Source organism: Leifsonia naganoensis (assembly GCF_013410615.1).
Taxonomy (GTDB): domain Bacteria; phylum Actinomycetota; class Actinomycetes; order Actinomycetales; family Microbacteriaceae; genus Leifsonia; species Leifsonia aquatica.
In genome coordinates this window covers 3267099-3379097 of sequence record NZ_JACCHJ010000001.1, presented here as the reverse complement: position 1 = coordinate 3379097, position 111999 = coordinate 3267099, and the positions used below count along the sequence as shown (strand labels likewise).

108 protein-coding genes and 2 riboswitches (2 of these 110 running past the window's edge) are annotated in these 111999 nt (G+C 71.1%); of the genes, 54 read left to right on the top strand and 54 right to left on the bottom strand.

Annotated features, from left to right (window positions below):
* The 10 genes from HNR14_RS16285 to dapA form a co-directional block, all read right to left on the bottom strand.
* Nucleotides 1-220 carry the 5' portion of a helix-turn-helix domain-containing protein gene (locus HNR14_RS16285; RefSeq protein WP_021754800.1) on the bottom strand. 92 nt of this gene lie to the left of the window's left edge, so the window shows 220 of its 312 coding nt (coding positions 1-220); its start codon is at nt 218-220; its stop codon lies off the left edge, out of view.
* A gap of 146 nt (nt 221-366) precedes the next feature.
* Nucleotides 367-876, bottom strand: a complete 510-nt coding sequence (locus HNR14_RS16280; protein WP_425485035.1) for a CinA family protein — start codon at nt 874-876, stop codon at nt 367-369.
* On the bottom strand, nt 863-1477 hold the full coding sequence (gene pgsA, locus HNR14_RS16275; RefSeq protein WP_246311587.1) for a CDP-diacylglycerol--glycerol-3-phosphate 3-phosphatidyltransferase: 615 nt from the start codon (nt 1475-1477) through the stop codon (nt 863-865). Before pgsA ends, HNR14_RS16280 begins: the two co-directional genes overlap by 14 nt.
* Before the next feature lie 9 nt (nt 1478-1486).
* Nucleotides 1487-4312, bottom strand: coding sequence for an FtsK/SpoIIIE family DNA translocase (locus tag HNR14_RS16270; RefSeq protein ID WP_179701865.1), 2826 nt, complete (start codon nt 4310-4312; stop codon nt 1487-1489).
* 68 nt (nt 4313-4380) lie between these two features.
* Entirely contained in the window at nt 4381-4872 is a 492-nt protein-coding gene (locus HNR14_RS16265; protein WP_021755051.1) for a GNAT family N-acetyltransferase, read from the bottom strand.
* Between the two features lie 54 nt (nt 4873-4926).
* Complete coding sequence (locus tag HNR14_RS16260) at nt 4927-6138, bottom strand: FtsX-like permease family protein (protein WP_179701864.1); 1212 nt, start codon at nt 6136-6138, stop codon at nt 4927-4929.
* Entirely contained in the window at nt 6135-6830 is a 696-nt protein-coding gene (locus HNR14_RS16255; RefSeq protein WP_179701863.1) for an ATP-binding cassette domain-containing protein, read from the bottom strand. Before HNR14_RS16255 ends, HNR14_RS16260 begins: the two co-directional genes overlap by 4 nt.
* Complete coding sequence (locus tag HNR14_RS16250) at nt 6827-7900, bottom strand: efflux RND transporter periplasmic adaptor subunit (protein ID WP_179701862.1); 1074 nt, start codon at nt 7898-7900, stop codon at nt 6827-6829. The genes HNR14_RS16255 and HNR14_RS16250 overlap by 4 nt, the downstream gene beginning before the upstream one ends.
* Before the next feature lie 80 nt (nt 7901-7980).
* On the bottom strand, nt 7981-9657 hold the full coding sequence (locus HNR14_RS16245) for a ribonuclease J (RefSeq protein ID WP_021755058.1): 1677 nt from the start codon (nt 9655-9657) through the stop codon (nt 7981-7983).
* A gap of 70 nt (nt 9658-9727) precedes the next feature.
* Entirely contained in the window at nt 9728-10705 is a 978-nt protein-coding gene (gene dapA, locus HNR14_RS16240) for a 4-hydroxy-tetrahydrodipicolinate synthase (RefSeq protein WP_021755060.1), read from the bottom strand.
* A 108-nt stretch (nt 10706-10813) separates the two neighbouring features.
* Between dapA and HNR14_RS16235 the strand changes: the two genes are divergently transcribed.
* The 4 genes from HNR14_RS16235 (at nt 10814) to HNR14_RS16220 (ending at nt 13154) form a co-directional block, all read left to right on the top strand.
* On the top strand, nt 10814-11254 hold the full coding sequence (locus tag HNR14_RS16235) for a TlpA family protein disulfide reductase (RefSeq protein ID WP_179701861.1): 441 nt from the start codon (nt 10814-10816) through the stop codon (nt 11252-11254).
* Entirely contained in the window at nt 11241-11726 is a 486-nt protein-coding gene (locus HNR14_RS16230; protein WP_179701860.1) for a DUF4395 domain-containing protein, read from the top strand. Before HNR14_RS16235 ends, HNR14_RS16230 begins: the two co-directional genes overlap by 14 nt.
* A gap of 102 nt (nt 11727-11828) precedes the next feature.
* Nucleotides 11829-12254 carry an OsmC family peroxiredoxin gene (locus HNR14_RS16225; RefSeq protein WP_179701859.1) on the top strand — a complete coding sequence of 142 codons (426 nt, stop codon included), beginning with the start codon at nt 11829-11831 and terminating at the stop codon, nt 12252-12254.
* 3 nt (nt 12255-12257) lie between these two features.
* On the top strand, nt 12258-13154 hold the full coding sequence (locus tag HNR14_RS16220) for a TIGR01777 family oxidoreductase (protein ID WP_179701858.1): 897 nt from the start codon (nt 12258-12260) through the stop codon (nt 13152-13154).
* 32 nt (nt 13155-13186) lie between these two features.
* Here HNR14_RS16220 and HNR14_RS16215 read toward each other — a convergent pair whose 3' ends face one another.
* Together HNR14_RS16215 and dapB are read right to left on the bottom strand one after the other, a co-directional pair.
* On the bottom strand, nt 13187-13645 hold the full coding sequence (locus tag HNR14_RS16215; protein ID WP_021762484.1) for a tetratricopeptide repeat protein: 459 nt from the start codon (nt 13643-13645) through the stop codon (nt 13187-13189).
* A 7-nt stretch (nt 13646-13652) separates the two neighbouring features.
* The gene (gene dapB / locus HNR14_RS16210) at nt 13653-14432 is read right to left on the bottom strand and encodes a 4-hydroxy-tetrahydrodipicolinate reductase (protein ID WP_179701857.1); all 780 of its coding nucleotides are present in this window, start codon (nt 14430-14432) and stop codon (nt 13653-13655) included.
* An 80-nt stretch (nt 14433-14512) separates the two neighbouring features.
* Between dapB and HNR14_RS16205 the strand changes: the two genes are divergently transcribed.
* Entirely contained in the window at nt 14513-15010 is a 498-nt protein-coding gene (locus tag HNR14_RS16205) for a GNAT family N-acetyltransferase (protein ID WP_179701856.1), read from the top strand.
* A gap of 28 nt (nt 15011-15038) precedes the next feature.
* Here the strand turns inward: HNR14_RS16205 and HNR14_RS16200 are convergent, their stop codons facing one another.
* Both HNR14_RS16200 and HNR14_RS16195 read right to left on the bottom strand, forming a co-directional pair.
* Nucleotides 15039-15641: a histidine phosphatase family protein gene (locus HNR14_RS16200; protein ID WP_021757930.1), complete on the bottom strand. Its 603-nt coding sequence runs from the start codon at nt 15639-15641 to the stop codon at nt 15039-15041.
* A 38-nt stretch (nt 15642-15679) separates the two neighbouring features.
* On the bottom strand, nt 15680-17026 hold the full coding sequence (locus tag HNR14_RS16195) for a M16 family metallopeptidase (RefSeq protein ID WP_179701855.1): 1347 nt from the start codon (nt 17024-17026) through the stop codon (nt 15680-15682).
* A gap of 197 nt (nt 17027-17223) precedes the next feature.
* Between HNR14_RS16195 and HNR14_RS16190 the strand changes: the two genes are divergently transcribed.
* Entirely contained in the window at nt 17224-17808 is a 585-nt protein-coding gene (locus tag HNR14_RS16190) for a TetR/AcrR family transcriptional regulator (RefSeq protein WP_179701854.1), read from the top strand.
* Nucleotides 17809-17895: 87 nt separating this feature from the next.
* Here the strand turns inward: HNR14_RS16190 and HNR14_RS16185 are convergent, their stop codons facing one another.
* The 8 genes from HNR14_RS16185 to HNR14_RS16150 all read right to left on the bottom strand — a co-directional run bounded on the left by HNR14_RS16185 (nt 17896) and on the right by HNR14_RS16150 (nt 26772).
* A complete protein-coding gene (locus HNR14_RS16185) occupies nt 17896-18960 on the bottom strand; it encodes an aldo/keto reductase (protein WP_039921095.1) in 1065 nt (354 codons plus the stop codon).
* A 163-nt stretch (nt 18961-19123) separates the two neighbouring features.
* Entirely contained in the window at nt 19124-19963 is an 840-nt protein-coding gene (locus HNR14_RS16180) for an aldolase/citrate lyase family protein (protein WP_179701853.1), read from the bottom strand.
* Nucleotides 19960-20445: a MaoC family dehydratase gene (locus HNR14_RS16175; RefSeq protein ID WP_021763224.1), complete on the bottom strand. Its 486-nt coding sequence runs from the start codon at nt 20443-20445 to the stop codon at nt 19960-19962. The genes HNR14_RS16180 and HNR14_RS16175 overlap by 4 nt, the downstream gene beginning before the upstream one ends.
* Nucleotides 20442-21089, bottom strand: coding sequence for a CoA transferase subunit B (locus HNR14_RS16170; protein ID WP_179701852.1), 648 nt, complete (start codon nt 21087-21089; stop codon nt 20442-20444). Before HNR14_RS16170 ends, HNR14_RS16175 begins: the two co-directional genes overlap by 4 nt.
* Nucleotides 21086-21847 carry a 3-oxoacid CoA-transferase subunit A gene (locus HNR14_RS16165; RefSeq protein WP_179701851.1) on the bottom strand — a complete coding sequence of 254 codons (762 nt, stop codon included), beginning with the start codon at nt 21845-21847 and terminating at the stop codon, nt 21086-21088. Before HNR14_RS16165 ends, HNR14_RS16170 begins: the two co-directional genes overlap by 4 nt.
* Before the next feature lie 58 nt (nt 21848-21905).
* On the bottom strand, nt 21906-23117 hold the full coding sequence (locus HNR14_RS16160) for an acyl-CoA dehydrogenase family protein (protein WP_425485051.1): 1212 nt from the start codon (nt 23115-23117) through the stop codon (nt 21906-21908).
* A gap of 2 nt (nt 23118-23119) precedes the next feature.
* Nucleotides 23120-25180 (bottom strand): acetyl/propionyl/methylcrotonyl-CoA carboxylase subunit alpha, encoded by a 2061-nt coding sequence (locus HNR14_RS16155; protein WP_179701849.1) that lies wholly within the window; start codon nt 25178-25180, stop codon nt 23120-23122.
* Between the two features lie 5 nt (nt 25181-25185).
* Complete coding sequence (locus HNR14_RS16150) at nt 25186-26772, bottom strand: carboxyl transferase domain-containing protein (RefSeq protein WP_179701848.1); 1587 nt, start codon at nt 26770-26772, stop codon at nt 25186-25188.
* Nucleotides 26773-26845: 73 nt separating this feature from the next.
* Between HNR14_RS16150 and HNR14_RS16145 the strand changes: the two genes are divergently transcribed.
* Together HNR14_RS16145 and HNR14_RS16140 are read left to right on the top strand one after the other, a co-directional pair.
* Complete coding sequence (locus tag HNR14_RS16145; protein WP_179701847.1) at nt 26846-27460, top strand: SACE_7040 family transcriptional regulator; 615 nt, start codon at nt 26846-26848, stop codon at nt 27458-27460.
* A 64-nt stretch (nt 27461-27524) separates the two neighbouring features.
* A complete protein-coding gene (locus HNR14_RS16140) occupies nt 27525-30149 on the top strand; it encodes a penicillin acylase family protein (protein ID WP_179701846.1) in 2625 nt (874 codons plus the stop codon).
* Nucleotides 30150-30303: 154 nt separating this feature from the next.
* Here HNR14_RS16140 and HNR14_RS16135 read toward each other — a convergent pair whose 3' ends face one another.
* From HNR14_RS16135 to HNR14_RS16120, 4 genes are all read right to left on the bottom strand, one after another.
* The gene (locus HNR14_RS16135) at nt 30304-31575 is read right to left on the bottom strand and encodes a citrate synthase (RefSeq protein ID WP_179702708.1); all 1272 of its coding nucleotides are present in this window, start codon (nt 31573-31575) and stop codon (nt 30304-30306) included.
* Nucleotides 31576-31772: 197 nt separating this feature from the next.
* The gene (gene dapC / locus HNR14_RS16130; protein ID WP_343064517.1) at nt 31773-32891 is read right to left on the bottom strand and encodes a succinyldiaminopimelate transaminase; all 1119 of its coding nucleotides are present in this window, start codon (nt 32889-32891) and stop codon (nt 31773-31775) included.
* 1 nt (nt 32892) lies between these two features.
* Nucleotides 32893-33213: a ferredoxin gene (fdxA, locus tag HNR14_RS16125; RefSeq protein ID WP_021762463.1), complete on the bottom strand. Its 321-nt coding sequence runs from the start codon at nt 33211-33213 to the stop codon at nt 32893-32895.
* 46 nt (nt 33214-33259) lie between these two features.
* Nucleotides 33260-33691, bottom strand: coding sequence for a hypothetical protein (locus tag HNR14_RS16120; protein ID WP_179701845.1), 432 nt, complete (start codon nt 33689-33691; stop codon nt 33260-33262).
* A gap of 100 nt (nt 33692-33791) precedes the next feature.
* On the opposite strand from HNR14_RS16120, the gene efeU reads away from it, so the two are divergent.
* The 3 genes from efeU (at nt 33792) to efeB (ending at nt 37232) form a co-directional block, all read left to right on the top strand.
* A complete protein-coding gene (gene efeU, locus HNR14_RS16115) occupies nt 33792-34655 on the top strand; it encodes an iron uptake transporter permease EfeU (RefSeq protein ID WP_179701844.1) in 864 nt (287 codons plus the stop codon).
* A gap of 77 nt (nt 34656-34732) precedes the next feature.
* Nucleotides 34733-35914: an iron uptake system protein EfeO gene (efeO, locus tag HNR14_RS16110; RefSeq protein ID WP_021762466.1), complete on the top strand. Its 1182-nt coding sequence runs from the start codon at nt 34733-34735 to the stop codon at nt 35912-35914.
* Nucleotides 35915-35921: 7 nt separating this feature from the next.
* Nucleotides 35922-37232, top strand: a complete 1311-nt coding sequence (gene efeB / locus HNR14_RS16105) for an iron uptake transporter deferrochelatase/peroxidase subunit (protein WP_179701843.1) — start codon at nt 35922-35924, stop codon at nt 37230-37232.
* Nucleotides 37233-37466: 234 nt separating this feature from the next.
* On the opposite strand, the gene typA is transcribed toward efeB, so the two are convergent.
* Complete coding sequence (gene typA / locus HNR14_RS16100; RefSeq protein ID WP_179701842.1) at nt 37467-39383, bottom strand: translational GTPase TypA; 1917 nt, start codon at nt 39381-39383, stop codon at nt 37467-37469.
* Nucleotides 39384-39511: 128 nt separating this feature from the next.
* Nucleotides 39512-41368, bottom strand: coding sequence for an ABC transporter ATP-binding protein (locus tag HNR14_RS16095; protein WP_179701841.1), 1857 nt, complete (start codon nt 41366-41368; stop codon nt 39512-39514).
* A gap of 68 nt (nt 41369-41436) precedes the next feature.
* On the opposite strand from HNR14_RS16095, the gene HNR14_RS16090 reads away from it, so the two are divergent.
* The gene (locus tag HNR14_RS16090) at nt 41437-42063 is read left to right on the top strand and encodes a PH domain-containing protein (protein ID WP_179701840.1); all 627 of its coding nucleotides are present in this window, start codon (nt 41437-41439) and stop codon (nt 42061-42063) included.
* A gap of 32 nt (nt 42064-42095) precedes the next feature.
* On the opposite strand, the gene HNR14_RS16085 is transcribed toward HNR14_RS16090, so the two are convergent.
* From HNR14_RS16085 to HNR14_RS16075, 3 genes are all read right to left on the bottom strand, one after another.
* A complete protein-coding gene (locus HNR14_RS16085; protein WP_179701839.1) occupies nt 42096-43109 on the bottom strand; it encodes an ABC transporter permease in 1014 nt (337 codons plus the stop codon).
* Nucleotides 43110-44642, bottom strand: coding sequence for an ABC transporter permease (locus HNR14_RS16080; protein ID WP_179701838.1), 1533 nt, complete (start codon nt 44640-44642; stop codon nt 43110-43112). It lies immediately after the preceding gene.
* Between the two features lie 190 nt (nt 44643-44832).
* Nucleotides 44833-46623 (bottom strand): ABC transporter family substrate-binding protein, encoded by a 1791-nt coding sequence (locus tag HNR14_RS16075; protein WP_179701837.1) that lies wholly within the window; start codon nt 46621-46623, stop codon nt 44833-44835.
* Nucleotides 46624-46904: 281 nt separating this feature from the next.
* Here HNR14_RS16075 and HNR14_RS16070 point away from each other — a divergent pair, with 281 nt between their 5' ends.
* Nucleotides 46905-47699: a CPBP family intramembrane glutamic endopeptidase gene (locus HNR14_RS16070; protein WP_179701836.1), complete on the top strand. Its 795-nt coding sequence runs from the start codon at nt 46905-46907 to the stop codon at nt 47697-47699.
* Between the two features lie 91 nt (nt 47700-47790).
* Here HNR14_RS16070 and gcvP read toward each other — a convergent pair whose 3' ends face one another.
* From gcvP to gcvT, 3 genes are read right to left on the bottom strand one after another with little or no spacing between them, the layout of a single operon-like run.
* Nucleotides 47791-50706: an aminomethyl-transferring glycine dehydrogenase gene (gene gcvP, locus HNR14_RS16065; protein WP_179701835.1), complete on the bottom strand. Its 2916-nt coding sequence runs from the start codon at nt 50704-50706 to the stop codon at nt 47791-47793.
* A 15-nt stretch (nt 50707-50721) separates the two neighbouring features.
* Nucleotides 50722-51093 (bottom strand): glycine cleavage system protein GcvH, encoded by a 372-nt coding sequence (gene gcvH, locus HNR14_RS16060; protein ID WP_179701834.1) that lies wholly within the window; start codon nt 51091-51093, stop codon nt 50722-50724.
* Between the two features lie 2 nt (nt 51094-51095).
* Nucleotides 51096-52262 carry a glycine cleavage system aminomethyltransferase GcvT gene (gene gcvT / locus HNR14_RS16055; RefSeq protein WP_179701833.1) on the bottom strand — a complete coding sequence of 389 codons (1167 nt, stop codon included), beginning with the start codon at nt 52260-52262 and terminating at the stop codon, nt 51096-51098.
* A gap of 64 nt (nt 52263-52326) precedes the next feature.
* A riboswitch (glycine riboswitch) is annotated at nt 52327-52435 on the bottom strand.
* A 1-nt stretch (nt 52436) separates the two neighbouring features.
* Nucleotides 52437-52529, bottom strand: a riboswitch (glycine riboswitch).
* A 139-nt stretch (nt 52530-52668) separates the two neighbouring features.
* Here gcvT and HNR14_RS16050 point away from each other — a divergent pair.
* The 9 genes from HNR14_RS16050 to HNR14_RS16010 all read left to right on the top strand — a co-directional run bounded on the left by HNR14_RS16050 (nt 52669) and on the right by HNR14_RS16010 (nt 61349).
* Nucleotides 52669-53394 (top strand): NUDIX hydrolase, encoded by a 726-nt coding sequence (locus tag HNR14_RS16050; RefSeq protein WP_021765033.1) that lies wholly within the window; start codon nt 52669-52671, stop codon nt 53392-53394.
* 5 nt (nt 53395-53399) lie between these two features.
* A complete protein-coding gene (gene nadA, locus HNR14_RS16045) occupies nt 53400-54689 on the top strand; it encodes a quinolinate synthase NadA (protein ID WP_401098970.1) in 1290 nt (429 codons plus the stop codon).
* A 1-nt stretch (nt 54690) separates the two neighbouring features.
* Nucleotides 54691-56253 carry an L-aspartate oxidase gene (gene nadB, locus HNR14_RS16040; RefSeq protein ID WP_179701831.1) on the top strand — a complete coding sequence of 521 codons (1563 nt, stop codon included), beginning with the start codon at nt 54691-54693 and terminating at the stop codon, nt 56251-56253.
* Nucleotides 56247-57107, top strand: coding sequence for a carboxylating nicotinate-nucleotide diphosphorylase (gene nadC / locus HNR14_RS16035; RefSeq protein ID WP_179701830.1), 861 nt, complete (start codon nt 56247-56249; stop codon nt 57105-57107). The genes nadB and nadC overlap by 7 nt, the downstream gene beginning before the upstream one ends.
* Nucleotides 57104-58255, top strand: coding sequence for a cysteine desulfurase family protein (locus tag HNR14_RS16030; protein WP_179701829.1), 1152 nt, complete (start codon nt 57104-57106; stop codon nt 58253-58255). Before nadC ends, HNR14_RS16030 begins: the two co-directional genes overlap by 4 nt.
* Before the next feature lie 120 nt (nt 58256-58375).
* Entirely contained in the window at nt 58376-59860 is a 1485-nt protein-coding gene (locus tag HNR14_RS16025) for an MDR family MFS transporter (RefSeq protein WP_179702706.1), read from the top strand.
* Between the two features lie 108 nt (nt 59861-59968).
* Nucleotides 59969-60331, top strand: a complete 363-nt coding sequence (locus HNR14_RS16020) for an iron chaperone (protein WP_179701828.1) — start codon at nt 59969-59971, stop codon at nt 60329-60331.
* Between the two features lie 77 nt (nt 60332-60408).
* Entirely contained in the window at nt 60409-60978 is a 570-nt protein-coding gene (locus HNR14_RS16015) for a peroxidase-related enzyme (RefSeq protein ID WP_179701827.1), read from the top strand.
* Between the two features lie 5 nt (nt 60979-60983).
* Complete coding sequence (locus HNR14_RS16010; RefSeq protein ID WP_179701826.1) at nt 60984-61349, top strand: DUF488 domain-containing protein; 366 nt, start codon at nt 60984-60986, stop codon at nt 61347-61349.
* Nucleotides 61350-61360: 11 nt separating this feature from the next.
* Here HNR14_RS16010 and aceB read toward each other — a convergent pair whose 3' ends face one another.
* The gene (gene aceB / locus HNR14_RS16005; protein ID WP_179701825.1) at nt 61361-62995 is read right to left on the bottom strand and encodes a malate synthase A; all 1635 of its coding nucleotides are present in this window, start codon (nt 62993-62995) and stop codon (nt 61361-61363) included.
* A 37-nt stretch (nt 62996-63032) separates the two neighbouring features.
* On the bottom strand, nt 63033-64352 hold the full coding sequence (gene aceA / locus HNR14_RS16000; RefSeq protein WP_179701824.1) for an isocitrate lyase: 1320 nt from the start codon (nt 64350-64352) through the stop codon (nt 63033-63035).
* A gap of 132 nt (nt 64353-64484) precedes the next feature.
* Here aceA and HNR14_RS15995 point away from each other — a divergent pair, with 132 nt between their 5' ends.
* The 7 genes from HNR14_RS15995 (at nt 64485) to HNR14_RS15965 (ending at nt 72095) form a co-directional block, all read left to right on the top strand.
* The gene (locus tag HNR14_RS15995; RefSeq protein WP_246311585.1) at nt 64485-65936 is read left to right on the top strand and encodes a helix-turn-helix domain-containing protein; all 1452 of its coding nucleotides are present in this window, start codon (nt 64485-64487) and stop codon (nt 65934-65936) included.
* Between the two features lie 115 nt (nt 65937-66051).
* Nucleotides 66052-67458, top strand: coding sequence for an FAD-dependent oxidoreductase (locus HNR14_RS15990; protein WP_179701822.1), 1407 nt, complete (start codon nt 66052-66054; stop codon nt 67456-67458).
* A gap of 46 nt (nt 67459-67504) precedes the next feature.
* Nucleotides 67505-68608, top strand: a complete 1104-nt coding sequence (locus tag HNR14_RS15985) for an ABC transporter ATP-binding protein (RefSeq protein ID WP_179701821.1) — start codon at nt 67505-67507, stop codon at nt 68606-68608.
* Nucleotide 68609: 1 nt separating this feature from the next.
* Nucleotides 68610-69806, top strand: a complete 1197-nt coding sequence (locus HNR14_RS15980; RefSeq protein WP_179701820.1) for a polyamine ABC transporter substrate-binding protein — start codon at nt 68610-68612, stop codon at nt 69804-69806.
* Nucleotides 69806-70789, top strand: coding sequence for an ABC transporter permease (locus HNR14_RS15975; RefSeq protein WP_021765016.1), 984 nt, complete (start codon nt 69806-69808; stop codon nt 70787-70789). Before HNR14_RS15980 ends, HNR14_RS15975 begins: the two co-directional genes overlap by 1 nt.
* Nucleotides 70786-71718 (top strand): ABC transporter permease, encoded by a 933-nt coding sequence (locus tag HNR14_RS15970; RefSeq protein ID WP_021765017.1) that lies wholly within the window; start codon nt 70786-70788, stop codon nt 71716-71718. The genes HNR14_RS15975 and HNR14_RS15970 overlap by 4 nt, the downstream gene beginning before the upstream one ends.
* Nucleotides 71715-72095: a cupin domain-containing protein gene (locus tag HNR14_RS15965; protein WP_179701819.1), complete on the top strand. Its 381-nt coding sequence runs from the start codon at nt 71715-71717 to the stop codon at nt 72093-72095. Before HNR14_RS15970 ends, HNR14_RS15965 begins: the two co-directional genes overlap by 4 nt.
* Before the next feature lie 16 nt (nt 72096-72111).
* On the opposite strand, the gene HNR14_RS15960 is transcribed toward HNR14_RS15965, so the two are convergent.
* Nucleotides 72112-73749 (bottom strand): PucR family transcriptional regulator, encoded by a 1638-nt coding sequence (locus HNR14_RS15960; RefSeq protein WP_343064516.1) that lies wholly within the window; start codon nt 73747-73749, stop codon nt 72112-72114.
* A 115-nt stretch (nt 73750-73864) separates the two neighbouring features.
* Here HNR14_RS15960 and HNR14_RS15955 point away from each other — a divergent pair, with 115 nt between their 5' ends.
* The 5 genes from HNR14_RS15955 to HNR14_RS15935 all read left to right on the top strand — a co-directional run bounded on the left by HNR14_RS15955 (nt 73865) and on the right by HNR14_RS15935 (nt 79893).
* Nucleotides 73865-75349, top strand: a complete 1485-nt coding sequence (locus HNR14_RS15955; RefSeq protein WP_179701817.1) for a CoA-acylating methylmalonate-semialdehyde dehydrogenase — start codon at nt 73865-73867, stop codon at nt 75347-75349.
* A gap of 27 nt (nt 75350-75376) precedes the next feature.
* On the top strand, nt 75377-76789 hold the full coding sequence (locus tag HNR14_RS15950; RefSeq protein ID WP_179701816.1) for an aspartate aminotransferase family protein: 1413 nt from the start codon (nt 75377-75379) through the stop codon (nt 76787-76789).
* 123 nt (nt 76790-76912) lie between these two features.
* Complete coding sequence (locus HNR14_RS15945; protein WP_179701815.1) at nt 76913-78028, top strand: NYN domain-containing protein; 1116 nt, start codon at nt 76913-76915, stop codon at nt 78026-78028.
* Between the two features lie 98 nt (nt 78029-78126).
* Nucleotides 78127-79062, top strand: coding sequence for an NADP-dependent oxidoreductase (locus HNR14_RS15940; RefSeq protein ID WP_179701814.1), 936 nt, complete (start codon nt 78127-78129; stop codon nt 79060-79062).
* Nucleotides 79063-79101: 39 nt separating this feature from the next.
* Complete coding sequence (locus tag HNR14_RS15935) at nt 79102-79893, top strand: nucleotidyltransferase domain-containing protein (RefSeq protein ID WP_179701813.1); 792 nt, start codon at nt 79102-79104, stop codon at nt 79891-79893.
* Nucleotides 79894-79911: 18 nt separating this feature from the next.
* On the opposite strand, the gene HNR14_RS15930 is transcribed toward HNR14_RS15935, so the two are convergent.
* Nucleotides 79912-80232, bottom strand: coding sequence for a DUF7882 family protein (locus HNR14_RS15930; protein WP_021762285.1), 321 nt, complete (start codon nt 80230-80232; stop codon nt 79912-79914).
* Between the two features lie 3 nt (nt 80233-80235).
* Nucleotides 80236-80604, bottom strand: coding sequence for a DUF7882 family protein (locus HNR14_RS15925; RefSeq protein ID WP_021762287.1), 369 nt, complete (start codon nt 80602-80604; stop codon nt 80236-80238).
* A gap of 78 nt (nt 80605-80682) precedes the next feature.
* Here HNR14_RS15925 and HNR14_RS15920 point away from each other — a divergent pair, with 78 nt between their 5' ends.
* Both HNR14_RS15920 and HNR14_RS15915 read left to right on the top strand, forming a co-directional pair.
* Nucleotides 80683-80928, top strand: coding sequence for a hypothetical protein (locus HNR14_RS15920; protein ID WP_021762289.1), 246 nt, complete (start codon nt 80683-80685; stop codon nt 80926-80928).
* A gap of 34 nt (nt 80929-80962) precedes the next feature.
* Nucleotides 80963-82384, top strand: coding sequence for an MFS transporter (locus HNR14_RS15915; RefSeq protein WP_343064515.1), 1422 nt, complete (start codon nt 80963-80965; stop codon nt 82382-82384).
* Here HNR14_RS15915 and HNR14_RS15910 read toward each other — a convergent pair.
* The 3 genes from HNR14_RS15910 to HNR14_RS15900 all read right to left on the bottom strand — a co-directional run bounded on the left by HNR14_RS15910 (nt 82374) and on the right by HNR14_RS15900 (nt 85603).
* Nucleotides 82374-83285, bottom strand: a complete 912-nt coding sequence (locus HNR14_RS15910; protein WP_343064514.1) for a carbohydrate ABC transporter permease — start codon at nt 83283-83285, stop codon at nt 82374-82376. The genes HNR14_RS15915 and HNR14_RS15910 overlap by 11 nt on opposite strands.
* A 13-nt stretch (nt 83286-83298) precedes the next feature.
* Nucleotides 83299-84180 carry a carbohydrate ABC transporter permease gene (locus tag HNR14_RS15905; protein ID WP_179701812.1) on the bottom strand — a complete coding sequence of 294 codons (882 nt, stop codon included), beginning with the start codon at nt 84178-84180 and terminating at the stop codon, nt 83299-83301.
* A gap of 112 nt (nt 84181-84292) precedes the next feature.
* On the bottom strand, nt 84293-85603 hold the full coding sequence (locus tag HNR14_RS15900; RefSeq protein WP_343064513.1) for an extracellular solute-binding protein: 1311 nt from the start codon (nt 85601-85603) through the stop codon (nt 84293-84295).
* Between the two features lie 214 nt (nt 85604-85817).
* Here HNR14_RS15900 and HNR14_RS15895 point away from each other — a divergent pair, with 214 nt between their 5' ends.
* The 7 genes from HNR14_RS15895 (at nt 85818) to HNR14_RS15865 (ending at nt 92629) form a co-directional block, all read left to right on the top strand.
* Nucleotides 85818-87083, top strand: a complete 1266-nt coding sequence (locus tag HNR14_RS15895; RefSeq protein ID WP_179701811.1) for an amylo-alpha-1,6-glucosidase — start codon at nt 85818-85820, stop codon at nt 87081-87083.
* Between the two features lie 105 nt (nt 87084-87188).
* Complete coding sequence (locus HNR14_RS15890; protein ID WP_179701810.1) at nt 87189-87983, top strand: sugar phosphate isomerase/epimerase family protein; 795 nt, start codon at nt 87189-87191, stop codon at nt 87981-87983.
* Nucleotides 87980-88879, top strand: coding sequence for a phosphogluconate dehydrogenase C-terminal domain-containing protein (locus HNR14_RS15885; RefSeq protein WP_179701809.1), 900 nt, complete (start codon nt 87980-87982; stop codon nt 88877-88879). The genes HNR14_RS15890 and HNR14_RS15885 overlap by 4 nt, the downstream gene beginning before the upstream one ends.
* Nucleotides 88876-90618 (top strand): dihydroxyacetone kinase family protein, encoded by a 1743-nt coding sequence (locus tag HNR14_RS15880; protein ID WP_179701808.1) that lies wholly within the window; start codon nt 88876-88878, stop codon nt 90616-90618. Before HNR14_RS15885 ends, HNR14_RS15880 begins: the two co-directional genes overlap by 4 nt.
* Nucleotides 90615-91085, top strand: a complete 471-nt coding sequence (locus tag HNR14_RS15875) for a ribose-5-phosphate isomerase (protein WP_179701807.1) — start codon at nt 90615-90617, stop codon at nt 91083-91085. Before HNR14_RS15880 ends, HNR14_RS15875 begins: the two co-directional genes overlap by 4 nt.
* Entirely contained in the window at nt 91085-91876 is a 792-nt protein-coding gene (locus tag HNR14_RS15870; RefSeq protein ID WP_179701806.1) for a triose-phosphate isomerase family protein, read from the top strand. The genes HNR14_RS15875 and HNR14_RS15870 overlap by 1 nt, the downstream gene beginning before the upstream one ends.
* Before the next feature lie 9 nt (nt 91877-91885).
* Complete coding sequence (locus tag HNR14_RS15865) at nt 91886-92629, top strand: FCD domain-containing protein (RefSeq protein ID WP_179701805.1); 744 nt, start codon at nt 91886-91888, stop codon at nt 92627-92629.
* A 245-nt stretch (nt 92630-92874) separates the two neighbouring features.
* Here the strand turns inward: HNR14_RS15865 and HNR14_RS15860 are convergent, their stop codons facing one another.
* On the bottom strand, nt 92875-93882 hold the full coding sequence (locus HNR14_RS15860) for a LacI family DNA-binding transcriptional regulator (RefSeq protein ID WP_179701804.1): 1008 nt from the start codon (nt 93880-93882) through the stop codon (nt 92875-92877).
* A gap of 69 nt (nt 93883-93951) precedes the next feature.
* Here HNR14_RS15860 and HNR14_RS15855 point away from each other — a divergent pair, with 69 nt between their 5' ends.
* A complete protein-coding gene (locus tag HNR14_RS15855; RefSeq protein ID WP_179701803.1) occupies nt 93952-94848 on the top strand; it encodes an SMP-30/gluconolactonase/LRE family protein in 897 nt (298 codons plus the stop codon).
* A gap of 125 nt (nt 94849-94973) precedes the next feature.
* Here the strand turns inward: HNR14_RS15855 and HNR14_RS15850 are convergent, their stop codons facing one another.
* The 4 genes from HNR14_RS15850 to HNR14_RS15835 all read right to left on the bottom strand — a co-directional run bounded on the left by HNR14_RS15850 (nt 94974) and on the right by HNR14_RS15835 (nt 97557).
* Entirely contained in the window at nt 94974-95381 is a 408-nt protein-coding gene (locus HNR14_RS15850) for a carboxymuconolactone decarboxylase family protein (RefSeq protein WP_179701802.1), read from the bottom strand.
* 44 nt (nt 95382-95425) lie between these two features.
* Nucleotides 95426-96175, bottom strand: a complete 750-nt coding sequence (locus tag HNR14_RS15845; RefSeq protein WP_179701801.1) for an SDR family NAD(P)-dependent oxidoreductase — start codon at nt 96173-96175, stop codon at nt 95426-95428.
* 90 nt (nt 96176-96265) lie between these two features.
* Nucleotides 96266-97111 (bottom strand): NAD-dependent epimerase/dehydratase family protein, encoded by an 846-nt coding sequence (locus HNR14_RS15840; RefSeq protein ID WP_179701800.1) that lies wholly within the window; start codon nt 97109-97111, stop codon nt 96266-96268.
* Nucleotides 97112-97137: 26 nt separating this feature from the next.
* Nucleotides 97138-97557 (bottom strand): AraC family ligand binding domain-containing protein, encoded by a 420-nt coding sequence (locus HNR14_RS15835; protein ID WP_179701799.1) that lies wholly within the window; start codon nt 97555-97557, stop codon nt 97138-97140.
* Nucleotides 97558-97735: 178 nt separating this feature from the next.
* Between HNR14_RS15835 and HNR14_RS15830 the strand changes: the two genes are divergently transcribed.
* Nucleotides 97736-100357: an alpha-L-rhamnosidase gene (locus tag HNR14_RS15830; RefSeq protein ID WP_179701798.1), complete on the top strand. Its 2622-nt coding sequence runs from the start codon at nt 97736-97738 to the stop codon at nt 100355-100357.
* A gap of 30 nt (nt 100358-100387) precedes the next feature.
* On the opposite strand, the gene HNR14_RS15825 is transcribed toward HNR14_RS15830, so the two are convergent.
* Nucleotides 100388-101443 carry an NAD(P)H-dependent flavin oxidoreductase gene (locus tag HNR14_RS15825; protein WP_179701797.1) on the bottom strand — a complete coding sequence of 352 codons (1056 nt, stop codon included), beginning with the start codon at nt 101441-101443 and terminating at the stop codon, nt 100388-100390.
* Nucleotides 101444-101536: 93 nt separating this feature from the next.
* Between HNR14_RS15825 and HNR14_RS15820 the strand changes: the two genes are divergently transcribed.
* Nucleotides 101537-102193, top strand: coding sequence for an alpha/beta hydrolase family protein (locus HNR14_RS15820; protein WP_179701796.1), 657 nt, complete (start codon nt 101537-101539; stop codon nt 102191-102193).
* On the opposite strand, the gene HNR14_RS15815 is transcribed toward HNR14_RS15820, so the two are convergent.
* Nucleotides 102190-103305 (bottom strand): serine hydrolase domain-containing protein, encoded by a 1116-nt coding sequence (locus HNR14_RS15815; RefSeq protein WP_179701795.1) that lies wholly within the window; start codon nt 103303-103305, stop codon nt 102190-102192. The two genes, HNR14_RS15820 and HNR14_RS15815, sit on opposite strands and share 4 nt — an antisense overlap.
* A gap of 190 nt (nt 103306-103495) precedes the next feature.
* Between HNR14_RS15815 and HNR14_RS15810 the strand changes: the two genes are divergently transcribed.
* The 4 genes from HNR14_RS15810 to HNR14_RS15795 are packed head-to-tail and all read left to right on the top strand — an operon-like array spanning nt 103496 to nt 105765.
* The gene (locus HNR14_RS15810; RefSeq protein WP_021765170.1) at nt 103496-103828 is read left to right on the top strand and encodes a PadR family transcriptional regulator; all 333 of its coding nucleotides are present in this window, start codon (nt 103496-103498) and stop codon (nt 103826-103828) included.
* Nucleotide 103829: 1 nt separating this feature from the next.
* Nucleotides 103830-104204 carry a DUF1048 domain-containing protein gene (locus tag HNR14_RS15805; protein WP_179701794.1) on the top strand — a complete coding sequence of 125 codons (375 nt, stop codon included), beginning with the start codon at nt 103830-103832 and terminating at the stop codon, nt 104202-104204.
* The gene (locus HNR14_RS15800) at nt 104201-104989 is read left to right on the top strand and encodes an ABC transporter ATP-binding protein (protein ID WP_179701793.1); all 789 of its coding nucleotides are present in this window, start codon (nt 104201-104203) and stop codon (nt 104987-104989) included. The genes HNR14_RS15805 and HNR14_RS15800 overlap by 4 nt, the downstream gene beginning before the upstream one ends.
* Nucleotides 104989-105765 carry an ABC transporter permease gene (locus HNR14_RS15795; protein WP_039923850.1) on the top strand — a complete coding sequence of 259 codons (777 nt, stop codon included), beginning with the start codon at nt 104989-104991 and terminating at the stop codon, nt 105763-105765. The genes HNR14_RS15800 and HNR14_RS15795 overlap by 1 nt, the downstream gene beginning before the upstream one ends.
* 82 nt (nt 105766-105847) lie before the next feature.
* On the opposite strand, the gene HNR14_RS15790 is transcribed toward HNR14_RS15795, so the two are convergent.
* A complete protein-coding gene (locus HNR14_RS15790) occupies nt 105848-106414 on the bottom strand; it encodes a GNAT family N-acetyltransferase (RefSeq protein WP_179701792.1) in 567 nt (188 codons plus the stop codon).
* Nucleotides 106415-106593: 179 nt separating this feature from the next.
* Here HNR14_RS15790 and HNR14_RS15785 point away from each other — a divergent pair, with 179 nt between their 5' ends.
* Nucleotides 106594-107136: a sugar O-acetyltransferase gene (locus tag HNR14_RS15785; RefSeq protein WP_179701791.1), complete on the top strand. Its 543-nt coding sequence runs from the start codon at nt 106594-106596 to the stop codon at nt 107134-107136.
* 33 nt (nt 107137-107169) lie between these two features.
* Here the strand turns inward: HNR14_RS15785 and HNR14_RS15780 are convergent, their stop codons facing one another.
* A complete protein-coding gene (locus HNR14_RS15780) occupies nt 107170-107649 on the bottom strand; it encodes a hypothetical protein (RefSeq protein WP_179701790.1) in 480 nt (159 codons plus the stop codon).
* A 195-nt stretch (nt 107650-107844) separates the two neighbouring features.
* Between HNR14_RS15780 and HNR14_RS15775 the strand changes: the two genes are divergently transcribed.
* Nucleotides 107845-108609: a hypothetical protein gene (locus HNR14_RS15775; protein ID WP_179701789.1), complete on the top strand. Its 765-nt coding sequence runs from the start codon at nt 107845-107847 to the stop codon at nt 108607-108609.
* A 228-nt stretch (nt 108610-108837) separates the two neighbouring features.
* Nucleotides 108838-109185 (top strand): YciI family protein, encoded by a 348-nt coding sequence (locus HNR14_RS15770; protein WP_179701788.1) that lies wholly within the window; start codon nt 108838-108840, stop codon nt 109183-109185.
* Nucleotides 109186-109315: 130 nt separating this feature from the next.
* Here the strand turns inward: HNR14_RS15770 and HNR14_RS15765 are convergent, their stop codons facing one another.
* On the bottom strand, nt 109316-109918 hold the full coding sequence (locus tag HNR14_RS15765; protein WP_246311584.1) for an LON peptidase substrate-binding domain-containing protein: 603 nt from the start codon (nt 109916-109918) through the stop codon (nt 109316-109318).
* Between the two features lie 35 nt (nt 109919-109953).
* On the opposite strand from HNR14_RS15765, the gene HNR14_RS15760 reads away from it, so the two are divergent.
* Nucleotides 109954-110451 carry a DUF427 domain-containing protein gene (locus HNR14_RS15760; RefSeq protein WP_179701787.1) on the top strand — a complete coding sequence of 166 codons (498 nt, stop codon included), beginning with the start codon at nt 109954-109956 and terminating at the stop codon, nt 110449-110451.
* Between the two features lie 173 nt (nt 110452-110624).
* Here HNR14_RS15760 and ychF read toward each other — a convergent pair whose 3' ends face one another.
* Nucleotides 110625-111698 carry a redox-regulated ATPase YchF gene (ychF, locus tag HNR14_RS15755; protein ID WP_179701786.1) on the bottom strand — a complete coding sequence of 358 codons (1074 nt, stop codon included), beginning with the start codon at nt 111696-111698 and terminating at the stop codon, nt 110625-110627.
* Nucleotides 111699-111730: 32 nt separating this feature from the next.
* On the bottom strand, nt 111731-111999 hold the 3' end of the coding sequence (locus tag HNR14_RS15750; protein WP_179701785.1) for a class I SAM-dependent methyltransferase. The gene runs 478 nt beyond the window's last position; 269 of the gene's 747 nt are visible here — the last part of the coding sequence; its start codon lies beyond the right edge, outside the window; the stop codon is at nt 111731-111733.

Genomic DNA, 111999 nt, shown 5'->3' with positions numbered 1-111999 from the left:
TGCGGTCTCCGACCTCGCGCATGATGACGGACACCGGGGTGTCCAGAGCGTCGGCGACCGAAGCGAGGATCTCGCTCGACGCCTCCTTCTGTCCGCGCTCGACCTCGCTGAGATAACCGAGGGCGACGCTCGCCTTGCTGGCGACCTGCCGCAACGTGCGGCCCTTCTGCAGGCGGAAGTCCCTGAGCACGTCGCCGATTTCCTGACGTACAAGAATCATTCGGAGCCTCCTTCTCTACCCTGCCGACCGATCGATCGGGATGCAACTGTACCGCATCCGTGATGTTCACGATATCGGCGACGACTGGGCTTTTCTTGTGAATGCAGCAGATGTAACGAGACCGAAACAGTCCGTATTCCCGGGCCTCAGGCGCCGGTCTCGGCGACCAGTTCCGCGATCGCCCGTTCGACGGTGGCGCGCCGGATCTCCGCCCGGTCGCCCTCCAGTGCGAGCTCGACCACGCGCGTCCCGGTCGAGGTCGCGATGCCGAGGTAGACGGTGCCGACGGCACGGCCGCCCTGCGGGTCGGGTCCGGCGACGCCCGTCGTGGCGACGCCGATGTCGACGGCGCGCGCGTCGACGGCGAGACGGGCGCGGACGCCCTCGGCGAGCTGGGCGGCGACGCGGGGGTGCACCGGACCCTCCGCGTCGAGCAGCGCCGCATCCACGCCGAGGAGGGTGTGCTTGAGCTGGGTCGCGTAGACGACCGCTCCCCCGACCACGACGGCGGACGCACCGGGCACGCGGGTCAGCTCGGCCGTCAGCTCTCCGCCCGTCAGCGACTCGGCGGCGGCGATCGTGCGTCCGGTCTCACGCAGGCGGGCGATCAACCGCGCGGTGGGATCGCCGGCGCGATCGGCGTCAGGCAGCGGCACGCTTGGCCCGGTGGCCCTTCCAGGCCTGCCAGAGGTAGTCGAACCCGGTGACGACCGTCAGGATAACCGCGGCGGTCATGAAGATGCCGTTGACCCAGTAGACCCAGTCGCCCAGAACCGTCCAGAACGGGAAGAGCGCGAGCGAGATCGCGATCGACTGCACGATCGTCTTGATCTTGCCGCCGCGGGAGGCGGCGATGACGCCCTGCCGGATCACGACGAAGCGGTAGAGCGTGATCCCGATCTCGCGGACCAGGATGACGATCGTGACCCACCACGGCAGCTCGCCGAGGATCGAGAGGGCGATGAGCGCGCCGCCGGTCAGCACCTTGTCGGCGATCGGATCGAGCAGCTTGCCGAGGTCGGTGACGAGGTTGTTGCGCCGGGCGATGGCCCCGTCGACGCCGTCGGTCGCGATCGCGAGCACGAACAGCACGGCCGCCGCCCAGCGCAGCCAGCCGTCGGCGCCCGCGTCGGCGAGCAGCATCCACACGAAGAGCGGGGCGAGCAGGATGCGCACCACCGTGATCACGTTGGGCACGTTCCAGTTGCTGGGCCGCGGGACCGGGGCTCCCGCCAGCGGGGGTGTCTCGGACGCCATCGCGCTCATCTACTCCCTGCCGGTCAGTTGCCAGGCGTCCTCGCCGGAGTCGCCGTCCACCTCAGGATAGCCCTCGGTCATCGCGGCGACCGGATCGGATCCGTAGCGGTCGTCGTCCGCGGCGCCGGCCGGCGGCGCAGCGACGGTGCTGGACATGGATGCCTCCGCCGCGGGCGCAGCCGGGCGAGCCGCCGGCTCCTCGCCGCGCAGCCGTCCCATGACGTCCGCCAGCTGCTCGACGGTGACGAGCACATCCCGGGCCTTCGACCCCTCGGAGGGGCCGACGATCTCGCGGGACTCGAGCAGGTCCATCAGACGCCCCGCCTTCGCGAACCCGACGCGGAGCTTGCGCTGGAGCATCGAGGTGGAGCCGAACTGCGACGAGACGACGAGCTCGGCGGCCGCGAGCAGCAGCTCCAGGTCGTCGCCGATGTCGGAGTCGATCTGCTTCTTCTCGGCGCCGACCGTGACGTCCTGCCGGTACTCCGGGCGTGCCTGCCGGGTGACGTGCTCGACGACCTTCTGGATCTCGTCCTCGTTGACCCACGCGCCCTGCACGCGGATCGCCTTCGAGGCGCCCATCGGCAGGAACAGGCCGTCGCCCTGGCCGATCAGCTTGTCGGCGCCGGGCTGGTCGAGGATGACGCGGGAGTCCGTGACGCTCGTCACCGCGAACGCGAGCCGCGACGGGACGTTGGCCTTGATCAGGCCGGTCACGACGTCGACGGACGGACGCTGCGTCGCCAGCACCAGGTGGATGCCGGAGGCGCGGGCGAGCTGGGTGATGCGCACGATCGAGTCCTCGACGTCGCGCGGGGCGACCATCATCAGGTCGGCGAGCTCGTCCACCACGACCAGGAGGTACGGGTACGGCTTGAGCTTGCGCTCGCTGCCCGCCGGCAGCACGATCTCGTCGTTGATGACGGCTTTGTTGAAGTCGTCGATGTGGCGGAAGCCGAAGCTGGCCAGATCGTCGTAGCGCATGTCCATCTCTTTAACGACCCACTGCAGCGCCTCGGCGGCCTTCTTCGGGTTCGTGATGATGGGCGTGATCAGGTGCGGGACGCCGCCGTAGATGGTGAGCTCCACGCGCTTCGGGTCGATCAGCACCATGCGCACCTCGGAGGGCTGCGCGCGCATCAGGAGGCTGGTGATCATCGAGTTCACGAAGCTCGACTTGCCCGAGCCGGTCGAGCCGGCGACGAGCAGGTGGGGCATCTTGGCCAGGTTGGCGACGACGTAGCCGCCGCCGACGTCCTTGCCGACGCCGATCGTCATGGGGTGGACGCTCTTGGTCGCGGCGGGCGAGCGCAGCACGTCGCCGAGCGACACGATCTCGCGGTCGGAGTTGGGGATCTCGACGCCGATCGCACTCTTGCCCGGGATGGGCGACAGGATGCGGACCTCGTTGCTGGCGACAGCGTACGAGAGGTTCTTGCTGAGGGCGGTGACCCGCTCCACCTTGACGCCCGGGCCGAGCTCGATCTCGTACTGCGTGACCGTCGGGCCGCGCGAGTAGCCGGTGACCTTGGCGTCCACGCCGAACTGGGTGAGCACCTCGGTGATCGCGGCGACGATCTCCTCGTTGGCGTTCGAGCGCACCTTCGCGGGCGTGCCCGCGGAGAGCATGGAGGCCGACGGGAGGTGGTAGGGCGCGGCGGGCTGTCCGTCGGACGGCAGCGCGGTGGTGTCGTCGAAGTCGTCGGCCGTTCCCGCTTGGAAGCCCGGCAGGACGGCGGGGGCCGTCGGGACGGCGGTGGCCGCTGCGGCGACCGCGGTGGCGGGTACCTCGCCCGTGAACCGCTTGAGGGCATCCTCCGCCAGGGCGAGCTCGCCGAGCACCTCGGTGTTGTAGTGGTCGCTGGAGGGGTCGGGCTCGAGCGGGGTGGCGAACTCGCCCTTGCCGCGCTTCGGCTCGCCGAAGACCTCGGTGAGGCTGTCGCGCGCGGCGGGGCCGTCGTAGTCCGGGTCCTCCTCGCGCTGGGACTTGTTCCGGCGCCACCAGGGGAGGTTGCCCTCGGGCTCCTGCTCGTCGTCGTCGACGCCGTCGAGCGGGACCTGCTTGGTCTTCGCCTCCTTGGCGGCCTCGCGGGCCTCCTGACGCTCTTCGTCGGTCGGCAGCTGGGCGCCGAAGAGGTAGGCGTACAGCTCGCGCATGCGGGAGGGGAGCTTGTTCGGCGGGGTCTTGGTGATGATGAAGAGGCTGAGCAGCAGGAGCAGGATGATCACCGCGCCCGCGCCGTACGGCGTGATGAGCATCGACAGCGGCGCCGCGATCAGCCAGCCGAGCACGCCCCCGGCCTGGGCGAGCGCCGTCATGCCGTCGCTCGGCGTCGGGTGGTGGCTGAACAGGTGGCAGAGGCCCGACACCATCAGGAGCAGGATGCTGAGACCGATGCCGATGCGGGTGTTGTCGTGCACCGAGCTCGGGTGGCGGAACAGCCAGGCGGCGAACAGCACCATGATCACCGGGAGGGCGAACGCGACCCGGCCGAAAAGCCCGCCGAAGGTCCAGGCGTCCAGCGTGCGGGCGACCTGGTCGTTGATCAGGAACCACTCGATCACGGCGCCGGCGACCGCGAGGAGGACGAGGAAGAAGGGGAAGCCGTCACGGCGCTCCTCCTTGCTCAGCTTCTCGGGGCCGAGCGCGCGGAAGGCGCCGCCGGTGAGGTGGGCGAGGCCCATCCAGGCGCGCACGAGAGGGCTCGGCGCCGCGTCGGCGGCCGGGTAGGCCACCGTCTTCTGGGCGGCGGTCTTCGACGCCGGCTTGCGCGCGCTCGAGCCGCCGCGGCCGGAACCGCCGGAGCGCGCGTTCGACTTGGTGCTCGTAGCCATGGGGTCAACGGTACTTCGCACCCGCGACAGGCCGCGGATACCGCGCCTGGAAAGCCGAAATCGGGCTGCTACCGCAGAGACCGCACCATGATGTCCGCCCGGTCGTCGGAGGCCACGGTGACGTACCCCTCGCTCACGTAGAGCCGCTGCGCGAAGTTCGAGCGCTCGACGCTGAGGCTGAGCCGCGCGACGCCGCTCGCGGCCCCGCGCCGCCCGACCTCCTTCAGGAGCGCCCGGCCGACGCCGCGTGCGCGCCACTGCGGGTTCACGCCGAGAGTGAGCTCCGGGACGCCGGGCGCGACGAATCCGGTTCCCGGAGCGTCGGCCGGGAAGAGGCGGGCCCAGCAGGCGCCCACCGGCGACCCGCGGAGGTCCTCCGCGACGCAGCCGAAGTCGCCGGGACGCATCCAGCCCGCGATGTAGCGGGAGACGACCGGATCCTCGAGGACGGTGACGCGCGGGCGCATCCGCACCGCGTTCCAGTTCACGGCCTCGACGAGCATGTCGGCGATGGTCCGTGCGTCTTCGCCCACGGCCGGGCGGATGCGGTACCCGCTCATGGGGGAACGCTACTCGCACCCGTGTTACACGCAGGTTACGGCTGCGCCGCCGCCTCAGTAGCGGATCGCGTCGATGACCTTCACCCGCACCGCGACGAGAGCGGGCAGCAGACCGGCGATCGCGCCGACGGCCGTCGCGGCGACCAGGCCGAGCACCGCCGCCTCGGCCGGGAACGGCGGCGGATCCGCGACCATCCCCCGCCCGACCAGCTCTTCGACCCACGGGCTCTTCACGATCAGGATGGCCAGTGCGACGCCGGCGGCCCCGGCCACGCTCGTCGCGACGACGCTCTCCATCAGCACGGCGAAGAAGACGCGCGCGCTGGTCGCGCCGACGCTGCGCCGGATGCCGATCTCGCGGATCCGGCCGCGGACGGTGACCATCGCGATGTTGACGAGGCCGAGCGCGCCGAGCAGGAGGATCAGCCCGGCGATGCCGCCGACCAGCAGCTTGAGGAAGAGCAGCGGATCCTCGGACTGGTACGACTGGTAGTCCGACCGGCTGACGCTCACGACTCCCGTGCCGAGCGCACGATCGAACTCGGCGGTGATCGCCGCCACCATCGCGTCGCCGGTCTCCGGCGGCACCCACGCCTCCAGCGTGGGCGAACCGTACATCTCGGGGTCGGACGCGAGGAGCGCCGGAGCGCCCGCGCCGAGGACCATCGCCATGGGCTGATCGCTCGACTCCGGCGTGCGCACCACTCCGACCACGACGGCCGTGACCTTCTGGTCACCGTGGAGGACGGTGGCCGTGGGATGCGCGTCCAGCGACGGCTGCCCGAGGCGCGACCAGAAGTCCTCGTTCACCACGATCGATGGAGCCAGGTTCGCCGCATCCGCGTCGGTGAACCAGCGCCCCTGCTTCATCACGGTGCGATGCATCTGCGCGTACGGCTGGTCGACCGCCTGTGCCGGCACGTCCATCGCGCCCATCCGGAACTGCACGCGCATGCCGCCGCTCTGCACGTGCGAGGTGTACTGGATGCCGTGCCGCTCGACGATCTGCGCCCAGACGGCGTCGCCGCGTTCGGCGCTCACCGTGCCGTCGCCGGGGTAGACCGAGATCAGCGCCGGACGACCGCCGTAGCGCTCGTTGTTCTCGCGGAGCGACTGCTCGGCGATGTTCGCGAGCCCGACGACCGAGCTCAGCGCGCAGACCGCGACACCCACGCCGATGAGCGACAGGAGCACGCGGGTGCGATGGATGCGCAGTTCCTGCCAGGCCTCGAGGATCGCGCCCCAGACCGCCTCCACGGCCCTCACGCCGCGACCTCCGCGGTGCTGTGCAGCCGACCGGCGTCGAGGCGGTAGCGCGTCGCCGACCGCGCGGCGACGGCAGGATCGTGCGTGATGACGACGAGCGCCGCGTCGTTCTCGGCGGCGACCTCCTCGAGCAGATCGATCACCGCCGCTCCGGTCTCGACGTCGAGGGCGCCGGTCGGCTCGTCGGCGAGGATCAGCCGCGGTGTCCGGACGAGGGCACGGGCGATCGCGACCCGCTGTTGCTCGCCGCCGGAGAGCACCTCCGGCCGGGCGTCGAGCCGGTGCCCGAGACCGACGCGGTCGAGCATCCCGGCCGCGATCTCCCGCCGGCGCCAGAACTGCCGCCCGGTGGCGTAGAGCAGCGGGGTCACGACGTTCTCCAGCGCCGTCCGGCCCGAGAGGAGGTTGAACTGCTGGAAGACGAATCCGACGGCCGCTCCGCGCAGCCGATCGCGGGCGCCGCCGCCCAGCCGCTGGACCGGGGTGCCGTCGAAGAAGAACTCACCGCTGCTCGGGGAGTCGAGCAGCCCGAGCATGTTGAGGAGGGTCGACTTGCCCGAACCGGAGCGCCCGACCACCGACACCCGCTCCCCCGCGCCGACGTCGAGATCGACGCCGTGCAGGATCGTGAGCGGCTCGGCGTCGGGGATGCGGACGGTCTTCGTGACGCCCTCGAGTCGCAGCAGGCTCACGACGCCGCGGTCCCGGAGCAGATCATGCCGCCGCCCGGCCCCTGCACACAGCCGTCGCCGGTCGGTGCGGGTGCGCCGGGCACGAACTCCAGGACGGTGTCCCCCTCGGCCAGGCCACCCGTGATCTGGACGGAGGTGCCGTCGGTGAGACCGAGCGTGACCGGGACCTCCTTCGGGTCGCCGCCCTTCTCGTCGGGGACGAACACGATGCCCTTCTCGGCCGACCCCTTCACCGCGGTGGTGGGGACAGTGAGCACGCCCTCCGCCTTCCCCGCCGAGATCGTGATGTCGGCCGACAGCCCCGCGAACACGGTGACGTCGCCCGGGACGGCGCAGCGGACGGTGGTCGTCGAGGAGGAGCCCGAACCGGAGGCGCCGGAAGCCGCTCCGCCACCGGGAGCCGCCCCGGACGGCGCCTCGGACGCGGTCGCCGGCGGCGTCGTGATGGAGAGCGCGGTGCACGTGAACGGTGCGGGGCCGCCCTTCACCGAGACGGACGCGGAGTCCGGACGGTCCACGAGCCGGTACTGCTGCTCGGGCGGCAGGGAGGCCGTGGCCGAGAACGTCGGAGGCGCGACGGCGCCGACCGTGTCACCGATCGCCACGGCCTGCCCGCTCAGCACGGGCAGCTGGCTCACGGTGCCCGCGATCGGCGCGGTGACGGCCGAGTACGTCACGAGCGGCTTGCGCTCGGTGACCGTCTCCGCCCCGTCGGGCCCGGTGGTGACCACCGGGTCGCGCGGCGTCTCGATCTTCACGTCGAACAGCACGTCGCCGGCCTCCACGTGCGTGCCGACCGCCGTCTGCACCTCGTTGACCGTGCCGGCCGCGGTCGCCCGCGCCGGGACCGCGTCGTCGGCGACGATCGACCCCGTGACACGCACGTCGTTCACGATCGTGCCGGTCGCCACCGCGGTGACGGGATCGCTCAGCTCTCCCGTCGGGACGGCCGGATCGGCCGCCGTCGCCTCGCCGCTCGGGAAGAACGCGAGCTTCACGAGTGCGACGGCGATCGCCGCCAGCACGACGATTCTGAGGACCGGGAAGACCCAGCGCCGCATGACCCCCATGTTCTGCTTCCTTTCGTCTGCCGGGCCCCCCCGCCCGGGTACTGCTCAGTGCGCGATCGCGCCTTCGGTCACGCGTTCGGTCACGCCTCGATGACGAGCGGGACGATCATCGGACGGCGGCGGTAGCTGGTGTTGACCCAGCGCCCGACCGTGCGGCGCACGACCTGCGAGAGGGCGTGCGAGTCACGCACGCCGTTCTGCGCGGCCTCCGCGAGCGCGGCGGCGATCTTCGGCTTCACTGTGTCGAAGACGGCGTCGTCCTCCGCGAATCCGCGGGCGTGGATCTCCGGGCCGGTGACGATGCGGCCGGTCGCCGCCTCGACCACGACGATGATGGAGATGAACCCCTCCTCGCCGAGGATGCGACGGTCCTTGAGGTCCGCGTCCGTGATCTCGCCCACGCTCGACCCGTCCACGTAGACGAAGCCGAGGTCGAGCTGACCGACCACGCGGGCGAGGCCGTCGCGCAGGTCGACGACGGTGCCGTCCTCCGCGAGGATCGTGTTCTTCTCGGGCACGCCGGTGTCCATCGCCAGCTTCGCGTTGGCGACGAGATGGCGGTACTCGCCGTGCACCGGCATCACGTTGCGCGGCTTGAGGATGTTGTAGCAGTAGAGCAGCTCGCCGGCGGCCGCGTGACCCGAGACGTGCACCTTCGCGTTGCCCTTGTGGACGACGTTGGCGCCGAGCTTCGTGAGGCCGTCGATGACGCGGTAGACGGCGTTCTCGTTGCCCGGGATGAGGCTGGAGGCCAGGATGACGGTGTCACCCGGTCCGACCTCGATCTGGTGGTCCATGTTCGCCATGCGGGCGAGGACGGCCATCGGCTCGCCCTGCGAACCCGTCGACATGTAGACGATCTTGTCGTCCGGGAGGTCGGACGCCTTCTTGTAGTCGATCAGCACGCCCTCCGGCACCTTGAGGTACCCGAGCTCGGCGGCGATGGTCATGTTGCGCACCATCGAGCGGCCGAGGAGCGCGACGCGTCGGCCGTTCGCGTGGGCGGCGTCGAGCACCTGCTGCACGCGGTGCACGTGGCTCGAGAAGCTCGCCACGATGACGCGACGCGGGGCGCGGGCGATGACATTGTCGAGCACCGGGCCGATCGAGCGCTCGAGCGGCGTGAAACCGGGGACGTCGGCGTTGGTGGAGTCGGCCATGAAGAGGTCGACGCCCTGCTCGCCGAGACGGGCGAACGCGCGCAGATCGGTGATCCGGTCGTCGAGCGGGAGCTGGTCCATCTTGAAGTCGCCGGTGTGGAGCACGACGCCCGCCGGGGTCTTGATCGCGACCGCGAGCGCGTCCGGGATGGAGTGGTTGACGGCCACGAACTCCAGGTCGAACGGCCCGAGCTGCTCGTGCTGCCCCTCCTTGACCGAGAGCGTGTACGGCTGGATGCGGTGCTCCTTGAGCTTCGCCTCCACCAGCGCCAGGGTGAGGCCGGAGCCGATCAGCGGGATGTCGGCCCGCAGCTTGAGCAGGTACGGGACGGCGCCGATGTGGTCCTCGTGGCCGTGCGTGAGCACGACGCCGAGCACATCGTCGAGGCGGTCGCGGACCGGGGCGAAGTCCGGCAGGATCAGGTCGACGCCGGGCTGGTTCTCCTCGGGGAACAGCACGCCGCAGTCGACGATGAGGAGCTTGCCCTCGTACTCGAAGACGGTCATGTTGCGGCCGATCTCGCCGAGACCGCCCGTCGGGATGATGCGGAGCGTTCCGGGTTCGAGTGCGGGCGGTGCGGTGACGAGGTTGGGCATATGCCCTCCTAAAGGTGTTGCGAATGAGTCGGGGGCGCGTCGCGCCCGGGCCGTTTGGTGACGGCGGCCCCTACCGCGTTGTCCCGGCGATCCTGGGGAGCGCTCCACCGGCGGCCGCGTTGCGGTCCGGCCGGAAGTTGGAGAAGTCCACACCGGGGATGTCCTTGACGAGGTCGAGCTCGTCCTCGATCTGAGCGGCCTCCCACTCCTCCGGGCCGACGAGAGGCAGCCGGACGCGGGGGCTGGAGATGCGGCCGAGGCCGTGGAGGATGTACTTGGCCGCCACGGTGCCGGGCACGTGGGTCATGACGGCGCGCACCAGTGGTTCGAGCTTCTTGTGCGCCGCGGTGGCCGTGGCGAGGTCGCCGGCGTTCACGGCGTCGACGATCTGCCGGTACGGCGTCGGGGCGATGTTCGCCGTGACGCCGATCAGGCCGCTGGCGCCGATCGCGAGGTGCGGGAGCACGTTCGCGTCGTCGCCCGAGAAGTAGAGCAGGTCGGTCTGGTTGAGCACGCGGCTGACCTCGCTGAAGTCGCCCTTCGCGTCCTTGATCGCGAGCACGTTGGGGTGCTTGGCGATGCGCAGTATCGTCTCGTACTTGATGGGAACGCCGGTGCGGCCCGGGATGTCGTAGAGGATGACCGGCAGGTCGGTCGAGTCCGCGATCATCCGGAAGTGCGTGAGGATGCCGGCCTGCGTCGGCTTGTTGTAGTAGGGGGTGACGACCATGACGCCGTCGGCCCCGGCCTTCTCGCTCTGGCGGTAGAGCTGGATGGCGTGCGCCGTCTCGTTCGAGCCGCCGCCGGTGATGATCTTGGCGCGGCCGGCCGAGACGGACTTGCCGACCTCGACGAGCCGCAGCTTCTCGGGGTCGGTGAGGGTGGAGGTCTCCCCCGTGGTCCCCGTGACAACGATCCCGTCCGCCCCCGCGGTGATGACGTCGTCGATGTGCTTCTCCACGCCGGCCCAGTCGACTTCGCCATCGGCGGTGAACGGGGTGACCAGGGCGACGAGCACCTGGCCGAACGGGTTCGCAGAGGAAGACATGGCACCAGGTTATCGGGTCGCGCCCGGCCGGCGCCTCCCCGGGCAGCCCGTCATCTTCCGACACAAACCCTGCGGCCCGGGCGCGCCCGCGCGTAGGGTCGGCCCACCATGAACGGCATCGCGGCGCTCGGCGTCCTGCTCGCACTGGTGGCCGTCGCCACCGCCGCAGGGCTCGTCTGGCGCGCGACCACGGGGCGCGCCCGGTCGGCGCGCCGGGAGCAGACCGTCCGTGCCGAGGAGGTCGGCGCCACCGCGTTCGGCGAGCGCGCGACCCTCCTCCAGTTCTCGACGGAGTTCTGCGCCCTCTGCCCGGCCACCGCCCGCGTCCTCGACGCGACCGCCCGCTCGGAGAAGGGCGTCGCCCACGTGAAGGTCGACCTCACGACGCGGCCGGACCTCGCGCACCGCTTCGCCGTGCTGCAGACCCCCACCACTCTCGTGCTCGACGGCGCGGGCTCCATCCGTGCCCGCATCGGCGGTGCCGCCCGGCCCGCCGACGTGCGCGCCACCCTCGACCGCATCCTCGGGAGCGACCATGTCTCAGCCTGACCGTCCCGCCGGCATCGACCCGCGCTCGCCGCGGTTCGGCGCGGGCATCACCGCCGTGCTCCTCCTCGTGGACCTCTTCCTCGCCCTCGTGGGCGCCACAACGGCGGCAGCACTCCTTCTGCTCGCCATCGCGCTGCTGTTCGCGTGGGGCGCGTTCGCGGGCATCCGGCGTCACCCGTACGGCGTGCTCTATCGCCGCCTCGTGCAACCACGCCTCGCGCCGCCGACGGAGCGCGAGGACCCGGCACCGCCGACGTTCGCCCAGGGGGTCGGGCTCGTCGTGACCGGCCTCGGGTTGCTCCTCCACGTGCTCGGCGTGCCGTTCGCGCTCCCGATCGCTGCGGCCCTGGCCTTCGTCGCCGCGTTCCTCAACTCCGTCTTCGGGTACTGCCCGGGCTGCCAGATCTACCTCCTGCTGGTGCGCGCGGGCCTCGTCCGCCGCCGCGCGACGGCGGGCGGCCCGGCGGTCTGAACGGCCAACCCGGGAATCCCCCGGACGCCGGCCGAACGACTCCTGGCCGCCAGTAGTCTGGACGGACCCGCCGTGCCCGCGGCGGACCGAACAGGAGTACTCATGCCCGTCACCAGCGAATCCACCACCGTCTGGACCGGAGACCTCACGTCCGGCTCCGGGAACGTCAGCCTCGACTCCTCCGGCGCCGCGAGCCTCCCCGTCACGTGGAAGGCCCGCTCGCAGGGCGGCGGCGACGTGACGACCCCCGAAGAGCTGCTCGGCGCGGCGCACGCGGCCTGCTTCTCGATGGCGTTCTCGAACATCCTCTCGGGCTTCGGATCCGCTCCCGGGAGCATCCGCACCACCGCCGCCGTCACCTTCGACCCGGCCGAGGGCATCACCGGAAGCCACCTCACCGTCGAGGCGAGCGTGCCCGGCCTCTCCGACGAGGACTTCCAGCGGCTCGCCGACGAGGCGAAGCGGACCTGCCCGGTCTCGCGCGCGCTGGTCGGCATCCCGATCACCATCGACGCCGCGCTGGTCTGAGCGATGCGGGTGCTCGTCGCCGGGGCGTCCGGCATGATCGGCACCGAGCTCACCCGTCAGCTCGCCGAGGCGGGGCACGAGGTGCGCCGGCTCGTGCGCCGGCGGCCGCAGTCCGCGGATGAGTTCCATTGGTCGCCGTCCACGCGGATGATCGACGTCAACGTCATGGAGACCGCCGACGCGGTCGTCAACCTCTCGGGGGCGTCGCTCAACCACTTCCCGTGGACCGCGGCGACGAAGCGCCGCATCCTCTCGTCCCGGCTCGAAGCGACCGGGACGCTGACGGACGCGATGCGCCAAGCGTCGCGGTCCCCGGCGGTCCTCCTCAACGGCTCGGCGGTCGGCTACTACGGCGACCGGCCCGGCCAGAAGCTGACCGAGGAGTCCTCGAAGGGCACCGGCTTCCTCGCCGACGTCGTGGACGCCTGGGAGACGGCTGCGCTGCTCGCCCCGGAGAAGACGCGGGTCGTGCTGCTGCGCACCGGCCTCGTCATCGGCCGCGGCGGCGCGATGAAGCCGCTGCTGCCGGTCGCGCGTCTCGGCCTCGCCGGGCCGATCGCCGGCGGCGGGATGCACTGGCCGTGGGTGAGCCTGCACGACGAGGCGGCCGCGATCGTGCACCTACTGACCTCGACGATCGAGGGTCCGGTCAACATCGCCGGCCCCATCCCGGCGACGGCGGGCGGCGTGCTCCGCGCCCTCGCGGCGGCCGTGCACCGGCCGTACGGCCTCCCGGTGCCCGAGAAGGCGGTCACCCTCGCGTTGCACGAGGCCGGGCGCGAGCTCCTGCTCGCCAGCCAGAAGGTGATCCCGGCCCGGCTGCTCGACGACGGGTTCGTCTTCCGCGACCCGACGGTGCGCGACGCGATGGAGCGACTGGTGGAGTCGAAGGCCGCCTGACCCGCGCCGCCTGACTAGCGTCCGGCGTCCGCTCAGGACCGGGCGGCTCGCGCCTCGGACCGGTAGAGCCGGATGGACTGGCGCAGCGCTTCCCGCGCGCGCCGCCGGTCGCCGGACGCGTCGTACGCGAGCCCGAGGCGGAACCACGCCCGCCAGCTCTCCGGCGCGGCCTCGACCTCGGCCTTGTAGGTCGGGAACTCGGCGTCCGCCGCGTCCCGGAGCGGTCGCCCGCTGGCACGGTGCGGCAGGTCTTCGACGGGTAGCCCGCCCTCGGCGTCGAGGATGCGGACGAGCTTCTCGGTCTGCGCGCCGAAGAGCAGCTCCCGGCCGATCGCCCACGCGGCGATGATCGGGAGCACGAGCAGCGCGACGCCCATGGCGATGCCCACCGGCTCTCCGGTGGCGATGAGCATGATGGAGCGCTGGAAGACCAGCACCAGGTAGACCAGCAGGATGATCGCCATGACGATGGCGGCGATGCGGTTCTTCACGGGCGCCTCAGCGTTCGCGCACGGTGGGCCGCGGAGGCTCGCCGTCCGGGCCGGAGATGCCGAGGTCGACGAGCGCGTCGAGCCCGACGGTCACCCCGGTCGTGGTCGCCGCCGCGCGCAGGGCGAGCAGGATCCCCGTCTCGTACGCCTGCGGGCCGATGGTGTCGTGCCGGATCGTGAGGGTCTCCCCGGCGCCGCCGAAGATCACCTGCTGCTCGGCGACGACGCCGCGCATCCGGAGGCTGTGGATGGGGACGCTCGCCACCTGCTGGCCGCGGGCGCGCTGGTCGGTGTGCGGCGCCTCCACCGGGCCGCGGCCGGCGCGCGCGGCGCCGATCAGCTCGGCCGTGCGCACCGCGGTGCCCGACGGGGAGTCGACCTTCGTGGCGCCGTGCGTCTCGATGATCTCGATCGAGTCGAAGAAGCGGGCGGCGACCGTCGCGAAGGCGGTGCCCAGTGCGGAACCGAGGGAGAAGTTCGGGATGACGACCGCGCCGCTGCCCTCGTGGGCGGCGACGCGACGCTCGAGATCGAGGATGCGGTCGGCCGACCAGCCGGAGGTGCCGATCAGCACCTTCAGGCCGTTGTCGACGGCGAACGCGACGATGCCGGGGCTCACCTGCGGCAGGGTCATGTCGACGAGCACGTCGGCGCCGAGCATCTCGTCGAGCGACGACGAGGAGCCCAGGGTCGCGACGAGCTCGAGGTCGTCCGCCTGCTCGATGAGCCGGACGGCCACGCTTCCCAGTTTTCCGCTCGCCCCCGCGACGGCCACGCGAATAGTCACCCGCCCAGCCTACCCGGGCCCGCGCACCCTCCCTCGCGTCGTGCCCCGGCCGATCGGACCCGCAGGGCTACTCTGGGGCGATGGTGTCTTTCGCAGATGTCGCCGTCACCGACGCGACCGCCCATCGGATGCTCGCGGACTACTTCGCCGAGCGTGCGGCGACGTTCCCCGCGACCCAGGGCGCCTATCGCACGACGTTCCCCGACCCGGGCCAGTTCGTCGCCCCGGCCGGCGTCTTCCTGCTCGCCTACGACGAGGACGGCGAGGCCGGGTGCGGCGGCGTCCGCGAGCTGCGGCTCCGACCGGGTGACACCGAGGAGGGCGACGCGGTCGTCCGCTACGAGATCAAGCACCTGTGGGTGTCGCCGACGCACCGCGGCCGCGGTCTGGGCCGCGCCATCCTGTCGGAACTCGAGCACCGCGCCCGCGGCTTCGGCGCCACCGAGGTCGTGCTCGACACGAACGCAAGTCTGGAGGCCGCCGGCTCGCTCTACCGCTCGCACGGCTACGAGGACATCCAGCCCTACAACGACAACCCGAACGCGACGGACTGGTTCCGCAAGTCGCTGACCGACTGACCGGCGACGGGACGGCGGGCCCGGCCTCTCAGACCGGCTGCAGCTCCGGGAGGCCGGTGCGCAGCTCGACGGGCAGGTGGCCCAGGTCGTTGTGCACCACGAGCACCGGCGGCTTCGCCGAGCGCACGCGGATGATGGTGAGGCCGCAGTTCGCCTGGTTGAGGCCGAGCCACCGCCACGCCGGGGCGTCGAAGACGTGGCGCACGAACCAGCCGATGACGAAGTTGTGGGTGACCAGCAGGTCGTGGCGGTCGCCCAGCGCGGGGGTGAGGAACTCCCCCACGGCGTCGTCCATCTGCGCACGCCCCGCCTCGATCTCGGCCTCGGTCACCGAGCCGAAGAACGACTCGAACGCCTTCGGCATGTCGGGCGTGGGCCCCGACGGGATGCAGTCGAACAGCAGGCTCGACGGCTCCGGCTCCAGGGCGGGCATCCGCTCGGCCATGATCGACGCGGTCTGCGCGGCGCGCACGAGCGGCGAGTGGTACATCGCGGTGAACGGGATGCCGCTCAGCCGCTCGGCGATCAGCTGCGCCTGCCGCTTGCCCCGCGGGGAGAGCGGGCCGTCGGGGAGGCCGTGCTCGGCATCCTGCTGCTCGCCGTGGCGCACGAGGTAGAGGTAGTGGGGCACCGGAGGACCTTTCGGAAGTGGATGTCGGAGACGGCGGGTCAGGAGGCGAGGCCGGCGAACACGTCGTCGGTCACGCTCCCCACCGCGGAGACGGAGATCGGGCGGTCGGCCAGATCCCGTGCGAGGTCGCGCACGTCGTCGGCGGTGACGAGGTGCAGTCGACGGAGGCTTTCATCGAGGTCGGCGAACTCGCCGAGAGTGATCTCGGCGCGGCCGAGGCGGGACATCCGGGTGTCGGAGTCCTCGAGGGCGAGCGCGGCGCCGCCCGAGAGCTGACCCACCGCGCGCCGGAGCTCGTCGGGCGTGATCCCGTCGTCCGCGAGACGGTGCAGCTCGTCCAGCATGAGATCGGCGACCTGGCGGGTCTTCGCCGGCGCGCAGCCCGCGTAGAGCCCGAAGACGCCCGCGTCGGAGTACGAGCCGGAGAAGGAGTAGACGGCGTAGGCGAGCCCGCGGCGCTCCCGGATCTCCTGGAAGAGGCGGCTCGACATCCCGCCGCCCAGCACGGAGTTGAGGACGCTCATCGCCGTGCGGCGCGGGTCCGTCGCGACGATGCCGGGCACGCCGATCAGGAGGTTGGTCTGCTCGGTCGGGCGCTCGACGGTGACGAGGGCCGCACCGCGCTCGATCGGCGCGGCGACGTCGGACCGGCGTGCGACGGGCGACGCCGTGGCCTCCGGATCCCAGCCGGCGGCCGCGAGGGCGCGGACGACGCCGTCGACGAGGAGGTCGTGGTCGACCGCTCCCGCCGCGGTGATGACCAGGTCCTGCGGGCGGTAGTTCGCCTGGTAGTGGGCCCACACGGCGTCACGGGACGCGGCGCGGATCGTGTCGGGGCGGCCGCCGATCGGACGGCCGAGCGGGTGGGCGCCCAGCACCGCGGAGAAGAGCCGTTCGTTGGCGACGTCGGCCGGGTCGTCCTCGGCCATCGAGAGCTCCTCGAGGATGACGCCGCGCTCGTTCTCGAACTCGACCGGGTCGAGCAGGGACGAGGTCAGCATGTCGCCGATGACCTCCACGGCCATCGCGAGGTCGCGATCCTGCACCTTGGCGTAGTAGCAGGTGTACTCCTTGGCGGTCATGGCGTTGTGCTCGCCGCCGACCGAGTCGAAGGAGATCGCGATGTCGAGCGCCGAACGCGACCGCGTGCCCTTGAAGAGCAGATGCTCGAGGAAGTGCGTGGAGCCGAGGCTGCCCGGCTCGTCCGTCTCGTCGCGGGAGCCGACGGCGACCCAGTACCCGAGGGTGGCGCTGCGCGCTCCCGGGACCTGCTCGCTGAGCACGCGGATGCCACTGGGGAGGACCGTGCGGCGGACCAGCGCCTCGCCGGAAGCGGCGAAGGAGAGGTCGGCCAGACCGAGCGGGAGGTCGACTGCGCTGTTCATCCCCTCCACCCTACGCCAGTGGCTTCGGAATCCCTGGGACTCTTCAATGAGGACAAACAGACTGGTCTGTCTACCTATATACTGGACTCACCACCCGGACCGGTCGCACCCCCCTGGACTCCGTCCCGACCGGTCCGGTGGTTTCCATCCCCCGAGGGGGCGGTCTCCGCCTCCCGTGACAGAAGGAGTCGCGCCCGATGGTGGTTAGCGCCCGAGCGACGATCCGGCCTCCCGCGCCGTCGAAGATCAAGATCCTCGCGACAGCGGATGAGCTGTTCTACCAGGAGGGCATCCACACCGTCGGCGTGGACCGCATCATCGCGGGCGCCCGGGTGACGAAGGCGACCTTCTACAAGCACTTCCGATCCAAGGACCTCCTCATCATCGCGTACGTCGAGGGCCGCGACCGCCAGGTGCGCGAGTGGTTCACGGTGCGCGAGCAGGCCGGGAACGACCCGCGCGAGATCGCGCGCGCCCTCGTCGACTCGATCAACGAGGAGGCGATCCGTCCCGGATTCCGCGGCGACCCCTTCATCAACGCCGCGGCGCAGTTCGCCGACGAGAACCACCCCGTCCGCATCGCCGTCACGGCGCACCGCGACTGGTACGCGAAGCGCATCGAGCAGCTCTTCCGCGAGCTCGGCCACCCGCGCCCCGGAGACGCGGCCGACGACCTCATCCTGGCCCGCGATGGCGCGCTCGCCGGCGGCTACGTGGGCGACCCGATCGCCGCCGGCGCAGCCCTGCACCGCTCGCTCGACCGCATCCTGAGCGAGAAGTAGGCCGGCGCCCCGCGCACATTCGTCACGAATGTCGTGAATAGGCGCTGCTTTCGCGACATTCGTGACGAATGTGCGCGCGAGGCGGCGCTACTCGGAGACGCGGTCCAGGTCGAGCATCTGGGCGCGAGTGAGGCGGATGCCGGCCGCGGCCATCAGCGCGTTCACCTGCTCGGGGCGGCTCGCGCTCGCCACGGGCGCAGCGACGCTGCGCTTGGCCAGCAGCCACGCGATCGCGATGCTGGCCGGTTCGGCGCCGTGCTCGGTCGCGATGCGGTCGACCACGGCGAGCACGCGCTGCCCGCGACGGTTGACGTACGCGGAGGCGCGCACGCTCCGCGCGTCGGCCGTGAGGTCGCCCTTCGAGCGGTACTTGCCGGTCAGGAAGCCGTTGGCGAGCGCGTAGTACGGCATGACGGACAGGCCCTGCGCCGCCGCGACGATGCGCAGCGCGCTCTCGAACTCCGCCCGGTGCATCAGGTTGTACTGCGTCTGGATGGCGACGAACTTCGGCAGGCCCGAGGACGCCAGGATGCGCGCCTCGATCAGCCGATCGGCACTGAAGTTGGACGCGGCGAGGTAGCGCACCTTGCCGGACTCGATCAGCCACTCGGCGGTCGCGAGGCTGTCCTCCAGGGGCACCTCGGGGTCGTCGTCGTGGAAGTAGAGCAGGTCGATGCGGTCCGTCTGCAGGCGCTCCAGCGAGGCCTCGACCGCGCGCACGATGCTCACCGAGCCGAGGCCGGGGTTCTCGTGGTGGCGGCCGACCTTGGTGGCGACGGTGACGTGGTCGCGGTTGCCGCGCTCGCGCATCCACTTGCCGATGAGCACCTCGCTGCGGCCGCCGACGTAGCTGTCGGCCGTGTCGATGAAGTCGCCGCCGAGCGCGGCGAAGCGGTCGAGGATGTCGAGGGAGGTGTCGCCGTCGGCGGTCCAGCCGAAGACGCTCGCCCCGAGGGAGAGCGGGTAGACCGTGAGGTCGCTCTCGCCGATGCGGCGCGGAGCGATGATCGAGAGGGGTCCGGTGCGCTCCAGCGCGGGGTCGATGTCGAGCGGACCGCCGGTGTCGGTCGACGGCTCCACGATCGGAGTCGCGACGGGGGCGGTGCGCAGACCGACCGACTCGAGCAGGCGCAGGGGAAGCAGCTGCGGCATGTCATCCCCCTGCACCCGATCCTGCCGCTGACCGGCCGGATCGTACTGTCGAATCGATTCGAGAATGATCTACTCCCGAACTCTATTTGAAGGGTACGGCAAACCCGCGACACGCCGACGGGGAAACGGGTGAACTGCGACAGAAACCTAGATCACGGTTTCATCACGGTTGCGGAGCGCCCTCCGACGCCCCCGCCCGCCGGACGACGGCTCGTGCGTGGGCCAGCACCGGACCGTCGACCATCGCGCCCGCGAAGCGGAAGACCCCTCCCCCGGCCTCCTCGGCGGCGGCAAGCAGCTCGCGTGCGCGCGCCACCTCCTCCGGGGTCGGCCGGTACGCGGTGCGGACCGTCTCCACCTGCCCGGGATGGATGCACGCCGTCGCCGCGAAGCCCACCGCGACGGCGTCCTCCGCCTCCGCGCGCAGGCCGTCGAGGTCGGCGATGTCGAGGTGCACGGTGTCGACCGCGTGCACCCCTGCGGCGCCCGCGGCGAGCAGCACGGCGGAGCGCGCGTGCCGTGCGACGTCGCGGTACGTGCCGTCCGGATGCCGGCTGGAGGTCCCGCCGAGCGATGCGACCAGGTCCTCCGCGCCCCACATGAGCGCCAGCACGTTCGCGGCGCGCGCGAGCTCGGGCGCGGCCACGACGCCGGCCGCGGTCTCGCACAGGGCGATGACGTCCATCCCGTCGAACGCGGCGAGGTCGGCCGCGCGTTCGGCCTTCGGGAGCATGATCGCCCGGTAGGGAGTCATCTCGAGCGCGGCGAGATCGGCGTCGTGATCGTCGGAGCCCGCGGGGTTCACCCGGACGATCACGCGGGCGGGGTCGAGGCGCGACGCGGCGAGCGCCTCGCGGGCCGCCGGCCGGCGGGACGGGTCGACCGCGTCCTCCAGGTCGAGGATGACCGCGTCCGCCCGCTCGAGCGCCTTGGCGTAGCGGTCGGGCCGGTCCGCCGGGCAGAACAGCAGCGCAGGACCCCACGGGAAGGCGCGGCCGGTCACGCGGTCGTCCGCTCGTGCGCCTCCCGACACCACACCATGACCTGGCGCGTCGCGGTCGCGACGACCGTCCCGTCCTGGTTGCGGCCGGTGTGCTCCAGGGTGACGATCCCCTGTCCGGGACGGGAGGCCGAGAGCCGCTTGGCCGTCACCACCGTCTCGGCGTACAGGGTGTCGCCGTGGTGCATGGGGTGCGGGAACGCCACCTGCTCGAAGCCGAGGTTCGCGACGATGGTGCCCTGGGTGAGCTGCGCCACCGACGAGCCGACCAGGGTCGAGAGCGTGAGCATGGAGTTGACCAGCCGTTCGCCGAACGGCTGGCGGGCCGACCACGCGGCGTCGAGATGCAGCGCCTGCGTGTTCATCGTCAGCGTCGTGAACAGGACGTTGTCGGCCTCGGTCAGCGTGCGCCCCGGCCGGTGCAGGTAGCGCGTCTCGAGCTCCAGCTCCTCGTAGTAGAGCCCGCGCTGCTCGACCTCTCTCACGACGCCTGCTCCAGCGCGACAGCGAGCGGGGCACCGGTGGCGGCGACGACCTCGTCGACGGTGACGCCCGGCGCCAGCTCGCGCAGCACCAGCCCGTCCGGCGTCACGTCGATGACGGCCAGGTCGGTGACGATGCGGTCGACGCAGCCGGAACCGGTCAGCGGGAGGGTGCACTCCCGGAGGATCTTCGGGCGGCCTTCGCGGTCCACGTGCTCCATCATCACGATGAGCCGCTTGGCGCCGAACACGAGGTCCATCGCGCCGCCCATGCCCTTGACCATCTTGCCCGGGATCATCCAGTTGGCGAGGTCGCCGGTCTCGGAGACCTCCATCGCGCCGAGGACGGCCACGTCGACGTGCCCGCCGCGCACCATCCCGAACGAGAGCGACGAGTCGAAGTAGGCGGCGCCGCGCTCGACGGTCACCGTCTCCTTGCCGGCGTTGATGAGGTCGGGGTCGACGTCGGCGTCGGCGGGGTACGGCCCGACACCCAGCACGCCGTTCTCGGAGTGCAGGATGACCTCCACCCCCTCGGGGATGTAGTTCGGGATGAGCGTGGGCATGCCGATCCCGAGGTTGACGTACTGGCCGTTGCGCAGCTCGCGGGCCACGCGGGCGGCGAGCTCGGTGCGGGTGAGGCTCATGACCGGCTCCCTTCGGCGACGGTGCGCCGCTCGATCCGCTTCTCGACGCCCGGCGCGTGGACGACCCGCTGGACGAAGATGCCGGGACAGTGGACCGCGCCGGGGTCGATCTCCCCCGGCTCCACCAGCTCCTCCACCTCGGCGATGGTGATGCGCCCGGCCATGGCGGCGAGCGGGTTGAAGTTCATCGCCGCAGCGTGGAACACGAGGTTGCCGTGCCGGTCTCCCTTCGCCGCGTGCACCAGGGCGAAGGCCGGGCGGAGCGACTCCTCCAGCACGTAGTCGGCGCCGTCGAAGGTGCGCACCTCCTTCGGCTCGGAGGCCACCACGACCGAGCCGTCGGGCGCGTACCGTCGCGGCAGGCCGCCCTGCGCGATCTGGGTGCCGACGCCGGCCGGGGTGTAGAAGGCGGGGATGCCCGCCCCTCCCGCGCGCAGCTTCTCGGCGAGCGTGCCCTGCGGCGTGAGCTCGACCTCCAGCTCACCCGAGAGGAACTGCCGGGCGAACTCCTTGTTCTCGCCGACGTACGAGCTGATCATCTTGCGGATGCGTCGCTCGGCGAGGAGCAGGCCGAGACCCCAGTCGTCCACGCCGCAGTTGTTGCTGACCACCTCGAGGTCGGTCGTGCCGGCCTCCAGCAGCGCACCGATCAGGGCGCTCGGGATGCCGCACAGCCCGAAGCCGCCGACCGCGAGGCTCGCGCCGTCGCCCACGTCCGCGACGGCCTCCGCCGCCGTGGCCACCGTCTTGTCGATCACGGGATGCCTCCCTCTCTCACCATCGAGCTTCTGTCATTGTCGCGCACGGGGACCGGGCTCAGGCGGTGAAGCCGAGCGCCCGGGAGATGACCATGAGCTGGACCTCCGAGGTGCCCTCGCCGATCTCGAGGATCTTCGAGTCGCGGTAGTGGCGGGCGACCGGGTTCTCGTTGAGGAACCCGTAGCCGCCGAAGATCTGCGTGGCGTCGCGGGCGTTGTCCATGGCGGCCTCGCTGGCGGTGAGCTTGGCGATGGAGGCCTCCATCTTGAACGGCTGGCCGGCCATCAGCTTGAAGCAGGCGTCGTAGTAGGCGAGCCGGGCGGTGTGCACCCGGGCCTGCATCCGCGCGAGCTTGAAGGCGATGTGCTGGTTGGAGCCGATCGGACGGCCGAACACGTTGCGGGTCTTCGCGTAGGCGAGCGCCTCCTCGAGGCAGCCCTGCGCGGCGCCCGTGCAGAGCGCGGCGAAGGCGACGCGCCCCTCGTCGAGGGTGGCGACGAAGTTCGCGTACCCGCGACCGCGCTCCCCGAGCAGGTTCTCCTCGGGCACGTGCACGTCGGTGAGGGTCAGCGGGTGCGTGTCGGAGGTGTGCCAGCCGACCTTGTCGTAGACGGGCTCGGCGACGAAGCCGGGGGTGCCGCTCGGCACGATGATGGCCGACAGCTCCTTCTTGATCGAGCCGTCGGCGCGGCGCTCCTCGCCGGTCACGGCGGTGATCGTCACGAGGGCGGTGATCTCGGAGCCGGAGTTGGTGATGAACTGCTTGGTGCCGTCGATGACCCACTCGCCGTCGCGGAGCACGGCGGTCGTCTTGGTGCCGGAGGCGTCCGACCCGGCGTCCGCCTCGGTCAGCCCGAACCCGGCGAGGGCCTCCCCCTTCGCGAGCATCGGCAGCCAGCGCTGCTTCTGCTCCTCGCTGCCGCTGCGGAAGAGCGGCATGGCGCCGAGGCCGACACCCGCCTCCAGGGTGACGCCGATCGACTGGTCGACGCGTCCCAGCTGCTCGACGGCGAGGCAGAGCGAGAGGTAGTCCTTGCCCTGGCCGCCGTACTCGACGGGGAAGGGCAGCCCGAACAGGCCCATCCGGCCCATCTCGGCGATGATGCCGTACGGGAGGCTGCGCTTGGTGTCGTACTCGTAGGCGGCGGGGGCGACGACGGTGTCGGCGAACTCCCGCACCTCGTCGCGCAGGGCGCGCTGCTCGGCGGTGAGCTCGAAGCCGGCGACGTCGGTGTCGGCGGCGGCGGCGGTCCGCCCGGTCATCTGCATGGTCATGGGGTTCCTGTCTCTCGTGGTGACTGTCCATGGGGTTCCGCGTCGTCGGGCGATGGTGTCGCGTCGACGCGGGCGACGAGCTGATCGAGCCGCACGAGGTCGCCGGGGGCGACCTGCACGCGGACGATGCCCGAGATCGGGGCGAGGAGGCGGTGCTCCATCTTCATGGCCTCCACGACGGCGACGGTGTCGCCCGCCGTCACGGTGTCCCCGTCGGCGACCGGCACGGCGACGACGGTCCCGGGCATGGGCGAGCGCAGCTCGGGATGCGCGGCCGCGTCGCCGCGCTCGACCGCGGCGAGCGCCTCGGCCAGCCGCTCCTCCCTGCTGCGCAGCCGCAGGCCGCGGGTGCGTCCGCCGCTCGCGAGCCAGAGGGTGGGGCCGTCCTGCGCGATGTCGTATCCGGCGGTGATGCCGTCGAGGGTGAGGAGGGCGTGGTCCGGCTCCCCGGCGTCGCCCGGATGCACGGAGAGCTCGGCGGTGTGCTCCGCGTCGCCGAGCAGCACGCGTGCGCCGCCGTCGGCGACCGCGACGGTCGTGCCGGCCACGTCGTACGACACCGGCCGGCTGTCCGCCATCCGCCATCCCGAGGGCGCGGACCAGAGGTCGCCGGCGCCGTGCGGGGAGGCGTCCGCCCGCGCGCGGTGCGCGAGCAGGGCGGCCAGCACGATCTCGGAGACGGACGGCGCCGACGGCTCGCGCTCGGAGTGCCGGCGGTCGATGAGCGTGGTGTCCATCGTCCCGTCCACGACCTCCGGGTCGGCGAGCAGGTCGCGCAGCCAGCCGACGTTGTTCGTCGCACCCAGGATGCTCGTGCGGGCGAGGGCGGCGTCGAGCCGGGCCAGAGCGGAGGAGCGGTCCTCGCCCCAGGCGATGACCTTCGACAGCATCGGGTCGTACTCGGTGACGACCTCCAGCCCGGCGGCGAGCCCGCTGTCGACGCGCACGCCCTCCCCGGCCGGCTCGCGCAGGGCGAGGACGCGTCCTCCGCCCGGGAGGAAGCCGCGGTCGGGGTCCTCGGCGTACACCCGCGCCTCGACGGCATGACCGTCCAGGCGCACGTCCCGCTGGGCGAAGCCGAGCGGCTCCCCCGCGGCGATGCGCAGCTGCCACTCCACCAGGTCGAGGCCGGTCACCAGCTCGGTGACGGGGTGCTCGACCTGCAGTCGCGTGTTCATCTCCATGAAGAAGAACTCGTCCGGCGCCTCCGCCGAGACGAGGAACTCCACGGTGCCGGCACCGACGTAGTCCACGCTCTCGGCCACGCGGCACGCCGCCGCACCGATCCGCGCCCGGGTCTCGCCGTCGAGGAGGGGCGACGGCGCCTCCTCGATCACCTTCTGGTGGCGGCGCTGGAGCGAGCACTCGCGCTCGCCGAGGTGCACCACCGTGCCGTGCGTGTCGCCCAGCACCTGCACCTCGATGTGGCGGGGCGCGTCGACGAGGCGCTCCAGGAAGAGGGTGTCGTCGCCGAAGGCGGAGGCGGCGACCCGCCGGGCGGTGCGCAGCGCCTCGGGGAGGTCGGCCGCGTCGCGCACGGCCTGCATCCCCTTGCCGCCGCCGCCCGCGGACGGCTTGACCAGCACCGGGAAGCCGATCCGCCGGGCGGCGGCGATCAGGGCGTCGTCGTCGAGCTCGGGTTCCGCGATGCCCGGGATGGTCGTCACGCCGTGCAACTCGACCTCGCGCTTCGCGGCGATCTTGTCGCCCATGACCTCCAGCGCGTGGACACCCGGGCCGACGAAGACGACGCCGGCAGCGGCACAGGCCTGGGCGAGCTCGGCGTTCTCGGAGAGGAACCCGTAACCGGGATGCACGGCTCCCGCACCCGTCGCTGTGGCGGCCGCGACGATCGCATCGACGTCGAGGTAGCTCTCGCGGGCGGGCGCCGGGCCCAGCCGCACCGCGACGTCGGCGAGCGTGACATGCGGGGCGTTCCGGTCGGCGTCGCTGTAGACCGCGATGGAGCGGATGCCGAGGCGGCGCAGGGTGCGGATGACGCGGCAGGCGATCTCGCCGCGGTTGGCGACGAGGACGGAGGAGAACGGGACGGTCATGGCGGTCACATCCGGAAGAGCCCGAAGGCCGTGTCGGGCAGCGGGCTGCGGGAGCAGACGTCGAGCGCGAGGCCCAGGACGGTGCGGGTCTCGGCGGGGTCGATCACGCCGTCGTCCCACAGCCGGGCGGTCGAGTAGTAGGGATCGCCCTGCTCCTCGTAGCGCTCGGCGATCGGGGCGCGGAACGCGGCCTCGTCGTCGGCGCTCCACTCCTCGCCGGCGCCTTCGAGCTGGTCGCGCTTCACGGTCGCGAGCACGCTCGCCGCCTGCGCCCCTCCCATCACCGAGATGCGCGCGGCCGGCCACATCCAGAGGAAGCGGGGCGAGTACGCGCGACCGCACATCGAGTAGTTGCCGGCGCCGAATGAGCCGCCGATCACCACGGTGAGCTTGGGCACGCGGGCGGTGGCGACGGCGGTGACCATCTTCGCGCCGTTCTTGGCGATGCCGCCGGCCTCGTAGTCGCGGCCGACCATGAAGCCGGAGATGTTCTGCAGGAACAGCAGCGGGATGCCGCGCTGGTCGCACAGCTCGATGAAGTGCGCGCCCTTGAGCGCCGACTCGCTGAACAGCACCCCGTTGTTGGCGACGATGCCGACCGGGTGGCCGTGGATGCGGGCGAAGCCGGTGACGAGCGTCGTGCCGTACTCGGGCTTGAACTCGTGCAGCCCCCCGGCGTCCACGATCCGGTCGATCACCTCGTGCACGTCGTAGGGCGCCTGGACGTCGACCGGCACGATGTCATAGAGGTCGGAGGGGTCGACGGCGGGCTCCTCTGCGGGCACGACCTCCCAGGCCGGTGCCGCCGGCTGCGGCAGCGTGGCGACGATGTCGCGGACGATCGCGAGCGCGTGCTCGTCGTTCTCGGCGAGGTGGTCGACGACGCCGGAGGTGCGGGCGTGGAGGTCGCCGCCGCCCAGCTCTTCGGCCGTCACGATCTCGCCGATCGCCGCCTTCACCAGCGGGGGGCCGCCGAGGAAGATCGTGCCCTGGTTGCGCACGATCACCGTCTCGTCGCTCATCGCCGGGACGTAGGCGCCGCCCGCGGTGCACGATCCGAGCACGGCGGCGATCTGCGGGATCTTCGCCGCGGACAGCCGGGCCTGGTTGTAGAAGATGCGGCCGAAGTGGTCGCGGTCGGGGAACACGTCGTCCTGCATCGGCAGGAATGCTCCGCCCGAGTCGACGAGGTAGATGCACGGGAGGCGGTTCTCGAGCGCGATCTCCTGCGCGCGCAGGTGCTTCTTGACCGTCATCGGGTAGTACGTGCCGCCCTTGACCGTGGCGTCGTTGCAGACGACCATCACGTGCCGGCCGTGGACGAGGCCGATTCCGGCGATCACGCCGGCGGCCGGGCTCTCGTCGCCGTACATCCCCGTCGCGGCCAGCGGCGCGACCTCGAGGAACGGGCTGCCCTCGTCCAGGAGGGTGTCGATGCGGTCGCGCGGGAGCAGCTTGCCCCGGGCGATGTGGCGCTCGCGGGAACGCTCGGGGCCGCCCGCCGCCGCGACGGCGAGGCGCTCGCGCAGCTCGGCGACCAGCTCGCGCTGGGTGGTGGTGGCGGGCATCGTGCTCCCTGTCGTCGTCGACATTCGGTTAGTGGTCGCTAACCCAGTTTTAGGTTAGTGTTCATTAACCGAAATGTCCACCCTCTCGGGAGACCGCATGACCGATCTCGACGCCCCCGGTCGGCCCACCCAGCGCAGCCGCGCCAAGGCCGATCGCCGAGCGGCCCTGCTCGACGCCGCCGCCGGGCTGTTCGCCGAACGCGGCTACAACGGCGTCTCGATCGAAGACCTGGGCTCGGCGGTCGGGGTGAGCGGCCCCGCCGTCTACCGCCACTTCCCCTCCAAGCAGGCGGTGCTCGCCGCGCTGCTGGTCGACGTGAGCCAGGGCCTGCTCGACGGCGGCACGACCGTGCAGGAGGAGAGCGGGGATGCGGCCAGCGCCCTCCGCGCCCTGATCGCCTTCCACGTCGACTTCGCCCTCGGCGCGCCCGACACCATCCGCGTGCAGGACCGCGACCTGGACGCCCTCCCCGACGACGACCGGCGCGAGGTCCGCCGCCTCCAGCGCCGCTACGTCGAGCTGTGGACCCGCGTGCTCGGCCGGCTCCAGCCCTCCCTCGCACCGGACGAGCTCCGCGTCCGGGTGCAGGCGACGTTCGGGCTCATCAACTCGACACCGCACTCGGCGCGCGTCGGCTCGGCGCAGGTCGCCCCGGCGGCGGCGCGGCCGGTCCTGGAGCGGATGGCGTGGGCCGCACTCACCGCCCGCTGAGCCGCTGCCGCCACGTCACCGGCGTGCGTTAGGGTCCAAGGAAACACCGAGCACGAGGAGGGACGTGGGCGACGACACCCCCAGACTGCGGCGGCACCACCGGGTGCTGCGCGCCGTGGGCGGCGTGCTGGCCGTGCTCCTCGTCGTCGCGGCGATCGCCGGCGGCGTCGGGTTCTGGACCGTGACCCGGTCCTTCCCGCAGACCTCCGGATCCCTCGACGTCCCCGGCCTCCAGAAGCCGGTCACGGTCTACCGTGACAGCGCGGGCATCCCGCAGATCGTCGCCTCCACGGCCGACGACCTCTTCCGCGCCCAGGGGTTCGTGCACGCGCAGGACCGCTTCTGGGAGATGGACTTCCGCCGGCACGTCACGGCGGGCCGGCTCTCGGAGATGTTCGGTGCGAGCCAGGTGCCGACGGACACGTTCATCCGCACCCTCGGCTGGCGCCGCGTCGCGGAGCAGGAAGTGAAGCTCCTCGACCCGACCGCGCTCCGCTACTACCAGGACTATGCGGACGGGGTGAACGCCTACCTGGCCGCGCACGCCGGCGCCGAGCTCAGCGTCGAGTACGCCGTCCTCGGCCTCCAGAACCCGGGCTACAAGCCCGAGAAATGGACGCCCGCCGACTCCATCGCCTGGCTGAAGGCGATGGCGTGGGACCTCCGCTCCAATCTCGTGGAGGAGGTGGACCGCGCGCTGCTGGCCACGAAGCTCACCCCCGAGCAGATCGCGGACCTCCACCCGGGCTACGACTACGCGGCCCACCCGACCATCACGCCCGACGGCGGGGGCGACCCCGCGCGGACGACTCCGGACGCGGCGAACACGACCGCAGCGGGTGCCGGAGCAGCGGGAGCAGGCGGGGCGGACACCCAGGCGCTCGCGGCCGCACCTCCCGCCGACTACCGGGCGCAGCTCGAGCAGGTGTCGGCGAGCCTCGAATCGCTCCCCCGCCTGATGGGTCCGGCCGGCAGTGATATCGGGTCCAACTCCTGGGTGGTCTCCGGAGCCCTGACCGCCACCGGCAAACCCCTGCTGGCCAACGACCCGCACCTCGGCGCCTCCCTGCCCTCCGTCTGGTACCAGGTCGGGCTGCACTGCGCGACGGTGAACGCGGAGTGCCCGTTCGACGTGAGCGGCTTCGGATTCTCCGGGTTCCCCGGCGTCGTCATCGGGCACAACGACCGCATCTCGTGGGGCTTCACCAATCTCGGCCCGGACGTCGCCGACCTGTACGTCGAGAAGGTGACCGGCGACACGTACGAGTACGACGGGGCACAGGTGCCGCTCGACATCCGCCGCGAGACCATCACGGTCGCCGGCGGCAAGGACGTCACGCTCACAGTCCGCTCCACCCGGCACGGCCCGATCATCACGGACGTGGGAGACGACTACGCCGCGATCGCCAAGAACCAGGCCGGCAAGCTCGGTGTGCCTGCGGAGCAATACCAGCTGTCCCTGCAATGGACCGCGCTCACACCCGGCCCGACCGCGGGTGCGATCTTCGCGTTCGACACGGCGACCGACTGGACAAGCTTCCGCGCCGCGGCTGCGAACTTCCAGGTGCCGTCGCAGAATCTCGTCTACGCCGACGTGGACGGTCACATCGGCTACCAGGCGCCGGGCGCGGTGCCGATCCGGGCCGCCGGAGACGGAACGGTCCCCGTGCCGGGCTGGACCAGCCAGTACGGCTGGGTGGGCACCGTCCCGTACGACCAGCTCCCGTCGGTGCTCGATCCTCCCAGCGGCTACATCGTGACGGCCAACAACGCCGCCGTCGGCCCCGACTATCCCGTCATGATCACGCGCGACTGGGAGTACGGCTACCGCGCCAACCAGATCGCCGTGCGGCTGCAGGCCCTCGTCGCCGGCGGGAAGAAGATCACGGCGGCGCAGCTGGCGGCCATCCAGGGCGACACGTACGACGCGAACGCGGCCACGCTCGTCCCGCTGCTGCGTGCCGTCGGGGACGCCGCCGATCCGTCCTCCGGCGCGGCGCGCGGGGCCGCGCTGCTCGCCGGGTGGGACCTCCACGACGACGCCGACAGCGCCGCCGCGGCCTACTTCAACATCTTCTGGAAGAACCTCCTGCACGACGCGTTCGGCCGCAAGCTCCCGGCATCGGCGCAGCCCTCCGGCGGGGACCGCTGGTTCGCGGTCGTGCAGAACCTCGTCGCGCAGCCCGACTCGCCCTGGTGGGCCGACGCCGAGCTGGGAACGAGCGACCGGGACTCGATGGTCGCGCGTGCCGCGGATCAGGCGTGGACCGAGGCCCGCTCGCTGATGGGCGCTGACGCCACGACCTGGCGCTGGGACCGCATCCACACGCTCACGTTGACGAACGCCAGCCTCGGCACATCGGGCGTGGCGCCGGTGGAGTGGCTGCTCAACCGCGGCCCCTACACGGTCGGCGGCGGGTCGAGCGTCGTCGAGGCGAACGGCTGGGACGCGTCCGCCGGGTACGCGGTCGACCGCGTCCCGTCGATGCGGATGGTCGTCGACCTGGCCGACTTCGACCGCAGCCGCTGGATCAATCTGGCCGGCGCCTCCGGGCACGCGTTCGACCCGCACTACACCGATCAGACCGACCTCTGGGCGGCCAACAAGACGCTCCCGTGGGCCTTCAGCCGTGCCGCCATCGCGGCGGCCGCCACGCAGACCCTGACGCTGCGCCCGTCATCCCACTGAGCGCGCGGGCGCACGCCCGGTGCGCGGGCCCCTGAACGGTCGCAACACGCCCTTCTCACGGCGCGTGGCACACGCACGAGGGCGTGTCGCGACGAGTGAGCCGCTCTCATCCACAGAGCGCGCGGGCGCGCGCCCGTTCAGCGCCGGGCGGGACTCAGCGGCCGGTCGGCCAGTTGCGCTCGGGGCTGCCCGTGTAGAGCTGCTGCGGGCGGCCGATCTTGGTGGCGGGGTCGAGGTTCATCTCGCGCCAGTGACCGATCCAGCCCGGGAGGCGGCCGATCGCGAAGAGCACGGTGAACATCCGCGTCGGGAAGCCCATGGCCTTGTAGATCACGCCGGTGTAGAAGTCCACGTTCGGGTACAGCTTGCGGTCGATGAAGTACTGGTCGGCGAGGGCGACCTCCTCCAGCTCCTTCGCGATGTCGAGGAGCGGGTCGTGCACGCCGAGAGCGGCGAGCACCTCGTCGGCCGACTGCTTGACGAGCTTGGCGCGCGGGTCGAAGTTCTTGTAGACGCGGTGACCGAAGCCCATGAGCTTGACGCCGGACTCCTTGTTCTTCACCCGCTCGACGAACTTCTGGACGCTCTCGCCCGAGTCGCGGATGCCCGCGAGCATGTCGAGCACGGCCTCGTTGGCGCCGCCGTGCAGCGGGCCGTAGAGGGCGTTGATGCCGGCCGAGACCGAGGCGAAGAGGTTGGCCTGCGTCGAGCCGACGAGGCGGACGGTCGAGGTGGAGGCGTTCTGCTCGTGGTCCTCGTGCAGCATGAGGAGGCGCTCCAGCGCCCGCGACAGCACGGGGTTGACCTCGTACGGCTCGGCGAGCGTGCCGAAGTTGAGGCGCAGGAAGTTGTCGACGAAGCTCAGCGAGTTGTCCGGGTAGAGGAACGCCTGGCCGAGGCTCTTCTTGTGCGCGTAGGCGGCGATCACCGGGAGCTTCGCGAGCAGCCGGATGGTGGAGAGCTCGACCTGCTCGGGGTCGGAGACGCTGAGCGAGTCCTGGTAGAAGGTCGACAGCGCGGAGACGGCGCTCGACAGCACCGACATCGGGTGCGCGTCGTGCGGGAGCGCGCTGAAGAAGCGGCGCAGATCCTCGTGGAGGAGGGTGTGGCGGCGGATGCGCTCGTCGAAGTCGGCCAGCTCGGTCGGCGTCGGCAGCTCGCCGTGGATGAGGAGCCACGCCGTCTCGAGGAAGGACGAGTTCTCGGCGATCTGCTCGATCGGGTAGCCGCGGTAGCGCAGGATGCCCTGGTCGCCATCGATGTACGTGATCGCCGACCGCGTCGCCGCGGTGTTGACGAACCCGTAGTCGAGGCTGGTCAGGCCCGTCTGCTTGGTGAGGGTCGACAGGTCGATGCTCGAGGCGCCCGCCGTGCTCGGCAGGATGGGGAACTCGGCGACTCCGCCCGGGTAGCGCAGTTCGGCCACGGCCGCCTCGCCATCGGTGGAGCCGACACGCTCCGCCGGTGCATTCTCGGTGCCGAGTCCAGTCACAACGCCTCCAGGTCTTGGGTACGGGCATAACCACGCGCGCCGATCGTGGCAGCGCTGCAATCATTCGTGCGGGTACAGCCTAACGAACCCGCACGGCTACTGTCGCATCACGCAAAGCGGACCGCATCGCGTTAGAGGGAGTCTCCAAAAGCGCGCAGCCGAGAGGCCGCCGCGGCGATCCGCTCGTCCGTCGCCGTGAGCGAGAGCCGCACGTGCTCGGGGTAGGAGTCGCCGTAGAAGTGGCCGGGGCCGGCCAGGATGCCGAGGTCGGCCAGCCGGCCGATGCTCTCCCAGGCGTCGCGTCCCTCGGTCGCCCAGAGGTAGAGCCCGGCCTCGCTGTGGTCGATGCGGAACCCGGCGGCCTCGAGGGCGGGACGCAGCAGCTCGCGCCGCGCGCGGTAGCGCTCGCGCTGCTGCGCGACGTGCTCGTCGTCACCCAGCGCGGCGACCATCGCGGCCTGCAGCGGCGAGGGCAGCATGAGTCCGGCGTGCTTGCGCACGTTGGTCAGCCTCCCGACGACCGTGCGGCACCCCGCGACGAATGCGGCGCGGTAGCCGGCGAGGTTCGACTGCTTGCTCAGGGAGTACACGGCGAGGATGTTGCGGCGGTCGTCGCCGATCACGCGCGGGTCGAGGACGCTCGGGATGCGGTCAGCGTCCCAGGGGGCGTCCCAGCCGAGCTCGGCGTAGCACTCGTCGCTCGCCAGGTAGGCGCCCAGTTCGCGGGCGCGGGCGACCGCGGCGCGCAGCTCGTCGACCGACAGCACGCGCCCGTCGGGGTTGCCCGGGCTGTTCAGCCAGATCAGGCGCGTGTTCTCGGGCCACTCGGCCGGGTCGTCGCTGGCGAGGGCCTCCGCGCCGGCCATCGCCGCGCCGATCGCGTAGGTCGGGTAGGCCGCGCGCGGGTGAACCACGACGTCCCCCTCCCCCAGCCCGAGCAGGAACGGCAGGAACGCGACCAGCTCTTTGGAGCCGATCGTCGGCAGCACGTTGTCGACGGTGAGGCCGGTGACCCCGCGGCGGCGGGCGAACCACGCGACGATCGCCTCGCGCAGCGCCGGCGTGCCGACGGTCTGCGGGTAGGCGTGCGCATCGGTCGCCGCGGCCAGCGCCGTGCGGATCAGCTCGGGCGTCTCGTCCACCGGCGAGCCGATGGAGAGGTCCACGACACCGTCTGCGTGCTCGCGAGCGCGCGCGGCGAACGGGGCCATCAGATCCCAGGGGTAGTCCGGGAGCTCCTTCAGCGCCACGTCAGTGCGCCTGCGGCGGCAGGGCGGCGATGACGGGGTGGTCCTTGGCGATCACGCCGACCTTGGCCGCGCCGCCCGGCGAGCCGATGTCGTCGAAGAACTCGACGTTGGCCTTGTAGTAGTCCGCCCACTCCTCGGGGAGGTCGTCCTCGTAGTAGATGGCCTCGACCGGGCAGACCGGCTCGCAGGCGCCGCAGTCCACGCATTCATCGGGGTGGATGTAGAGCGACCGTTCACCCTCGTAGATGCAGTCGACCGGGCATTCGTCGATGCAGGCGCGGTCTTTGACGTCCACGCACGGGAGGGCGATGACATAGGTCACGGTGGTTCTGTTCCCTTCGCGAGAGCTCGAGAGCTACTCGACTAGCTTATTCCGAAACGCGGGTGACGGATTCCGTCGCCGGCACCGGAGCGGGTGCCGGTGCGACGACCACGGGGCGCGCGTCGCGGCGACGCAGGTCGGGCCACGCGATCACGATGGCGGCGATGAGCAGCGGGGCCACGAGCCAGATCTGGCCGGGCAGCGTGTTCGGGATGAGCACGGAGCCGCCGGGGCTCTGCTGCGTGAAGAGCAGGATGGTCGCGATCGCGCCGAGCGCGGCGAGGATCGCGGGGAGGCGGGTCGTCGCGAGCAGGCGCAGGCCGACCAGCAGGAGCGTGAACGCCAGCAGGGAGCCGATCAGACCGAGGGGGATGCTCACACCCCAGGTGACGTCGATCGAGTGCGCCACGGTTCCCACCGCCCCGACCAGGATGCCGGCCAGCACGAGCAGGACGGCGTTGAGGATCCGGCTGAGCATTCTCGCATCTTATCTGGACAGATCGAGAGGGCAGGACGTACTCTCGATTCGGTAAGGTTAGCCTTACCAACCTCCTCCCCCTCTCCCAGCAAGGTCCTCTGTGCTCGCGAACTACCTGATCGGCCTCCGCGAAGGCCTCGAGATGGCGCTGATCGTCACCATCCTCATCGCCTACGTCGTGAAAGTCGGCCGGAAGGACGTGCTCTCCAAGCTCTGGGTCGGCGTCGGCATCGCCCTCGTCGTGCCGCTCGGGATCGGCGCCCTGCTCACGTGGGGCCCGTACGGGCTGAGCTTCCAGGCGCAAGAGATCGTCGGCGGCGGCCTCTCCGTCGTCGCCGTCGCCTTCGTGACCTGGATGATCTTCTGGATGGGCAAGACGGCCCGCTCGATGAAGTCCCTCCTCCACGAGAAGCTCGACTCCGTGCTCGTCGGCGCGGGCTGGGGCGTCGTCATCCTGGCCATGCTCAGCGTCGGCCGCGAGGGCATCGAGACCGCCCTCTTCGTCTGGGCGACGGTCGACAGCGTCGGCGGCGGCTGGCAGCCCTTCGTGGGCGCCCTGCTCGGCCTCCTGACCGCGGCCGTGCTCGGCTTCCTGCTCTACCGCGGCATGGTCCGCATCAACCTCGGGACGTTCTTCGCCTGGACGGGCGCGTTCCTCATCCTCGTCGCCGGCGGCGTGCTCGCCTACGGCGTCGGCGACCTGCAGGAGGCCGGCGTGATCCCCGGCGCCGGCATCCACGCCTACGACATCAGCGCCGCGATCCCCGCGTCGAGCTGGTACGGCACGGTGCTCGCCGGCGCGGTCAACTTCAACCCGTCGCCGACGTGGTTGCAGGTCATCGCCTGGTTCGGCTACATCATCGTCGTCTCGTTCTTCTACGTGCGCGCCCAACGCACCGCGCACCGCAAGCCCGCGAAAGCGGAGGCGCCCGGTGCGACGAGCAACGCACCCGTCGCCTCCTGAGGCGACGGACCGCACCGCAGCACCGCACCTCCCCAGCACCTCCCTCCCCGCACCCCGAGAGAAAGCACAGCACTCCCATGGCTCGATACCGTCCGCTCGGCGTCATCGCCGGCAGCATCGCCGGCGCCGCCGCCCTCGCCGCCGCTCTGACGGGCTGCGTCCCGAACAAGGCCACCGCCGAGGCCGAGGCCGTCTCGGTGACCCTGAACGACGACAGCTGCACCGTCTCGACCGCCACAGCGCCCTCGGGCCCCGTGACCTTCCAGGTGACCAACAAGGGCTCCGACGTCAACGAGTTCGAGGTGCTCGCCCAGGACAAGCTCCGGATCGCCGGCGAGAAGGAGAACATCGGCCCCGGCACGACCGTCAACTACGTCGTGCAGCTCGCCGAGGGCGACTACTTCACCGCCTGCAAGAAGGGGATGGTCGGCAGCCCGACCTCCGTCACCGCCTTCACGGTGACCAAGGGCGCCGCGGACACGAAGTCCGCGAGCGAGAGCAAGCAGGTCGCACAGGCCGTCACCAACTACACGAGCTACGTGAAGGACCAGGCCGGCCAGCTCCTCACCGCCACGAAGGCGTTCGCCGCCTCGTACGAGAGCGGCGACGACGCGGCCGCGCAGGCGCAGTACCCCGCCGCGCGCATGTTCTACGAGCGCATCGAGCCGACCGCCGAGCAGTTCGGCGACATCGACCCGGCCATCGACCTCCGCGAGGCCGACCTCGAGCAGGGCCAGGACTGGACCGGCTGGCACCGCATCGAGAAGGACCTCTGGGCCCCGGCCGGCTTCACCCCGTCCGACGCCGCCGGACGCAAGGTGCTCGGCGACCAGCTCGTCGCCGACACCCAGAAGCTCTACGACCTGGTGTACGCCAAGGACTTCAGCCTCACCCTCGACCAGATCTCCAACGGCGCCAGCGGCCTGATGGAGGAGGTCTCGCGCAGCAAGATCACCGGCGAGGAGGAGACCTTCTCGCACACAGACCTGTGGGACTTCAAAGCGAACGTGGAGGGCGCGGAGGTCGCGTACGGAACCGTCCGTGACATCCTGATGGAGAAGGGCAGCACCGGCACGAGCACTGCGAAGAAGCTCGATGCGGAGTTCGCCGCGATCGACAAGCTGCTGGCCCAGTACACCGCGGGCGACGGCTACGTCAGCTACACCCAGCTCACCACCGAGCAGGTGAAGGAGCTCTCCGACGAGGTCAACGCCCTCAGCGAGCCGCTCAGCCAGCTGACGTCGATCCTCGTCAAGTAGGAGGCGCGTGAGCGACGAGACACCCACCGAGCGCCCGGAGTCCGCGGAGGACTCCGGGCGCTCCGGCCTGTCCCGGCGGGGCCTGCTCGGCCTCGCCGGCCTCGGAGTCGGCGCCGGGGTGGTCGGATTCGGCGCCGGGATCGCCGTCGACCGCGCCGTCTCGGGCGCACAGGCGGCGGCCGCCGTGCATCCCTTCTACGGCGAGCACCAGTCCGGCATCACCACGGCCGTCCAGGACCGCCTCCACTTCGCCGCCTTCGACGTGAACCCGGGACTCGACCGGGACGGCCTGATCGACCTGCTGCGCGACTGGACCGTCGCGGCCGCGCGGATGACCCAGGGCAAGCCCGCCGGCAAGTACGGCCCCGCCTCCGGCCCGGCCGACCAGCCGCCGGACGACACCGGCGAGGCGCTCGACCTGCCCCCGGGCGGACTCACCCTCACCTTCGGCTTCGGCCCGACGCTCTTCACCACCGCGGACGGGCAGGACCGGTTCGGGATCGCGTCGAAGCGCCCCGCGGCCCTCGTCGACATCCCGCACTTCCCCGGCGACGCGCTGCTGGACGCGATCAGCGGAGGCGACCTCTGCATCCAGGCGTGCAGCGACGACCCGCAGATCGCCGTCCACGCGATCCGCAACCTGTCGCGCATCGCCTTCGGCCGCGCCTCCATCCGCTGGTCGCAGCTCGGGTTCGGCCGCACCTCCTCCACCTCCCGCAGCCAGGTCACCTCCCGCAACCTGTTCGGCTTCAAGGACGGCACCGCGAACATCAAGTCGGAGGACCAGACCGTCGTCGAGGACCAGGTGTGGGCGTCCGGCTCGGACGGCGCCTCGTGGATGGCCGGCGGGTCGTACCTCGTCGCGCGCAAGATCCGCATGGTCATCGAGACCTGGGACCGGCAGCAGCTCGGCGAGCAGGAGCGCATCATAGGCCGCGACAAGGGCGAGGGGGCTCCGCTCTCCGGCGGTACGGAGTTCAGCGATCCGAACTTCCTGGCACTCGCCCCCGACGGCGGCACGAAGATCGACCCGGACTCGCACGTGCGGCTCGCCCACCCGACCATGAACGACGGCGCGCAGCTGCTGCGCCGCGGCTACAACTTCGTGGACGGCAACGACGACCTCGGGCGGCTCAACGCCGGGCTGTTCTTCATCGCGTTCCAGCGGGATCCCCGCAAGCAGTTCATCCCCATCCAGTCGCGGCTGGCGCGCAGCGACCTGATGAACGAGTACCTGAAGCACGTCGGCTCCGGCATCTTCGCCGTCCCGCCGGGCGCGAAAGAGGGCTCGTATGTGGGGGCCGGGCTCTTCGCGTAGCGCTCGCCCGCGACGGCCGCGTGGCCAACGGAGGAGATTGCGGCCCGAACCAGGCCGAACTCCTCCGTTCCCTGCGCTCCGGGCGGTTTCTCGCCTCCATCCCCTCCGTTACCGACGCGCGGCAGCCAGGCAGGCAACGGAGGAGTTCCGGAACGACTCGCCGGGCCGTTAACGGAAACGGAGGAGATCCCGGCCGCGTGGGCCGGGATCTCCTCCGTTACGGTGCGGTGAGGCTCAGGCGTCCTGGCGCTTGAGGCGGGCGGCGGCGCGGCCGCGAGCGGTGGCGTCGAGCTCGACCTTGCGGATGCGCACGGCCTCCGGGGTCACCTCCACGCACTCGTCCTCGCGGGCGAACTCCAGGCACTCCTCGAGCGTCAGCTGGCGCGACGGCGTCATCGACTCGAAGTTGTCGGCCGTCGACTGACGCATGTTGGTCAGCTTCTTCTCCTTGGTGATGTTCACGTCCATGTCGTCGGCGCGCGAGTTCTCGCCGATGACCATGCCCTCGTAGACCTCCTCGGTGGGGTTCACGAAGAACGTCATGCGCTCCTGGAGGGCGATGATGGCGAACGGGGTAACGACGCCGGCGCGGTCGGCCACGATGGAGCCGTTGCTGCGGGTGACGATCTGGCCGGCCCACTCGTCGTAGCCCTGCGAGATCGCGTTCGCGATGCCGGTGCCGCGCGTGGTGGTCAGGAACTCGGTGCGGAAGCCGATGAGGCCGCGCGACGGGACGATGAACTCCATGCGGACCCAGCCGGTGCCGTGGTTCGCCATGTTCTCCATGCGGCCCTTGCGGGCGGCGAGCAGCTGGGTGATCGCGCCGAGGTACTCCTCGGGGGCGTCGATCGTGAGGTGCTCGTACGGCTCCTGCAGCTTGCCGTCGACGCGCTTGGTGACCACCTGCGGCTTGCCGACGGTGAGCTCGTAGCCCTCGCGGCGCATCTGCTCGACGAGGATGGCGAGCGCGAGCTCGCCGCGTCCCTGCACCTCCCACGCGTCGGGGCGGCCGATGTCGAGCACGCGGAGCGACACGTTACCGATCAGCTCGCGGTCGAGGCGGTCCTTCACCATGCGGGCGGTGAGCTTGTGGCCCTTGATCTTGCCGACCAGCGGCGACGTGTTCGTGCCGATGGTCATGGAGATCGCGGGCTCGTCGACGTGGATGGCCGGCAGGGGGCGGATGTCGTCGGGGTCGGCGAGGGTGTCGCCGATCATGATGTCGGCGAAGCCGGCGACGGCGACGATGTCACCCGGGCCTGCGCTCTCGGCCGGGTAGCGGTCGAGCGCCTTCGTGATCATCAGCTCGGTGACGCGCACGTTGTGCACGTCGCCGTCGTGACGGACCCACGCGACGGTCTGGCCCTTCTTCAGGGTGCCGTTGAAGATGCGGAGCAGCGCGAGGCGGCCGAGGAACGGCGACGCGTCGAGGTTGGTGACGTGGGCCTGCAGCGGCGCGTCGGGGTCGTAGCTCGGAGCAGGGATGTGCTCGAGGATCGCCTCGAACAGCGGCTCGAGGTCGTCGTTATCGGGCAGCTCGCCGTTGGCGGGCTGGTTGCGGCTCGCGGCGCCGGCGCGGCCCGAGGCGTACACCACGGGCACGTCGAGGATGGCGTCGAGGTCGAGGTCGGGGACGTCGTCGGCGAGGTCGCTCGCGAGGCCGAGGAGCAGGTCCTGGCTCTCGCTCACGACCTCCTCGATGCGGGCGTCGTTGCGGTCGGTCTTGTTGACCGCGAGGATGACGGGGAGCTTGGCCTCGAGCGCCTTGCGCAGCACGAAGCGGGTCTGCGGCAGCGGGCCCTCGCTCGAGTCGACGAGCAGGACGACGCCGTCGACCATGGACAGGCCGCGCTCGACCTCGCCGCCGAAGTCGGCGTGGCCCGGGGTGTCGATCACGTTGATGGTGATCGGACCGTTCGCGGCGTGCTTGCCCTTGTACGAGATCGCCGTGTTCTTGGCGAGGATCGTGATGCCCTTCTCACGCTCCAGCTCGTTGGAGTCCATCGCACGCTCTTCGACGTGCTCGTGGTCACCGAACGAGTTCGTCTGGCGCAGCATGGCATCGACCAGCGTGGTCTTGCCGTGGTCGACGTGGGCCACGATCGCGACGTTGCGCAGATCGTCGCGGTGGGCGACGGCGTTCTCGGACATGCGTGAAGGCTCGACTCTCGTCAGGTGGTTTTCGGGGAACGGTCCATTCTATCCCCATCGGACAGCACAGAACGCCGCCTCCGCGCTCAGGCGGGGCGGCGTTCGGTGACGATCCGGTGGACGGGAGGTTACAGACCCTGCGCGACCGGCGGCTCCGGCTCCTTCGGCAGGCCCTCGTTGACCGGTACGGTCTCGTCGGAGCCGGCGGCGAGGAGCTCGAGGCGCAGGGCGCGGCGGGCGCGCTGCTGCTCCGGGTCCGGGAGGGGCACCGCAGCGAGGAGGCGCTGCGTGTACGCCTCCTTCGGGTAGCGGAGGATCTCGTCGCGCGTGCCGACCTCGACCAGGCTGCCGTGGTGCATCACGGCGATGCGGTCGGCGAGCACGTCGATGACGGCGAGGTCGTGGGTGATGAACAGGCAGGCGAAGTTCATCTCCTTCTGGAGCTGCTGCATGAGCTCCAGGACGCGGGCCTGCACCGACACGTCGAGCGCGCTGGTGGGCTCGTCGGCGATCAGCACCTGCGGCTTCAGCGACAGCGCGCGGGCGATGCCGACGCGCTGCTTCTGGCCGCCCGACAGCTCGTGCGGGAACCGGCTGCGGTAGGCGCGCGGCAGTTCGACGCTGTCGAGGAGGCGGTCGACCTCCTTGGCGAGGTCGGCACCCTTCAGGCCCTTGGCCAGGCGCAGCGGCTCGCCGATCGAGTCGGCGATCTGCAGGCGCGGGTTCAGCGACGACGACGGGTCCTGGAAGACGATGCCGACGTTGCGGTGCAGCTTGCGGATCTCGTCGCGCTTCGCCGTGCTGATGTCCTGCCCGGCGACGACCAGCTTGCCCGAGTGGATGGGCAGCAGGCCGATCGCCGCACGGCCGAGCGTGGTCTTGCCGGAGCCAGACTCGCCCACCAGGCCGACGACCTCGCCCTCGTGGATGGTCAGGTCGATGTCGGTCGCGGCGCGGAACGCCGGCACGCGGCCGTGCTTCGGGTACTCGATCGAGACCTTCTCGAAGTCGACGACCACCGTGCGCTTGTCCATCTCGGACTTCTCGTGCTCGGCGGCGGCGATGCGCTCGTTGACGCGGATGCGCTCGGCGAATGCGGCGTCGGGGTTCTCGGTCCCGGCGGCGAGAGCGGCGGTCGTGTCGATCTCCTCGTCGTCGCGCTGCCCGAGGTGCGGCACGGCATCGAGGAGGGCGATCGTGTACGGGTGCTGCGGAGCGGCGAAGACGCCCTCCACGGTGCCCGCCTCGACGATGTCGCCCTTGCGCATCACGACGATGTTGTCGGCCAGGTCGGCGACGACGCCCATGTCGTGAGTGATCAGCAGGATGGCGCTGTCGAGACGGTCACGGAGGCTGCGCAGCAGCTCCAGGATCTCGGCCTGCACCGTGACGTCGAGGGCCGTGGTCGGCTCGTCGGCGATGAGGAGCTTCGGGTCGCACGAGATCGACTGGGCGATCATCGCGCGCTGACGCTGTCCGCCGGAGAGCTGGTGCGGGTACGAGTGGAAGGCCTTGACGGGGTCCGGCAGCTCGACCATGTCGAGCAGCTCGAGCGCGCGCTCCTTCGCCTCGTGCGGCGACATGCCGTAGTGGATGCGCAGCGTCTCCACGATCTGGAAGCCGACCGTGTACACGGGGTTGAGCGCGGTCATCGGCTCCTGGAAGATCACGGCGACCTGGTTGCCGCGCACCCGCCTCATCTGCGGCTGGGAGAGGCCGGTGAGCTCGCGGCCCTCCAGCTTGATCGAGCCGCGGATGCGCGAGTTCTTCGGCAGGAGGTCGAGGATCGCCATCGAGCTCGCGCTCTTGCCGGAGCCGGACTCGCCCACGATCGCGAGCACCTCGCCCGCCTTGATCGAGTAGTTGAGCTTCTTGGCCGCAGGGACCCACACGCCGTCGACGCCGAAGTCGACGGAGAGGTCGGTGACCTCCAGGACGGGGGCGTCGGTCACGACGCCGGCCTGACCGGTGGTGGTGTCGGTCATGATTCGAGGTTCCTTTCGGGGGCGGTCGGCGTCGGGATGCCTTGTGGGCGGGATGAGAGCATGGATCCATGCCCTACGTCCCCTCCCCCGACCGCGAGGTTTTCGTCTCCCGGTTCAACCGGGTCCTTGCCGTCCTGATCTGGGCGGCTGCCGCCGTCCTGACCGTCGGACTGCTGCTGAGCGTCCACGACGCGCGACTGCTCTACATCGTGCCGGGCGCGCTGTTCGCGCTGATCGGCTGGGCGATGCTGTGGCGTCCGCTCTTCGTCGTCGACCGCGAGGGGCTGACCGTCGTCAACGTGACGCGCACCGTCCGCATCCCGTGGGAGGCGCTCATCCACGTCGACACGAAGTACGCGCTCACCCTGTACACGCCCGGGAAGAAGATCCCCGTGTGGTCCGCGCCGGCTCCCGGCACGAGCAGGACGTTGCGCGCCACCCGTGAGGAGACCAGAGGTCGCGTCGGCAAGCCCAGCGTCGAGGCGAGCGTCCGCCGCCCCGGCGATCTGCTGTCGACCGAGTCCGGCGCCGCCGCCGAGGTCGTGCGCCGCCGCTGGGCGGAGCAGCAGGCCTCGGGCGCGATCGAACCCGGCCGCGCCGACGAGACGCCCGTGACGAGCCGCTGGCACGTCGCGACGCTGGTCGGCGTCGTGCTGCTGGCGGCCGGCGCGGTCGCCGCCCTGCTCCTGGCCTGAGAAGGCCGGGAGCACGGCGGCGAAGCTGGTGGTCACAGCACGTCCTCCGCGAGGGCGGCGCCCGTCTTCGACTGGCCGTCGCCGCCTTCGCCCGGCTCCGGCTCCTCCTCGCGCATCTTGCGGAGGTTGAACCGGCGGTGGCGCGGGTCGAAGGCGTCGCGCAGGCCGTCGCCGACGAAGTTGACCAGCAGGGCCAGCGTCACGATGAACGCACCGGGCCACCAGAACAGCCACGGCCGGGTCTGGAACGCCGACTGGTTCGAGCTGATCAGCAGGCCGAGCGACACGTCGGGCGCCTTGATGCCGTAGCCGAGGAACGACAGCGCCGTCTCGAGCAGGATGGCGGAGGCCATGATCAGCGTCGACGAGACGATGACCACGCCGATGGCGTTCGGCAGGATGTGCTTGAAGATGATCCGCATGTCCGACGCGCCGGCCACACGGGCGGCCTCGACGAACTCGCGTTCGCGCAGCGAGAGGAACTCGCCGCGGACCAGTCGGGCGATGCCCATCCAGGAGAAGAAGCCGAGCATCAGCGCGAGGAAGAACGCGCCGAGACCGCCGAAGGCGTGACCGACGACCGAGCCGATGACCAGCGCCGGGATCACGATGAACACATCGGTGATGCGCATCAGGATCGCGTCGACGATGCCGCGGAAGTATCCGGCGATCGCGCCGACCACGACGCCCACGACGCTCGCGATGAGGCCGAGCACGACCATCACGAGCACGGAGTTCTGCACGCCGCGCATGGTGAGCGCGAAGTAGTCCTTGCCGATGCGGTCCTGACCGAACGGGTGCTCCGCCGAGGGGTTGCCCTGGGAGACCTGTTCGTTCAGCTCGGTGTAGGTGTACTTCCACCAGCCATGGATCGGGCCGATGCCGATCGCGGAGATCGAGAAGATCACGATCAGGATGAACAGGATGGCGCTGCCGACGGCGACCTTGTTGGACAGGAACCGCTTCCAGATCAGCTTGCCCTGGCTGACGGGCGGGCTGCTCGGAGCCTCGAGCTCGTCGGCGATGCGGGATTCAGGAGCAGACATTTATCGGACCCTCACTCTCGGGTCGAGTGCGGCGTATGCGAGGTCCGCGAGGAAGTTGAACAGGATGGCCATGGCTGCGATCACCAGGAAGTACGCCATCACGGGGTTGAGGTCTCCACGACTCAGGCCCGCCGCGAAGATCGAGCCCATTCCGGGGATCGCGAAGACCTTCTCGGTGATGATCGCACCACCGAGGAGCGCGCCCACATCGAAGGCCACGAGGGTGGTGATCGGGATGAGCATGTTGCGGAAGGCGTGACGCACGATGACCGTGCGCTCCGGCAGTCCCTTGGCGCGCGCGGTGCGGATGAAGTCCTGGTTGAGGACCTCGAGCATGCCGGCCCGCGAGTAGCGGGTGTACGACGCGAACGAGATCAGCAGCAGGGCGATCGTCGGGAGCAGCAGGTGCGTGAACGTGTCGAGACCCGACTCCCACATGTCACCGCTGAGGCCCGGGGTCGACGAGCCGACCGTCGCGATCGGACGCCCGTTGGTGTCCTGGAAGTACTGCGGCCACGCCTGCATGAAGCGGTCGACGAGGATCAGGAACCCGGACACGATGGTGACGATCACGGCGATGCGGATGTTCTGGCCGCGGTCGTAGCCGCCCACGAACCAGCCGATCGCGACGCTCACGATGATGGCGACCACCGCGAGGATGAAGATCGTCGCCGGCGTGGAGACCGAGAACAGCCCCTGGAGTGCGAAGTAGCAGACGAGCGAGATCGCACCGGCGATGGACGCCGAGACCAGCGCGCGACGGCTCTGCAAGCCCGAGATCAGTGCGGTCGTGCCGACCACGACCGCGGCGACCAGCAGGATCATCACCACGGGCCCGAGGCCCGGCGCGAGGAACCAGTTGAACGCCGACATCAGCAGAAGCACGCCTGCCGTTGCGACGCCGGAGATCACGAACGTCAGCAGCCTCCTGCGCCGGTCACCGCCGATGAGCGACTGCCAGATGAACCCGGCGACGATGCCGATGATCACCGCCACCCACCACGGGATCACCGGATGCACGAGGAAGTTGTTGAAGCCGATCGCGACGAACTCCTTGAGGAGCACGGCGACGAGGAAGGCCGGGAGGGAGTACAGGAAGAAGCTGAGGAACGTGACGACGTTGTCGAGTCCGCTGTACTGCCGAAGGGCCGTGACGATACCGATCGTCACGCCGAGGAGGATCGCCAGGATGAGAGCGACGGTCACGAGCTGGATCGTCGAACCGAGTGCCTGCGGCAGGATGTCGACGACCTTCGCGTTCGAGATCGTGGCACCGAGGTCGCACTGGTTGGCGAACGGGATGAGGCACTTCGCGGCCCCGCCCAGCCAGAGCAGCCAGCGCAGCGGCGGGACGACGTCGAGCTGCAGGAGCTGGACACGCGCCGCGATGAGCTGGGTCTTGTTGGGGGAATTGCTGCTTCGGAGGTCCTGGAGCGGGTCGACACTGTATGCCACCAGCATGTACATCAGGAACGAGGCGGCGATGATGATGAGCACCGAGACCAATAGTCGTCTCAGGATGAAACTCGCCATAGGTTGAGAACCTTTACTGACAGGACGCGCCCGACGGGGTGGCGGCGGGCCCAGCTCGCCTAAGCGCGTTTACGAAGGGGGGACGGATCGCGTCCACCGACTACATGATACGGGGCGCCGACCCGGAAGCCGACGCCCCGCCGCAGGAGAGTGCCCGGGGTTCACCCGGGCACTCTCTCTGCCAATGGTGTTACTTCGAGGAGGACTTGACCGACCACTCCCAGAAGTTCCAGAACGGACCGGTCTGGTTGCCCATGAACTTCACGCCGTCGACGCGAGCGTTGACGCCGAAGACGCCGGGCAGCTGGAACAGGGGCAGGCCGTAGCCGTCCTTGAACGTCGCCGTGTCGATCTTCAGCTCGAGCTTGGTGAGCTCGTCCTTGTCCAGGGTGGTCTGGGTCTGGACGGCCACGTCGTTCATCGCGTTGTAACGGTTGTAGTTACCGCCGCCACCGGTGGTGAACAGCTGCGGGATCTGCGACGTGCCTGCACCCGGGCTGATCCAGCCGAAGAGCGAAGCATCGTAGTCGCCGCCCGGGAGGAGCGTGCTCCAGTCCGGCGAGCCGGCGTCGACGATCTTGAATCCGGCCTTCGCGGCGGACGCCTGGATGGCCTGGAACTCGTCGACACGGTTCGGGTTGTTCGTGTTGTACAGGATGCGGACCGTCGGGGTCGCGCCGGCGAGCAGCGCCTTGGCGCCGTCGATGTCGACCTTGTCGTACGCGCTGGAGCCGTTGTTCTTCTCAGCGTCCGCGTACTGCGACTGGTTCGGCAGCCAGATCTGCGAGTTGAGGACCTTGGCCTTCGGGTTCACCGGGGTCACGATCGAGTCGAGGATCTGCTGACGCGGGATCGTCTTGAGGAACGCCTCACGGACCTTCGGGTCGGAGAACGTCGGCGAGCCGAAGTTCAGGTCGAGGTGGTCGTACGACGCCTGGTCGCCGGTCAGCACCTTCGCGCTGGTGTTCTTCAGCGCGGTGAGGGTGTCGGCCGAGGCCTGCGGGTTGATGATGTCGACCTCACCGTTCTGGAGAGCGGTGACCTGGGCGTTCGCGTCCGGGATGATGCGGAAGACGATCTTGTCGACGTTGCCCTTGTTGTCGCCCCAGTAGTACTTGTTCTTGGTCATCGTGATCGACTGACCGGGGGTCCAGCTGGAGACGACGAACGGACCGGACGAGACCAGGAGGTCCTTGTCGGTCGGGAACGCGGTGATGTCGTAGCCGGTGTTCACGAAGTCCGCGGCCTTCTTCAGCGTCGCGTCGGGCGCGGCCGGGCTGGCCGGGTCGCCCTTCGGCAGGCCCTTGAGGAGCTTCGTCAGGTCGGCGGCCGACGAGAGGCCCGCCTTCTTGGCCACGATGTGCGCGGGCTGCGCGATCGGGTTGAAGAGCTCCCAGTCCACGAAGGGCTTCGCGTACTTGAGGGTGATCGACCGGTTGTCGTCGCCCACGGTCGGGTACGACGTCTGGTCGATGCCGGCGGTGCCGGCGGCGGGGGTGAAGTACTGGGTCCCGGCCGTGACCTCGCCGCTGTTGGGGTCGAGCGTCGCCGAGTCGTAGTAACCGGACTGCATGGCCCAGCCGAGGACCATGTCATCGGCGGTCACCGGCTCGCCGTCGGACCACTTGGCGTCCTTGGGGAGGGTGTACTTGACCGTGAGCGGGTCGTCCGAGGTCTTCTCGAACGTGCCGTACGAGTTGTCGTGGACGATCTTGTAGTTGTCGTCGATGTACTGGAAACCGGATCCGTACGAGCCGTCGAGGTAGCCGACCTGGCCGTTGGTGTCCAGGTTGCCCTGGGGGGTCTGCGAGTTGAGCGAGGTCAAGTCGTTCACGACAGCGACCGTCACGGTGCCGCCCTTGGCAGCGGACGAGCCGCCCGTGCTGCCGGACGTGGTGCAGGCGGAGAGGGCGAGCGCAGCGACGCCGGCGATGGCGACCGCGCTGACCGCGAACCTGACCTTTCTTCCCTTGGTGTGCAATGTTCCTCCTGTGCGAAGTGTGCGCGGCACAGGCATGCGAGAGTGCCCGGTCCGCGCTCGATAAGAATGACCCTAGGTAGCGCACGCCGCCAATGCAAAATGAGGCCCGGAAACGTTACACAGTGGTAACTCAGTCGGCGGATTGTTGCGCACTATGCTCGAAAACGCCCGGAATGCGTCGTCCTGCGCAGCATTTCAAGCGCTTCCACTGGATTCGAGGTCGTTCAGACGCTCCCAGACACCCGTACACCCCCACGGCCGGCGACTGGCAGGATGCACATATGAGCAGTGAACCGACCTGGGCCGGCGAGGTGCCCGTCGAGCGCACCGGACGGGCCCGGCTGTGGTGGGAGATCGCGATCGTCCTGGGACTCTCCCTGGGCCAGTCGGCGATCTACTCGATCGTCGACATCATCGACAAGAGCACGCGCTCGCAGGCGCTCGCCGATCAGGTCGCGCAGGTCAACCCGTCGCAGTCGAGCCGCGAACTCTTCGACTTCCTCTACCAGGTGCTCGGCAACGTGTTCCCGCTCTTCGCAGTGGCGCTGGCGATCTTCCTGCTCTGGCAGCCGACGCGCAGCGGCTTCCGGCGGATCGGCCTCGACGCGACCCGCCCGTGGGGCGATCTGGGGCGCGGGGGCCTGCTGTTCCTGGTGATCGGCATCCCGGGCATCCTGTTCTTCGCCCTCACCCGGCTGCTCGGGATCACCGTGACGGTGGAGGCCTCGTCGCTCACCACGCACTGGTGGACGGTTCCGGTGCTGATCCTCGCGGCGCTGCGGGCGGGCCTCCAGGAGGAGGTCATCGTCGTCGGCTACCTCTTCACGCGCCTGAGGCAACTCGGCTGGGGCCGCTGGTCGATCATCCTCGGGGCCGCGGTGCTGCGGGGCAGCTACCACCTGTACCAGGGCTTCGGGCCCTTCATCGGCAACGCGATCATGGGCGTGGTGTTCGGCTGGTGCTACACGCGCTGGGGCCGCACGATGCCCCTCGTGGTCGCGCACGTCGTCATCGACATCGTGTCGTTCGTCGGGTATCCCCTCGCCGTCGCCTGGTGGCCGTCCATCTTCGCGTGAGACCGCGAGTGCGGCCCCCTGGTATGACTGCGGCGCGTCGAGCGACGGCGGATGTACCGGGAGACCGCACTCGGTCAACGGCGAGCAGAGCTCAGGAGAAGGCCTCCGGCGGCGGGCAGGCGCAGAACAGGTTGCGGTCGCCGTAGGCCTGGTCGATCCGGCGCACCGGCGGCCAGTACTTGCCGCGGACCAGCCCGGGCACCGGGTAGACCGCCTGCTCGCGCGTGTACGGGTGGCTCCAGTCGGCGGCGACGACGGACTCGGCCGTGTGCGGCGCACCCCGCAGCGGGTTGTCGTCGACGGGCCAGGCGCCGGCGGCGACCGCGTCGGCCTCCGCCTTGATCGCTATCATCGCGGTGACGAACCGGTCGAGCTCGGCGAGGTCCTCGCTCTCCGTCGGCTCCACCATCAGGGTGCCGGCGACGGGGAACGACATCGTCGGCGCGTGGAAGCCGTAGTCGACGAGGCGCTTGGCCACGTCGTCCACGGTGACGCCCGTGCGCTCGGTGAGCGGGCGCAGGTCGAGGATGCACTCGTGCGCGACGAGGCCCGCGTCGCCCGAGTAGAGCACCGGGAAGTGCTCGCGCAGGCGGGCGGCGACGTAGTTGGCGGCGAGCACGGCGGCGCCGGTGGCGTCGCGCAGGCCCTCCGCGCCCATCATCCGCACGTAGGCCCAGCTGATCGGGAGGATGCTCGGGCTGCCGTACGGGGCCGCCGAGACCGGGCCGCCGCCGTGCTCGACGCGTCCCCCGGTCGCGAGCACGTGGGTGTCGTCCTGAGCGAGCGGGTGACCGGGGAGGAACGGCGCGAGGTGCGCCTTGGCCGCGACCGGGCCGACGCCCGGACCCCCGCCGCCGTGCGGGATGCAGAAGGTCTTGTGGAGGTTCAGGTGGCTGACGTCGCCGCCGAAGTCGCCGAACCGGGCGTAGCCGAGCAGCGCGTTGAGGTTGGCGCCGTCGACGTAGACCTGTCCCCCGGCGTCGTGCACCGCGCTCGTGATCGCGACGACCTCGTGCTCGTAGACACCGTGCGTCGACGGGTAGGTGATCATGAGCGCGGCGAGCGTCTCGGCGTGCTCCGCGATCTTGGCCCGCAGGTCGTCGAGGTCGACGTTGCCGAGGTCGTCCGTCGCAACGACGACGACGCGCATGCCGGCGAGCACGGCCGAGGCCGCGTTGGTGCCGTGGGCGCTCTGCGGGATGAGGCAGACGGTGCGCTGATCGTCGCCGCGCGAGCGGTGGTAGCCGCGGATCGCCAGCAGTCCGGCGAGCTCGCCCTGGCTGCCCGCGTTCGGCTGCAGCGAGACGGTGTCGTACCCCGTGACGTCGGCGAGCCACGCCTCCAGCTGGTCGATGAGCGCCAGCGAGCCCTGCACGTCCGCCGCGGGGGCGAACGGGTGGAGGGCGGCGAACTCGGGCCAGGTGACGGCCTCCATCTCGGTGGCGGCGTTGAGCTTCATCGTGCACGAGCCGAGCGGGATCATGCCGCGGTCGAGCGCGTAGTCGCGGTCCTGCAGCTGACGCAGGTAGCGCATCATCGCCGTCTCGGAATGATGGGTGTTGAACACCGGGTGCGTGAGGTACGCGGAGGTGCGGGCGAGGGCTGCCTCGAAGGACGCCTCGGCGGGGAGGCCGAGCTCGGGCGCGCCGTCGACGGTCCCGCCGAGCACCTCGACCAGGTCGGCGAGCGGGAAGTCGCCGTCGCGGAGGTCGGCGGCGACCTCCTCGTCCACGCTGAGCGAGACGAGCCCCGCGTCGGTGGCGTGCAGCAGCAGCCCGTGCGCGTGGGCGCGCTCGACGACGCCCGCGGCGTCGTCGACGGCGACCTGGAGGGTGTCGAAGTAGGAGTTCGAGACGACGTCCACCCCGGACGCGCGCAGGAGGTCCGCGACCGCGGCGGTGGTCAGGTGCACCTGGCGGCCGATCGCGCGCAGTCCCTGCGGGCCGTGGTAAACGGCGTACATGGCCGCCATGACGGCCAGCAGCACCTGCGCGGTGCAGATGTTGGACGTGGCCTTCTCGCGGCGGATGTGCTGCTCGCGCGTCTGCAGGGTCAGGCGGTAGGCCGGCTTGCCCACGGCGTCCTGGGAGACGCCGACGAGCCGGCCGGGCAGCTGGCGCTCCAGGCCGGAGCGCACGGCCATGTAGCCGGCGTGCGGACCGCCGAAGCCCATCGGGACGCCGAAGCGCTGGCTGGTGCCGACGGCGACGTCGGCGCCCAGCTCACCGGGCGACCGCAGCTGGGTCAGCGCGAGCAGGTCGGCGGCGGCCACGACGACCGCTCCCCCGGCCTTCGCGGCCGCGATGACGCCGGACGGGTCCCACACGCGGCCGGAGGCGCCCGGGTACTGCACGAACATGCCGAAGGCGTCGGCCAGCTCCGGGGCGTCGGCCGGGGTCGCGGCTAGGTCGCGCACGACCAGCTCGATGCCGACCGCCTCCGCACGGTTGCGGAGCAGCGCGAGGGTCTGCGGGAAGGTGTCCGCATCCACGACGAACCGCGACGACGCGGCTTTGGAGGCGCGGCGCGCCAGCAGCATCCCCTCGACGACGGCCGTGCCCTCGTCGAGCATCGACGCGTTGGCGGTGTCGAGCCCGGTCAGGTCGGCGACCATCGTCTGGAAGTTGATCAGAGCCTCCAGGCGGCCCTGCGAGATCTCCGGCTGGTAGGGCGTGTACGCCGTGTACCAGCCCGGGTTCTCGAGGACGTTGCGCTTGATCACGGCCGGCGTGAGCGTGCCGTAGTAGCCGAGGCCGATCAGCGAGCGGTTGACCGTGTTGCGGGACGCGATCGCGCGCAGCTCGCGGAGCGCGGCCCGCTCGCTCGCGGGCGCCGGCAGCGCCGGACGGTACGCCGGGTCGACACGGATGCCCGCGGGCACGGCCGCCGCGACGACCTCCTCGACGGACGCGTACGCGCGGGAGTGGGCGTCCCCGACGGCGGACAGCATGGTGCGCTGCGCGTCGTCGTCGGTGCCGATGTGACGCGCCTGGAAGAGTTCAGTCATGTGCGGGGGTTCGCCTCACTCGCCCGTGAGGGCGGTGTACTCGTCGTAGCTGAGCAGGGTGGGGAGCTCGGTGAAGGAGACCTTCACGAGCCATCCTTCGCCGAACGGGTCGCTGTTGACCAGCTCGGGGGCGTCGACGACGGCGTCGTTCACCGCGGCGACCGTGCCGTCGACCGGTGCGAACAGCTCGCCGACCGACTTGGTGGACTCGATCTCGCCGACCACGCGGCCCGCGGCCACCGTGCTGCCGAGGGCGGGCAGCTCGACGAACACGACGTCGCCCAGCTTCTCGGCCGCGTAGGCGGTGATGCCCACGGTCGCGACGTCGCCCTCGACGAGCAGCCACTCGTGCTCGGCGGTGTACTTGAGGTCCTGCTCTGCGGCCATGGTCAGTGCTTCTTTCTGCTGTAGAAGGGGAGGGCGGTGACGGTGAACGGGAGGCGGCTGCCGCGCACGTCGACGTGCAGCTCGGTCCCGGGGCGGGCGAGGCGCGGGTCGACGTACGCCATCGCGATGGGCACGCCGACGGTCGGCGAGAGCGCACCGGAGGTGACGACGCCGACCACTTCGTCCGCGCCGTCGGCGGCGGGGACCACGACGGGGTAGCCGGCCCGCGCGGCGCGCTTGCCCTCCCCCATCAACCCGACGAGCACGCGCGCCTCGGGATGCGGGCCGTCCTCGCTGGCGGCGCGGCCGACGAAGTCCGTGTCCTTGGCGAGGTTGACGACGCGGCCGAGGCCGGCGGAGGCGGGCTTCGTGTCGAGGCCGAGCTCGTGTCCGTACAGCGGCATCCCGGCCTCCAGGCGCAGGGTGTCGCGGCTGGCGAGGCCGGCCGGGACGAGTCCCTGCTCGGCTCCGGCCTCCAGCAGGGCGTCCCAGAGGGTGGCGGCCTCGTCGGGGGCGAGGTAGAGCTCGAAGCCGTCCTCGCCGGTGTAGCCGGTGCGCGCGATGAGCACCTGGTGGCCCTCGAACTCGGCGGGGATGCTCCAGTAGTACTTCAGCGCGGCGAGGCGCTCGCCGACGTCGCCGTCCTCGACGCTGAAGCCCGGGGTGGCGAGGAGGATGGAGAGGCTTGCGGGGCCCTGCACGGCGATGAGCGCGATGTCGTCGCTCTCGTCGTAGACCTCGACGTCGAACGGGGAGGTGCGGTCGCGGAGCTCCTCGGCGACCACCTCGCGGTTGCCCGCGTTGGCGACGACCATGTAGCGGTCGTCGCCCGTGCGGTAGACGACCAGGTCGTCGACGATCCCGCCGGCCCGGGAGAGCAGGAGGGAGTATTTCGCCTGGTCGATGGCGAGGCTCGAGAGCTTGCCGGCGAGCGCGTAGTCGAGGGCGACCCCGGCCTCCGGTCCGATGAGGACGATCTCGCCCATGTGCGAGAGGTCGAAGAGCCCGGCGGCGGTGCGCACGGCGTGGTGCTCGGCCAGATCGCTGGAGTAGCGCACCGGCATCTGCCAGCCGGCGAAGTCGGTGAACGAGGCGCCGGCGGCGGCGTGCGCATCGTGAAGGGGAGAGAGGCGTCCGCTCTGCTGCGGGGCGCCGTCCTGCGAGGTCATGAGTTCTCCGATCGCCGGCCGTCGGCCGGGGGCTGTCGGAGCGGTCGCCCACTCCGGGAAGAACTCCCCCTCTGTCATCCGGCCTGAGAGCTTCACCGGCGCCGCCCGTCGCAGGCGTCGCCGATTTTCACCTTGGGCGAGGACGGCGGTCGCCGTCCTGCTTTTCAGAGTGGCCAGTCCGATGCGGTACGCGTACCTGAGAGATTGTCGGGGAGGATTGCTCCTTCGGTGTCGCACGCACGCGCGCGACTCTCCCGCATCGACCTCGTCGGCCCTGTGTTCAGTTGATCGAGGTCAGCATACCCGGTCGCCCCCGACTTGGCGTTCTGGTCGTCATGACACTAAGATGGACGCAGGTTAGAGTCACGATGACTTTTAGGGCACCACCCACCAGCCGGGAGCGGCCATGACGACGGAGCACACGAGAGCGAGCGCGATCCTCGCCGTCTCGACGGTGATCTTCGCCCTGCGCAAGGACGACGAGACCGGCGGCCTGCCGCAGGTCTGGCTCCCTCTCGTCCGCCGCATCCGCGAGCCGTTCGAGGGCCGCTGGGCTCTGCCGGGCGGCCCGCTGCGTGGAGAAGAGGACCTCGCCTACGCCGCCGCCCGCACGCTCAACGACACCACGGGACTGACCCCGCGCTACCTGGAGCAGCTGTACGCGTTCGGCGACACCTCCCGCTCCCCCGCCGGCGACCGCGTCGTCTCCATCGTCTACTGGGCGCTGGTCCGGTCCGACGAGGCCGAGCGCGCCAGCGTGGGCGAGAACGTCCGCTGGTTCCCCGCCGACGACCTCCCGCCGCTCGCCTTCGACCACCAGCTGATCGTCGAGTACGCGCTCTGGCGCCTCCACACCAAGATGGAGTACTCGCGCATCGCCCATGCCTTCCTCGGCGAGCGCTTCACCCTCGCCCAGCTGCGGGAGGTGCACGAGGCCGTGCTCGGCCGCGCCCTCGACCCCGCCAACTTCCGCCGCACCATCGAGGCCTCCGGGGCCGTGGTCGCGACGGACGAGTACCTCACCGGCACGCCCCACCGGCCGCCGCGCCTGTACCGGTACAACGACTCGATCGACCTCGCCGACGCGGGCCCCCTGCCGCGCCAGCAGCACCCATTCGGAGGAGAGAAATGACCACGATCGCCTCGGTCGACACGACCATCCAGCTCATCGCCAGCGGAGAGCTGGACGGCGCGACCTGCACCCCCGACCTCGTGGAGGCGCCGTGGAACTTCGACGCCGCGCCGCCCTCGTACGGTCCCGGCGCCTCCATGGCCGACCCCATCCCGGCGTTCACACCGCGCCAGGGCGAGCTGCCCGAGGAGTACCGCACGGCGAGCGCCGACGAGCTGCACACGCGCATCCTCGACGCCAAGGCCGCGCTCGGCGACCGCGTCGCCGTGATGGGCCACTTCTACCAGCGCGACGAGGTCGTGCAGTTCGCGGACTTCGTGGGCGACTCGTTCCAGCTCGCCAACGCCGCCAAGGCGCGCCCGGAGGCCGAGGCAATCGTCTTCTGCGGCGTGCACTTCATGGCCGAGACGGCGGACATCGTGTCGCGGCCCGACCAGCGCGTCATCCTCCCGAACCTCGCCGCCGGCTGCTCGATGGCCGACATGGCCGACCTCGACTCGGTGCAGGAGTGCTGGGAGCAGCTCGAGGAGCTGTACGGCACCGAGCCGGACGCCGCGGGGCGCGCCCCCGTCATCCCGGTGACGTACATGAACTCGTCGGCGGCGCTCAAGGCGTTCTGCGGCGAGCACGGCGGCATCGTCTGCACCTCGTCCAACGCGGCCACCGTGCTGGAGTGGGCGTTCGAGCGCGGCCAGCGCGTCCTCTTCTTCCCGGACCAGCACCTCGGCCGCAACACAGCCAAGGCGATGGGCGTGCCGCTGGAGCAGATGCCGCTCTGGAACCCGCGCAAGGCCTGGGGCGGGACGGACGAGCAGACGCTGCAGGACGCCCGCGTCATCCTCTGGCACGGCTTCTGCTCGGTGCACAAGCGGTTCACGGTCGGCCAGATCGAGAATGCGCGCGCCGAGTTCCCCGGTGTGCGCGTGATCGTGCACCCCGAGTGCCCGATGGACGTGGTCGACGCCGCGGACGAGTACGGCTCGACGGACTACATCGTGAAGGCCATCCAGGCGGCGCCCGCCGGCTCGACCTTCGCGATCGGCACGGAGATCAACCTCGTCCAGCGGCTCGCCGCGCAGTTCCCGCAGCACACGATCTTCTGCCTCGACTCGGTCGTGTGCCCGTGCTCGACGATGTACCGCATCCACCCCGGCTACCTGGCTTGGGTGCTGGAGGGTCTGGTGCGCGGCGAGGTCTACAACCAGGTGAGCGTGCCGGCCGAGGTCGCCGAGCCCGCACGGGTGGCCCTCGAGCGCATGCTCGCCGCCCGGCCGGACACCACGATGGCGGCCTGACATGGCACGCGTGGTCGTCGTCGGCAGCGGGATCGCCGGGCTGGTCGCCGCGCTCGGCGCATCCCGCGACCACGACGTCGTGCTGGTCACCAAGGGCGAGCTCTCCGAGAGCAACACCCGGTACGCGCAGGGCGGGATCGCCGCAGCCCTCTTCGCCGACGACAGCACGGCGGCGCACGTGGACGACACACTGCGTGCGGGCGCCGGGCTGAACGTTCGGGAGGCCGTCGAAGCGCTGTGCGGCGACGCCCCGCAGCGCATCCGGGAGCTGATCGCCCTCGGCGTCGCGTTCGACCGCGACGGCGACGCGCTCGCGCGCGGCCTGGAGGCGGCGCATTCGAGCCCGCGCGTGCTGCACGCCGGCGGGGATGCGACCGGGGCGGAGATCGAGCGGGCGCTCGTGGCCACCGTCCGGGACTCCGCCGTCGAGATCGTGGAGCACGCGTTCCTGCGGGAGGTCGTCGTGCGCGACGGCACGGCGGCCGGCGTGCTCGTCCGGACGGATTCCGGTGGGGAGCGGGAGATCGCGGCCGACGCCGTCATCCTCGCGACGGGCGGCTTCGGGCAGCTCTACGCCTACACGACGAATCCCGCCGTCGCGACCGGGGACGGGGTCGCCGCGGCCTGGCGGGCGGGAGCGGCCGTGGCCGATCTGGAGTTCGTCCAGTTCCATCCCACCGCCCTCGCGATCCCGGGATCGTTCCTGGTGTCGGAGGCCGTGCGCGGCGAGGGCGCCGTGCTGCGCAACGCGCGCGGAGAACGGTTCATGGTCGACGTGCATCCCGACGCCGAGCTGGCGCCGCGCGACGTGGTCGCCCGGGGAATCGCGATCGAGATGGCCGCGCAGGGAGGCACGCCGGTCGTGCTCGACGCGACGGCGCTCGGCGCCGACTTCCTCGCCCGGCGGTTCCCGACGATCGACGCCGCCTGCCGCGCCGCCGGGATCGACTGGTCCCGCGAACCCGTGCCGGTCACGCCGGCCGCCCACTACGTGATGGGCGGCGTCGCGACCGACACCAGCGGGCGCACGACCCTCCCCGGACTCTTCGCCGTGGGCGAGGTGGCGTGCACCGGCGCGCACGGCGCGAACCGGCTCGCCTCCAACTCGCTGCTCGAAGGGCTCGTCTTCGCGCACCGCGCGGTGCAGGCGATCGGCGAGTCCTGGGAGGCTGCGCCCGCCTGGCTGGTGGAGGCGGCGCTGTCCGGCCGAGCGGCCGCCGCCGATGTCGACCCGGCCGACGAGGCCCGCGAGCCCGTCGCGCCGACGCTGCCTTACGACCGCGACGCCCTCCGCGCGCTGATGTGGGCCGCCGCCGGCGTCCACCGCGACCGAGCGGGGCTCACGGCCGCCGCCGCCCAGCTCGCTTCCACTGCCGACCCAGGTCCGGGCGAGGATCGCGACCTCCTCCAGGTCGGCCGCCTCGTGGTCGCCGCCGCTCTCGCCCGCGAGGAGTCGCGCGGCGCCCACTTCCGGTCCGACTTCCCCCTCACCTCCGCCGCACCTGCACGCCACACCGTGCTCGCGCCGGCCGCCGACCTCCAGAAAGCCGCCCTCGCATGCTGACCCGCCAGATCATCGAGACCGTCGTCCGAGCCGCGCTCGTGGAGGACGCTCCCTGGGGCGACCTGACGAGCCAGCTCCTCATTCCGGAATCGGCATATGCCACCGCGCGCCTGGTCGCGCGGGAGCCCGGCACCTTCGCGGGCGGTGAGGTCTTCGCCGCGGCGATGACCCTGACCGACCCGGCGATCGACGTGGTGCTCGAGCGTGCCGACGGCGAGCAGTTCGCCGCGGGCGACACGCTCGCGACCGTCAGCGGCCCGGCCCGCTCGGTGCTGCAGGGCGAGCGGGTGGCCCTGAACTTCACGCAGCGGATGAGCGGGATCGCCACCCTCACGGCCGCGTTCGTCCGGGAGGTCGAGGGCACCTCGGCGCGCGTCGTCGACACCCGCAAGACGACGCCGGGCCTCCGCGCGTTCGAGCGCCATGCGGTCCGGGCCGGTGGCGGGCACAACCACCGCTACTCGCTCTCGGACGCGGTCATGGCCAAGGACAACCACCTCGCCGTACTCACCGCGCAGTCCGGGCTGAGTGTCACCGACGCCCTGATCGCCGTGCGCGCGCAGCTCTCGCACACGACGCACCTGGAGGTGGAGGTGGACCGGATCGACCAGATCGAGCCGGTGCTCGCCGCGGGCGTGGACACGATGATGCTCGACAACTTCACGCTGGACGAGCTGCGGGAGGGCGTCGCGCTGATCGCCGGGCGCGCGACCGTCGAGGCCAGCGGCAACGTGAGCCTCGCCACGGTCCGCGCCATCGCCGAGACCGGCGTCGACGTCATCTCCTCCGGCGCCCTGACGCACAGCGTACGGTCGGTCGACCTCGGCCTGGACGTGGTGGTCGAGACGCCATGACCGGCGGCCTGTACCTCGACGCGGCGGCGACCTCCGCGGTCCGCCGCGAAGTGCTGGAGGCGATGTGGCCGTACCTGACCGGCGACTTCGGCAACCCGTCGAGCCATCACGCGGTCGGTGAATCCGCGGCGCGCGCCCTGGCCGACGCCCGCGCGACCGTCGCCGCGTGGCTCGGCTGTCGCGCCTCGGAGGTCGTCTTCACATCGGGCGGCACCGAGGCCGACAACCTCGCGATCAAGGGCATCGCGCTCGCCTCTCCGCGCGGCCGGCACATCGTGACGACCCCCATCGAGCACGAGGCCGTGCTGGAGTCCGTCGATCATCTCGTCCGCCTGCACGGCTTCGAGACGACGTTCGTCCCGGTGGGCCGCGACGGGCTGGTCGACCCCGCTGCATTCGCGGCCGCACTGCGCCCGGACACGACACTCGCCAGCGTGATGCTCGCGAACAACGAGGTGGGCACCGTCCAGCCGATCGCCGCACTGGCGGCGCTGGCGCACGAGCACCGCATCCCGTTCCACACCGACGCGGTGCAGGCGGCGGGCTGGCTGCCGCTCGACGTGCGCGAGCTCGGCGTCGACGCGCTGAGCGTCTCCGGCCACAAGATCGGCGCTCCCAAGGGCATCGGCGCGCTCTTCGTGCGCGGACGCATCCCGCTGGAACCCGTGCTGCACGGCGGCGGTCAGGAGCGGGGCCGGCGTTCCGGCACGGAGAACGTGGCCGGTGCTGTCGCCCTGGCGACCGCCGCACGGCTCGCGACGGCGGGACGGGAGGCGAACGCGGCAGCCGCCGCCGAGGCGCGGGACGGCTTCGTCGCCGCCGTGCTCGCGGTCGCTCCGGGAGCGCAGCTCACCGGGCATCCGGCGCGGCGGCTCCCCGGCACCGCCTCCTTCGTCTTCCCCGGCACCAACGGGGAGGCCGTGCTCCTCGAGCTCGAGCGCCACGGCATCGTCTCGTCGAGCGGTTCGGCGTGCGCCGCCGGGAGCGAGGACGCCTCGCACGTGCTGCTCGCGCTCGGCTACCCCGAGGACCTCGCCCGCACGGCGGTCCGCTTCTCCTGGGGCCCGGAGGTCGGCGCGGCGGAGCTCGCCTCCGTCGCCCCCGCGGTCGGCGAGGCCGTGCGGACGGTGCAGTCGCTGGGCCGCTGATCGGCACCCGTTCTATTCCCGGTTTCGCGGTCAGTGAACGAGGCCATCGTTTACCCGCACGAAACCCCCGGTGTCGCCCGTCGTCGGTACTGTTGACCGGTGACTGAGCAGACCTCACCTGTGCCCGCCGTCCTCGCCGACCCCGCGACGACGGACACCGCCGCCGAGAACGGCCGCATCGAGCGCCGGAACAACCGGGTGATCTGGCTGCTGCTCGCCGCCACGTTCGTCGTCATCCTGAACGAGACGATCATGACGGTCGCCATCCCGAAGCTGATGGACGACTTGAAGATCGACGCACTTGCCGCTCAGTGGCTGTCCACGGCGTTCATGCTGACGATGGCGATCGTCATCCCGATCACCGGCTTCCTGCTCCAGCGGTTCACGACGCGCGCGATGTTCATCACTGCGATGTCGCTGTTCTCGCTCGGCACGCTGGTAGCCGCGCTCGCCCCCGGCTTCGCCGTGCTCGTCGGCGCCCGCGTCATCCAGGCGTCCGGCACCGCGATGATGCTGCCGCTGCTCATGACGACCCTGATGACCCTGGTGCCGCCGGCCAAGCGTGGACGCACGATGGGCAACGTCTCCATCGTCATCTCGGTCGCGCCGGCCATCGGCCCGACCATCTCGGGCTTCATCCTCAACTACCTCGCGTGGCGCTGGATCTTCCTGATCGTCCTGCCGATCGCGCTCATCATGCTGCTCATCGGGATGCGCTTCGTCGAGAACGTGACGGAGACCAAGAAGGTGCGCATCGACGTCCTGTCGGTGGTCCTCTCCGCGCTCGGCTTCGGCGGACTCGTCTACGGGCTCACCCTCTCGGGCGAGTCGGGCAGCGCGTCGGGCGGCCCCGGCGCGGCGCTCTGGATCTCGCTCGCGATCGGCGTGGTCGGCCTGGCGACGTTCATCCTGCGCCAGCTGATCCTGCAGCGTCGGGATCGTGCGCTGCTCGACCTGCGCACCTTCCGCTCCCCCGTCTTCACCGTCTCGATCGTGCTCATGGCGATCAGCACGGCGGCGATGTTCGGCGTCATCATCGTGCTCCCGCTCTACCTGCAGCACGTGCTGCACCTCGACACGCTCTCGACCGGGCTGCTCCTGCTGCCCGGCGGGCTCGTGATGGGGTTGGCCGCGCCCTTCGTCGGCCGCCTCTACGACCGGTTCGGGCCGCGCGTGCTCGTCGTGCCCGGCTCCATCCTGGTCAGCCTCGCGCTCTGGACGCTCACGCTTGTGAGCGAGACCACGCCGGTCGGGATGGTGCTGGCCGCGCACATCGTGATGAGCCTGGGCCTGGCGCTGATGTTCACGCCGCTGTTCACGGCCGGTCTCGGCGCCGTGCCGCCGCACCTGTACTCGCACGGCAGCGCGATCGTCGGCACCGTGCAGCAAGTCGGCGGAGCCGCGGGAACCGCGCTGCTGGTCGCCGTGCTGTCCGCGCAGACCGCGGCGCTGACCGCGGGCGGCGCGCCGCTCGACGTGGCGACGGCCGGCGGCATCAAGGTGGCGTTCCTCGCCGCGGCGATCATCTCGCTCTTCGCCGTCGTCGGCTCCTTCTTCATCAGCAAGCCGGCAGACTCCGTCTCCGACGGGGCCTTCGCGCACTGACCCGCTCGCTGCGGGGTGCGAGACGGCGCGACACGCCCTTTTCCGGGCTCAAACGTCACGGAGAAGGGCGTGTTGCGACCGTTCGCGGCGCGGCGTTAGGGTCGCGGCATGGCACGCGGAGTGGATGCGGACACCGTCGACGAGTACCTCGACCGGATCGGCGAGCCGTTCGGCGCAGCCCTGCGCACCGTCCGCGACCGCATCGTCGCGATCGTCCCTGACGCCGAGCAGGTCATCAGCTACCGTGTCCCGATCTTCCGGCTGAACGGGAAGGGACTGGTCGGGCTCTCCGCGACGGCGAAGGACTGCAGCCTCCTGCTGATGAGCCCACCGGCCGCCGCCGAGCTGGCCGGGACGCTCGCCGAGGGCAGCATCACCGGCGCGACCCTCCACTTCCCGCCCGCAGTGCCCCTGAGCGAGGACACACTGCGGGCGGTGCTCGCCGTGCGGCTGCGCGAACTCGGCGCCTGACCAGGCCGATCCGCACTGGTGGCGGTGGGAGCCGGATGGCATCATGGGCGCGTCGGGGGCGTCACGAGGAGGCAGCCGTGTCCATCATCCAGACCACCGAACCGGACCAGGCGACCGGAGTCGTCGCCGAGATCTACGCGGACGACCAGCGCCATCTCGGCTACGTGCCGGAGCACACGCGCGTCATGGCGGTGAACCCCGAGGCCTATCTGGCGTGGGAGCAGCTCGCCCGCGCCATCGCCTCGCAGCTGGGACTGCGCCGCTACGAGCTCGTCACGCTCGCCGCCGCGCAGGGCGCCCACTCGGAGCACTGCCGGCTCGCGCACGGCGCCAGGATGCTGACGCTCGTCGACGAGGAGCCGCTCGAGGCCATCGCCCGCGACTACCGTCACGCCGATCTCAGCGAGGCGGAGGTGGCGATGATGGAGTACGCCGAGCGCATCAGCACCGACGCGGCCGACATGACCGACGCCGACACCCTGCGGCTGCGCGAGCTGGGCTTCACCGACCGGGAGATCGTCGACATCACGCTCGCCGCCGCGGCCCGCAACTACTTCAGCCGGGCGATCCAAGCACTCGGGGTGGCGGTGGACGTCCCGCCCGGACTCAGCGACCGACTGCGCGGCGCCCTCCTGGCCCCGCTGTGAGCGCGATGCCCGATCGGGTGGGCACGTTCCGGGTGCGGCGGGTCTACGACGATCCGTCGCCCGACGACGGCTTCCGTGTGCTCGTCGACCGGCTGTGGCCGCGCGGCGTCTCGAAGGAGCGGGCGGAGCTCGACCTCTGGCTGAAGGAGGTGGCGCCGTCGACGGGGCTGCGGCAGTGGTTCCACCGCGACGACCCGCCGTTCGAGGAGTTCCGTGCCCGCTACGAGGCGGAGCTGGCGGAGAATCCCGCGGTGGCGGAATTGCGGGAGGTCGGCCGCGCGCATCCCGTCGTCACGCTGCTGGTCGGGGCGCGCGGCGAGCACAACCACGGGGTGGTGCTCGAAGGATTCCTCGAGCACCACCCCGGGTGACCGGCGAGCGGTCAGCCCGCCAGCGCGAGCCGCTCGGGCTCCGGCGCGTCCACGAGGTGACGGGCGTACGCCGGGATCGTGAGGAAGGTCGGGAACTCCTCGCCGAGGGAGACCTCGCGCAGGATGTCCGCCGCCTCGGCGAAGCGGTCGTCGCCCTCCGGGCTGCGGAGCCGGTCGAGCTCCTCGTCGAGGATCCGCTCGACGAGGGCGCGGTCGACGGTCGTGCCCTCCTGCGTGGTCACGCGGTTGTCGATCCACTGGCGCAGCAGGGAGCGTGAGATCTCGGCGGTCGCGGCGTCCTCCATCAGCCCGTCGATCGCGACGGCGCCCGTCCCCCCGAGCCACGCCTCGATGTAGCGCAGCGCGACGGAGACGTTCGAACGCACGCCCGCGTCGGTCACAGCGCTGTCGGCGGTCGTCACGTCGAGCAGGTCGTCGGCGGTGACGTGCACGTCCGGCCGCTGCCGCGACAGCTGGTTCGGGCGGTCGCCCAGCACGGCGTCGAACTCCGCGAGGGCCGTCGGGATGAGGTCGGGATGGGCGACCCACGTGCCGTCGAAGCCGTCGCCCGCCTCCCGACGCTTGTCGTCGGCGACCTTCGCGAGAGCGCGCTCGGTGGCCTCCGGATCGCGGCGGTTCGGGATGAAGGCGCTCATGCCGCCGATCGCGTGCGCGCCCCGCTTGTGGCAGGTCGCGACGAGCAGCTCGGTGTAGGCGCGCATGAACGGGACGGTCATGGTGATGCGGTCCCGGTCGCCGAACGCGAAGCGGCGGCCCCGACCCAGGAAGGTCTTGATGATCGAGAAGATGTAGTCCCAGCGGCCGGCGTTGAGGCCGGCGCAGTGGTCGCGCAGCTCGTAGAGGATCTCCTCCATCTCGAACGCGGCCGGGATGGTCTCGATCAGGACGGTCGCGCGGACCGTGCCGACGGGCATCCCGATGCGCTGCTGCGCGAAGACGAAGATGTCGTTCCAGAGCCGCGCCTCCCGGTGCTCCTCGAGCTTCGGGAGGTAGAAGTACGGTCCCCGGCCGCCGTCGACGAGCGCCCGGGCGTTGTGCCAGAAGTACAGCCCGAAGTCGGTGAGGGCCGCGCTGGCGGGGGCGGTGCGTCCGGCGCGATCGGTGAAGGCGAGGTGCTTCTCGACCAGGTGCCAGCCGCGCGGGCGCATGACGATGGTCGGGGTGTGCTCGTGCGGCGTCGTCACGCGGTACTCCTTGCCCTCCGGGCTCGCGAACTCCAGCTCTCCGCGCACCGCGGCGCGCAGCGTGCGCTGGCCGCCGACGACGTTCGTCCACGTGGGGCTCGTGGCGTCCTCCTGGTCGGCGAGCCAGACGCGGGCGCCGGAGTTGAGGGCGTTGATCGCCATCTTCGGATCGGTCGGGCCGGTGATCTCGACGCGGCGGTCCTCCAGCCCCGGGCCTGCGCCGGCGACGCGCCACGTCGGGTCCTCGCGGACGGCGGCCGTCGCGCTCAGGAACTTGGGGTCGCGGCCGTTGCCGGCCTCCCCGCGGTGCTGCTGCCGTTCGGCGAGCAGCTCCTGCCGCCGGGCGGCGAACGCCTGGTGCAGGTGGTCGAGGAAGCTCAGCGCCTCCGGGGTGAGGATCTCGTCCGAGCCGGGAACGGTCGGACCGGTGATCTCGATCATGGTCGTGTCTCCTTGGTCAGTCGGTGCGGCCAGTCCGTCAGAACTGGTGCTGTTCGGTGGATCCCACGAGGGCGAGGGTGGCGCTGTCGGGGTTGAGCGCGGTCGCGACGCGGTCGAAGTAGCCCGTGCCGACCTCCCGCTGGTGGCGGGTGGCGGTGTAGCCGTCGGCCTCGGAGGCGAACTCGGCCTCCTGCAGGTCGACGTAGGCGCTCATCTGCCGCGACGCGTAGTCGCGGGCGAGCGTGTACATCGAGTGGTTGAGGGCGTGGAAGCCCGCGAGGGTGATGAACTGGAAGGCGTATCCCATCGCCGCGAGCTCGCGCTGGAACCGGGCGATCGTCTCGTCGTCGAGGTGCTTCTTCCAGTTGAACGACGGCGAGCAGTTGTAGGCGAGCTTCTTGCCCGGGCACTGCGCGTGGACGGCCTCGGCGAAGCGGCGGGCGAGGTCGAGATCCGGCTCGGCCGACTCGACCCAGAGGAGGTCGGCGTACGGCGCGTAGGCCAGCCCGCGGGCGATGACCGGGTCGATGCCGTTGGTCACCTCGTAGAAGCCCTCCGCCGTACGCGTGCCGGTGAGGAAGGGCCGGTCGCGCTCGTCGTGGTCGCTGGTCAGCAGGGTGGCAGCCAGCGAGTCGGTGCGCGCGATGACGATGGTGGGGACTCCCGCGACGTCGGCGGCGAGGCGCGCGGCGTTGAGCGTGCGGATGTGCTGGCCGGTCGGGATGAGGACCTTGCCGCCCATGTGACCGCACTTCTTCTCGCTGGCGAGCTGGTCCTCCCAGTGCACGCCCGCGGCGCCGGCCTGGATCATCCCGTGCATGAGCTCGTAGGCGTTGAGCGGGCCGCCGAAGCCGGCCTCGGCGTCGGCGACGATCGGCGCCATCCAGTCGCCGACCGTTCCGTCGACGCCCTCGATCTGACCGGCGCGCAGCAGCGCGTTGTTGATGCGGCGGACGACCGCGGGCACCGAGTTGGCCGGGTACAGGCTCTGGTCGGGGTAGGTCTGACCGGAGAGGTTGGCGTCGGCCGCGACCTGCCAGCCGGAGAGGTAGATGGCCTCGAGACCGGCGCGCACTTGCTGCACGGCCTGGTTGCCGGTGAGGGCGCCGAGGGCCGACACCCACCGGGCGTCGGGCCCGCTGCCGTCACGCTGGATCAGCTCCCAGAGGGTCTGCGCGCCGCGGCGGGCGAGCGTCTGCTCCTCCCGGACGGGGCCGCGCAGGGCGACGACGTCGGCAGCGGTGTAGTCGCGGCAGATGCCGGACCAGCGCGGGTCGGCGTCCCATTCCAGCTGGAGCTCGGCGGCGGTCTGCACGGTGCCGCCGGGGCGGGGCTCGGGGTGGGCTGCGGTGCTCATCGTGACCTCCATCGGTCGGTTCGGTTGAGACGATCCTGTGCCCGGCGCGCGCCGTCCCGAACGGATCCGTCGACAGAAATCCGGCGGTTCTTCTGTTTGCCAGAACTTCCGGCGGGTGTCAGCATGGCCTGCATGACAGACACGGTCGACGACGACCTGGCGGCGGACGCGCTCACCCTCGGGCGGCGCATCCGGGCGGCGCGTGTGCAGCGCGGCATGACCTTGGAGGTCCTGGCCGCGGCGATCGACCGCGCCCCCTCGCAGGTCTCCACCATCGAGAACGGCAACCGCGAGCCGCGCCTGCCGCAACTGCGCGCCATCGCAGCCGCGCTCGGCGTCACGGTCGACGAGCTGCTCGCGCCCGAGGCGCCCGACGAGCGCTCCGCACTCGAGATCGCCGTCGAGCGGGCGCAGCGGGGCACGGTCTTCAGCGCGCTCGGGATCGATCCCGTGCGCGTGTCGAAGGCGGTGCCGGACGCGACGTTGCGGGCCATCCTGGCGCTGCATCAGGAGGTGGAGCGGCTGCACCGCGAGCGCGCCGCGACCCCGGAGGAGGCCCGTCGCGCGAACGCCGAGCTGCGCGCGACCATGCGTGCCCGCGACAACTACTTCGCCGAGCTGGAGACCATCGCGGCGGACCTCCTCGCCGCCGTCGGTCACACCGGCGGCCCCGTCTCGCAGCAGACCGTGGCCGATATGGCCGACCACCTCGGCTTCTCGCTGCATTACGTCGGCGACCTGCCGCACTCCACCCGCTCGGTGACCGACAAGCGCAACGGACGCATCTATCTGCCGACGGAGCAGTCGGCCTCCCGCGACTCCCGCTCCCCCATCCTGCAGGCCTTCGCGTCCCAGCTGCTCGGTCACGACGAGCCCGGAAACTACGCCGAATTTCTGCGACAGCGCATCGAGACCAACTACCTCACCGCGGCGCTGCTCCTGCCCGAGAAGGATGCCGTGGCCGTGCTCGCGGAGGCCAAGAACTTCCGCCGCATCTCGATGGAGGATCTGCGCGATGCCTTCGCCGTGTCGTACGAGACGGCGGCGCACCGTTTCACGAACCTCGCGACCGCGCGGCTCGGCATCCCGGTGCACTTCATGAAGGTGCACGAGTCCGGCACGATCATCAAGGCGTACGAGAACGACTCGGTCGCCTTCCCGTCCGACGCCCTCGGCGCGATCGAGGGCACGCCCGTCTGCCGCAGTTGGACGGCGCGCACGGTGTTCGACGTGGAGGACCGGTTCAGCCCGTACTACCAGTACACGGACACGCCCCGCGGAACGTTCTGGTGCACCTCCCGCATCGAGAAGGCCAAGGAGGGCGACTACTCGGTGAGCGTGGGCGTGCCGTTCGAGCACGTGAAGTGGTTCCGCGGCCGGGAGACTCCGCACCGCGCCCTCTCGCGCTGCCCGGACGAGAGCTGCTGCCGCCGCCCGTCCGGCGCGCTCGCGGAGCGGTGGGAAGGCCAGGCTTGGCCCGCCGCGCGCACGCCGACCTCACTGCTCGCGGCACTGCCGACGGGGACGTTCCCCGGAGTGGACACCACCGAGGTCTACGACTTCCTCGAGCGCCACCAGCCCTGACCACCCGTCGGACGGAATGAACGGAATGCCGACGGATTCGGTACGGAATCCGTCGTTCTGTCCCGCTCGCAGGGGGCAGAATGTCACAAACCCAGCAGAGAGGCGCGTGAATCGAGTGGGCAGTACGGTTTTCGAACGGAGCCGACCGGATGCGTCCGTGGTGCGGCACGCGCTCGCAGGCACCCGGCGGTCCGTCTTCTGGATCGACGACGCCCCGGGTGACGCGTACCCCACGCTCAGCGGCGATCTCTCGTGCGACCTCGCGGTCGTCGGGGGCGGCTACTCCGGGCTGTGGACGGCGCTGCTCGCCAAGCGCGAGAACCCCGGCGCCCGCGTCGTGCTGCTGGAGGGGCGCCGCATCGGCTGGGCGGCCTCCGGACGCAACGGCGGCTTCTGCGAGGCGAGCCTGACCCACGGCGAGGACAACGGCCTCAGCCGGTTCCCGCAGGAGTTCGACCAGCTCCAGCGGCTCGGGATGCGGAACCTGGACGAGATCGAGGCGATCATCGCCGAGCTCGGCCTGGACGCCGACTTCGAACGGAACGGCGCTATCGACCTCGCCACCGAGCCGCACCAGGTCGAGTGGCTGCGCGAGGCCGCGGACGGGGAGCACGCCGTCTTCCTCGACACCGACGCGGTGCGCGCCCAGGTGCACTCCCCCACCTATCTCGCCGGCCTCCTCCGCACCGCCGACTCGTCGCTGGTGCACCCGGCGAAGCTGGCCAGAGCGCTGGCCCGGGCCTGCGCGGACCTCGGGGTCGAGATCTTCGAGCACTCCCCGGTGGAGAGCATCGGCGACGGCACCACCCTCGAGACCCCGAACGGTGTGGTCCGCGCGGAGCGCACCGCGCTCGCGACCAACGTCTTCCCGAGCCTGCTGAAGCGCAACCGCCTCCAGACCGTGCCGGTGTACGACTACGTGCTCATGACCGAGCCGCTGTCGGACGCGCAGCTGGCCTCCATCGGCTGGAGCGGACGGCAGGGCCTCGGCGACTCGGCGAACCAGTTCCACTACTACCGGCTCTCGGCGGACAACCGCATCCTGTTCGGCGGCTATGACGCGATCTACCACTACGGCGGTCGCGTGCGCGAGGAGTACGAGGACCGTCCCGAGACCTTCGCCCGGCTCGCGAGCCACTTCTTCACCACCTTCCCGCAGCTGGAGGGCGTGCGCTTCTCGAACAAGTGGGCGGGCGCGATCGACACCTGCAGCCGGTTCTGCGCGTTCTTCGGTTCGGCGCGCGGCGGCCGCGTCGCGTACGCCACCGGCTACACCGGCCTCGGCGTCGCCGCGACCCACTTCGGCGCACAGGTCATGCTCGACCTGCTCGCCGGCCGCAGCACCGAACGCACCCAGCTCGACATGGTGAAGAGCCGGCCGCTGCCCTTCCCGCCCGAGCCCGCCGCCTCCCTCGGCATCAACCTGACGCGGCTGTCGCTCGACCGCGCCGACCACAACGACGGCAAACGCAACCTGTTCCTGAAGACCCTGGATGCGGTGGGGCTCGGCTTCGACAGCTGAGCACCTCGCCTTCCGCCTCCATCCGACCACGAGGAGAACCCCGACGATGACGTCCACCCCACCGGCCTCCGACGGCTCCGTGCAGCTGCGCGGGGTCACCAAGCTGTTCGGATCGCAGATCGCGGTCGACCACATCGATCTGGAGGTGCGCAGCGGCGAGTTCATCTCGCTCCTGGGCCCCTCCGGCTGCGGCAAGACCACGCTGCTGCGGATGATCGCCGGGTTCGAGCACCCCGACGAGGGCGACATCGCGGTCGGCGGGGTGAGCGTCATCGACACCCCGCCGCACAAGCGCCCGGTCAACACGGTCTTCCAGTCCTACGCCCTGTTCCCGCACATGACCGTCGCCGAGAACGTCGCGTACGGCCTGCGGCAGAAGCGGGTGCCCCGCGCGGAGATCGCCGAACGGGTGCGGGACGCGCTGGAGCTCTCGCGGATGGGGTCCTTCGCCGACCGGAGCCCGCAGAAGCTCTCGGGCGGCCAGCAGCAGCGCGTCGCTCTCGCCCGCGCGCTCGTCAACCGGCCGCGCGTGCTGCTGCTGGACGAGCCGATGTCGGCACTCGACCGCAAGCTGCGGGAGGAGATGCAGATCGAGCTGAAGCTGCTGCAGCGCCAGCTCGGCATCACCTTCGTCTTCGTCACCCACGACCAGCAGGAGGCGCTCTCGATGAGCGACCGGATCGTCGTGATGCAGGGCGGCGCGGTGCAGCAGATCGGCACGACGGAGGCCGTGTACCTGTCGCCGGCGAACGCGTTCGTCGCCGGGTTCATCGGCAAGCAGAACTTCATCGACGCGACGGTGCAGCCCGATGGCGCGCTGCTCGCCGCCGACGGCCGGGTGGGCACGGCGACCGGGTCGGACGCCCACAGCGGCGAGCGCGTCCGAGTCGCCGTGCGGGCCGAAGCCGTCACCGTCGGCCGGGAGCGTCCCGCCGGGACGGGCGTGCAGGGCACGCTCGCCGGCATCTCGTTCCTCGGCGACGTGATCCAGTACGTCGTCGTCACCGAGGCCGGGGTCGAGCTGCTCTCGCGCCGGCCACCGAGCCAGGTCGAGCAGCTGAGCACCGGGGACGCGGTGTGGTGCGGCTGGGACGACAGCGACCTCCACGTGTTCGCGGCCGAGCCCGACGCCGACGCCGAGGCCGCCTGAGATGCGGCGCACCTCCCGTACCGGCCGCCCGAGCAGCGCCGCCGACGTCGTCGCGCTGATCCCCCAGGCCGGGGCCGCCCGGATCACCCGGCGCGCCCTGCTCGGCGGCTTCGCCGTCACCGCGGCCGGGCTCGCCCTCACCGCGTGCACCAGGGAGACCGCGTTCGGCGCCTCCGTGGCGCCCGACGGCAAGCTGGAGACCCAGCTCAACGTGTACAGCTGGGGCGATTACGACGACCCGTCGAACATCACGTCCTTCCAGAAGAAGCACGGCGTGACCGTGCAGCTCGACAGCTACGGCTCCAACGAGGAGATGATCGCGAAGCTCGGCGCCACCCGCGGCACGAGCGGATACGACATCGTCGTGCCGACGGGCAGCTACATCCCGATGATGTCCGCGAACGGGCTCCTCCAGAAGCTCGACCACTCCCGGTTGCGCAACCTGAGCAACATCGACCCGCACTACCTCGACCAGTCGTGGGACCGCGGCAACGTCTACTCGGTCTGCAAGGACTGGGGCACCACCGGGTTCGCCTACAACACCGACGTGATCAGCCGGCCGATGACCTCCTGGTCCGACTTCCTCGACGCCGCCCAGAAGGAGGCGAGCAAGAACGTCGCCGTGCTCGAGGATCCGTGGGAGGTCGCGAGCATGTACTTCGCGGCCAACGGCATCGACCCCAACACGACGAAGAAGGCCGACCTCGACGCCGCCGAGGACTACCTGGTGAACACGCTCGCGCCGCACATCAAGGCGTTCAACTCCACGGCCGTCACCAGCGGCATCCCCGAGGGCACCTTCGCCCTCTGCCAGGCGTTCAACGGCGACGCCCGCCAGGGGATGCTCGCCACGGACACGATCCCCAAGAACTGGAAGTTCGTCTACCCGACGCCGACGGCGAACCTGTGGATGGACACCTGGGCCATCGCGACCGGTGCGCAGCATCCCGACGCGGCCTACGCGTTCATCGACGCGATCCTCGAACCGGACGCGTCGTACCGCGAGGTCGACTACATCGGGTACTCGACCGGGGTGAAGGGGCTCCGCGAGCGCGCGCAGAGCGAGGACTTCGCCCTGCCGGAGCTCGTGTTCCCCACCGACGACGTGATCGCCCGGCTGACCCCGGCCCAGCTGAACGGCGCGGCCGAACGGCTCGTGTCGATCGTGAACCGCATGATGGCGAAGGCAGGCTCCTGATGACCGCGACCGCGACCGCATCCCGCGCCGGCGAGCGCGACGCCACCGGCTCCGGGCCGGCGCCCGGACCGCAGCGGCGCCGCCTGCGCACCCGCATCTCGGGCACCACGATCGCCGGCTTCCCGACCTGGGCGTTCGTGCTGTTCTTCTTCGTCGTCCCGCTCGCCCTGGTGCTCTGGTACAGCTTCGGGTACAAGCCCGACCTGTTCTCCGCCCACGCCAACGACAAGCTCTCGTTCGACCGGTACGGGGAGGCGCTGGACGCGACCTTCCTCGGCACGTTCGTCAACACGCTGCGGATCGGGCTCGTCGGCACCGCGATCTGCCTCGTGATCGGCGTGCCGTTCGCGTACTGGCTGGCGGTGAAGCTGCGCCCGCAGTACCGCGCCCTGGCGCTCGCCCTGGTGCTGGTGCCGTTCTGGACGAACTTCCTGGTCAGGACGCTCGGGTGGCAGATCGTGCTGTCGCCGCAGGGATTCGTCTCGGACGCCCTGCAGAGCCTCGGCATCATCCACGGCGACCTGAACGTGCTCTACACGCAGGCGGCGGTGCAGCTCGGCGTCGTCTACAACTACCTGCCGCTGATGATCCTGCCGCTGTACGTCGCGATGGACCGCGCCGGGCAGCCGCTGCGCGAGGCGAGCGGCGACCTGGGCGCCAACCGGGTGCGCACGTTCCTCCAGGTGACGCTGCCGCTGGCCGCGCCGGGGATCGCGTCGGGCTGCCTGCTGGTGTTCATCCCGCTGATGGGCGACTACGTCACCGCCTCCGTGCTCGGCGGCGCGCAGGGCAACATGGTCGGTCAGCTGGTCGCCAGCCAGTTCAACACGGCTCAGAACTGGGCGCTGGGCTCGGCGATGGCGGTGCTGCTCATGCTGTTCATCGCAGCGGCGGTCGTCATCGTCGGCGGCGTCGCCCTGGTCATCCGGTACGTCGTCCGGCGGTCCCGCCGGGTCGATCTTTCGAAGGGAGCGGGCGCATGACGACGCAGACCGCGACAGAGGCCATGCTCGCCGTCCGCAGCGACAGCGGCCGGAACGCACGGCGCCGCACGGTGCGCCGTCGCCGACGCCCCGACGGCGTGCGCATCGGCCTGACAGTGTGGGGCATCCTGGTGTTCGCCTTCCTGTTCCTGCCGATCCTCGTGATGCTGGTGTACTCGTTCAACACGGGCCGCCTCCTGGCCACCTGGCAGGGCTTCGGCTTCGACGCGTACGCGGCGGCGTGGGCGAGCCCGGTCATCCGCTCCTCGGTCATCACGTCGCTGGAGGCCGCCGTCGGGGCCGCTCTGCTCTCGACCATCCTCGGGACGCTCGGCGGCCTGGCGCTCGCACGCTCGAAGGCGAAGACCTCCTGGGTGCTGTGGGCGACGCTCCTGCTGTCGATCACGCTGTTCACCCCCGAGATCGTCGACGCCGTCTCGATGCTGCCGTGGTTCGTGAGCCTCGGCACCGACTTCGGCATCGGCATCTTCAGCAACGGGATGGTGCGCCTCGTCGTCGCGCACGCCGTGCTCTCGGTGGCGGTGGTGACCTTCATCGTCCGCGCCAGGATGCAGGGCATGGACGAGGCGCTGGAGGAGGCCGCCGCCGACCTCTACGCGCCCCCGCTGAAGCGCTTCTGGCAGATCACCCTGCCGGTCGCGAGCCCCGCGATCTGGGCCGGCGCACTCATGTCATTCACCCTCAGCCTCGACAACACCATCGTGTCGAGCTTCGTGCAGGTGCCGGGATCGACGCCGTGGCCGGTGTACATCTTCAGCTCGCTGCGCGTCGGTCTTCGGCCGGAGATCGCCGCGGTCTCGGCGGTCATGTTCGTCCTCACCCTGGTGGCCCTGGCCGTCGTCGGGTTCGTGCTCCGCCGCAGCGGGGCGTCGACCGAGGAGATGGCGAAGACGCTGGCGAGCGCATGAGCGAGGGAAACTCCGCCGGCCCGGGCCCTGCCGGCGACCGCTTCGCCGCGACCGGCCGGGTGGACGCGCTGGCCCTGCCGCTCGACCACGAGGAGGTGGCGGATGCGCAGCGCGTGTCCGGCACCCCTCGCACGGGACTGTCCGAGCTGGGCTCGTTCGGCGGCTCGGAGGTCGGCGTCTGGGAGATGACACCCGGCACGATGAGCGACGTGGAGTCCGACGAGCTCTTCGTGGTGATCGCCGGCCGCGCGACCGTCGAGTTCGTCGCGACCGGGGACATCCTGGAGATCGGGCCGGGCGACGTGGTGCGCCTCACCGCGGGCGACGAGACGGTGTGGACCGTGACCGAGACCCTCCGCAAGGTCTGGCTGGCCTGACCGCGGCGGAGCGGCCTCAGCCGCGGGCGCTGCGCGCCAGCAGGGCCGCGTGCAGGGCGCTCAGCGTCTCGCCGTCGTCGAGGTCCATCCCGAGCAGCTCCTCGATGAGGGCGATGCGCTGGTAGAAGACCGAGCGCGAGAGATGGCTCGCGGCCGCCGCCTTGGTGCGGTTGCCGGGATGGGCCGCGTAGGCGCGCAGCACCTCCAGCAGGTCGCCGCCGCTGGCGAGGTCGTAGTCGATCAGGGGCCGGAGCATCAGCTCGCTGTGCTCCTGCATGCGCGGATCGGCGCCGAGCGTGGTGACCAGGCGCAGCAGGGGCCGGTGCTCGGCACGCAGCACCGTGACGCCCTGCGACCGGCGGGGATCGGCGCGCGCGAGCAGCTGCCCGGCCTCCGCGACGGAGGCGAGGAGACCCGGGATGCCCGGCGCCTCCGATCCGAGCGCGACGGTGACGGCTCCGCCGGTCCCCGGGTTCGCGGCTGCGGCGCGCGCGACCGCAGTGCCGATGGCGGTGAGCGTCGCGTCCGTCACCGACCGCTCGGGCCGCGAGGATATCGCGAGCACGAGCATCCCGGACGCCCGGTCCGGATGCTGCGACACGAGCGCGTCGACGCCCTGGTCCCGCGCCTCGGCGGTCGCGGCGGCGACGAGGGCCGCGACGTCCGGGGTCTGCCCCGCGGCCGCGTGCAACCCGATCGCGACGCCGCTCAGCGCCCGCCCGGCGACCGGGAGCCCGGACGCCTCGAACCGGGCGACCAGCCCGCTCTCGGTCGCGAAGCGGCGCCCGAGGAGCGCGCCGAGCAGACGGTCGTGACTCTGCCGCGTCCACTCGTCGGCGTCCCGGTCGGCGAGCCTGCTGAGAGCGAGGGCCACCGCGGCCTGCTCCAGCACGTTCGACCGGCCGGCGGGATGGGCGCGGCCCGGGAGGGCGACGAGGTGACCCCACCGCATCCCCCGCGCCTCGATCGGCGTGATGAGCCAGCGCTCGCCGCCGGTCCCCCGGTGCTCCTGCCGGGAGCGCTGCTCCCAGTCGCGCAGCGCCTGCTCGTCGCCGTCGATGCCGGAGGCGGCGATCACGCGGTGGTTGAGGTCCTCGAGCACGACCGGGGCGTCGAGCGCACGGGCGGCCTGGGCGACGATGAAGTCCGCCGGGCTGCCGCGCAGGCTCAGCTCGGTGAAGAGGGCGTGGATCTCGTCGCGGGCGCGCAGGGCGCCCATCTGGTCGGCGATGATGCGGGAGTGCACCGCCTCGGTGATCGCGATGAAGCGCACCTCCCGGTGCAGGACGACGAACGGGAGACCCGCGGCACGGAACCCGTCGAGGAGGGCGGTCGGCGCGGAGGGCATCCGCTCGCCGAGCTCGAGCACCAGCCCGGCGATCCCGCCCCCGGCCAACTGCTCGGCGAGGCCACGTAGGCCGGCATCGTCGGTGGGCCAGCCGGCGCCGGTCGACAGGAGGAGCTCGCCGCCGCTGACCAGGCGGGCGCTGGAGGCGGTCTCCGAGACGTGCACCCACCGGACCGGCCGGTCGAGGGCGTCGTCGCCGGACAGGACCTCGGGCAGCGCGGCGGCGACCTCGTCGAACCGGAGGATCTCGCGGATGGTGGGCAGCACGACCGGCGACACCGACTCCGGACGATCTGTCTCATCCACCGACAAGCCCCGACGATCTGGCATCACTTGCCTGCCTCGCTCTCTGCAACCATTGGGAGACAAGCCTACTGTTCCATCCGGGCACTTCGTCCGGAACCACGCAAGGAGAATGCCCGTGGCCCTCATCCGCCATCTGATCGACGGGACCGAGACCGGCGAGCCCGCCCGCACCGGAGCCGTGTACGACCCCGCGACGGGCGAGCAGCAGCACGAGGTCGTGCTCGGCAGCCGCGCCGACGTCGAGCGCGCCATCGCCGCGGCCCGCGCCGCCCTGCCCGGATGGCGCGCCACCAGCCTGACCAAGCGCGCCGACGTGCTCTTCCGCCTGCGCCACCTGCTGACGGAGCGCCGCGACGACCTCGCCGCCATCGTCACCAGCGAGCACGGCAAGGTGCTCTCCGACGCCGCGGGCGAGATCGGTCGCGGCCTCGAGAACGTCGAGTTCGCCTCCGGCCTGATCAACCAGCTCAAGGGCGAGTTCAGCGAGCAGGTCTCCACCGGGATCGACGTGCACAGCGTCAAGCAGCCGGTCGGCGTCGTCGCCTGCATCACCCCGTTCAACTTCCCGGTCATGGTGCCGCTCTGGATGGTCGCCAGCGCGATCGCGTGCGGCAACACCGTCGTCCTCAAGCCGAGCGAGAAGGACCCGAGCGCCTCCGTCTTCCTGGCGAAGCTCTTCCTCGAGGCCGGCCTGCCCGCCGGCGTGTTCAACGTCGTGCACGGCGACAAGGAGGCCGTCGACACGCTGCTCGACAGCCCCGACGTCTCCGCGGTCAGCTTCGTCGGCTCCACCCCGATCGCCCGGTCGATCTACCAGCGCGCGAGCGCCAACGGCAAGCGGGTCCAGGCACTGGGCGGCGCGAAGAACCACATGGTCGTGCTCGAGGATGCCGACATCGAGTCGGCCGCCGATGCCGCCGTCTCGGCCGCGTACGGCTCCGCCGGCGAGCGCTGCATGGCCGTCAGCGTGCTCGTCGCCGTCGGCGACGTGGGCGACCGGCTCGTGCCCGCGATCGAGCGCCGCCTCGGCGACCTCGCCATCGGCGCGGGCACCGATGCCGCCAGCGAGATGGGGCCGCTCATCACGCGCGAGCACCGCGACAAGGTCGCCTCCTACGTGACCGGAGCCGCCGCCGAGGGCGCGACGGTCGTCGTCGACGGCACCACCAAGCAGTTCGACGGTGATGGGTTCTTCATCGGCGTCAGCCTCGTCGACGACGTGAAGCCCGGGATGCGCGTCTACGACGACGAGATCTTCGGCCCGGTGCTGTCGGTCGTGCGCGTCGACACCTTCGAGGAGGCGATCGCGCTCGTCAACGCCAACCAGTACGGCAACGGCACCGCGATCTTCACCCGCGACGGCGGCGCCGCCCGCCAGTACGAGTTCGAGGTCGAGGTCGGGATGGTCGGCGTCAACGTGCCCATCCCCGTCCCCGTCGGCGCCTACTCGTTCGGCGGCTGGAAGGGCTCGCTCTTCGGCGACTCCCACATCTACGGCCCCGAGTCGTTCCACTTCTACACGCGCAGCAAGGTCGTCACCACCCGCTGGCCCGACCCGGTGCAGTCCAGCATCCAGCTGGCCTTCCCCGGCAACTCCTGACCCGCGCGACGAGACACGAGGATCCTCATGACCACCCTCCCCACCACCGCCCGCACCGGGTTCGACGACCGCACCGGGGCGCACCATCCCTTCGGTGACACGGACGCCGAGACCCAGGTGCGCAGCGACGACCGCAGCCACGTGTTCCACTCGTGGAGCGCGCAGGCGCAGATCGACCCGCTGCCGATCGCGGCCGGCGACGGCTCCACGTTCTGGGACTACCAGGGCAACGCGTACCTGGACTTCAGTTCCCAGCTGGTCAACCTGAACCTCGGGCACCAGCACCCGGACCTGGTCGCGGCCATCCAGCAGCAGGCCGGTCGGCTCGCGACCATCCAGCCCTCGATGGCGAACGACGTGCGCGGCGAACTGGCGCGCCGCATCGCCCGGGTCGCCCCCGGCACCCTCGACAAGGTGTTCTTCACCAACGGCGGCGCCGACGCGAACGAGTACGCGGTCCGGATGGCGCGCCGCGTGACCGGACGCCGCAAGGTCCTCTCGATGTACCGCTCGTACCACGGCGGCACTGCCACCGCGATCTCGCTGACCGGCGACCCGCGGCGCTGGCCGAACGAGCCGAGCGACCCCTCGGTCGCCCACTTCTTCGGGCCGTACCCGTACCGGTCGGCCTTCCACGCGACCACGCCGGAGGAGGAGACGCAGCGCGCCCTCGAGCACCTCGAGAGCGTCATCGTGCTGGAGGGCGCCGCCACAGTCGCGGCGATCATCATCGAGACCGTCGTCGGCACCAACGGCGTGCTCGTCCCGCCGCCCGGCTACCTGCCCGGCGTGCGGGCGCTGTGCGACAAGTACGGCATCGTCTACATCGCCGACGAGGTCATGGTCGGCTTCGGCCGCATCGGCGAGTGGTTCGCGGTGGACGCCTTCGACGTCGTGCCCGACCTCATCACCTTCGCGAAGGGCGTGAACTCGGGATACGTGCCGCTCGGCGGCGTCGTCATCTCCGAGCCGATCGCGTCGTACTTCGACGACGTGTCGTTCGCGGGCGGCCTCACCTACTCGGGCCACCCGCTGGCCTGCGCCGCGGGCGTCGCGACGTTCGAGGTGTTCGAGCGCGACGGCATCCTGGAGCGCGTGCGCGACCTCGGCGACCGCGTCGTCGAGCCCGAGATCACCTCCTGGCTCGACAAGCACCCGTCCCTCGGCGAGGTGCGCGGGCGCGGGCTGTTCTGGGCGCTGGAGCTCGTGCGCGACCGGGAGACGCGGGAGCCGCTGGTCCCGTTCAACGCGACGGGCGCCGACGCGGCTCCGATGGGAGCGGTCGCGGCGGCGTGCAAGGCGGCCGGCGTGTGGCCGTTCACGCACTTCAACCGCGTGCACATCGCCCCGCCGCTGGTGATCGAGGAGGACGAGCTGCGCCGCGGCCTCGCCGCCATCGACGCCGCGCTCGACGTCGCGGACCGCTACACCGCCTCCTGACCCGCTCTACCCCTCCGCATTTGGCCCAAATGTCGGGTATGCCGCGCGCATTCCCGACATTTGGGCCACATCTGCGAGGCGCCGGCACAGGGAGGGGACGGGCGCGCGGGATATCGTGGGGCCATGAGTGAACCTGGGCACGGCCGCGTCGCGGTCTACATCGACTTCGACAACATCGTCATCTCCCGCTACGACCAGGTGCACGGACGCGGGCAGTTCATGCGCGACCGGCAGAAGTCGTCCGGCGACAAGCCCAAGCCGGCGTTCGCGGCCAAGCTCGAGGAGGCCAGGGTCGACCTGGGCGCCATCATCGACTTCGCGTCGTCGTTCGGCACGCTCGTGCTGACCCGGGCGTACGCCGACTGGTCGGCGACGGTGAACGCCGACTACCGCGGCCAGCTCGTCGGCCGCGCCGTGGACCTCGTCCAGCTCTTCCCCGCCGCCGCCTACGCGAAGAACGGCGCCGACATCCGGCTCGCCGTCGACGCCGTCGAAGACCTCTTCCGCCTGCCCGAGCTGACCCACGTGGTCGTCGTGGCCGGCGACTCCGACTACGTGCCGCTGGCCCAGCGGATCAAGCGCCTCGGCCGCTACGTGATCGGGATCGGCGTCGCGGGCTCCACCGCGAAGTCCCTCGCTGCCGCGTGCGACGAGTTCGACAGCTACGACGACATCCCGGGCGTCGCCCACGACGAGGTCACGGACGACACCGCGGACGAGATCGTCGAGGAGGCCGCCGCCGACGGGGCCGCGACCGGCAGCGCTGCGGCGGAGGCCCCCGGTGCCGACACCGTCGCCGCCGCGCCCGAGAGCGACGGCGACGCCGCCAAGGCCGAGCCGGCCACCACGGGACGCGGCTCGCGCTCCCGCCGGAAGCGCACCCCGGCCGAGCAGCCGGCCGAAGCCGCCGAGGCCGCCGAGCCGACCCCGGTCGAGCAGGCCGACGCCGAGCTGCAGGCCGAGGCCACGCGCCTGCTCACCCGCGCCCTCCAGCTCGGCCACGAGAAGGACGACACCGAGTGGCTGCACAGCTCCACGGTGAAGGGCCAGATGAAGCGGATGGATCCGTCGTTCAGCGAGAAGGCCCTCGGCTTCCGCTCGTTCAGCGACTTCGTGAAATCGCGCAGCCCGATCGTCGAGCTCGACGACAGCTCGACCGCGCAGATGGTGCGGCTCGCCCCCACCCGCTCGCGCCGCGCCCGTCACAGCGGACGCGCGACCGACACCGTCTCGGCCTGACGTCCGGCCGTCGCACCCGGATGCCGTGTGGCCGCTGAGTCGAGAAGCTGCGCCGAGACGCTGAGCCGGCACACAGCATCCGGGCGTTGACTGGCCCCATGGCACGACAGTGGATCGCGACGCGATGGGGTGGACCCGAGGACTGGGAGCTGGTGGAGCGGGAGGTCGCCGCGCCAGGGCCGGGTGAGGTCACCATCCGGGTGCGCGCCGCCGGGGTGAATCCGGCCGACTACAAGCACGTCTCCGCTCCTCGCCCCGGCGTGGAGCTGCCGGTCGCCATCGGCTACGAGGTCGCCGGTGTGCTGAGCGCCATCGGCCCGGGCACCGAAATCGGCACCGGCGCCGCCGCGGTCGGCGACGCGGTCGTGGCCTTCCGCATCCAGGGCGGCTACGCCGACGAGGTGACCGTGCCCGCGAAGGACGTCTTCGCGAAGCCGGAGCGCATCCCCGACGAGGAGGCCGCCAACCTCCTCCTCGCGGGCACCACCGCGGCGCAGATGCTGCACACGGTGGGAGCCCGGGCGGGCGAGACCATCCTGGTGCACGGTGCCTCCGGCGCCGTCGGCGTGATGATCCTGCAGCAGGCCGGAGAGCTCGGCGTGCACGTCGTCGGCACGGCGAGCGAGGCGAGCTTCGCCCGTGTGCGCCGCTTCGGCGGCGTCCCGGTGCTCTACGGCGACGGGCTCGCCGACCGGGCGCGCGCAGCGGGCCACGGGCCGATCGTCGCCGCCCTCGACACGGTCGGCACGGACGAGGCGATCGACGTCTCCCTGGAACTCGTGCCCGACCGCTCCCGCATCGTCACGATCGTCGCCGCGGCCCGCGCCGAACAGGAGGGCTTCGCCGCCGTCTTCGGGGCGCAGCCGGAGAGCCAGGCGTACCGCGACTCCGTCCGCGCCTCCCTGCTCGAGCTGGCCGGCAGCGGTCGCCTGCAGGTGCCGATCGCGCGGACCTACCCGCTGGACGAGGCGCCGGAAGCCCTGCGCTTCCTCGCCGAGGGCCACCCTGGCGGGAAGATCGCACTGCTGCCCTGAGCGGGGCGCCTGACTCGAGCTCGCCGATACCATCGGCACATGCGTGCCATCCCCGACGACCTCGACGCCACCATCGTCTCCGCCATCGATGACCGCCTGGCGGGAATCGAGCGTGACCATCGGGTGACGATCCCGTGGGCGATCGAGAGCGGCAGTCGCGCGTGGGGGTTCCCGTCGCCCGACAGCGATTACGACGGCCGATTTCTGTTCGTGAGACCGGCTGCCGATTACCTGCGACTCACCCCGCTCCGCGACGTGATCGAGACACCACTCGATGCGATCTACGACGTCAACGGCTGGGATGTCCGCAAAGCCCTCGCCCTGCTCGTCGGAGGCAACGCGACGGTCGTGGAGTGGCTCCGCTCCCCGATCATCTACAGCGGTGACGCCGCCTTCCGCGAGGGGATGCTCGACCTCGCGGCCCAGGTGCTCGATCGCGAGCGCGTGCTCGACCACTACCTCCATGTCGGGATCCGGCACCGCGACGCCCAGGACGGCCGGCTCAAGCGCTTCTTCTACGCGCTGCGGCCTGCCGCCGTGCTGGGATGGCTGCGGACGCATCCCCGCGAGTCGATCGCGCCGATGGACCTACCGACACTGCTCGCCGAGGCCGACCCGCCGGCGGGGGTCGTCGATGCGGCGTCCGCGCTGATCGCGCGCAAGGCCGTCACCCGCGAGCTGGGAGCCGGCGAGGCTCCGGACGTGCTGGTCCGTTATGTCGACGACGAGCTGCTCCGGGCCACGGAACGGCAGCAACGACCGCGAACGGACCGCGCGGCGGCCGAGCGAGTGGCCAACGCCTTCTTCGTCCGCCTCGTCGCCCTGTCCTGACGAACGCCAGCGGCTCGCCTACTCGCTGAAGTGGCCGGACTCGGCCTCCTCCTCGGTCATGACCACCATGCCGCCGGTGCGCTGGCTGGAGTGCAGCAGGGCCTCCATCCACCGCTCGTTGAGCACGGGCGGGCGACTGCCGGCGAACACGAACGCCATGGGGATCTCGCGGCTGACCCAGATGCTCATCCGCCCGCCGCCCTGCTCCGGCGGGATCTGCCAGTTGAGCAGGAAGCTCTCGTGGCGGCGGAGCTTGGTGACCAGCGCGATCTTCACGTGCGACAGGGTGCGGTCGTCGAACTCGTACTCCTGACCGTTGGCGTAGAGCAGCTTGCCCATCGCTCAGCCCTCCTTGCGCTGCTGCGACCGTGCGGCCTTGTAGGTGCCCTCCGGCACCTCGGCGCGGATCTCGGCGCGCAGGGCGTCTTCGAGCACGAGGCCGCCGTTGCCGTTGGCGCGCTCGGTGAGCAGCCCCAGCCACTCCCGGTTCAGCTCGGGGAACGTCGGATGGGCGAAGACGAACTGCAGGCTGATGGCGGGATCGAGCCAGATCGAGCGCAACGTTCCCTCGGCGCCCACCGTCGTGTCCGTCCAGATCAGGAGGAAACCCTCCCGCCGCCGGAGCTTGGTCGCGATGACCGCCTGCAGGTGCGCCAGTACGCGGTCGTCGAAGGCGAATCCGTCCGCGCCGTCGTAGATCAAAGTGCCCATCGTTCCTCCGGCTCCCACTTTCGCGGCGAGCGGGCGCGTCGTCAAGTGATCCGCGGCCCTCGGCGTAAAGTCCGGGCCATGGACGCTCTCACGCGAACCATCAGAGCGGCCCTCCTCTACGAGGACGGCCGGACCTTGGACAGCCTCGTCGTGGTGCCGCTGATCGGCGGATGTCCGCCGGGCGAGATCCGCGTCGCCACCCTCTTCGCCGGTGCACTCGCGTACGACGTGTACGAGCTGGCGGACGAGGAGGAGTACGCGGGAGTCCCGGCGTACCCCTACCGCTCGACCATCCCCGTGACGACCGACGACCTCGACGCCTGACCGCGGCCGGCCGACGCCTGATTAGGCTGGGCGGGTGACCTCCTCCGCCCCGGGACCCCGACCGCGCGGGAGCCGGGTGGGCGCCGCCGTCGCCGCGCTCAGCGTCGGGACGGTGCTCAACCCGCTCAACTCGTCGATGATCGCGGTCGCGCTGGTGTCGCTGCAGCGCGACTTCCGGGTGGATGTGACGACGGTCACCTGGGTGATCACCTCCTTCTATCTGGCCTCGGCGGCGGGACAGCCGCTCATGGGGCGGCTCGCCGACCGGTTCGGGCCGCGCCGGCTGTTCCTGTTCGGGATGATCGTCGTTGCGATCGCCTGCGCCGTCACGCCGTTCGTGCAGTCCTTCGCCGCCGTCTGCGCCGGCCGGGTCGCCCTGGCGATCGGGACGGCCACGGCGTTCCCCTCCGCCATCGCCATGCTGCGGCCGCTCTCGGCCGGGACGGACGTGGGGACCCCGCGGCTGCTGGGACGCCTCCAGATCGCCAACACGTCCGGCGCCGCGATCGGCCCGGTGCTCGGCGGGGCGCTCGTCACCTTCCTCGGCTGGCAGTCGATCTTCTGGGTGAACGTGCCGCTCGCCGCGCTCGCGTTCGTCGGCGTGTGGGTGTTCGCGCCGCGGGACGCCGAGCGGGAGCGCGTGCCGCTGTCGCGCACCCTGGCCGAGTCGGACATCCCGGGCATCCTGCTCTTCGTCACGACCCTGACCGCGCTGCTCGTGTTCCTGCTCGACCTCTCCCCCGCGCCGCTCTGGTGGCTGCTGCCGATCTTCGCCGCGGCCGGCGCGGCGTTCGTCTGGCGGGAGCTGCGCACCCGGCACCCGTTCCTCGACCTGCGCCTGCTCGCCGCGAACCGCCGGCTGATGATGGTGTACCTCTGCTTCGCGATCTTCAGCGTCGTCTACTACTCGGCGTTCTTCGGCCTCCCGCAGTACCTGCAGGCGCACGCGGGCTACCCGGCGGGCATCGCGGGCCTCCTGATGTTCCCGCTGGCCGCGGTCACCATCGTCGCGACGCCCCTGGCGGCCCGGGCGATCGAGCGGGTCGGGCTGCGCCGGACCCTGCTCTGGGGCGCGTCGTCGCTGATCGTCGGTGCGGCCCTGCTCGGCGTCGCCACGGTCTCGACCGCGCCGTGGGTCGTGCTGGTGCTGACCGCCGCGCTCGGCATCCCCTACTGCGTCGTCAGCATCTCGATGAACCAGGCCCTCTACGCGTCGGCGCGGCCGGAGGACAGCGGCGTCGCCGCCGGCATCTTCCAGACCTCCCGCTACGTCGGCGCGATCGTCGCCACCACCCTCCTCGGGCTGCTCTTCAGCAGCGGGACGACCGGGGGCAGCTGGCTCACCGCCGTCGCCGTCGCGACCGGCCTGGCCGTCGTGCACCTGGGGCTGCTGGTGTTCGTGCGGCCGGGTGGGCGCGCGGCGGGCGCGGCGGATGGAGCGACGGCTACCCCTTGATCGCGCCGGCCGCGAGGCCCGCCATGATGCGCTGGTTGAGGAAGAGGTAGATGACGAGGATGCCGCCGACGGTCATGCAGATCGCCGCGAAGAGCGGCCCGTAGTCGGTCGCGCCGTAGTCGCCCGAGAAGTTCAGCAGGCCCACCTGGATGGTGTTGAGCTGGCGGGGAGCCGCGAAGATGAGCGCCATGAGCAGGTCGTTCCAGATGAGGAAGAACTGCACGATCGACACGGTCACGATCGCGTTGCGCGCCATCGGCAGGCCGACGAGGAAGAACGACCGCAGCATCCCGGCACCGTCGATCGTGGACGCCTCGAACACCTCGCGCGGCAGGGCGCGGAAGTAGGTCGCCATCATGAACACGGTCAGCGGCAGTCCCGATGCTGTGTAGATGACGATCAGCGGGAGCAGCGAGCCGGTGATGTGGAGGTTGAAGAACGCCGTGAACAGCGGGAGCACGATCATCTGGCCGGGGATCATGATGCCGCCGAGGAACAGCAGGAGCACGGTGCCGCGCCCCTTCCACACCATGATCTCCAGCGCGAAGCCGGCCGCGGCGCCGAGCACCACGATCAGAATGAGCGAGGGGATGGTGGCGATCAGCGAGTTGACGATCGTCGTGCTGAGGTTCGCGACCTCCCACGCCTTGCCGTAGTTGCCCCACTCCCACACCTGCGGCAGCGCGTAGGAGGGGTTGTTCAGGAAGTCGGACTTCGACTTCAGCGAGTTGATGAACATCCAGAACAGCGGGTACGCCGTGATCACCGCGAGGAAGATCACCACGAGAGCCGACGGGATGCGGCGCACGAAGCGCACGCCGAGCGGGACCGAGTCCTTGCCGCTCGGAGGGATCGGCCGCTGGGAGGTGGTCGCGACCGTGTCGAGAGAGGTGAGTGCCACGTTCGGCTCCGTTTCAGACGGTGTTGTCGCGGCGCGACGCACGGAAGATGAGCAGGGTCACGATCAGGCACATGATCGTCAGCAGCAGCGCGATGGTCGATCCGTACCCGTAGTCCGAGTACTGGAACGCCGTGCGGTACATGTACAGCGTCAGCGGCTGGGTCGAGGTGCCGGGGCCGCCCGCGGTGAGCGCGAAGACCGAGTCGAAGACCTTGATCGTGCCGTTGATGCTGAAGATGAACGACGCGAACAGGATCGGCAGCGACATCGGGAGGATGATGCCGCGCAGCAGCGACCAGCCGCGCGCCCCGTCCATGCGGGCCGACTCGATGATCTCGTCCGGGATGTCGAGGAGGCCCGAGAAGACGAGCACACCGTAGAAGCCGACGGAGCGCCAGACGTCCATGATGACGATGACGACGAAGGCGGTGTCGCCGGCGCCGAGCCAGTCGATGTGGTTCAGACCCACGTTCACGAGCAGCTCGTTCACGAGCCCGTCGGTCGGGGCCGACTGGAAGAGCTTCTGGTAGAGCAGCGAGACGGCGACGGTCGGGAGGACGACCGGGAAGAAGACGAGGGTGCGGATCAGGACCGACGAGCGCTTCAGCATGAAGTGGTAGATGAGCGCCAGGCCGTAGCCGAGGATCACCTGGAGGATCGTCACCAGCAGCGCGTACTTCAGGGTGAAGCCGAGCGCATCCCACACCGCCGGGTCTTTGAAGAGCCGCGCGAAGTTGTCGAAGCCGGCGAACTCGAACCCGCCCAGGGCGCTGCCCTTGAAGAACGTGAGGCCGAAGCTCCAGAGCACGGGGATCAGCATGATCGCCGAGTAGAGCAGCAGCGCCGGTCCCAGCAGGATCGTGATGGTCTTGCGGTCGCCGAGGACCGATCTCATGGCGGGGCCTTTCGTGGTGGTGCGGACGGGGCGGGGGTGCGCGGGAGGAGGCGCAGAGGTGTGCGGGAGGCCCGCGGGGCGACGCGATCGCCGCCCCGCGGGCCGCGACGGGTCAGCCCTCGTCGAGTGCGTCCTGCACGGACTTCATGAAGTCCTGCGGGGACATCTGGCCGGTGACCAGGAGTGCCGCGTTCTTGTTCGAGATGGTGCTCGCCTTGGCGTTGAACAGCGCCTCGAACCACAGCACGCTGTCGGTGCTGTTCTTGATCTCGTCGGAGATGTTCTGCGAGATCGCGGGCAGCTCGATCGGGTCGGTCGCGACGAAGCCGGTGATCTGGCCCTGCTTGAGGGCCTCGTTGCCGTAGTTGGTCGCGATGCACTTGAGCCAGCTCTTCACACCGTCGTTCGACAGCGCATCCTTGCTGAACGTAGCCGGGAGGCCGACGTTCGACGGGTACTGGTCGATGCTGCCGGCGCCGCCGTCGACGGCCGGGAGCTTGAAGAACCCGACGTTGTCGGCGCCGATGGCGTCGGAGTCGCTGTTGATGTTGCCGAGCAGCCACGAGCCCATGTAGATCATGGCCGACTTGCCGGTGAGGAACTCGTTGGTCGCGCTGTCGTAGTCGAGCGACGCGACGTTGCTGCCGAAGTAGCCGTTCTTGCCGAGGTCGGCGATCTGCTGCGCGGCGGCGACGTAGTCGGGGTCGGTCAGCTTGGCCTTGCCGTCGGCGACCTTCTGCAGCGCGTCCGGTCCGAGGTCGCGGTACAGGTAGCCCGAGATGAGGCGGGTCAGCGGCCAGCCCTGCTCGCCGGAGGCGGAGAAGGCGGTGAGGCCGGCAGCCTTGGCCTTGGCGGCCACGTCGAGCATGTCGGCCCACGTGGTCGGCACCTGCCAGCCGTTGTCCGCGAAGATCTTCTTGTTGTAGAAGATGCCCTCGATGTTGTACTGGTACGGCAGGAAGTCGAAGGTGCCGCCGTAGAGCTTCTTGATCGTCGAGATCGCTCCGGGCGCGATCTTGTCGAGCACACCGAGGTCCTTGAGCTCCTTCTCGAAGTCCGGGAGGACGCCGGCCTTGAGGAGCTTGGTGCCCTCGGCCGGGGTGCCGCCCGCGGAGAACATGGCCGGGAGTCCGCCCTGGCTCGCGAGCAGCTGGATGTGCGTGTCGAGGTCGGCCTGCGGGATGGAGCTGACCTCGAGCGGGAGCGCCTTCTGGTCGGCCGCGCACTGGTTCTGCGACAGCGCCTTGAGGATGGGCTCCGTGGTGGTGTTCTCGGCGTTCTTGGTGAACTCGAGCTTCGTGATGTCCCCGCCGCCGGATCCCCCGCTGCCGGAGCAGCCCGTGAGGACGAGGGCGAGGGCGCCGGCAGCCGCGAGGGTGCCGAGCATCGGGCGCGACAGGCGCCGACGCGTTGCTGTGGTCACAGTTCCTCCTTGAAATGTGAACGTTCTCTCCTGAGACGTTTCAAAGTGAGACGGTAGCTGTAGGTTTTCGCTGATGTCAAGCAACCGGTTGACCGGATTTCGGGCCGATGGGGGTTCTCAGGCGGAATTCTGCGGGTAAAACAACTTAATTTGGTCAACCGGTTGCTGCTTCTTAGTATAGGACCACATCGCCGACACGCAACGAGGAGTGAAGATGCTGGAGCGCCGGACGCGCCTGCTCGAAGAGCACATCCGTACCAACTGCGAGCAGATGGTGAGAGAGCCGTCTGGCCAGCTCACCCACCCCTACACGGTACCGTCGAGCCCCGACTCCCCGTACTACTCCACGGCCCTCTGGGACTGGGACTCCTGGGCCACGAGCATCGCCCTCGGGCAGGTGGAGGCCGACACCGACCGGCTCGGCCACTTCGCCGAGTACGAGCGCGGCAGCATCCTGAACTTCCTCGACCACACGGACGAGGACGGGGTGATGCCCATCCAGCTCACGCCGGACACGACGCTGCTGCACGGCGACCCCACCCGGGCCGGCGACTTCGGCGAGAACATGCACAAGCCCGTGCTCGCCCAGCACGCGGCGATGCTCGTGCAGCGGCTGCGGGACGCCGAGTGGGTACGCCCGCACCTGGGCACCATCGGCCGGTTCGTCGACCGGTACCTCGAGAGCCACGTGCACGCCCCCACCGGTCTCACCTACTGGCAGACCGACTTCGCCGTGGGTGTCGACAACGATCCCTCCGTCTACTACCGCCCGGCGAAGTCGACGGCCTCGATCTACCTCAACAGCCTCCTGTACCGCGAGCTGCTCGCGCTCGGCTACCTGCTGGAGGAGCTGGGCGACCAGCCGGAGGCGACCCGCCGGCGCCGCCAGGCACAGGATCTCGCCGACGCCGTGACCGAGCACCTCTGGGACGAGCGCGACGGCACCTTCTACTCCGCCGACCTCGACCTCCGCCCGATCGACCCGGAGGACTGGCTGCACCGCGGCGCTCCACGCACCTGGTCGTCCCTGCTGCTCCGCGTCGACAACTGGTCGAGCTTCCTGCCGCTGTGGGCCGGGCTCGCGTCGCGCGAGCAGGCCGAGCGGATGGTCGCGCGGCTGCGCGACGACCGCACCTTCAACGCCGCGTACGGCGTGCGGACCCTGTCGCGCCTGGAGAAGATGTACGACCTCCGCGCCTCCAACAACCCGTCGAACTGGCTGGGGCCGATCTGGGGCGTCAGCAACTACCTGGTCTTCCGCGGCCTGGTGAAGTACGGGTTCGAGGAGGATGCGATCGAGCTCGCGGAGAAGACCGTCGAGCTGTTCGGCCGCGACCTCGAGACCTCCGGCTCGCTGCACGAGTACTACCACCCGGACAACGGCGAGCCGATCATGACCAAGGGCTTCCAGAACTGGAACTTCACGGTGCTGAACATGATCGCGTGGCTCGAGGACCGCGTGACGCTCTCGGAGTACTAGGCACCGGCTGCGGCCACCCTTCTCCTCCCCTTCGTTTTCTCACCGACCGGTCATCCGGTCGACCGACTCTGGAAAGTGGTCAACCGGTTGATATATAGTGACCGCATGATCGGAACCGGCAGCTACGCCTACTTCTGGCGCTGGTCGTCGCGCGTCGACGAACCCTGGAGCCTCGCGGCGCAGCTCGCCGACACCGCGGAGCTCGGCGGCGCGGTCTTCCAGATCTGCGACTATCCCCCGCTGCTGGAGCTCGACCCGGCCGGGCTGCGGGAGGTGCGCCGCCTCGCCGACGACCTCGGCCTCCGTCTCGAACTCGGGACGAAGGGCGTCCGGGGCGAGCACCTGGCGCGCTTCCTCGGCCTGGCGGACGCGCTCGGCGCGACCCTGGTGCGCAGCATGCTGTTCACGCCCGAGTCTCGGCCGACGCTCGCCGAGGCCGACGCCGAGCTGAGGCAGGTCCTCCCCGCCTTCGAGGCGGCCGGGGTGACGCTGGCGCTCGAGACCTACGAGCAGGTGCCCAGCGGCGACCTCGTCGCACTCGTCGAGACGATCGGCAGCGACCGCCTCGGCATCTGCCTCGACCCGGCCAACTCCGTGGCCGCGCTCGAGCACCCGGCCGACGTGGTGGAGCGCTGCGCGCCGTACACCGCATCCATCCACGTCAAGGACTTCGCCTTCACCCGCCGCGACGGCTGGGTGGGCTTCACCCTCGAGGGCGCCCGCTTCGGCGAGGGCCTCCTCGACTACGACCAGCTCGACCGCGCCGTGCGGCCGGACGAGCGCAGCATCACCCGGATCGTCGAGCACTGGCTGCCCTGGCAGGGTGACGCCGCGACCACGATCCGGCTGGAAGACGACTGGACCCGCGCCACGCTGGCCGGGCTGAAGGAGAGAGCATGAGCACGACGACCACCGCCACCGAGACCCTGTCCCCGGCCGAGACCCTGGCCATCGCCGTCATCGGCGCCGGGGGCAAGATGGGGACGCGCGTCTCGGACAACCTCGCCCGCACCGCGCACGACGTCCGCTACGCCGAGAGCGGTGCCGCGGGGCGCGAGCGGGTGCTCGCCGCCGGCCGGACCCTCACCCCGACAGACGAGGCGGTCGCCGGGGCCGACGTGGTCATCCTCGCGGTGCCCGACCTCGCCCTGCAGTCCGTGTCGGCGGAGGTCGTGCCGCAGCTGAAGAGCGGCGCCATCCTGCTCACGCTCGACCCGGCCGCCGCCTACGCCGGCCTGCTGACCCGCAGCGACAGCGTCGTGCAGGCCGTCGCGCACCCCTGCCACCCGTCGATCTTCCTGCAGCGCACGACGCCCGAGGAGTATGCGGACACGTTCGGCGGGATCGCCGCCCCCCAGGACGCCATCGCCGCCGTCGAGTCGGACGACCCGGCCGTCCGGCAGCGCGTGGAGGACGTCGTGCGGGCGATCTACTCCCCCGTCGTCGACGTGCACTTCGTCACCGTCAAGCAGCTCGCGCAGCTTGAGCCGACCCTGGTCGAGACGATCGCCTGCATGATCGGCGGACTGCTGAAGGAGGCTCTGCACGAGGCGGTGCACACGATGGGCGTCCCCGAGCCCGCCGCTCGCTCCATCCTCCTCGGCCACACCCAGGTGGCGCTCGCGAACAGCCTGCGCGGCGACAACCCGTTCAGCGAGGCGTGCCTGATCGCGATGGACTACGGCCGCTCGGCGATCATCAAGGACGACTGGAAGCGCGTCTTCCAGGACGACGAGCTCGACAAGAACCTGGCCGCCATGCTGCACCTGGACGCGATCGTGCGGGAGGAGCCGTGACCCGCCTCTACAACGAGCCGAGCGACTTCGCGGCGGAGATGACGGAGGGGTTCGTCGCGGCGAACCCGCAATACGTCCGTTCCGTGCACGGCGGGGTGGTGCGCTCCACCCGCGTGGCCGACGGGACTCCGGCCCTGGTGGTCGGCGGCGGGTCCGGGCACTACCCGGCCTTCGCCGGACTCGTCGGTCCGGGTCTGGCGCACGGAGCGGTCATGGGCGACCTGTTCGCCTCACCCTCGGCCCAGCAGGTCCACACGGTCGCGACCGCGGTCGAGAGCGGAGGCGGCGTGCTCCTCTCTTATGGCAACTACGCCGGCGACGTGCTGAATTTCGACGCCGCCGAACGCCGGCTGCGCGTCGAGGGCGTCGCCGTCGAGACCGTCCGGGTCACCGACGACATCTCGTCGGCGCCCCGGGACGAGAAGGAGAACCGGCGGGGCATCGCGGGCGACCTCGTCGTCTTCAAGGTCGCGGGCGCCGCGGCCGAGGCCGGAGCGGACCTGGCGGCGACCGCACGGGTCGCGCGGCGGGCGAACGAGCGCACCCGGTCGTTCGGCGTCGCGTTCTCCGGCTGCACCCTTCCGGGTGCACCCGAGCCTCTGTTCACGGTGCCCGAGGGACGCATGGGCGTCGGGATGGGCATCCACGGCGAGCCGGGCATCGACGAGACCGACGTGCCCACCGCGGACGGTCTCGCCGCCCTGCTCGTCTCCGCGCTGCTCGACGAGCTGCCCGACGGCGTCGACACCGTGCGCGGCGCCCGCGTCGTCCCCCTCCTGAACGGGCTGGGCGCGGTCAAGTACGAGGAGCTCTTCGTCGTCTACCGCGCCGTGTCCCGCCTGCTCGCCGAGGCCGGCGCGGAGGTGATCGACCCGCACGTCGGCGAGTTCTGCACCAGCTTCGACATGGCCGGCGCCTCCCTGACGCTGTTCTGGCCGGACGCCGAGCTGGAGGACCTGTGGACCGCCCCGGCGGACACTCCCGCGTTCCGACGCGGCGGGATGGCGCCGGCCGAGCGGGTGGAGGCGATCCCCGACGCAGCCCCCGACGCCGCCGATCTGTCTCCCGCGCCTCCCGCCACCCCCGACTCCCGCGCGGTCGCCGACCGCATCGCCGTCGCGTTCGCCGTCGTGCGCGAGGCGATCGACGGCGCGGCCGCCGAGCTCGGGCGCATCGACGCGGTCGCCGGCGACGGCGACCACGGGATCGGGATGCAGCGCGGCACCCGCGCCGCCGCCGACGCCGCCGCGCGCGCTGTCGAGCGGGGCGCCGGAGCCGGCACCACGTTGGGTCGCGCGGCCGATGCCTGGGCCGAGCGTGCCGGCGGGACGTCGGGCGCACTGTGGGGCACCGCCCTCTCCGCCGCGGCGGGAGTGCTCGGCGACGACGGAGCACCGTCCGCTCAGACCGTCTCCGCCGCCGTCGACGCGGCGGCCGCCGCCATCCAATCGGCCGGGGGCGCGACCCTCGGCGACAAGACGATGATCGACGCCCTCCTCCCCTTCCGCGACGCGCTCGCCGAGCGGGTCGCGGCCGGCGACGACCTCCCGACCGCCTGGTCCGCCGCAGCGGACATCGCGACCGAGGCCGCCGCCTCCACCGCCGCGCTGCTCCCCCGGCTCGGCCGCGCACGACCGCACGCCGAGCACAGCCTCGGCACCCCCGACGCGGGCGCGACCTCGCTGGCCCTCGTGGCCCGCGCGGTCGCTCCCCTGCTCACGAGAGAGGACGCACGATGACCGACCTGCTGCGCCTGGTCGTCGGTTGCGACGACGCGGGATACGAATACAAGGAGGCCCTGAAGCGCGACCTCGAAGCCGATCCGCGGGTCGCATCCGTGGTCGACGTCGGGGTGGATGCGGACGGCCACACCTCCTACCCGAAGGTCGCCATCGCGGCCGCGGAGCTCGTCGCCGTCGGGCAGGCCGATCGAGCCCTCCTGGTGTGCGGCACCGGCCTCGGCGTCGCGATCTCGGCCAACAAGGTCCCGGGCATCCGCGCCGTCACCGCGCACGACAGCTTCTCGGTGGAGCGCGCCGTGCTGTCCAACAACGCGCAGGTGCTGTGCTTCGGGCAGCGCGTCATCGGCCTGGAGCTCGCCCGCCGGCTCGCCCGCGAATGGCTCGGCTACCGGTTCGACCCCACCAGCGCCTCGGCGGCGAAGGTCGCCGACATCGAGCACTACGAGGCGGCCGGAACCTGCTGATGACACCCCCGCTCTGCGTGGGCGTGAGCCTGAAGATGTACTTCGGACACACCCGCGCCCAGGACTGGCTGCGCGCCGTGGCCGCCCGGCTCGGCGCGCATCCCGCGCTCGTCCGCGGCGAGGTCGAGCTGTTCGTCATCCCCTCCTTCGTGTCGATCCCCGGCGCCGTTGCTGCCGTCGCGGGCACCCCGATCGTCGTCGGCGCGCAGGATGTCGCCGCACAGGAAGCCGGTGCGTTCACCGGCGAGGTCAGCGCGCTCGAGCTCGCCGAGGCGGGCGTGGGCGTGGTGGAGGTGGGGCACGCCGAGCGTCGCCGTCTCTTCGGGGAGGACGACGACATCGTGGCGGCGAAGACCGGCCAAGCTCTGGCCCACGGCCTCGCGCCGGTGCTGTGCGTCGGCGAGGCGCGTCCCGGATCAGCCGACGCCGCCCTCGCGGAGGTGCTGGGCCAGCTGCGCTCCGCCCTGCACGACGCACCGGACGGCCGGGTCATCGTCGCCTATGAGCCGGTCTGGGCGATCGGTGCGGCCGAACCGGCACCCGTCGCGCACATCCAGGCCGTCTGCCGTGGGCTGCAGGAGGCGGTCGGCGGGCTCCCCGGGCGCTCCGGCAGCCGGGTGATCTACGGCGGATCCGCCGGGCCCGGTCTGCTCACCGCGCTCGGCGACGACGTCGACGGGCTCTTCCTCGGGCGGTTCGCCCACGATGTGGAGGCGCTGGCCGCCGTGGTCGACGAGGCCGCACGGCGCGTCCGCTCAACCGGTTCCGCGATCTCGGCCGTCGAGCGCTAGCCTGGGACCGTGCCAGCCTTTCCAGACAAGCCCACCGACGGCATCGCCGCCGCCCTCGGCAGCGTGCCGATCGGGACCGCCGTCTCCACCGTCGCCAAGCGCCTCCTGGACCTCTTCACCAGCGGCGCCGTGCCCGCCGGAGCCCGGCTCCCACCGGAGCGCGAGCTCGCGCAGTCCCTCAACATCGGCCGCTCGGCCGTGCGGGAGGCGCTGGCCGCCCTCGAGATCCTCGGCGTCGTCGACGTGCGCCCCGGCAGCGGCACCTACCTGCGCGGAAGCGTGTCCGAGCTGCTCCCCGAGACGCTCAACTGGGGCCTGATGCTCGGTGAGCCGCGCACCCGCGAGCTCATCGCCGTGCGCGGGCGCCTCGAGGTCTTCGCCGCCGAGCTGGCGGCCTCCCGTGTCGACGACGACGGGCTCGCCCGTCTCGCCGGCTACCTGGAGACGATGCGCGACTCCGGCGACGACCGGGTCAAGTTCATCGAGGCGGACGTGAAGTTCCACGTCGAGATCGCCCGCACGGCCGGCAACGAGGTGCTGGCGGGGCTGCTGCAGAGCATCCGGTCCCTGCTGCGCGTCTGGGTCGAGCGCGGCCTCCACTCTGATGCCGACGCCGAGGCGGCCCTCGCCGAGCACACGGCCGTCTATGAGGCGCTGGCCGCCCGCGACGGGGCTGCGGCCTCCGCCGCGATGGAGGCGCACATGACCACCGCCGGCGCCCGCCTCTCCGGAACCCTGGCCGCCGCCGACTGAGCCGACTCGCTTCGGGCCGCACCGCGGCTGCCGTCTGCAACGGAGGAGATTCCGGCCCTAGACGCGCCGAAACGTGGGACGGGGAGGGAATCGGCGGCTCTTCACGCGGGATCTCCTCCGCTAGCCGCGCGACGGACGCGGTCGCCAACGGAGGAGATCACGGCCCGCGCGGCCCGGATCTCCTCCGCACCCCGCATGGGACCGGTCCTGAACCCGACATCCCCTCCTTTGCCCGCGTCGCGGAGTCAGCCCACCGCCGCACTGCTCGCGCGCACCACCAGCTCCGGCGCGTACACGCGCCGTCCTCCCGCCACCGGATCGTCGAACGCCGCCACCAGCAGGTCCACCGCCGCCGCGCCGAACTCCTCGTGCGGCGACCGGATGGACGTGATCGGGATGAGCGAGGCCGCCGCGAACTCGATGTCGTCGTACCCGACGAGCGCCACCTCCTCCGGAACCCGCACGCCCGCGGAGACGAGCCCCTGCAATAGCCCGAGCGCGAGGAGGTCGTTGGCGGCGAACAGCGCGTCCGGCCGGTCCTCCGGGGCCCGCGCGACCAGGTCGCGGGCCGCCTCCACTCCCCCGGCGATCGTGCGGTCCTCGACGGGGAGCACCTCCAGCGACGCTCCGGGCACGGCGTCGACCGCGCGCTGCGCCCCGCCCAGGCGGTCGCCGACCTGGCGGATGCCGACCGGTCCGCCCACGAACGCGAGCCGACGCCGGCCGCCGTCGAGCAGGTGCCGCGCGGCGAGCGCGCCACCGGCCACGTCGTCGACCGAGACCGACGCCTGCTCCGGCGACACCGCCGCCTGACCGACGAGCACGGTCGGGGTGCCGCGCCGCCGGATCACCGCCAGGCGATCCTCCACGCCCTCGTGGGACGCGACCAGCATCCCGCGCACCCGGTGCTGCTGGAACAGCTCCAGGTAGGCGTCCTCGCGGGCACGGCTGCGATTGGAGTTGGCGATGAAGACCGAGAGCCCGGCCTCGGCCGCGCGCTGTTCGACCCCCTCGGCGATCGTGGCGAAGTACGGGTTGCTCACGTCCGGCGCGATGTAGGCGATCGCCGAACTGCTGCCGGTGCGCAGCTGCCGGCCGACGATGTTGGGCACGAAGCCGAGCGTGTCGATGGCCTGCTGGATGCGCGCCGCCAGCTCGGCCGACACGCGGTCGGGATGGTTGAGGTAGTGCGACACCGATCCGTGCGAGACGCCCGCCAGCGCGGCGACCTCCCGCATCCCCACCGTGGCCATGGCGACTCCCTTCCGGCACCGATTCTGACACGTATCAAATCACTCGCGCCATCTGCCATGCTGGTACACATGGACATCGTCGACGGAGACACTCTGCTCGCTGCGGGCGCGACGCTCGAACGCGTGGCGACCGGCAGCGAGTGGGCCGAAGGGCCGTGCTGGGTGCCGGGCCGCGATCGGCTGCGCTGGAGCGACGTCGTCGGCGACCGCATCCTCGAGTTCGACCCCGCGACCGGCGAGACGGCCGTCTACGCCGAGCACGTCGAGTTCGTCAACGGCCGCACGCTCGACCGCGACGGTTCGGTGCTCCAGTGCTCCCACGGCCTCCGTCGCATCGAGCGCGACCGGGACTGCGTCGTGGAGCCGGTGGTCGATCACTACGGGTCCCTGCGGTTCAACTCCCCCAACGACCTCGTCGTGGACTCGATCGGCGCCATCTGGTTCAGCGACCCGCCGTACGGCCTGCACGAGAGCGGCCGGGAGGGGCATCCCGGGCGTCCCGAGTACGGCGGCAGCTACGTCTTCCGCGTCGACCCCGGCACCGGCGAGGCCGACGCCGTCGTCACCGACATGGTCCACCCGAACGGGCTGGCGTTCTCGCCGGACGAGTCGGTGCTCTACGTCGCCGACACGGGCTACCTGTGGGACGACCGTGCGCCGGGATGGATCCGCGCCTACGACGTGGTCGACGGCCACTGCCTGCGCCCGCGCGTCTTCGCGGAGGTGCGCCCCGGCAGCGCGGACGGCTTCCGGGTCGACGAGGCCGGCCGCGTCTGGTCGTCGAGCAAGGATGCCGTGCGGGTGTACAGCCCGGAGGGAGAACCCCTCCTGGTCATCCCCGTTCCCGAGACGGTGTCGAACGTGACCTTCGGCGGCCCGGACGGCCACGACCTGTACATCACCGCCACCACGAGTCTCTACCGCATCCGCACCACCACGCGCGCCGCCGCCCGTCCCACCCGCTGAGGGCAGCCTCCCGCTGCGCCGGCGCGGCCGGGACTGCGACTGCGGCGCGGCGGGACGTTTGCGGTGCGGCGCGCGGGCGCGAACGTCCCGCAACGCCGCAGTCGTCAGCGGCGCCCGCGCGAGCGCTACGCCTGCGGCCCGAGGGCGGGCGGGATCTCCTGGCCCTGCTTCGTCAGCTCGTCGGTGATGACGCCGATTGCGTTGAGCGCCTTCGGGAAGCCGCAGTACTGCACGGTGTGGATGACGGTCTCGAGGATCTCGGTCGGAGTGCAGCCCACGTTCAGCGCGCCCCGGGTGTGCCCGCGCAGCTGCGGCTCCAGCCCGCCGATGGTGACGAGGGAGGCCAGCGACAGCAGTTCCCGCTGGGCCAGCGTCAGGCCGGGCCGGGAATAGATCTCGCCGAAGTTGAACTCCACGCCGAATCGGGCGAGATCCTGCGCCAGGCCGGCCTGCTGGGCGACGAGGTTCGCGCCTTTGCCCGGGCCGTAGACCTCGTCGAACCAGCGCTCGCCGTTCCGCAGTCGTTCACTCATGGTCGTCCTCCGCAGGTCGAAAAAGGGGTCGGGATGTTCCGGGCTCAGATCGAGTGGCCGCCGTCGACGGGCAGCACCACGCCCGTGATGTTCTCCGCCTCCGGCGCCGCGAAGAACACGACGATGTCGGCCAGGTGCTCCGGCACACCGAGCTTGCCGGTCGGGATCTGCGCCATCAGGGCTGCGCGCCGTTCCGGGGTGTCGTTGTCGCGGCCCGGGGTCGCCTGGGCGCCGGGCGCGATCGCATTGACGGTGACCCCGTCGGCCGCGACCTCGATGGCGAGGGATTTGGTGAGCCCGATCACGCCGGCCTTGGCCGCGGCGTAGGCGGTGGCGTTGCGGACCAGGCGCCCGCCGGAGACCGCGGCGATGGAGGCGATGTTCACGATCCGGCCGTCGTGCTGCGCGAGCATCGAGGGCAGCACGGCGCGCGTGACGTTGAAGACGGAGGTGAGATTGCGGTCGAGCTGGGTCTGCCAGATCTCGGGCGGCAGTTCGTGGAGCGGGCTCACGGCCCCACCGCCGGCGCCGTTGAGGAGGATGTCCACCGCTCCCCACTCGGCGACGATCCCGTCGACCGCCGCCGCCACGGCGTCGGCGTCGGTGAGGTCGACGGCGGCGCTCAGCACGCGGCGCCCCTCGGCGCGGACCAGCTCGGCGGTCCGCTCCAGCCCGTCGGTGTTGAGGTCGAGACCGGCGACGTCGGCGCCCTCCCGGGCGAGGGTCCGGGCGATGACGGTGCCGAGGGCTCCGGCCGCCCCGGTGACGATGGCGCGTTTGCCGTGCAGTCTCATGTGGTCTTCTCTCCTGCGGTTCGTATGCGGTCGTGCGGTCGTGCGGTCGTGCGGTCGTGGAGTCGTGCGGGGGCGGGAGAACGGAGGCGCTCAGTACCGGAACTCGTCGCGCCAGGTGTGGCGGGCGGCGAAGCCGAGGCGCTCCTGCGCCTTGCGGGTCGAGATGAGCGCACCCGTCGCGCCGAGCTGCGGGTCGACCGGGACGCCCGGGAACCACAGGTTCGCCAGCTCCCGGCTCGGGATGGCCGACCCGGAGTCCGGCGCTGCGATCGCGTACGTCTCGAAGCCGGGCTGCGCCGCCGCGAGGGCGAGCGCCACGGCCTCCGCTCCGTCGCGGGCGTCCACGTAGGTTCCGAGGAGGTCGCGGCGGTACTCGGGGTCGGTCGCGCGGGCGAACGTGCCGTACTCGTCCGGGCCGACGACGTTGGTGAAGCGCAGGGCGGTGATGCTGAGCTCGGGGTGCCAGCCGACGAGCTGCCCGAACATCGCCTCCTCCATCACCTTCGCCAGGCCGTAGGAATTGTTCGCACGCGTGTACTCCTCGTCGACCGGCAGGCGCGGCGGCGGCACGTCGAATGGGAAGCCCATCGCCGTGATGCTCGACGCGGCGACGACCGTGCGGACACCCGCACGGAGGGCGGCGAACAGCACGTTGCCGGTGACGGCGAGGTTGTTCTGGAAGGTCGTGATGTCGGGCACGAGCCCGTTGACGGGGATGGCGGCGAGGTGGACCAGCGCGTCGACTCCGGTGTGCCGGGCGGTGATCCCGAGCAGGGCGTCGAGGATCTGGCCGTAGTCGGTGAGGTCGACCTGGGTAAAACCCGTGCCGGGGGTGCCTGCCCGGTCGAAGCCGATGACCTCGTGCCCGTCGGCGCGCAGGCGGTCGACGGTGACGGAGCCGAGCTTGCCGGAGCTTCCGGTGACGGCGATGCGCATGGTGTCCTCTCGAGGGTGGTGTGCGGTCAGCGACCCGCGGTGGGCGCGGTCGGATCGGCGGGCTCGAGCCCCGGAGGCGACGGCAGCGCCGGCACGTCGTGTCCGGCGGCATCCGCCTCGTCGCGGTGCAGGTGGCCGACGCGTCCGCCGGCGGGGTGCCCGGTCTCGGTGAAGAAGCCGCGCAGCTCCTCGTAGACCGCGACGATGTCGTGGGTGGTGCCGGCCGGGTGCAGGACGATGTCGCCCGCCCGCACGTCGCGCTCGGCGCCGTCGACCAGGATGCGGCCGGATCCCGCGGTGATGAACCAGAGCTCGTCGTCGTCGTGGTGGTGGCGGTCGAAGCGACCGCCGTCGAGTGGCACGGCGAAGCGGCCGGCGGTCGCCGTTCCGGTGCCGGTGGGCCTGCTGTCGGGGTTCAGCCACTGACCGGGCTCGTAGACGGGCATCCCTCCTCCTTCCGCGCGGCGGTGCGCGCACATCTGCGTGTCGAGGGGATGCGGCCATCCTGACACGGGTCGTTGATACGTGTCAATCTGATTGCGTCGTGCGCTCCGAGCGTGGTAATCCTGGTGTTTGATACGTGTCAGAATCACCGTCGATCACCCTCCCGGAACACGAGGCCCCATGCAGCACGTCACCGTCCGCCCCACCGCCCCGCGCGCGGAGCACCTCCCCGAGCCGCTCGGCCTCGGCACTCCGCGGCCTCGTCTCTCGTGGCGTACGGCTGCCCCCGACGACTGGCGGCAGGCGGGCTACGAGCTCGAGATCGCCCGCCACGGCGGCACCCGCGCCTTCGCCGTGCGCGGCGCCGACCAGGTGCTGGTCCCGTGGCCGGACGAACCCCTCGCCTCCCGCGAACGCGCCGTGGTTCGCGTGCGGCTCCACGGCGCCGATGGCGAGGTCTCCGACTGGAGCGAGCCGACCGCCGTCGAGGCCGGGCTGCTCGACCCGTCCGACTGGTCGGCCCGGGCCGTCGGCGGCGCCTGGCCGGAGGTCCGCGAGAGCGACGACCGCCGCCCCGCCCTCGTGCGACGCGACTTCCACCTCCCCGCGGCACCCGTGCGCGCCCGCCTCTACATCACGGCCCACGGGCTCTACGAGGCCGAGATCAACGGCGTCCGGGTCGGCGACGACGCCCTCTCCCCCGGCTGGACGACCTACGCCCAGCGCCTGCGCTACTACACGTACGACGTCACCGACCTGCTCGCCGAAGGCGACAACGCGATCGGCGCGTGGCTCGGCGACGGCTGGTACCGCGGACGCATGGGCTGGCGCGGCGGGTTCCGCAACGTCTTCGGCGACGACCTGTCCCTGGTCGCGCAGCTCGAGGTGGAGGATGCCGACGGCGGCCACCACGTCGTCGCGACCGACCGCGAGTGGATGGCCGGCGTCGGCCCCATCCTCCGCACCGGCAACTACGACGGCGAGGACTACGACGCCCGCGAGGAGCTGCCGGGATGGTCGGCGCCCGGGTTCGACACGTCCGGCTGGTCGCCGGTGGCGGTCCGCTGGCGCGATCCCGCGACCCTGGTGGCTCCGGACGGGCCGCCCGTGCGCTGCACCGAGGAGGTCGCGCCGGTCGAGGTGATCACCACCCCGAGCGGCGCCACCGTGCTCGACTTCGGGCAGAACCTCGTCGGGCGTGTGCGCATCCGGGTCCGCGGCGAGCGCGGCGACACCGTGACCATCAGCACCGCCGAGGTGCTTCAGGAGGGCGAGCTGTACACCCGCCCGCTGCGCGACGCCCGCTCGACCGACAGCTACACCCTGGCCGGCCGCGTCGAGGGCGAGGAGTGGGAGCCGCGGTTCACCTTCCACGGGTTCCGGTTCGCGCAGGTCGACGGCTGGCCCGGGGACCTCGCGGCAGCAGCGGCCGCCGGTGACATCGTCGCCCGGGTCTACCACACGGACATGGAGCGCACCGGCTGGTTCGAGTGCTCCGACGAGCTCGTCAACCAACTGCACGAGAACGTCGTGTGGAGCATGCGCGGCAACTTCGTCGACATCCCGACCGACTGCCCGCAGCGGGACGAGCGCGTGGGCTGGACGGGCGACATCCAGGTCTTCGCGCCGACCGCCGCCTTCCTCTACGACGTCTCGGGGATGCTCTCCTCGTGGCTGAAGGATGTGGCGGCCGAGCAACTGCCCGACGGTACGGTGCCCTGGTACGTGCCGGTCATCCCGGCCCACCACATGTGGACGCCGATCCGCCCGGGCGCGGCCTGGGGCGACGTGGCCGCACTGACGCCGCTCGTGCTGCACGAGCGCTCCGGCGACCTCGGCATCGTGGAGGCGCAGTTCGACAGCGCCCGCCGCTGGGTCGACCTGCTCGACCATCTGTCCGGCGACGATCACCTGTGGGACGACGGCTTCCAGCTCGGCGACTGGCTCGATCCCGTGGCGCCGCCGCAAGATCCCGCCGACGGGCGTGCCGACAAGTACGTCGTCGCGACGGCGCACTTCGCGGCCTCCTCCCGGGCCGTCGCGCAGATGGCGGCAGCGCTCGGCCACGACGCCGAGGCGGAGCACTACGCGGCGCTCGCGGACGCGGTCGCGCTCGCCTTCCGCACCGCGTACGGCGATGGGACCGGGCTGCTCACCAACGACGCCCCCACCTCATACGCCCTCGCGATCCGCTTCGGTCTGCTGCCCGACGACGAGCGCGCCGTCGCGGGCGCCCGGCTGGCCGAGCTCGTGGCGCAGGAGGGCAACCGCATCTCCACGGGCTTCGTCGGCACTCCGCTGATCAGCGACGCCCTCAGTTCCACCGGCCACCTCGACACCGCGTACGACCTGCTGCTGGAGCGCGACTGCCCATCGTGGCTGTACCCCGTGACCCAGGGAGCGACCACGATCTGGGAGCGCTGGGACTCGCTGCGCCCCGACGGCACGGTCAACCCCGGCTCGATGACCTCCTTCAACCACTACGCGCTGGGGGCGGTCGCGGACTGGCTGCACCGCGTGGTCGCGGGGCTCGCCGCCGAGGAGCCGGGCTACCGCCGCATCCGGTTCGCCCCGCGCCCGGGCGGCGGTCTGACGCGCGCGTCGGCCACGCACGAGTCCCCGTACGGCACGGTCGCGATCGCGTGGGAGCGCGACGGCGACACCCTGAGCATCCGCACGCAGGTGCCGATCGGCGCGACCGCGGTGCTCGACCTCCCGGGCCGGGAGCCGGTCGAGCTCGGTCCGGGCGTCGCGACGACGGTGCTGGAGGCTCTGGAGAGCGTGGAGGCCGTGGAGGCCTGAACGCGCCGGCCCGGCCCGCTGCGGGTCGGGTCAGCGCGATCGGTCCGGGAGGCCACGAGCCAGCTCGGCCAGCACCTCCGCGGCGTCGTCGTGCCGGGCGAGCGCCGCGCTCTGCCCCATCCACAGCGACAGCAGCTCGTCGTCTCCACGCTCGCTCGCTGTCCTGCGGAACACCCCGGTGAGCGCGTTCTGCACCGGGAAGGGCGCGATCGTGCCGCGCTCCTCGATCTCGCGGACCGCGCGGTTGCGCAGGCCGCGTGCCAGCCGCCCGCTCATGGCGCGGGTCAGGACGGTCTCCGAGGCGTCGGCCGTGCGGATGCGCGCGCGGTGCGCGGCCGGGGCGGCCGACTGACGGGTCGCGAGGAAGGCGGTCCCGACCTGCGCCGCCTCCGCACCGAGGGCGAACGCTGCGGCGACTCCCCGTCGATCGGCGATGCCGCCTGCCGCGATCACCGGCACCTCCACGGCGTCCACCACCTGCGGCACGAGCGCGAGACCGCCGACGAGGCTGTCCTCCGCCGGGGCCAGGAAGGAGGGGCGGTGCCCGGCCGACTCGGAGCCCGACGCGACGATCGCATCCACCCCGCCGGACGCGAGCGCACGCGCCTCGGCGACCGTGGTGGCCGTCCCGACCACGACGATCCCGCGGTCGTGGGCGGCCGCGACGACCTCCGCCGGCGGCACGCCGAAGATGAAGCTCAGCACAGCGGGCTCGGCCGCGAGCGCCGCCTCGATCTGCTCGTCGAACGACGGCGGCAGGGCGATCGGCCACGCGGGACGCTCCGCACCCGCCGCGTCGAACAGGGCACCGAGCGCCTCGACGTACCGCGCGTACTCCTCCCGCTCGACCGGGTGCTCCCCCGGCAGCGCGAGCGGGAGCCACAGGTTGAGGGCGAACGGGCGGTCCGTCCGGGAGCGGAGGGCCGCAGCGGTCGCCCGGATGCGGTCGGCCGTGAAACCGTAGAGCCCGAACGATCCGAGGCCGCCGGCCGCGCTGACGGCCGCGGTCAGCTCCACGGAGGAGAGGCCGCCGAACGGCCCCAGCACCAGCGGCAGCTCCACGCCGACGAGCTCTTCGAAACGCATCCCGGCCTCCCGACGCCGCGTGCCCGTGCGCACGCCTCCGACGCGACAAGCCTATCCGCGCCGCCACAGCGCGGACCGGGTACCGTCGAAGGGATGGACATCACCGCCCCCACCTCGCTCGGTCCGGGCCGCCTCGTGGTCGCGGCGGCGGACGCTCCGCGCGCACTGCTCTGGCTCGGCCACGGTGCCGGCGGCGGCATCGACGCCATCGACCTGGCCGCGCTCGCGCACGCCCTGCCCGCGTCCGGCATTTCCGTCGCCCGCTACGAGCAACCCTGGCGGGTCGCCGGCAAGCGCGTCGCCTCCCGTCCCGAGGCGCTCGACATCGCGTGGCGCGAGACGGCGCCGGTCGTGGCGGGCCTCGCGGCGGGCCTCCCGCTGTTCGTCGGCGGCCGCAGCGCCGGAGCCCGGGTCGCCTGCCGCACCGCGACGGAGCTCGGTGCCGCCGGAGTCGTCTGCCTCGCTTTCCCCCTGCACCCGCCCGGGCGAACCGAGAAGTCGCGCCTCGACGAGCTGCTGCTCCCGGACGTCCCGGTACTGGTGCTCCAGGGCGACCGTGACACATTCGGGACGGCGGAGACGGTGGCATCCGAGGCCGCGGCTCAGGCCGGCCTCCAGATCGTCACGGTGCCGGGCGCCGACCACGGCATGAAGACGCTGAAGTCGTCGCCCCTCAGCCCGGCGGCGGTTCGCGAGCTGATCGTGTCGACGGTCGCCGGATTCGTGGACGAGCTCGTCGAGGGTTCCTAGTCGCGCCGACGCGCCAGCCGCGAGATCTCACGGGACACGGGCGACCCCGCACCACCGATGTCGCTCCGGTTCACCATCAGCACGAGTGCGCTGCGGTCGGCCGGATCGACCACCAGGTGCGTCCCCCACGCGCCGCTCCAGCCCCAGGAGCCCTTCGCGCGGACCTCGTCGCCCTGCGTCTCGACGATGACGCCGAGCCCCCATTCGAGTCCCGGCCCCGACGAGCGTGCACCCGTCCCGCGGCTGGCCGACAGGCTCAGGACCGACTCGGGTGACAGCACGCGAACGCCGTCCAGCTCCCCACCGGCTGCGAGCATCCGCCCGAACCGATCGAAATCGTGCAGCGTGCCGAAGAGCCCCGCCGCTCCCGAGTGGAGGCCGGCCGGAGTGGAGAGCATCGGGCGCGCCGCCTCGTCGTCGGGCTGCAGCGCACCGTCGGCGCGCGTGTAGCGCCGGACGGTGCGGGCCGCCTGCTCGGGATCCGGCACGAAGGTCGTGTCAACCATCCCGAGCGGATCGAGGAGGCGCGCTCGCAGTGCGCCCTCCAGGTCCGCGCCCGTCACGACCTCGATGACGCGACCGAGGACGTCGAAGCCGACGGCTGGGCTGTAGCCGGCGTCGACGCCCGGCTGCACGTCTCCCGGGATGCGCGCGTACGCATCCACCCGCTCCGCCAGCGTCTGATCGTCGGTGCGGATCGCCTCGATCAACGGCTGGCTGGCCGGCCCGTGCCCGAGCCCGCTCGAGTGCGTGAGCAGGTCGCGCAGTGTGATCAGGCGCTCCGCAGCCACGACCGTGCGTGCGTCGGCACCCGCGAACGCCGTCGTCGACGCGAACGACGGGATGAAGCGGGCGACCGGATCGTCCAGTCGCACGAGCCCCTCCTCGACGAGCTGCACCAGCGCGACCGCGACGACCGGCTTGGTCAGCGACGCCTGCTGGAACAGCGACCGTTCGGTGACGGGGGTCCGGAGGTCGAGGTCGGCCCAGCCCACCGCCGCATCCACCAGCGTCTCGCCCCGCTCGGTCAGGCGCACCGCTGCGCCGGCGATCTCCCCCGCGTCCACGAAGGCCTGCAGCGCAGAGACGATCCCCGGTCCTCGTGCGCCCATACGTCCTCCGGCTTCATCGAACGGCGGAGAATGAAACGATTCACCCCGATATGGCCCCAGCTTAGGGCCGCCGTCCCGGGCCGCGCAAACGTCGCGTGGGATTTCTTGCTATTCAGTGTTGCTATCTACCGGTACTCGGCGTTACTATCTACCAGTACCAAGCATCACTGAGTAGCCGGAAGGAGAGTCCATGAGCAAGCAAGCGACCGAGATGCTCAAGGGGACCCTCGAGGGCATCGTCCTCGCCATCCTCCAGGCCCGGCCCGCATACGGCTACGAGATCACCTCGTGGCTGCGGGATCAGGGCTTCACCGACATCGCCGAGGGCACGATCTACGCGCTCCTCGTGCGCATCGAGCAGCGCGGCCTCGTGGACGTGGAGAAGGTCCCGTCCGAGAAGGGCCCGCCGCGCAAGGTGTACTCGCTGAACACCGCGGGACACGAGTACCTCGACGAGTTCTGGAGGACGTGGAGCTTCCTCGCAGAACGACTGGAACAGCTCCGACACGAAGGGGAGAACTGACATGGCGGCCAAATGGGTCGAGGCGATCACCGGATCGCTCGAGCAGAAGAAGCAGTACCGGCAGTACCGGGCACGGCTGGAGGCCCTGCCCGAGCCCTACAACGCCGTCGCGAAGGCCGTGCAGCGGTACTTCATGTACAACGGCGGCGTCGAGGACGGCGACACCCTCGTCACGATGATGGGCGACTTCGTAGACCTCTGGGAGCGCGCCGCGACCGACGGCACCCCCGTCCGCGACATCGTCGGGGAGGACCCGGTCGAGTTCGCGGAGGCGTTCGCCGAGGCATACACGGGCAAGCGCTGGATCGACAAGGAGCGCGCCCGCCTGAACGCCGCCGTCGAGGCGGCCGAGACGAAGCAGGAGGCGGAGGAATGACCACGCAGACCGTCGAGCGCGGCCCGGCCATCCAGGTCCGGGGCCTCGAGAAGTCCTACAAGAAGCTCAGCGTCCTCCGCGGCGTCGACTTCGACGTCGAGCACGGCAGCATCTTCGCCCTGCTCGGCTCCAACGGCGCCGGCAAGACGACGGCGGTCAAGATCCTCTCGACGTTGCTCAAGGGCGACGCGGGTAAGGCCGTCGTCAACGGCTTCGACGTCGCCACCAAGCCCGCCGAGGTGCGCGACTCGATCAGCCTGACGGGCCAGTTCGCGGCGGTCGACGAGATCCTCACCGGGCGCGAGAACCTCATCCTCGTCGCCCAGCTGCGGCACCAGAAGAAGCCGGCAGCGATCGCAGACGCGCTGCTCGCCCGCTTCTCGCTCACCGAGGCGGGCTCGCGCAAGGTCGCGACCTACTCGGGCGGCATGCGCCGCCGGCTCGACATCGCCATGAGCCTGATCGGCGATCCGCCGGTGATCTTCCTCGACGAGCCCACCACCGGTCTCGACCCGCAGGCGCGGATCGAGGTCTGGGAGGCCGTGAAGGAGCTCGCCGGCCGCGGCACCACGGTGCTGCTCACCACGCAGTACCTCGATGAGGCCGAGCAGCTCGCCGACCGCATCGCCATCCTCCACGAGGGCCGCATCATCGCGAACGGCACCCTGGCCGAGCTGAAGCAACTGCTCCCGCCGGCCGAGGTCGAGTACGTCGAGAAGCAGCCCAGCCTGGAGGACGTCTTCCTCGCCATCGTCGGCGATGGCACGACCTCGAAGGAGTCATGATGTCCACCGCGACATTCTTCAGCGACACCACCGTCCTCACCGGACGGTCCATGCGCCACATCACGCGCAGCCTCGACACCATCATCACCACCGCGCTCATGCCGATCGCGTTCATGCTGCTGTTCGTGTTCGTCTTCGGCGGCGCGATCGACACCGGCTCGTTCTCCGGCTCGTACGTCGACTACCTCCTGCCCGGGATCATGCTGATCACGGTCGCGACGGCCATCTCGTACACCGCGTACCGGCTGTTCATGGATCTGCAGGGCGGCATCTTCGAGCGCTTCCAGTCCATGCCGATCGCCCGGTCGAGCGTGCTCTGGGCGCACGTGATCACGTCCCTCGTCTCGACGATGATCTCGGTCGTGCTGGTCGTGCTCGTCTCCCTGCTGGTCGGCTTCCGCACGGGGGCGAGCGTGCTCGCCTGGCTCGGCGTCGCCGGCATCCTGCTGCTGTTCAGCCTGGCGCTCACCTGGATCGCCGTCATCGCCGGACTGTCGGCGAAGACCGTGGACGGCGCGGGAGCCTTCGCCTACCCGATCATCTTCCTGCCGTTCATCAGCTCGGCCTTCGTCCCGACCGAGAGCATGCCCGGTCCCGTCCGGTGGTTCGCCGAGAACCAGCCCGTCACCTCCATCGTCAACTCGATCCGCGCCCTGTTCGCCGGCCAGCCCGTCGGCAGCGACATCTGGGTCGCCCTCGCCTGGTGCGTCGGCATCCTGGTCGTCGCCTACGCCGTCGCGATGGCCGTCTACCGCCGCCGGGTCACGGCGGGGTGATCCCCGCCCCGCCGGCCTCGTCCGGCACCGACTTCCGCCAGACCTCCCGGGTCGGCGGTGGTCGTGTTTAACCGAGCGGACGTCAGTGCAGCGTCCGCCGCATCACCCAGCGGTCCGCTCCCCCGGAGTGCGCGTTCGTCTCGGCGTACCGCTCGAAGCCGTGCTTCTCGAACAGCGCCACCGTTCCGACGTAGCCGCTGATCACATCCACTTTCTCGCCGCCGGTGTCGACCGGGTAGCCCTCGACGATCGTCGCCCCCGACGCCCGCGCGTGCTCCACCGCCCCGTCGAGCAGCTGGTGCATCACACCCCGCTTGCGGAACCCGCCCCGCACCACGAAGCACACGATCGACCACGGGTCGAGTTCCTCGTCCAGGTGCGGGATGGTGCGGGAGTTCAACAGCCGCCGGTACGTCGACTTCGGCGCCACCGAGCACCAGCCGGCGACCTCGCCGTCGAGGTACGCCAGCACCCCCGGACCCGGCTCGGTCTCGCACTCCGCGTGCATGTACTCGATGCGGGCGGGCATGTCGAGCCGCGCATCCCGGTACGACATGCACACGCATCCCCCGCCCCCGGGTTTGCGCGGCACCATGAACGCCGCAAAATCATCCCAGCGACCCGTCGCCGGCAGCACTTCGATGGACATGCCGGAAGCGTAGCGGGAGGCGGCGACATCGGTGGCGCCGAATGGCGACGGCTGCGCCCCGGGACGATTGCCCGCGCGCGCCGCGCCGCACTCGTCCCGAGCGACCGCCCTCACAACAGCGACGGCGACCCACGGCGCCCCTGGTCCGGCAGCGGGGACATCGGTGGCAGCATGGGCGCATGCCCGGCGACCTCCTCATGCGCATCCACAGTCCCGAGTTCCAGGCGATGTCGGAGCGCGTCCTGGAGGCGACCGCCCTGACCTCCCGGCTCAACGTCCTCCCGTTCGACGACGACGCGGGCAAGGCCGAGCTGTTCGAGCGGATCCTCGGCCGCCCGGTTCCGGCGAAGACCACCATCTACCCGCCGTTCTACACCGACCACGGGCTGAACCTCGAGCTCGCCGAGCGCGTCTTCATCAACCAGAACTGCACCTTCCTCGACTACGCCGGCATCCGTCTCGCCGAGCGCGTCATGATCGCCCCGAAGGTCACCTTCATCACCGTCGGCCATCCCGTCGACACCGACGACCGCCGCGTCTGGCTCACGGGCGGCCCCATCGTCGTCGAGGAGAACGTCTGGATCGGCGCCGGCGCCACCATCCTCCCCGGCGTCACGATCGGCCGCGACTCCGTGATCGCCGCCGGGACCGTCGTCGCGGAAGACGTGCCGGAGGCGAGCCTGGTCGCCGGCCCGAAGGGCGCGATCAAGCGACGGTGGTGAGGTGTATCCGCGGCGCCTCGCGCGATGGGCCATTCAGTCCAGCGTGCGGATGAACTCGACCTTCGGGGCGGCCGGATCACCCGAGGCGACGCAGAGTGCGGAGAAGGCGAACGAATCACCACCGCCGGAGTACTGGACGTTGATGTACAGGGCGTTCGGATCGCCGTTTGTGTGTTCGGCCGTGTATCCGTCGGAGGCTGCGGGACCGAACGAGTCGTCCACAATGGGACCCGGCGGCAACGGATTCTGCCCACCCCAGGTGTCCGCGGGCACGGCGGCGTCGCACGCGGCGTAGATCGCAGACCGGTCGAATCCCGCCGCCGCGGGGCTGGTCGTCGGTGTGGCCGAAGGGACCGGGGTCGCGGTTGACGTCACCTGGGGCGGGGCGCTCCCCTCCGCGGTGGAGCTCGCGGGATCAGAGCACCCGGAGACGGCGACGGCGACGATCGCGGCGAGCACGGCGAGGGGGATGAGGGCGGCGCGACCGGCCCGCCGGCGACCAGTATGAGGCATCGGTTCTCCCTGAGAGACGTGACGGGGAAATGAAAAAACTCGTCCCCCGTCGCAGCCTAGCGAAGAGCGGACGACCGCCCGCGCACCCTCAGGCGCGTGCCAGGTATAGACGTTCCGTGCCAGGGCGACGCAGGTGAGCGGCGGGATGCGGCAGGATGTCCTCAGCCGTATCACCGTGTGGAGGGGACCACGATCATGCGCATCTCACGCTGGACGACCACCATCGCAATCGCAGCGATCTCGACCGCGGCGCTGAGCGGTTGCACCGCTGCCGGCAGCGCGTCGACGTCCACGCCGACTCCGGTGTCCACCGCCGATTGGCCCACCGCCCAGCTCTATCACGAGGGCCCCGCGACAGCGGACCTGGTGCTTCCGGCGGGAGCGAAGTCGCTGCACGTCGACTTCTCGTGCCTCGGCGGCCTCTACACCATCTCCCCCGCGACCGGCGTCGACTCCCGTTCCGGGGCGTGTGGCGGCGCACAGTCGTTCGACTTCGATGTGACAGCCGTCGCGCCGGGGACACACCTGCGGATCGACGTGTGGGTTCCCGCCGATTCGCGCCTCACCGCCGACCTCCGCTTCAGCCCTCGGCCGTTCGCACCGGACCGCACCACCACGACCCAGTGCGCCGCGCTGTCGTCGATCACGGAGGCGTACACCAATGCCGACGCAGGTCACGATGCCGGCGACGTGACCGACGCGCAGTGGAGCGAGCAGACCGCGCAAGCGAAGTCCGACCTCTCCGCACTCGCCGCCACCGCACAGGCGCACCCGGAGAAGGCGGGCCTGCTCGGTCCCGTCATCCCCCAGCTCGCCGATTGGCTCACCGGGGAGGGCGACCATCCCGGCGGCTTCGCCCACGCTCCCCTCGGTGATTTCACCGCCGCCGACGCGCTCGTCGGTCAAATCTGCTCCGCGAACGGCACCCCGATCGTCGTCCACGCGAAGTACGGCGGGTAGCCCGAGGACGTGCCGGAGGCGAGCCTGGTCATCGGCCCGACGGGCGCGATCCCGCGGCGGTGGCGAGTCGCGCTGCTGCGCCGACCGCGTCCCGTGCCACCTCTGCTGCGCTGCGGGACATTTCCCCCGTGCGCCGCACCGCAACCGCCCCGACGCGCCGCAGACGCCCGATCGCGTGCCGGAGTACCCTCAGCGGCAGCACGCGCATCAGCCGAAAGGACATCCACCATGCCGCAGTACGCCGTCCTCATCTACACGGGCGATTCCGCACACCGCCTGGACGCGACCGAGGAGGATCTGGAGGAGCCGAATTCCCACGGCGATGCCCTGGCCGACTCCGGCGCCCTTCGTACCGCCTACGCTTTCACCCCGCGAGACCTCGCCCGTTCCGTGCGCGAGAGCGGAGTGACCGAGGGGCCGTTCGTCGACGCGCCCGTCGCGGTGGCGGGCGTCTACGTCATCGAAGCGCCGGACCTGGATGCCGCCCTCGCGATCGCCCGCACCAACCCGGCCATTCGCGGCGATGCGGGCGTGGAGGTGCGGCTGGTGCACAGCGGCGGGGTCGTCAGGCAGTAGGTGACGGGAACGGAGGAGTTCTGGGGCGACGCGCCGCGCAGGAACAGGTAAGGGAGGAGATCAGAGCTGAGACCGGCCGGGATCTCCTCCGCCAGCCACGACCAGAGGTGGCGTCCGATGGTCCGATGCCTCACTCAGCGGACCAGAGCTCCTCAGCCTCCAAGGTCAGGTCGATCACCTGACGCAGGAGGCCTCCCAGCGATGTCGATCGCAGCAGGGTGTACCTGTCGTACTCGCCCAGCGGGGCGATCGCCGCCAGTTGCCACGCGGCTTCGACGGGATCGTCCGACAGTTCGACATCGGCATCCGCGCGTGGCTCCGCGACGCGGGCGATCGAGCGGCGGACAACCGCTTCGGCTTCGGTCCGCAGGGGTGCGAGCGCCTCGGACCACTCGAGGTCCGGCAGCATGGAGAGCTCGGCCCGGGGATACGGGTCTTCGTCGACCCAGCGCTCGACCGTGAACCGCCTGGTCCCCACGCCGACGATGAGCAGGTCGTCGGCTCCCGCAGCGGCGCTCACAAGACGCGCCATCGTCCCGACCGCGGCGCGCTGGTCCCCACCTCCGGCTTCGGATCCGCGCTCGATGAGGACGACACCGAACTCGAAATCCGGTTCGACCTCGTCCAGCAATCGGCCGACCAACGTCAGATACCGCGGCTCGAACACCCGCAGCGGGATGGGCACGCTGGGGAACAGCACAGAGCCGAGCGGGAACATCGGGGAGGCGGCCATACTCCAGTGAATCACCACCGGCGTAGGGTGAACAGGTGCCCCGACCGCGCCCCGAAACCCCAGGACCGGGACAGGAGTCCGTGTGGGACTACCCGAGGCCGCCGCGCATCGAGCGCGTCAGCGCGCCTGTCACCATCCGTCTCGGTGGACAGCTCATCGTCGACACCCGAGACGTCGTCCGGGTGCTCGAGACCAGCCACCCGCCGGTGTACTACCTCCCGATCGCGGACTTCGCAGCCGGCGCGCTGGCTGACGCCGACGGTTCGTCGTTCTGCGAGTTCAAGGGCGCCGCGGGCTATCTCGACGTGCGCGGCGGAGGCGAGGTGCGGTCCGCGTGCGCGTGGAACTACCCGCATCCGTCACGCGGGTACGAGTTGCTCCGAGACCGCGTCGCCGTCTACGCGCAGCAGATGGACGAGTGCACGGTCGACGGCGAGGTCGTCACACCGCAGCCCGGAGACTTCTACGGCGGCTGGATCACGAGCGCCGTCGTCGGGCCCTTCAAGGGGGCGCCGGGGTCGCTGGGCTGGTGAATGCCGGGATGCACACACGTTGAACCGGTACACACAACGTGCCTTGGACAGTGTCGGCAACGGAGGACATCGCCGGCGACACGCCGGGCAGAAACAGCTAACGGAGGGGATCCGACCGGGTGCCGGCCGGGATCTCCTCCGTCAGCGACGAGCGGGCGCGAGGCCCGGACCGCCTACACGTTGAAGCGGAACTCCACCACATCCCCGTCCTGCATGACGTAGTCCTTGCCCTCCATGCGGGCCTTGCCGCGCGAGCGGGCCTCGGCGACGGAGCCGGCCTCGACGAGGTCGTCGAACGAGATGACCTCGGCCTTGATGAAGCCCTTCTCGAAGTCGGTGTGGATGACACCGGCCGCCTGCGGGGCCTTGGCGCCCTTCGGGATGGTCCAGGCGCGCGACTCCTTGGGGCCGGCGGTGAGGTAGGTCTGCAGGCCGAGGGTGTCGAAGCCGATGCGAGCGAGCTGGTCGAGGCCGCTCTCGGTCTGGCCGGTGGAGGCGAGCAGTTCGGCGGCGTCGGCGGCGTCCAGGTCGATGAGCTCGGACTCGAGCTTGGCGTCGAGGAAGACGGCCTGGGCCGGGGCGACCAGAGCGGCGAGCGCGGCGCGGCGGGAGTCGTCGGTGAGCACGTCCTCGTCCACGTTGAAGACGTAGATGAAGGGCTTCGCGGTCAGCAGGCCGAGCTCCTTGATGGGCTCGAGGTCGATGCTGGAGGTCGAGAGCGGCTTGCCCTCGTTGAGATACGCGGCAGCCTCGCGGGCGGACTCGAGCACGATCGGCTCGAGCTTGCGGCCCTTGACCTCCTTCTCGTACCGCGCCTCGGCCTTCTCGAGGGTCTGCAGGTCGGCGAGGATGAGCTCGGTGTTGATGGTCTCCATGTCGCCGGCGGCGTCGACCTTGCCGGCGACGTGCACCACATCCGGGTCGCTGAAGCCGCGGACGACCTGCGCGATGGCGTCAGCCTCGCGGATGTTGGCGAGGAACTTGTTGCCGAGACCCTCACCCTCGCTCGCGCCCTTCACGATGCCGGCGATGTCGAGGAACGACACGGGCGCCGGGAGGATGCGCTCGCTCCCGAAGACCTCGGCCAGCTTGTCGAGCCGCGGGTCGGGAAGGTTCACCACGCCGACGTTCGGCTCGATGGTCGCGAACGGGTAGTTCGCGGCGAGCGCGTCGTTCTTGGTCAGCGCGTTGAACAGGGTGGACTTGCCCACGTTGGGGAGTCCGACGATACCGATAGTGAGAGCCACGGTCGTCCATTCTACGGGGCGGTGGCCGCCGTTCAGCCCGCGAGGGCCGCCCGGTACGCGCGGGTCACGTACGGCAGCTCGACCGTCGCCGCCCCGGCGAGCTCGGGATGCTCGGCGTGCAGCCGCCGTACGGAGGCGATCACGGCCGCCTGCGCGTCCTGGTCCTTGGTGATGAAGTAGCTGCGCGACCGCACGAGGTCGAGCAGCCCGTCGAGGTCGAGCCGCTGCGTCCACGGCACGTCGCGCCGCTCCAGCTCGCCGAAGGGAGGCCCGACGACGGGCTCCTCCTCGTCGCCGGAGT

Excerpts from the sequence above, each read along its gene's own strand:
- gcvP (WP_179701835.1), bottom strand. The coding sequence starts at position 50,706 with ATGACTGAACTCTTCCAGGCGCGTCACATCGGCACCGACGACGACGCG.
- HNR14_RS16050 (WP_021765033.1), top strand. The coding sequence starts at position 52,669 with ATGACGACGGAGCACACGAGAGCGAGCGCGATCCTCGCCGTCTCGACG.
- HNR14_RS15920 (WP_021762289.1), top strand. The coding sequence starts at position 80,683 with ATGGACGCTCTCACGCGAACCATCAGAGCGGCCCTCCTCTACGAGGAC.
- HNR14_RS15905 (WP_179701812.1), bottom strand. The coding sequence starts at position 84,180 with ATGAGATCGGTCCTCGGCGACCGCAAGACCATCACGATCCTGCTGGGA.
- HNR14_RS15815 (WP_179701795.1), bottom strand. The coding sequence starts at position 103,305 with ATGGGCGCACGAGGACCGGGGATCGTCTCTGCGCTGCAGGCCTTCGTG.
- HNR14_RS16150 (WP_179701848.1), bottom strand. The coding sequence starts at position 26,772 with ATGTCGACGACGACAGGGAGCACGATGCCCGCCACCACCACCCAGCGC.
- nadB (WP_179701831.1), top strand. The coding sequence starts at position 54,691 with ATGGCACGCGTGGTCGTCGTCGGCAGCGGGATCGCCGGGCTGGTCGCC.
- HNR14_RS15855 (WP_179701803.1), top strand. The coding sequence starts at position 93,952 with ATGGACATCGTCGACGGAGACACTCTGCTCGCTGCGGGCGCGACGCTC.
- dapA (WP_021755060.1), bottom strand. The coding sequence starts at position 10,705 with ATGTCTTCCTCTGCGAACCCGTTCGGCCAGGTGCTCGTCGCCCTGGTC.
- HNR14_RS15775 (WP_179701789.1), top strand. The coding sequence starts at position 107,845 with ATGCGCATCTCACGCTGGACGACCACCATCGCAATCGCAGCGATCTCG.
- HNR14_RS16265 (WP_021755051.1), bottom strand. The coding sequence starts at position 4,872 with ATGAGCGGGTACCGCATCCGCCCGGCCGTGGGCGAAGACGCACGGACC.
- HNR14_RS15950 (WP_179701816.1), top strand. The coding sequence starts at position 75,377 with ATGACCACCCTCCCCACCACCGCCCGCACCGGGTTCGACGACCGCACC.
- HNR14_RS15985 (WP_179701821.1), top strand. The coding sequence starts at position 67,505 with ATGACGTCCACCCCACCGGCCTCCGACGGCTCCGTGCAGCTGCGCGGG.
- HNR14_RS15840 (WP_179701800.1), bottom strand. The coding sequence starts at position 97,111 with ATGCGCATCGCCGTCACCGGAAGCTCCGGCAAGCTCGGCTCCGTCACC.
- HNR14_RS15835 (WP_179701799.1), bottom strand. The coding sequence starts at position 97,557 with ATGCCCGTCTACGAGCCCGGTCAGTGGCTGAACCCCGACAGCAGGCCC.
- HNR14_RS16205 (WP_179701856.1), top strand. The coding sequence starts at position 14,513 with ATGGTGTCTTTCGCAGATGTCGCCGTCACCGACGCGACCGCCCATCGG.
- HNR14_RS16220 (WP_179701858.1), top strand. The coding sequence starts at position 12,258 with ATGCGGGTGCTCGTCGCCGGGGCGTCCGGCATGATCGGCACCGAGCTC.
- HNR14_RS15895 (WP_179701811.1), top strand. The coding sequence starts at position 85,818 with ATGCTGGAGCGCCGGACGCGCCTGCTCGAAGAGCACATCCGTACCAAC.
- HNR14_RS15810 (WP_021765170.1), top strand. The coding sequence starts at position 103,496 with ATGAGCAAGCAAGCGACCGAGATGCTCAAGGGGACCCTCGAGGGCATC.
- HNR14_RS15870 (WP_179701806.1), top strand. The coding sequence starts at position 91,085 with ATGACACCCCCGCTCTGCGTGGGCGTGAGCCTGAAGATGTACTTCGGA.
- HNR14_RS15940 (WP_179701814.1), top strand. The coding sequence starts at position 78,127 with ATGGCACGACAGTGGATCGCGACGCGATGGGGTGGACCCGAGGACTGG.
- HNR14_RS16010 (WP_179701826.1), top strand. The coding sequence starts at position 60,984 with ATGCCCGATCGGGTGGGCACGTTCCGGGTGCGGCGGGTCTACGACGAT.
- HNR14_RS16020 (WP_179701828.1), top strand. The coding sequence starts at position 59,969 with ATGGCACGCGGAGTGGATGCGGACACCGTCGACGAGTACCTCGACCGG.
- aceB (WP_179701825.1), bottom strand. The coding sequence starts at position 62,995 with ATGATCGAGATCACCGGTCCGACCGTTCCCGGCTCGGACGAGATCCTC.
- HNR14_RS15945 (WP_179701815.1), top strand. The coding sequence starts at position 76,913 with ATGAGTGAACCTGGGCACGGCCGCGTCGCGGTCTACATCGACTTCGAC.
- HNR14_RS15970 (WP_021765017.1), top strand. The coding sequence starts at position 70,786 with ATGACGACGCAGACCGCGACAGAGGCCATGCTCGCCGTCCGCAGCGAC.
- HNR14_RS16080 (WP_179701838.1), bottom strand. The coding sequence starts at position 44,642 with ATGGCGAGTTTCATCCTGAGACGACTATTGGTCTCGGTGCTCATCATC.
- HNR14_RS16245 (WP_021755058.1), bottom strand. The coding sequence starts at position 9,657 with ATGCCCAACCTCGTCACCGCACCGCCCGCACTCGAACCCGGAACGCTC.
- HNR14_RS15790 (WP_179701792.1), bottom strand. The coding sequence starts at position 106,414 with ATGTCCATCGAAGTGCTGCCGGCGACGGGTCGCTGGGATGATTTTGCG.
- pgsA (WP_246311587.1), bottom strand. The coding sequence starts at position 1,477 with ATGGCGTCCGAGACACCCCCGCTGGCGGGAGCCCCGGTCCCGCGGCCC.
- HNR14_RS15780 (WP_179701790.1), bottom strand. The coding sequence starts at position 107,649 with ATGCCTCATACTGGTCGCCGGCGGGCCGGTCGCGCCGCCCTCATCCCC.
- HNR14_RS15995 (WP_246311585.1), top strand. The coding sequence starts at position 64,485 with ATGACAGACACGGTCGACGACGACCTGGCGGCGGACGCGCTCACCCTC.
- HNR14_RS15825 (WP_179701797.1), bottom strand. The coding sequence starts at position 101,443 with ATGCGTTTCGAAGAGCTCGTCGGCGTGGAGCTGCCGCTGGTGCTGGGG.
- HNR14_RS15800 (WP_179701793.1), top strand. The coding sequence starts at position 104,201 with ATGACCACGCAGACCGTCGAGCGCGGCCCGGCCATCCAGGTCCGGGGC.
- HNR14_RS15830 (WP_179701798.1), top strand. The coding sequence starts at position 97,736 with ATGCAGCACGTCACCGTCCGCCCCACCGCCCCGCGCGCGGAGCACCTC.
- typA (WP_179701842.1), bottom strand. The coding sequence starts at position 39,383 with ATGTCCGAGAACGCCGTCGCCCACCGCGACGATCTGCGCAACGTCGCG.
- aceA (WP_179701824.1), bottom strand. The coding sequence starts at position 64,352 with ATGAGCACCGCAGCCCACCCCGAGCCCCGCCCCGGCGGCACCGTGCAG.
- HNR14_RS16230 (WP_179701860.1), top strand. The coding sequence starts at position 11,241 with ATGTCTCAGCCTGACCGTCCCGCCGGCATCGACCCGCGCTCGCCGCGG.
- HNR14_RS15820 (WP_179701796.1), top strand. The coding sequence starts at position 101,537 with ATGGACATCACCGCCCCCACCTCGCTCGGTCCGGGCCGCCTCGTGGTC.
- HNR14_RS16225 (WP_179701859.1), top strand. The coding sequence starts at position 11,829 with ATGCCCGTCACCAGCGAATCCACCACCGTCTGGACCGGAGACCTCACG.
- HNR14_RS15845 (WP_179701801.1), bottom strand. The coding sequence starts at position 96,175 with ATGAGACTGCACGGCAAACGCGCCATCGTCACCGGGGCGGCCGGAGCC.
- gcvT (WP_179701833.1), bottom strand. The coding sequence starts at position 52,262 with ATGACCTCGCAGGACGGCGCCCCGCAGCAGAGCGGACGCCTCTCTCCC.
- HNR14_RS16185 (WP_039921095.1), bottom strand. The coding sequence starts at position 18,960 with ATGCCGCAGCTGCTTCCCCTGCGCCTGCTCGAGTCGGTCGGTCTGCGC.
- HNR14_RS15975 (WP_021765016.1), top strand. The coding sequence starts at position 69,806 with ATGACCGCGACCGCGACCGCATCCCGCGCCGGCGAGCGCGACGCCACC.
- HNR14_RS16270 (WP_179701865.1), bottom strand. The coding sequence starts at position 4,312 with ATGGCTACGAGCACCAAGTCGAACGCGCGCTCCGGCGGTTCCGGCCGC.
- efeO (WP_021762466.1), top strand. The coding sequence starts at position 34,733 with ATGGCTCGATACCGTCCGCTCGGCGTCATCGCCGGCAGCATCGCCGGC.
- HNR14_RS15925 (WP_021762287.1), bottom strand. The coding sequence starts at position 80,604 with ATGGGCACTTTGATCTACGACGGCGCGGACGGATTCGCCTTCGACGAC.
- HNR14_RS16195 (WP_179701855.1), bottom strand. The coding sequence starts at position 17,026 with ATGAACAGCGCAGTCGACCTCCCGCTCGGTCTGGCCGACCTCTCCTTC.
- HNR14_RS15890 (WP_179701810.1), top strand. The coding sequence starts at position 87,189 with ATGATCGGAACCGGCAGCTACGCCTACTTCTGGCGCTGGTCGTCGCGC.
- HNR14_RS16250 (WP_179701862.1), bottom strand. The coding sequence starts at position 7,900 with ATGGGGGTCATGCGGCGCTGGGTCTTCCCGGTCCTCAGAATCGTCGTG.
- HNR14_RS15875 (WP_179701807.1), top strand. The coding sequence starts at position 90,615 with ATGACCGACCTGCTGCGCCTGGTCGTCGGTTGCGACGACGCGGGATAC.
- HNR14_RS16155 (WP_179701849.1), bottom strand. The coding sequence starts at position 25,180 with ATGACCGTCCCGTTCTCCTCCGTCCTCGTCGCCAACCGCGGCGAGATC.
- HNR14_RS16090 (WP_179701840.1), top strand. The coding sequence starts at position 41,437 with ATGCCCTACGTCCCCTCCCCCGACCGCGAGGTTTTCGTCTCCCGGTTC.
- HNR14_RS16170 (WP_179701852.1), bottom strand. The coding sequence starts at position 21,089 with ATGAGCCTCACCCGCACCGAGCTCGCCGCCCGCGTGGCCCGCGAGCTG.
- HNR14_RS16095 (WP_179701841.1), bottom strand. The coding sequence starts at position 41,368 with ATGACCGACACCACCACCGGTCAGGCCGGCGTCGTGACCGACGCCCCC.
- nadC (WP_179701830.1), top strand. The coding sequence starts at position 56,247 with ATGCTGACCCGCCAGATCATCGAGACCGTCGTCCGAGCCGCGCTCGTG.
- HNR14_RS15805 (WP_179701794.1), top strand. The coding sequence starts at position 103,830 with ATGGCGGCCAAATGGGTCGAGGCGATCACCGGATCGCTCGAGCAGAAG.
- HNR14_RS15965 (WP_179701819.1), top strand. The coding sequence starts at position 71,715 with ATGAGCGAGGGAAACTCCGCCGGCCCGGGCCCTGCCGGCGACCGCTTC.
- HNR14_RS15885 (WP_179701809.1), top strand. The coding sequence starts at position 87,980 with ATGAGCACGACGACCACCGCCACCGAGACCCTGTCCCCGGCCGAGACC.
- gcvH (WP_179701834.1), bottom strand. The coding sequence starts at position 51,093 with ATGGCCGCAGAGCAGGACCTCAAGTACACCGCCGAGCACGAGTGGCTG.
- HNR14_RS15785 (WP_179701791.1), top strand. The coding sequence starts at position 106,594 with ATGCCCGGCGACCTCCTCATGCGCATCCACAGTCCCGAGTTCCAGGCG.
- HNR14_RS16070 (WP_179701836.1), top strand. The coding sequence starts at position 46,905 with ATGAGCAGTGAACCGACCTGGGCCGGCGAGGTGCCCGTCGAGCGCACC.
- HNR14_RS15980 (WP_179701820.1), top strand. The coding sequence starts at position 68,610 with ATGCGGCGCACCTCCCGTACCGGCCGCCCGAGCAGCGCCGCCGACGTC.
- HNR14_RS15860 (WP_179701804.1), bottom strand. The coding sequence starts at position 93,882 with ATGGCCACGGTGGGGATGCGGGAGGTCGCCGCGCTGGCGGGCGTCTCG.
- HNR14_RS16145 (WP_179701847.1), top strand. The coding sequence starts at position 26,846 with ATGACCGATCTCGACGCCCCCGGTCGGCCCACCCAGCGCAGCCGCGCC.
- HNR14_RS16235 (WP_179701861.1), top strand. The coding sequence starts at position 10,814 with ATGAACGGCATCGCGGCGCTCGGCGTCCTGCTCGCACTGGTGGCCGTC.
- HNR14_RS16120 (WP_179701845.1), bottom strand. The coding sequence starts at position 33,691 with ATGCTCAGCCGGATCCTCAACGCCGTCCTGCTCGTGCTGGCCGGCATC.
- HNR14_RS15765 (WP_246311584.1), bottom strand. The coding sequence starts at position 109,918 with ATGGCCGCCTCCCCGATGTTCCCGCTCGGCTCTGTGCTGTTCCCCAGC.
- HNR14_RS16160 (WP_425485051.1), bottom strand. The coding sequence starts at position 23,117 with ATGCAGATGACCGGGCGGACCGCCGCCGCCGCCGACACCGACGTCGCC.
- HNR14_RS15770 (WP_179701788.1), top strand. The coding sequence starts at position 108,838 with ATGCCGCAGTACGCCGTCCTCATCTACACGGGCGATTCCGCACACCGC.
- HNR14_RS15930 (WP_021762285.1), bottom strand. The coding sequence starts at position 80,232 with ATGGGCAAGCTGCTCTACGCCAACGGTCAGGAGTACGAGTTCGACGAC.
- HNR14_RS15935 (WP_179701813.1), top strand. The coding sequence starts at position 79,102 with ATGCGTGCCATCCCCGACGACCTCGACGCCACCATCGTCTCCGCCATC.
- HNR14_RS16030 (WP_179701829.1), top strand. The coding sequence starts at position 57,104 with ATGACCGGCGGCCTGTACCTCGACGCGGCGGCGACCTCCGCGGTCCGC.
- HNR14_RS16085 (WP_179701839.1), bottom strand. The coding sequence starts at position 43,109 with ATGTCTGCTCCTGAATCCCGCATCGCCGACGAGCTCGAGGCTCCGAGC.
- HNR14_RS15795 (WP_039923850.1), top strand. The coding sequence starts at position 104,989 with ATGTCCACCGCGACATTCTTCAGCGACACCACCGTCCTCACCGGACGG.
- HNR14_RS16190 (WP_179701854.1), top strand. The coding sequence starts at position 17,224 with ATGGTGGTTAGCGCCCGAGCGACGATCCGGCCTCCCGCGCCGTCGAAG.
- HNR14_RS15850 (WP_179701802.1), bottom strand. The coding sequence starts at position 95,381 with ATGAGTGAACGACTGCGGAACGGCGAGCGCTGGTTCGACGAGGTCTAC.